The sequence below is a fragment of the Paenibacillus sp. IHB B 3415 genome, assembly GCF_000802655.2.
GTDB lineage: Bacteria > Bacillota > Bacilli > Paenibacillales > Paenibacillaceae > Paenibacillus_AQ > Paenibacillus_AQ phytohabitans.
Genome location: NZ_JUEI01000002.1, coordinates 1 through 115,343, shown reverse-complemented (window position 1 = coordinate 115,343; position 115,343 = coordinate 1). Strand labels below are relative to the sequence as shown.

General features: G+C 53.6%; 71 protein-coding genes and 1 pseudogene (1 of these 72 running past the window's edge). 8 read left to right on the top strand and 64 right to left on the bottom strand.

What is annotated here, in order from left to right; all coding sequences use genetic code 11:
* The 35 genes and pseudogenes from QW71_RS37645 to QW71_RS00865 form a co-directional block, all read right to left on the bottom strand.
* On the bottom strand, nucleotides 1-749 hold the 5' portion of the coding sequence (locus tag QW71_RS37645; protein ID WP_052769821.1) for an amino acid adenylation domain-containing protein. The gene continues 2,182 nt to the left of window position 1, outside the view; only the first 749 of its 2,931 coding nucleotides appear in the window; it begins with the start codon at nucleotides 747-749; its stop codon lies off the left edge, out of view.
* A gap of 5 nt (nucleotides 750-754) precedes the next feature.
* Nucleotides 755-1,018, bottom strand: coding sequence for an acyl carrier protein (locus tag QW71_RS01020; protein WP_039291964.1), 264 nt, complete (start codon nucleotides 1,016-1,018; stop codon nucleotides 755-757).
* Nucleotides 1,019-1,049: 31 nt separating this feature from the next.
* A complete protein-coding gene (locus QW71_RS01015; RefSeq protein ID WP_039291961.1) occupies nucleotides 1,050-2,657 on the bottom strand; it encodes an amino acid adenylation domain-containing protein in 1,608 nt (535 codons plus the stop codon).
* Nucleotides 2,650-3,804 carry an acyl-CoA dehydrogenase family protein gene (locus tag QW71_RS01010; protein WP_052769820.1) on the bottom strand — a complete coding sequence of 385 codons (1,155 nt, stop codon included), beginning with the start codon at nucleotides 3,802-3,804 and terminating at the stop codon, nucleotides 2,650-2,652. Before QW71_RS01010 ends, QW71_RS01015 begins: the two co-directional genes overlap by 8 nt.
* Nucleotides 3,805-3,860: 56 nt before the next feature.
* Nucleotides 3,861-5,507, bottom strand: coding sequence for a class I adenylate-forming enzyme family protein (locus QW71_RS01005; RefSeq protein WP_039291958.1), 1,647 nt, complete (start codon nucleotides 5,505-5,507; stop codon nucleotides 3,861-3,863).
* Nucleotides 5,508-5,529: 22 nt separating this feature from the next.
* The gene (locus QW71_RS01000; protein WP_039291955.1) at nucleotides 5,530-6,564 is read right to left on the bottom strand and encodes a hypothetical protein; all 1,035 of its coding nucleotides are present in this window, start codon (nucleotides 6,562-6,564) and stop codon (nucleotides 5,530-5,532) included.
* Nucleotides 6,565-6,580: 16 nt separating this feature from the next.
* Nucleotides 6,581-7,654, bottom strand: a complete 1,074-nt coding sequence (locus QW71_RS00995) for a 3-oxoacyl-ACP synthase III family protein (protein WP_039291952.1) — start codon at nucleotides 7,652-7,654, stop codon at nucleotides 6,581-6,583.
* Between the two features lie 26 nt (nucleotides 7,655-7,680).
* Nucleotides 7,681-7,950, bottom strand: a complete 270-nt coding sequence (locus QW71_RS00990) for an acyl carrier protein (protein WP_039291950.1) — start codon at nucleotides 7,948-7,950, stop codon at nucleotides 7,681-7,683.
* Between the two features lie 4 nt (nucleotides 7,951-7,954).
* Nucleotides 7,955-8,977 (bottom strand): electron transfer flavoprotein subunit alpha/FixB family protein, encoded by a 1,023-nt coding sequence (locus QW71_RS00985; protein WP_039291947.1) that lies wholly within the window; start codon nucleotides 8,975-8,977, stop codon nucleotides 7,955-7,957.
* 139 nt (nucleotides 8,978-9,116) lie between these two features.
* Nucleotides 9,117-9,869 carry an electron transfer flavoprotein subunit beta/FixA family protein gene (locus tag QW71_RS00980; protein ID WP_047013540.1) on the bottom strand — a complete coding sequence of 251 codons (753 nt, stop codon included), beginning with the start codon at nucleotides 9,867-9,869 and terminating at the stop codon, nucleotides 9,117-9,119.
* Nucleotides 9,870-9,900: 31 nt separating this feature from the next.
* Nucleotides 9,901-10,413 (bottom strand): flavodoxin domain-containing protein, encoded by a 513-nt coding sequence (locus QW71_RS00975; protein WP_039291944.1) that lies wholly within the window; start codon nucleotides 10,411-10,413, stop codon nucleotides 9,901-9,903.
* Between the two features lie 33 nt (nucleotides 10,414-10,446).
* On the bottom strand, nucleotides 10,447-11,220 hold the full coding sequence (locus QW71_RS00970) for a 4'-phosphopantetheinyl transferase superfamily protein (RefSeq protein WP_039291941.1): 774 nt from the start codon (nucleotides 11,218-11,220) through the stop codon (nucleotides 10,447-10,449).
* A 10-nt stretch (nucleotides 11,221-11,230) separates the two neighbouring features.
* Nucleotides 11,231-12,013 (bottom strand): enoyl-CoA hydratase-related protein, encoded by a 783-nt coding sequence (locus QW71_RS00965; RefSeq protein ID WP_039292320.1) that lies wholly within the window; start codon nucleotides 12,011-12,013, stop codon nucleotides 11,231-11,233.
* A 12-nt stretch (nucleotides 12,014-12,025) separates the two neighbouring features.
* On the bottom strand, nucleotides 12,026-13,258 hold the full coding sequence (locus QW71_RS00960; RefSeq protein WP_039291938.1) for a hydroxymethylglutaryl-CoA synthase family protein: 1,233 nt from the start codon (nucleotides 13,256-13,258) through the stop codon (nucleotides 12,026-12,028).
* Nucleotides 13,259-14,563, bottom strand: coding sequence for a beta-ketoacyl synthase N-terminal-like domain-containing protein (locus QW71_RS00955; RefSeq protein ID WP_047013539.1), 1,305 nt, complete (start codon nucleotides 14,561-14,563; stop codon nucleotides 13,259-13,261).
* Nucleotides 14,550-14,789 (bottom strand): acyl carrier protein, encoded by a 240-nt coding sequence (locus QW71_RS00950; RefSeq protein WP_039291935.1) that lies wholly within the window; start codon nucleotides 14,787-14,789, stop codon nucleotides 14,550-14,552. The genes QW71_RS00955 and QW71_RS00950 overlap by 14 nt, the downstream gene beginning before the upstream one ends.
* Complete coding sequence (fabD, locus tag QW71_RS00945) at nucleotides 14,786-18,370, bottom strand: ACP S-malonyltransferase (protein ID WP_039291932.1); 3,585 nt, start codon at nucleotides 18,368-18,370, stop codon at nucleotides 14,786-14,788. Before fabD ends, QW71_RS00950 begins: the two co-directional genes overlap by 4 nt.
* A gap of 26 nt (nucleotides 18,371-18,396) precedes the next feature.
* The gene (locus tag QW71_RS00940) at nucleotides 18,397-19,074 is read right to left on the bottom strand and encodes an MBL fold metallo-hydrolase (RefSeq protein ID WP_039291928.1); all 678 of its coding nucleotides are present in this window, start codon (nucleotides 19,072-19,074) and stop codon (nucleotides 18,397-18,399) included.
* A 141-nt stretch (nucleotides 19,075-19,215) separates the two neighbouring features.
* On the bottom strand, nucleotides 19,216-21,774 hold the full coding sequence (locus QW71_RS00935) for an alpha/beta fold hydrolase (protein WP_039291926.1): 2,559 nt from the start codon (nucleotides 21,772-21,774) through the stop codon (nucleotides 19,216-19,218).
* Nucleotides 21,771-30,755: an SDR family NAD(P)-dependent oxidoreductase gene (locus QW71_RS00930; RefSeq protein ID WP_039291923.1), complete on the bottom strand. Its 8,985-nt coding sequence runs from the start codon at nucleotides 30,753-30,755 to the stop codon at nucleotides 21,771-21,773. The genes QW71_RS00935 and QW71_RS00930 overlap by 4 nt, the downstream gene beginning before the upstream one ends.
* A gap of 53 nt (nucleotides 30,756-30,808) precedes the next feature.
* Entirely contained in the window at nucleotides 30,809-40,051 is a 9,243-nt protein-coding gene (locus QW71_RS37640) for a type I polyketide synthase (protein ID WP_052769817.1), read from the bottom strand.
* Entirely contained in the window at nucleotides 40,052-41,773 is a 1,722-nt protein-coding gene (locus QW71_RS42115; protein ID WP_373604752.1) for a polyketide synthase dehydratase domain-containing protein, read from the bottom strand. It abuts the gene before it with no gap.
* Between the two features lie 66 nt (nucleotides 41,774-41,839).
* Nucleotides 41,840-43,315: pseudogene (locus QW71_RS42110) on the bottom strand (type I polyketide synthase); the annotation flags it as partial.
* Nucleotides 43,316-43,320: 5 nt separating this feature from the next.
* Nucleotides 43,321-43,893, bottom strand: coding sequence for an acyl carrier protein (locus tag QW71_RS00910; RefSeq protein ID WP_039291921.1), 573 nt, complete (start codon nucleotides 43,891-43,893; stop codon nucleotides 43,321-43,323).
* Nucleotides 43,890-56,264, bottom strand: a complete 12,375-nt coding sequence (locus tag QW71_RS36765; protein ID WP_052769815.1) for an SDR family NAD(P)-dependent oxidoreductase — start codon at nucleotides 56,262-56,264, stop codon at nucleotides 43,890-43,892. Before QW71_RS36765 ends, QW71_RS00910 begins: the two co-directional genes overlap by 4 nt.
* Nucleotides 56,265-56,315: 51 nt before the next feature.
* Nucleotides 56,316-58,499, bottom strand: a complete 2,184-nt coding sequence (locus tag QW71_RS37635; RefSeq protein ID WP_052769814.1) for a beta-ketoacyl synthase N-terminal-like domain-containing protein — start codon at nucleotides 58,497-58,499, stop codon at nucleotides 56,316-56,318.
* Nucleotides 58,492-64,911 carry an SDR family NAD(P)-dependent oxidoreductase gene (locus QW71_RS00900; RefSeq protein ID WP_039291918.1) on the bottom strand — a complete coding sequence of 2,140 codons (6,420 nt, stop codon included), beginning with the start codon at nucleotides 64,909-64,911 and terminating at the stop codon, nucleotides 58,492-58,494. The genes QW71_RS37635 and QW71_RS00900 overlap by 8 nt, the downstream gene beginning before the upstream one ends.
* Before the next feature lie 34 nt (nucleotides 64,912-64,945).
* Nucleotides 64,946-71,251, bottom strand: coding sequence for a beta-ketoacyl synthase N-terminal-like domain-containing protein (locus QW71_RS37630; RefSeq protein WP_160311763.1), 6,306 nt, complete (start codon nucleotides 71,249-71,251; stop codon nucleotides 64,946-64,948).
* Between the two features lie 5 nt (nucleotides 71,252-71,256).
* Nucleotides 71,257-79,713, bottom strand: a complete 8,457-nt coding sequence (locus tag QW71_RS37625) for an SDR family NAD(P)-dependent oxidoreductase (RefSeq protein ID WP_052769812.1) — start codon at nucleotides 79,711-79,713, stop codon at nucleotides 71,257-71,259.
* Nucleotides 79,703-80,293 (bottom strand): indolepyruvate oxidoreductase subunit beta, encoded by a 591-nt coding sequence (locus QW71_RS00885; protein ID WP_047013538.1) that lies wholly within the window; start codon nucleotides 80,291-80,293, stop codon nucleotides 79,703-79,705. The genes QW71_RS37625 and QW71_RS00885 overlap by 11 nt, the downstream gene beginning before the upstream one ends.
* A gap of 7 nt (nucleotides 80,294-80,300) precedes the next feature.
* Nucleotides 80,301-82,049: an indolepyruvate ferredoxin oxidoreductase subunit alpha gene (iorA, locus tag QW71_RS00880; RefSeq protein WP_039291915.1), complete on the bottom strand. Its 1,749-nt coding sequence runs from the start codon at nucleotides 82,047-82,049 to the stop codon at nucleotides 80,301-80,303.
* A gap of 405 nt (nucleotides 82,050-82,454) precedes the next feature.
* Nucleotides 82,455-82,628 carry a YdeI/OmpD-associated family protein gene (locus QW71_RS38685; RefSeq protein WP_083442348.1) on the bottom strand — a complete coding sequence of 58 codons (174 nt, stop codon included), beginning with the start codon at nucleotides 82,626-82,628 and terminating at the stop codon, nucleotides 82,455-82,457.
* Nucleotides 82,629-82,813: 185 nt separating this feature from the next.
* Nucleotides 82,814-83,794, bottom strand: coding sequence for a patatin-like phospholipase family protein (locus QW71_RS00875; protein WP_047013537.1), 981 nt, complete (start codon nucleotides 83,792-83,794; stop codon nucleotides 82,814-82,816).
* 144 nt (nucleotides 83,795-83,938) lie between these two features.
* Complete coding sequence (locus tag QW71_RS00870) at nucleotides 83,939-84,130, bottom strand: hypothetical protein (protein ID WP_039291913.1); 192 nt, start codon at nucleotides 84,128-84,130, stop codon at nucleotides 83,939-83,941.
* A 77-nt stretch (nucleotides 84,131-84,207) separates the two neighbouring features.
* The gene (locus QW71_RS00865) at nucleotides 84,208-84,552 is read right to left on the bottom strand and encodes a hypothetical protein (protein ID WP_039291910.1); all 345 of its coding nucleotides are present in this window, start codon (nucleotides 84,550-84,552) and stop codon (nucleotides 84,208-84,210) included.
* 241 nt (nucleotides 84,553-84,793) lie between these two features.
* On the opposite strand from QW71_RS00865, the gene QW71_RS00860 reads away from it, so the two are divergent.
* Nucleotides 84,794-85,141, top strand: coding sequence for a ribosomal protein L7/L12 (locus QW71_RS00860; protein WP_039291908.1), 348 nt, complete (start codon nucleotides 84,794-84,796; stop codon nucleotides 85,139-85,141).
* A 99-nt stretch (nucleotides 85,142-85,240) separates the two neighbouring features.
* Here QW71_RS00860 and QW71_RS00855 read toward each other — a convergent pair whose 3' ends face one another.
* The 3 genes from QW71_RS00855 to QW71_RS00845 are packed head-to-tail and all read right to left on the bottom strand — an operon-like array spanning nucleotide 85,241 to nucleotide 87,118.
* On the bottom strand, nucleotides 85,241-85,879 hold the full coding sequence (locus QW71_RS00855; protein ID WP_039291906.1) for an ABC-2 transporter permease: 639 nt from the start codon (nucleotides 85,877-85,879) through the stop codon (nucleotides 85,241-85,243).
* A complete protein-coding gene (locus tag QW71_RS00850; RefSeq protein WP_039291904.1) occupies nucleotides 85,872-86,741 on the bottom strand; it encodes an ABC transporter ATP-binding protein in 870 nt (289 codons plus the stop codon). The genes QW71_RS00855 and QW71_RS00850 overlap by 8 nt, the downstream gene beginning before the upstream one ends.
* Nucleotides 86,738-87,118 carry a GntR family transcriptional regulator gene (locus QW71_RS00845; protein ID WP_039291902.1) on the bottom strand — a complete coding sequence of 127 codons (381 nt, stop codon included), beginning with the start codon at nucleotides 87,116-87,118 and terminating at the stop codon, nucleotides 86,738-86,740. Before QW71_RS00845 ends, QW71_RS00850 begins: the two co-directional genes overlap by 4 nt.
* Before the next feature lie 222 nt (nucleotides 87,119-87,340).
* On the opposite strand from QW71_RS00845, the gene QW71_RS00840 reads away from it, so the two are divergent.
* Nucleotides 87,341-88,825, top strand: coding sequence for a hypothetical protein (locus QW71_RS00840; protein ID WP_039291900.1), 1,485 nt, complete (start codon nucleotides 87,341-87,343; stop codon nucleotides 88,823-88,825).
* An 11-nt stretch (nucleotides 88,826-88,836) separates the two neighbouring features.
* Here the strand turns inward: QW71_RS00840 and QW71_RS00835 are convergent, their stop codons facing one another.
* Both QW71_RS00835 and QW71_RS00830 read right to left on the bottom strand, forming a co-directional pair.
* Nucleotides 88,837-89,517, bottom strand: a complete 681-nt coding sequence (locus QW71_RS00835; protein WP_039291898.1) for a succinylglutamate desuccinylase/aspartoacylase family protein — start codon at nucleotides 89,515-89,517, stop codon at nucleotides 88,837-88,839.
* Between the two features lie 153 nt (nucleotides 89,518-89,670).
* The gene (locus QW71_RS00830; protein WP_083442347.1) at nucleotides 89,671-90,006 is read right to left on the bottom strand and encodes a diguanylate cyclase domain-containing protein; all 336 of its coding nucleotides are present in this window, start codon (nucleotides 90,004-90,006) and stop codon (nucleotides 89,671-89,673) included.
* 208 nt (nucleotides 90,007-90,214) lie between these two features.
* On the opposite strand from QW71_RS00830, the gene QW71_RS00825 reads away from it, so the two are divergent.
* Together QW71_RS00825 and QW71_RS41790 are read left to right on the top strand one after the other, a co-directional pair.
* Nucleotides 90,215-90,436, top strand: coding sequence for a hypothetical protein (locus QW71_RS00825; RefSeq protein WP_039291895.1), 222 nt, complete (start codon nucleotides 90,215-90,217; stop codon nucleotides 90,434-90,436).
* 59 nt (nucleotides 90,437-90,495) lie between these two features.
* Nucleotides 90,496-90,618 (top strand): hypothetical protein, encoded by a 123-nt coding sequence (locus tag QW71_RS41790; protein ID WP_268794596.1) that lies wholly within the window; start codon nucleotides 90,496-90,498, stop codon nucleotides 90,616-90,618.
* A gap of 445 nt (nucleotides 90,619-91,063) precedes the next feature.
* Here the strand turns inward: QW71_RS41790 and QW71_RS00820 are convergent, their stop codons facing one another.
* The gene (locus QW71_RS00820; protein ID WP_052769811.1) at nucleotides 91,064-91,309 is read right to left on the bottom strand and encodes a hypothetical protein; all 246 of its coding nucleotides are present in this window, start codon (nucleotides 91,307-91,309) and stop codon (nucleotides 91,064-91,066) included.
* A 126-nt stretch (nucleotides 91,310-91,435) separates the two neighbouring features.
* Here QW71_RS00820 and QW71_RS00815 point away from each other — a divergent pair, with 126 nt between their 5' ends.
* Nucleotides 91,436-91,639, top strand: a complete 204-nt coding sequence (locus tag QW71_RS00815) for a helix-turn-helix transcriptional regulator (protein ID WP_039291893.1) — start codon at nucleotides 91,436-91,438, stop codon at nucleotides 91,637-91,639.
* A 317-nt stretch (nucleotides 91,640-91,956) separates the two neighbouring features.
* Here the strand turns inward: QW71_RS00815 and QW71_RS36760 are convergent, their stop codons facing one another.
* The 3 genes from QW71_RS36760 to QW71_RS00795 are packed head-to-tail and all read right to left on the bottom strand — an operon-like array spanning nucleotide 91,957 to nucleotide 92,796.
* The gene (locus QW71_RS36760; protein ID WP_047013551.1) at nucleotides 91,957-92,241 is read right to left on the bottom strand and encodes a YolD-like family protein; all 285 of its coding nucleotides are present in this window, start codon (nucleotides 92,239-92,241) and stop codon (nucleotides 91,957-91,959) included.
* Nucleotides 92,242-92,297: 56 nt separating this feature from the next.
* Nucleotides 92,298-92,606, bottom strand: coding sequence for a hypothetical protein (locus tag QW71_RS00800; protein WP_052769809.1), 309 nt, complete (start codon nucleotides 92,604-92,606; stop codon nucleotides 92,298-92,300).
* Nucleotides 92,596-92,796 carry a hypothetical protein gene (locus QW71_RS00795; protein ID WP_039291888.1) on the bottom strand — a complete coding sequence of 67 codons (201 nt, stop codon included), beginning with the start codon at nucleotides 92,794-92,796 and terminating at the stop codon, nucleotides 92,596-92,598. Before QW71_RS00795 ends, QW71_RS00800 begins: the two co-directional genes overlap by 11 nt.
* A gap of 211 nt (nucleotides 92,797-93,007) precedes the next feature.
* On the opposite strand from QW71_RS00795, the gene QW71_RS41130 reads away from it, so the two are divergent.
* Both QW71_RS41130 and QW71_RS37615 read left to right on the top strand, forming a co-directional pair.
* Nucleotides 93,008-94,144 (top strand): hypothetical protein, encoded by a 1,137-nt coding sequence (locus tag QW71_RS41130; RefSeq protein ID WP_235441355.1) that lies wholly within the window; start codon nucleotides 93,008-93,010, stop codon nucleotides 94,142-94,144.
* Between the two features lie 192 nt (nucleotides 94,145-94,336).
* On the top strand, nucleotides 94,337-95,173 hold the full coding sequence (locus tag QW71_RS37615; RefSeq protein ID WP_052769808.1) for a hypothetical protein: 837 nt from the start codon (nucleotides 94,337-94,339) through the stop codon (nucleotides 95,171-95,173).
* A gap of 43 nt (nucleotides 95,174-95,216) precedes the next feature.
* Here QW71_RS37615 and QW71_RS00780 read toward each other — a convergent pair whose 3' ends face one another.
* Together QW71_RS00780 and QW71_RS00775 are read right to left on the bottom strand one after the other, a co-directional pair.
* Nucleotides 95,217-96,533, bottom strand: a complete 1,317-nt coding sequence (locus tag QW71_RS00780) for a kelch repeat-containing protein (RefSeq protein ID WP_052769807.1) — start codon at nucleotides 96,531-96,533, stop codon at nucleotides 95,217-95,219.
* Between the two features lie 360 nt (nucleotides 96,534-96,893).
* On the bottom strand, nucleotides 96,894-97,739 hold the full coding sequence (locus tag QW71_RS00775; RefSeq protein ID WP_039291884.1) for a serine protease: 846 nt from the start codon (nucleotides 97,737-97,739) through the stop codon (nucleotides 96,894-96,896).
* 176 nt (nucleotides 97,740-97,915) lie between these two features.
* Here QW71_RS00775 and QW71_RS00770 point away from each other — a divergent pair, with 176 nt between their 5' ends.
* Nucleotides 97,916-98,215 (top strand): hypothetical protein, encoded by a 300-nt coding sequence (locus QW71_RS00770; protein WP_039291881.1) that lies wholly within the window; start codon nucleotides 97,916-97,918, stop codon nucleotides 98,213-98,215.
* Between the two features lie 126 nt (nucleotides 98,216-98,341).
* Here the strand turns inward: QW71_RS00770 and QW71_RS36755 are convergent, their stop codons facing one another.
* From QW71_RS36755 to QW71_RS00690, 18 genes are all read right to left on the bottom strand, one after another.
* Nucleotides 98,342-99,181, bottom strand: coding sequence for a M15 family metallopeptidase (locus QW71_RS36755; RefSeq protein WP_047013536.1), 840 nt, complete (start codon nucleotides 99,179-99,181; stop codon nucleotides 98,342-98,344).
* Nucleotides 99,181-99,447 (bottom strand): phage holin family protein, encoded by a 267-nt coding sequence (locus QW71_RS00760; RefSeq protein WP_039291878.1) that lies wholly within the window; start codon nucleotides 99,445-99,447, stop codon nucleotides 99,181-99,183. Before QW71_RS00760 ends, QW71_RS36755 begins: the two co-directional genes overlap by 1 nt.
* Before the next feature lie 15 nt (nucleotides 99,448-99,462).
* Complete coding sequence (locus QW71_RS00755; RefSeq protein WP_039291876.1) at nucleotides 99,463-99,741, bottom strand: hypothetical protein; 279 nt, start codon at nucleotides 99,739-99,741, stop codon at nucleotides 99,463-99,465.
* Between the two features lie 126 nt (nucleotides 99,742-99,867).
* Nucleotides 99,868-100,380 carry a DUF3189 family protein gene (locus QW71_RS00750; RefSeq protein WP_039292278.1) on the bottom strand — a complete coding sequence of 171 codons (513 nt, stop codon included), beginning with the start codon at nucleotides 100,378-100,380 and terminating at the stop codon, nucleotides 99,868-99,870.
* A gap of 127 nt (nucleotides 100,381-100,507) precedes the next feature.
* Nucleotides 100,508-100,612: a CD1375 family protein gene (locus QW71_RS40865; protein ID WP_200905863.1), complete on the bottom strand. Its 105-nt coding sequence runs from the start codon at nucleotides 100,610-100,612 to the stop codon at nucleotides 100,508-100,510.
* On the bottom strand, nucleotides 100,605-101,147 hold the full coding sequence (locus tag QW71_RS39630) for a hypothetical protein (RefSeq protein WP_052769806.1): 543 nt from the start codon (nucleotides 101,145-101,147) through the stop codon (nucleotides 100,605-100,607). Before QW71_RS39630 ends, QW71_RS40865 begins: the two co-directional genes overlap by 8 nt.
* Before the next feature lie 111 nt (nucleotides 101,148-101,258).
* Nucleotides 101,259-105,698 (bottom strand): pyocin knob domain-containing protein, encoded by a 4,440-nt coding sequence (locus QW71_RS00740; protein ID WP_039291873.1) that lies wholly within the window; start codon nucleotides 105,696-105,698, stop codon nucleotides 101,259-101,261.
* Nucleotides 105,676-106,428 (bottom strand): hypothetical protein, encoded by a 753-nt coding sequence (locus tag QW71_RS37605; protein WP_052769805.1) that lies wholly within the window; start codon nucleotides 106,426-106,428, stop codon nucleotides 105,676-105,678. The genes QW71_RS00740 and QW71_RS37605 overlap by 23 nt, the downstream gene beginning before the upstream one ends.
* On the bottom strand, nucleotides 106,418-106,741 hold the full coding sequence (locus tag QW71_RS00730; protein ID WP_152679657.1) for a hypothetical protein: 324 nt from the start codon (nucleotides 106,739-106,741) through the stop codon (nucleotides 106,418-106,420). Before QW71_RS00730 ends, QW71_RS37605 begins: the two co-directional genes overlap by 11 nt.
* A 5-nt stretch (nucleotides 106,742-106,746) precedes the next feature.
* A complete protein-coding gene (locus QW71_RS00725) occupies nucleotides 106,747-107,286 on the bottom strand; it encodes a DUF2313 domain-containing protein (RefSeq protein ID WP_052769804.1) in 540 nt (179 codons plus the stop codon).
* Nucleotides 107,283-108,113, bottom strand: a complete 831-nt coding sequence (locus QW71_RS00720) for a baseplate J/gp47 family protein (RefSeq protein ID WP_039291867.1) — start codon at nucleotides 108,111-108,113, stop codon at nucleotides 107,283-107,285. The genes QW71_RS00725 and QW71_RS00720 overlap by 4 nt, the downstream gene beginning before the upstream one ends.
* Nucleotides 108,110-108,550 carry a DUF2634 domain-containing protein gene (locus tag QW71_RS00715; protein WP_235441354.1) on the bottom strand — a complete coding sequence of 147 codons (441 nt, stop codon included), beginning with the start codon at nucleotides 108,548-108,550 and terminating at the stop codon, nucleotides 108,110-108,112. Before QW71_RS00715 ends, QW71_RS00720 begins: the two co-directional genes overlap by 4 nt.
* A complete protein-coding gene (locus QW71_RS00710; protein WP_039291864.1) occupies nucleotides 108,540-108,881 on the bottom strand; it encodes a hypothetical protein in 342 nt (113 codons plus the stop codon). Before QW71_RS00710 ends, QW71_RS00715 begins: the two co-directional genes overlap by 11 nt.
* Nucleotides 108,882-108,883: 2 nt before the next feature.
* On the bottom strand, nucleotides 108,884-109,864 hold the full coding sequence (locus QW71_RS00705; protein WP_039291861.1) for a hypothetical protein: 981 nt from the start codon (nucleotides 109,862-109,864) through the stop codon (nucleotides 108,884-108,886).
* 9 nt (nucleotides 109,865-109,873) lie between these two features.
* Nucleotides 109,874-110,503, bottom strand: a complete 630-nt coding sequence (locus QW71_RS00700; protein ID WP_039291858.1) for a hypothetical protein — start codon at nucleotides 110,501-110,503, stop codon at nucleotides 109,874-109,876.
* 2 nt (nucleotides 110,504-110,505) lie between these two features.
* The gene (locus tag QW71_RS00695) at nucleotides 110,506-114,315 is read right to left on the bottom strand and encodes a hypothetical protein (protein WP_152679656.1); all 3,810 of its coding nucleotides are present in this window, start codon (nucleotides 114,313-114,315) and stop codon (nucleotides 110,506-110,508) included.
* Nucleotides 114,316-114,320: 5 nt separating this feature from the next.
* A complete protein-coding gene (locus tag QW71_RS41785; RefSeq protein ID WP_268794595.1) occupies nucleotides 114,321-114,449 on the bottom strand; it encodes a hypothetical protein in 129 nt (42 codons plus the stop codon).
* Between the two features lie 401 nt (nucleotides 114,450-114,850).
* A complete protein-coding gene (locus QW71_RS00690; protein ID WP_039291856.1) occupies nucleotides 114,851-115,261 on the bottom strand; it encodes a hypothetical protein in 411 nt (136 codons plus the stop codon).
* Nucleotides 115,262-115,343 lie beyond the last annotated feature (82 nt).

Genomic DNA, 115,343 nt, shown 5'->3' with positions numbered 1-115,343 from the left:
CTCTGCTCCAGCAGCAGCCGTGTTAAGCTGTCAGGATCAGTAATCTGCGGCTCCGGACACAGAACAATCGTGCCTCCGGCGGCCAGCAGGCCGAATATATCGTACACAGATAGATCAAAACACACTGAGGTTACGAACAATCCTCTGTCATGGCTGCCTATATCCAGCTCCCGGTTCACCCAGGAGATCAAATTCACGGCGGAACGATGCTCGATCATTACGCCTTTGGGCATGCCGGTAGAGCCGGAGGTGTACATGATATAGGCCAAAGCACTGCCGTCAATGGAGAGTTCCGGGTTGTCTGCCGGATAGTCTGCTGAATAGGAAGCAGTGGTTGCGCCCGCTTCGGCAGAACCTAGGCGGATCTGAACCGGCACATCGAGCGGTTCATCGTCTTCACAGATAGCGGCCGAGGCCTCGGAATGCTGTAGAATGTAGTTTTTGCGGCTGGCCGGATAGCCCGGATCCACAGGGACGTAGGCAGCGCCGCTTTTTAACACGGCAAGCAGGGCAATAACCAGATTCATATTGCGCTTCACACTTACGCCTACATGATCATTCGGACGAACGCCCCGGGCAATCAGCTCATGTGCCAGGCAATTGGCACGCCGGTTCAGCTGCTGGTAGCTTATTGACTCTCCGGCAAAAACGATGGCCGGATGCTCCGGCTGCAGCGCTGCCCGGGCTTCGAACCCTTCGTGCAGCGTGGCAGCAGCAGATAGGGACGGCTTGGAAAGGGAGTCGGCCAAAGCTCTCACCTCCCGGGCAGGCTGTCCAGTGAATGTTCCCTGCTCAGCTCAGCGGTCAGCGCAGTCAGCTCGCCCAGCGTCTCACAGCTGAGCAGCTCATCTACATGCTCTTCCAGGTTCACGTCAAGCCTGCTCTCCACCATCGCGATAATCTCCACAATCATCACCGAGGTAATGGCCAGATCATCGGCAACCGACAAGCCGGGATGCAGCTCCTCCTTGTCGAAGTAGCATACGCTGGCGATAATCTCATACAGCTTGTCCTGCATCTGCACAGTCTTCCTCTCCCCTCATCTTCCTTCAGAGCCGCTTGCGGAATTCATGCTTCAATTGCTGCCGGTCAACCTTGCCGCTCCCCCCTGAAGGGAAGCTGTCAAAAACATGCACCATATCGGGAATCATATACCGGGGCAGCAGCTTGCCGACAGCCTGCTTCAGCCCAAGGACGGTGAAGCTGCCAGCTTCATGCACAACCACGGCAGCGCAGATCAGCGGATGGCCTTCACCATCCTGGATATCCACGACAGCGGCATCCAGAATATTCTCCATGTCATGCAGCACGCGTTCAATCTCCGGCAGCTCAATGCGAAAGCCGGAACGCTTAATCAAGGCGTCTTTGCGGCCAATCAGGACGAGCGCTCCGTCTTCATTAACCATAGCCATGTCTCCGGTACAGTAGAGCTTGTCTCCAAGACCCCAATTCGGCGGTATGCTGCGGAAGCTCTGCTCTGTAAGCAGAGGGTTGCGGTAATAACCCTTCATGACTATTGAGCCTCTTACACAGAGTTCACCCTCTTCACCGGCACCGGCAATGCGTCCGTCAGCGGTTACCACGACAACTCCGGTATTTCCGCAGGGATACCCGATCGGTACGGGAGTGTCGCGTATACCGTCTTGTTCACTCAGCGGATAATAGGTACAGACGTTGGTTTCAATCAGCCCGTACAGATTGTAGAAATCCGCCTCTGGCAGCAACTCCATCACCTGGTGCAGCAGCTTCGGCTGCAGAACCTCTCCCGCAAACAGCACGCCCCTCAGCGAAGGCAGCCCGCCTGCTGGCAACCGGCCGTATTGGACCACGGCAGCCCAGAGTGAAGGCACGGAATAGACCCAGCTAATTTTTTCCTGTTCAATGGCCGTGGTAAAACGCGCCGGATGCTGAATGACCTCAGCCGTCAGGAGGACGAGCGTTGCCCCTACGGCAACCGGCACGAAAATATCAAACACCGAAAGATCAAAATGAAAAGGTGCGATGGCCGCGAAGCGTTCATGTCCTTCCGGTTTGAAGTAACCGCAGCACCAGTCAATGAAGGTTCTGGCATTCAGGTGGGTAATCATCACGCCTTTGGGTACTCCTGTGGAGCCTGAAGTGTACAGAATATAAGCCAGATCCTCGCTGATCGGCTGTCTTCTGCTCTTGTACAAATGGCGCAGGGGCTGCTCCGGCGCGGCTTGAACAATCTTGCCGAAATCTGGTTCGTCCAGTTCGGCGCTCCCCTCCACCAGCAGTATATGAAGTAACCTCAGCCGCTCCCATTGCTCCGGATTCGCACCTTGTAGCAGCTTCAGCAGGTTCGCGCCATCAGTAACCAGAAACCGCGTCCCGCTCTGCTCCAGAATGGTCAACATTCTGTGAACAGGAGAGTAGCTCGTGTCCAGCGGGATGTATGCCCCTGCGGTGAACAGCACGCCGAACATGGCGCATACCGCCTGCGGGGACTTGTCCAGACAGATTGCAGCGGTCTCCCCCGGCTCCATGCCGGTATCGATCAGTGCATCTGAGATTTGAATACTGCGCCGGTGCAGCTCACCATAGCTTAGCTCCCTGCCCTCAAAGCACAGCGCAGTCTGGTCCGGGCAGCGCTCAACAGTGCGGAGCAGGTAATGCTGCAGCAGGAAATCACTCATACCCTTCCCCCAGACCTTCCAGCATGATTTTCTTCTGCATCTCGCTCGTTCCCGAGTACAGCTTGGAAGCAAGGGAATCCCGCATCTGTTTCTCCGGCGGGCTCTCCTTCACATAGCCGTAAGCTCCCCAGATTTGTACCGCCGCAAGGCTGTTCTGCACCTTGGATTCGGAGGTATGCAGCTTCAGCATGGAGGCACTGTGCATCCCGCAGCGGCCCTGGTCAAAGTCCTCGCACACCTTATACAGCATCAGCCTGCTTGTTTCCATCCGGATTCTCATCTGGACCAGCTTGTCATAGACACCCTCGAAGGAGCGGATGGCCTGCCCGAATTGCTTCCTCTGGCCCGCATACTGATAGGTCTGTTCATACTGCTGTTCCATGGCTCCGACATGATAAGCACTGACTATTATCCGCTCCCACAGCATCGCCTTGAAAAAAATACCCATCCCCTGCCGTTCCCGTCCCAGCAGCCTGTGCGCCGGAATGCGGGTGTGGTTCAGGAGAACCTCACTCATCGGGCTGGTCCGCAGGCCCATCTTCTCGAAGACTTGGCCAATCTCGTATTCCTGCTGTCGCGCTTCCAGAATAAAGGCCGACACATCCAGCATGGGCAGTCCATTCGCATGCTTGCCATACACCAGCAGGATGTCGGACTCCGGGGCGAGTGTTGCAAAGGTTTTGATGCCGTTCAGGATATAACCTTCCGGTTCCTTCTCGACAGAGGTGGTCATGGCGGAAGAATCAGAGCCGGCCCCAGGTTCCGTAATTACGCTGCTGCCGATGAATCTTCCATCAATGAGCGGTGCCAGATACCCGGCCTGCTGCTCCTCCCTGCCGTATACCCATAGCGGCACTTGGGCCGCTGACATTTGAGCGCATACCGAGAAGACCAGGCCTTCATCCTGGCAGCAGCGCGCCAGCGAACGGATCGCCAGCGCCGTGGTCAGCATTCCCTGCTCCGCTCCTCCATACGCTGCCGGAAAGGGAAGTCCGAGCAAGCCGGTACCGGCTAATCTGGACCATTTATCCCTGCGGAAGGTGCCGCTCTCGTCATCCGCATACACCCCGTCATTCAAATACCGCTCACAACATTCCTCCATTAAGCCGCAGATCTGCCGCTGCTCCACGGTATAGCTGAAATCCACAATAAGCGCCCCTCGACCTGTGATTTATTAAAATATAAGAATTTGAAGCCAAAGCCTCACTTTGCGGGGTTATCTTGTAGCTCCCCGGCCATGCCTCTGACGATCGTGTCATTAAGCAGAAACTGGCTTTCCGCCGGAATTCCCTCTACGGCCCATCTTCGGAGGATATTCTTCTGCACCTTTCCGGATTCCAGCACCGGCAGCTGGGAGACGAGATGCACCCGGTCCGGGACCTTATAGTTGGCGATTTTGCCGCGGCAATAGGCTTTGACCTCACCTTCAGTAAGCAGAACTCCGGGCCTTGGGACCACGAAAGCAGCCAGGGCCTCACCCAGAATCTCGTCCGGCTCCCCGACAACCGATACATCCTCAACCTTGTCCATGTTCAGCACACATTCTTCAATATCTACCGGGTAGACATTGAAGCCGCCGCGGATGACCATATCCTTGATGCGGCCGGCAATGCAAATATTGACGCCGTCCTTGTAATAGCAGGCCAAATCGCCGGTGTACAGCCAGCCTTCCTCGTCAATTACCTCACGCGTCTTGGCTTCGTTGTTGTAATAGCCCTTCATCAGATAACCCCTGATTGCCAGCTCCCCGATCTCGCCCTTCGGCAGCTCCTTGCGGTCCCGGTCTACAATCTTGACCTCGAAGCCTTCAATCGGCCTGCCGACTGTGTTCAGCCGGACCTCCGGCGGATCATCCAGCCGGGTCATTGTGACCAGTCCCGTAGCCTCAATAATGCCGTAGGCATTGATTAGCGTGCAGCGGGTCGTTTCCTCGATGGAGCGGGCTAAATACGGGGTACAGAGCGAACCGGAGACCACGACCTTGCGCAGCTCCCTGAACAGCCCGGGCTTGCAGTAAGGCATGGCCAGGATCAGGCTCCACATCGTCGGCTGGGTGTGAAAGAGGTTGATCCCGTTTTTGGCGACATGGGTCAGAATATCATTCGGATTGAAGTTGGAGATCCATTTCATCGTGATACAGGAGACAAAGTAGACGAGCACGGCATTGAAGCCCTGCGCAGCATAGAGAGGAGCAATCGAGAAGCCGATATCATCGTGTATATCCAGCAGCTGTCCGCCATAGTAGGAGGTGGCCACCAGATTGCGGTGCGTGATCATCACGCCCTTGGGGTGGCCGGTGGTTCCGGAGGTGTAGCCGAGAATCGCAATATCCTCAGGATCAATAGGCTCAAGCTGTCTGTCCTGAAAAGGGACTGTGAGCGGCTTCAGCAGCCCGGCAAAAGACATGCTGCCCGGTGCAGGCTCATCGCCAAGCACGATATAATTGCGGATCGCCGGCAGTTCGGGCCGAAGCCCGGTCAAGAGAATTTCCTCATAGTTAAAAATGCCCAGCCGGTCCTGGTAAATGATCGTCTCCGCATCGGAATTGTCCAGAATCCGCCGGATTTCATCCGGTTCATACCGTGTGCTGACAGGAACAATCCACGCGCCGATTTTGAACAGGGCGAAGTAGACGTACAGATATTCAAGACTGTTGGGCAGCAGCACGGCCACCTTGTCGTTCTTCTTGATCCCGAGGTCCAGCAAATTGCCGGCAATGGTGAGGGAATAGTCATACAGCTGCGCGAAGGTGACAGTCTCCTGCTCGAACACCACCGCAGGCTTGTCCGGGAAATCCCTTTGTAATGTGTCCAGCACGCAGTCAATGGTCAAACGTTCATATTGGATCATCGGTGTACCCTAGTCTCCTTTGTTAGCCCAAATAGGATAAATCAAAGCCTTCGAAATGCTGTGCTGCCTCTTCCTCATTCAGAATGGCGCCGATACAGCCCGGCAGCCTGCGGGGGCGCTGCATGGCCGTCATAATATACTGGATATAATTGAAGTTGTTCGAGAACGAACGGATGCCGATGGCCTGCATGATGATCCCGATGAACGCGCCGGGAGCCAGATTGGTGTTCATCATTTTGTCCGCAAAATCCGGAAACAGCACCGCCTTCAGCTTCTCCACGCATACGAACAGAAACTTCTGCATACGGATGAAGATATAATCCTTGTCCTTCTGGTAGATTTCGTCTGTATGGACCAGCTCCCCGTCCAGGTAGAACTCCGCCAGAATCGGAGATTTCAGCTTCATATAACCTTCCTGATCGAAGGTAATATGATTGAACACATCGTACAGGACGACCGTATACTTGATGTCCTCCTTACCGCTGAACGCCTGGAGCCCGGTCAAATACAGATTGCCTTCAGCGGCGTAAATGTCTACGATATCTTCCTCATAAAATAAAGCGCCGGGTCCAGTGTCCCCATGCTGCTTGTGCATGAAATAGGAGCTGTAAATCCCGCTCATAATCTCAAAAATATGAAAACATTTAAACCGGTCAAAGCGGAGCCGGGCTGCGAGTTTTTTGTCAAACCACTGACCCTCCAGCTCCTCCTTCAGCTTCTGCTCCAAGTAATCCCTGGAACAGAGCACACCCTTGCCTCCGTTAAAAAGATCATCCACCGCCGCTTCCAGAATCAGTCCGTCCGGGCTGACGGTGAGATGAACCATGAAGGACAGGGAGACATCCTGCTTGCGCATGCGGGTGATATCCCGCTGCCAGCCGATAATATGCAGATTCCCTTCATCATCCGTCTGCAGATTGGTGCCACGCGCCCTGATCATGGGCACGAGCTTGTCCGTGCAGGAATAGTTGCCGTAGGCGACCTTTTTGCGGATGATTGCTTTGTCGAGCGGTTCTCTTACGATCAGCTTAGGAACGGGAAAATTCGTGGCCGTCATAGTCTGCCTTCCTCCCTTACCATATGAGGTATGCCGCCGCATAGGTTAAGCCGCAGGCACTGCCCAGCAGCAGGATCGAGTCTCCCTTACGCAGCAGCCCCTGCTCCTCGGCGATCGCCAGACCGGCGGGAATATTGGCGCTCCCCATGTTGCCGTTCTCGGGGAAGGTATTAACGGGGAAGACTTTCTCCGTCCTGACCTCCAGCTTGTTCAGGAGCGAGTTGGTGATATTGCGGCCCAGCTGATGGGAGAAGATGTAATCAATGTTGTCTTTGCGCAGCTCATGCTCCTCCAGGAATTCATAGACAAAGCCGGGCATGTCGCGGATGACATTGGCAGCAATCCCGCGCCCGTCCGCCCAGCTCATGAAATCCATTCCCTCGAACCTTGGTGCGGGCATATGGATTTTGGGCGATACATAGAGCGACAGCTCCCAATCCGCATGGTTCCGCTGCTCCCCGTAGTACTTAATGGACTTCTCGCCTTTGTCGGCACTCAGCAGCATCGCAGCGGCTCCGGCTCCGGCGAACAGCAGATTCATTTTGTAATCCGCTTCTTCAAGACTGCCGACCTTGCCCGCATAGTTGGAAGCCTCCAGCAGCTCCAGCGGATTCTCACTGGTTACAACGAGGATATTGCGGTATTTGCCCGATTGAATGTAGAGGCTGGACAGCTCCATTGCTTTTAGGAACCCGTTGCAGGTGTCGTTGATGTCATAATAATTGCCCCGGGTCATTCCCAGCTCATGCGCCAGAATAATCGAATACGACGGCTCACGGAAGGGATTGCACACACCCACGAACAGCAGCAGATCAATGTCGCTTGCGGAAATTCCCGCTTTGCGGATCGCTTCCTGCGAGACCTTAACGGCCATCTGCACAGAGCTCTCCTCCCGGTAGTCCGCTGAGCAGGAACGGGTCGTAATTTCCAGGAAATCGAGCTTGCGCTTGCTGCCGTACACAAGCTGCTCTAGATCATCCTTCGGCAGATGGTGAAAGTACTTCTCCGCAAACAAATCTACAATCTCCCCGTTGGTCATCCGCCCCTTGGGGATGTAATAGGATAGGGCACGTATAGACAGATTCAACATGGTCATGCTCCTCTGCATCAAGATGATTAACTACCGATCTGCGCGTCCCGGACCAAACTTCTATAGTTGTCAAACAGCTCATAGGCTTCGCCCAGTGTCCGGGTCATTACCCGGTCTTCGGGATTGAACATGACCTGGTACTCTCTTTCGAGCCTAAGCATCACATTGACCAAAGATAAGGAATCAACCCCCAGCTCCAGCAGCAGATTGACCTCCGGGGTCAGTCTTGAAGCCTCAATCCCCAAATATTCGGCAAAGATTCCCTGGAACTGCGCAAAGCTTATCCGTTCTTCCATATGCTCACCTGCCTACTGTTATGTTTTGTCTAACCTGGTCAATCAGGAGCGGTACCGCCTCGAACAGATCGGCAACAATGCCATGCGCAGCCAGTCCCAGAATAGGGGCTGTCTTGTCCCTGTTGATAGCAATCACGGTGTCCATTCTGCGGATGCCTACAGTATGCTGAACCGCTCCCGAGATGCCAACGGCGATATAGATTCTGCCGCTCACATTCCGGCCTGTTAAGCCAATCTGCCGGGAATAATCCAGCCAGCCCTGGTCAATCACGGGTCTTGTTGCACCCAGCTCTGCACCCAGACATGCGGCAAGCTCTCTGACCAGCTCCATTCCTTCCTTGCTGCACACGCCCCGTCCTGCGGCGACGATAATACCGGAAGCGGCGGAGCCGGGCGCCTCTCTGCTCTTGATCACCTCAAGGATAGAGGTGCGGAGCACAGATGGAAGCTGGAGCTGCGGATGTACAATCCGTCCGGTCCGGTACGGATCGGGTTCGCAAGGTGACATGGCCCCGGGCCGGACTGTCGCCATTTGCGGTCTGGCTTCCGGGCAGCAGATGGTCGCCATTAACGCCCCTTCACGTGCTGGCCGGATCTGCAGCAGCACCCGGCTAGGCAGATCAATGTCAAGCTCTGTGCAATCCGCAGTTAAGCCGGTGTTAAGCCTTGCAGCTAATCTTGCGGCGATGGATTTGCTATGTATAGTGGAGGGAAGCAGCAGGATTTCCGGTTTAGCCTCCAATACCAGCTGATGCAGCAGCTCCGTATGAACCTCTTCGCTCAGCGGACTGAGGCCGGGCTGCTCGAGCACATAGACGGTGTCCGCGCCATGGCTGATGCAGGAGGCCGCATAGGCTGAAGTACCGCTTCCGATAAGCACGACGGCAATGTCCGTCTGCAGTTTCCGGTTCAGCTCACGGGCTGAGCCCAGCAGCTCATATACAGCCGGGCTAAGCTGTCCTTCCGCGTATTCACCGGCAATCATGAGACCTTCATATTCTCTGGCCCGTAGGCTCTGATCCGGCATGGAAGCCTCCTTATCTGAATGAAAATAACAAGTGGAAACGGCTTTGCCGTCCTTTTGTAAGGACGGTACTGTTTCAGCGAGAAATAGAAGGATAAGTTATCATGTGAAACATATAAATTCTTATATTTTAGAAAAAGCATCATATACCCGGTGACATATTCTTATCTGTCAAAAGCTGCGCGATCTCCTCAATTTGCTCCCGCAGGCTCTTGCCGCTTACAGTGAAGGGTACCTGCCGGTCTGCAGCATTCCGGGTTGCCTGCACCCGGGTAGGCGATCCCGCAAGCCCACAGGCTTGCTTGTCCAGGCTCAGGTCCTGAGCGGACAGCCTGGTGATTTCACAGCGGTTAGCCTTCAGAATTCCATTAATGGTCGCCATCCGCGGCTGATTGATGCCTTTATGCACCGTAATCAGGGCCGGGAGCATCAGCTGCACAATTTCAAAACCGGTCTCAGTCATCCGCCTGCAGGTGATGTGCCGCTCTTCCAAGGCGAGGATCTCCAGCACATGCGTGGTGTGCGCAGTGCCCAGCTTCTCCGCCAAGGCGGGACCGACCTGTGCGGTCTCCCCGTCAGTCGAATGGGTGCCGCAGAGAATCAGATCCGGCTTGCCTGTTAGCTCAAGCCCACGGGAGAGCACAGTGGCCGTTGCGAGTGTGTCCCCACCCGCGAACAGCTTGTCGGTCAGCAGCACGCCTGCATCCGCACCCAGTGAGATGCAGCTCCGCAAGATTTGCGCTGCGGATTCTGCTCCCATGCTTACGGCGGTTACGCTCCCGCCCTGGCGCTCCCTGATCCGCAGCGCCTCTTCCAGGGCAAAGACATCCGCCGGGTTCATAACAGGCCCCATGTGAGCGGAGGGTACCTGCTTGACACATACAGCTATTTGCAATCCGCTCACTCCTTCCTGGACAAGGGTCTGCTCATGAGGTTTGGCGCAGCTCCTGAAGAATCGGCGAAATGTTTTCTTTGCGCACATCGTCGCAGTTTCTGACCATTTCTTCTGCCATTTCCTTGCCCATGAACAGCCGGGTCATTTTCTGTCCGACCTTCATCATGGTTTTATCCTTGTCGGCCAGCTGTTCAAAATTAAACCGGCCTTCCAGCGGGAAATATTTCAGCCCGGCACGGATTTTTTCGGGAATGCTTTTGTTGTAGTTTTTGACGGAGGCTTCGCTTTGCACAGGCGTTTTGGAGACGGAAAAGAGGATGACCTTCTTATGCTGCAGCTGGTCCCAGACCTTCTTGAGATAATCGGCGATGACCAGCTTCTGTACCCGGACATAGGTACCTATAATTACGGTGTCGTACTGGCCTGCCTGCTTAATGTCAAACGTGTCGATGTCCGCGAGATCGGCTCCAAGCTCCTCCGCGATCCATTCCGCATACTGCTTCGTACTTCCGTAGACGCTTGTGTAAAGGACGAGACTTTTCATAAAGCACCTCCTGAAATGGTTGATACTCTTACGTTATAATGGCAGCATCTCTTGCAGACATTGCAATAACCGGGCTTCCGAGCCGTCAGTCATGGCCTTGGCCGGAAGCACAATGGTAAAAACATATTCACGGCGCAGAACGGATATGGCCTTGAATTGCGGGAAATTCTTGAACTGGCTAATCACTCCCTGTCCGCTGCGGGCGCAAGCTTTGATTTCGAACAGGTCGGTGGGAACGGTGAAGCCAGTCTGAAGCACTTTGGACATCGCTTCCTTGGCCGTCCAGAGCAGGGTCAGGAAGTGCGTCGGCGCAAGCTCAGGTCCTAGGTCCTTCATCAGGCCCTCTTCCTCCTTGGAGGTAATCCTTCTTAACGCGTCCATCGCCTTCTCATCCACAAGCTCCATGTCAACGCCCAGCAGGAGGCGCGGGTCATAATCAACCGCCGCTCCCAGGGTGTCGCAATGGGTAATCGTAATCTTCCGGTCGCTTCCAGCCACCAGCGGCTGGCACATAATCCCGTGATTGATCCTAATTTCGGACAGATCATCCTGCTCCTCAGCCACAGCCATCTTGGCGGCCAGCTTGCCGAGCAGGTAGCTGTTGCGGCGTCTGGGATATTTGAACCCGAAGTATTGCTCCTTCTCCGCCGCGCTCAGATAATCCAGAGGCCCGTCCTCGGGCGGCAGGGAGACCACACTCAGCTTCAGCCCATAACGATCCTCCGGGCCTTCCAGCTCAAAGCTGAGCCTTCTTACCGTCTGGGAGAGGAACTGTTCGTATTGCCTTGCGAAGGTTGTATATAGCATCTCTGTGCCCCTATTCTCTTTCCCAGGGAAATCTTTTGTAACGCACATAATTCTGAATGTTCTCTCTGACTTCTGCGGAAGCGGTCAGCTTGTCAATCTCGGCTACGGCGGCATGCTCCATCGTTTCGTTGATAATCCACATTTGCCGGAAATAGCCTTTGATCTCCTTAACTGTCTGCGGCGTGATCCGGCTGATTCTCCGGTATAGCCGCAGAATGCTGGCATCCGGGTCAGCATTCACTTCATCGGCGAGTCTGCACCCTAGCGCTTCTTCCGAGGACAAGGGCAGCGTGGTCAAGGTCATCTTGTATGCCTGCCAATAGCCGGTCCGCCGGATTAGATAAGGACTGACGAGAGCGGGCACGAGGCCCCAGATCGCTTCAGGCAGGGCAAAGGTGGAACGCGGCGAAGCGACCACATAATCACAGGCAGCCATCAGCCCCACTCCACCGGCAAGCACCTGCCCGTCTACCTTGGCGATCACCATTTTGGACAGTTCGCCGATCCTTTTCATCGTCTGCAAAAAGTCTACGGATGGCGGGGCGGCAGAATCACCGGGTGCGCCGTCCTCCCCGTCCGTAAACGCCTGAAAATTCATCCCGGTACAGAAATACCCGCCCGTACCTTCAAGGACAATCACCCGGCAGGCGCCCAGCTCCTCCAGCATCCCTAAGGCATGCTGCAGCTCTGATACCAGGGTGGCAGTGATACTGTTCTTGTGCTCCGGACGGTTCAGCCGGATGCTGTAGAGCCCTTCTTCCAGGTGACTTACGGCAATAGAATGATACTCCATAGCAGTCACTTGTCAGCTCCACGCATATTTGCGGTGAAAGTCATCGACTTCGGTCAGAACCAGATAACCTTTGCCCTTGAAAAAGTGATCATAGATGCGGCTGAATCCGGAGAAATCCACCTTCTTGTCCCGGATTCCGAACAGCCATTCCACGTTCTGGTCCAGGATGTCGTCATATTCCTCAAAGCTGAGCTCATAACGGCTGTCCAGCCCCGCCTGAATATTCATCGTACTTAGCTTCCTTACGGATTCCGGCGTAATCACCCCGCTGTAAAATTCCGAAGAGCAGCCTGAGCCGTAGGAGAATAACCCGACTCTGCGGTAATCCGCAATGTCTGCCTGATCAATCAAACTGCATAAACTAAGGTATAAAGCTGCGGAATAGACATTGCCCACCTGCATGCCGTAGGTCAGGGACGGGGCGACTCTTTTGTCAAAGTCCTGCTGGACTACTGCGCCTCTCAGTTTCAGCTCCTCATGGATCAGCTTGCGGTGCGCGCCCTTGACCATGCCGCCGAAGGGCGTATGGAAGGCCAGGAAATCAAAGGTCTCCTGAAAATGGACGCCGTCCACCTTCTCCTTATAATTCTTATAGGCATTCTCCAGGCAGTCCAGATAAGACAGAAGTGACAAATCCGGGTTCCCGGTCTCGATCTCCGGCAGCGGCCGGCAGGTATCCATCACCTCATAGCTGTAATGTCCGGTTGCGCCGAAGTCCAGCTCCAGAATCTCCGGATTGGCACTGATGAGCATGGCTACGGCTCCAACAGCCTGAGTCGGCTCACCGTAGGTGCTCTTGGCTGCTGCTCTCGCTACATCCGTGGCGATGACCAGCGCCTTAGCTCCGGGGGAAGCACCCGAGGCGATGAAGCAGGCAGCCATGTGCAGCCCGGCCGTTCCGCCGTAACAGGCCTGCTTCAGCTCGAACAACCGGCAATGGCGGCTCAGCCCCAGATAGTCATGGATATAGGTACTGAGCGATTTGCCAAAATCCACACCGGACTCGCTGGCTGTAATCACCAGCTCGATCCGGTTCTTGTCCTCCTCGCTTAAGGCATCGATGATCGGCTTCGCCGCATTGACTCCGCCTGTTACAGCATCTTCGCAGGCTACACCCACCGATTTCCGGTCCATCATCAGATTATCGAACCGGCTGAGGTCAAGGCCTCTGCCTTCAAAGATACTGCGGGCGGAGATCACCGCCGGTCCCCCGTAAAAGTTGATACTCTCAATTCCTACTCGCATTCAGCTTGCTCCTTTTCTGATGATAATGCTGGTATTGATTCCTCCGAAGCCGTAGGAATTGCTAAGCCCATAAGTAAATCCCGCCGGTTCCGCCAGGCTGGAAGCGAAATAATGCTCCCGGCTGATCGGGTCCTCCAGAGAGGGCAGCGGATGAAGGAAATTCCCCTGCAGCTGAAGGATCGTCGCCACGGCTTCCACCACTCCGGCCGCATACAGGCAATGTCCGGTCAGCGCTTTGGTCGAATTCAACCGGATGTGACTTAGCTGGCCGCCAAACACCCGTGAGATTGATTTCAGCTCCGTCACATCCCCCAGCGGTGTAGAAGTGCCATGCGCATTGATGTAATCAATGACAGAGGGGGCGATTCCGGCGGTGCGGAGCGCCTGCTCCATCGTCCGCACCTGTCCATCTTCACTCGGGTCAGACAGGCTGTGTCCGTCCAGAGCAGCCGCCCCGCCGGCTATAGTCGCCAGTACCTCCACTTGCCGGGCTTGGGCACTGTCCGCCCCCTCCAGGATCAGGCAGGCGGAAGCCTGTCCGAAGATGAAGCCTTCATGCCTGCTGTCGAACGGCCGGCACGCCGCGGCGGGTGCATCATGGAAGCTGCGGCCTCCGTACGCCCCAATATTGAGGAAGCCCTGCAGCTCCAGCGGGGACAGATCGGCCAAAGGTCCGATAACCATACAGACATCGACAATCCCGAGCTGGATTAATTGCGCTGCCCTCAGCACCGCCGCATTGCCGCTGGCTGAGGCGCCGCCAACCGTCGCCCCCTCTCCCTGAATGCCGAACATTTCACTAAGTACCCCAAGCTGATGGGTATCCATGTAATTCAGCGCATATCTGGGATGCAGCAGCTCCAGCTGATGTCCGTATTCCACCATTGCTGCATAGCTGACCGCCGGGGAAATATTGCTTCCGGCAATGATCAGGCCGATCCGCTCTGCCTCCGGCCTGCTTACATTCAGCTTCGCCTGCTGCCATGCCTCGGCTCCGGCCAGTGCGGAGGCCTTAACCGATTTGCCGGAGATTCTGAACAACCGTCCGGCATTCCGCGATAAATCCCCTTCATAGCGGCGGAAGGATTCCTGCAGCCCCTCCTCGCGCAGCTCAGCGCCGATCAGCGGCTGTCCGTCCGGATAGGTTAACCCCTGAAGATAGCCAATTCCGCTGCGGCCGTCTTTCAGGGATCGCCCGAAGGCTTCTACGCCGCTTGCCGCCGCGCTGAGGACCCCCATCCCGGTGACGGTCACCGGGCGGAAATCCTCAAACCGCCAGCCTGTTGCACCGTTATAGATTTTCATGCAGGAAATCTACGACCTCCCCGATATTCTTCAGGCTCCCGAACTGCAGCAGCGGGATTTTAATGTTCAGCTCATCCATGGTATCGGAAATAATATCAAAGCGGTCAATGGAGTTCGCGCCGAGGTCCTTCATGCTTGCTTCCCTGTGAATCTGCTCGGCTGTCAAATCCGGCAGGATATCGATCATTTTACTCTTCATAATCTCCAGTACCTGGTCTTTGTTCATACAAGAACCTCTCCTTTTATGATCTGGGCAGCCCCGTTCATCATCTTGACGGCAATCTCGCCAGCCCGGCGGTGTCTCCAGGCTTCCAGCGGTGTCCCCTTCACCCACTGGTTGAAGGCTCCCATGGCCGGGCCGCACATAATGCTGTAATTGACCTTATTGCCGGATTCGCCGGCGATGGCGGAGGCTTTGCCTTTGGCGATATACCATTTGAAGACGGCCGCCAGCTGCTGCTTCGAATCTCCCTGGACAGCAGCCCTCTCCTCTGCAGACATTCCGCGCTTGCATATCTCCAGAACGTCCGTCATCGGCTGGCCGAAATATTTGTCTTCGAGCTGAGACTTCGTCTTGCTGTCCAGCTGCGCGATGGAGCCGGTATTGCGGTACAGCTCATACAATTTGTTGGCTCTTGCCGAGAAGAACAGCCCCTTCTTGAGCACCTGGGCCTTGCCGCCCAGCTCGAACAGCTCCAGGGAAGGAACATAGGCCATGTCGTAGACATTCACCTGCTCCAGAAGCTCCTTCACCTCCGGGCTTGCGCCGCTCTCGACCGTGCATTGATTAATCGATCCGGTCAAAATAAAGTCCGCGCCCATCAGGAATACGCCTGCTGCAGCTTCCGGGGTTCCAATCCCTCCGGCGGCACCGATGTGCATCTCCTGCACCGGAGCGAAGGTACGGGACAATTCTTTCTTCAGACGCAATAGCGTCGGCAACAGGCTGATGAGATTAGCCTGATCGGTCGGACCTGCCGAATCTCCTGCTGCGCAAAGATCATCCGCCACCGGAACAAGCCGGGCCAGCTCTGCCTGCTCTGCCGTAATCTGCCGGTCAGCCAGCAGCTTGTCCACGATACGGGCCGGAGCCGGCAGCATGAACAGTGTGGCGATATCCGGCCGGGATACCTTGGCAATGATCCGGTTGGCACGGTGCACAGATCCATCCTCCGCTCTCGTAAGTCCCAGCAAACGGTACTTTACAAGCGCCGGTGTCAAGGTTAGGTACGAGGAGGCTTCAATCAATTGAATCTTCTCTCTTAACAGAAGCTCTATCAGCTCCTCTTCCCGGTTCGGATAGATCGGATGATAGGTTACGGCAACCCCAATAGATTTGCTGTTCCCCAGCTCCCGGCGGATATGGCGGATGGCATCTGCAAGCTCTGCCGGCTTCATCCCGCCTGCGCCCAGAAAAGCGAGACAGCCTGTCTTTCCGGCCTGTACAACCAGTTCTGAGGAGGAGATTCCGTCATTCATCCCTCCCAGCAAATACGCATAATCCAGTCCGTAGCGCTGCTTGAAAGCCGCGCTTCCGAGCCTGGTTCCGGTGAAGGCAGTCTGTACCCGCGCCGCTTCTTGCGACTGGACAGGCTCCGGCTCCACAGTGAAATCTGCGGCCGGAGCTTCCGCAGCTGCGAACGGTTCAATTTCCTTAGAGACCTCCTGGACCTCAGCCGCATGTATCGCATTTCCTGCAATTAACTCCTCTACTTCATTTGCAGCAATTACTGTCTCCGAAGCTTCCTCCTGTTTCCCGGCTTCAGCCGTGTCCGGAGCTTCAACTACAACTGGCTCTGCTGTGTCCGGAGCTTCAACTACAACTGGCTCTGCTGTGTTCAGAGCTTCAACTGCTGCAACGGGCTCAGCCGCTTCCGGTGCTGTCTCTGCTTCGGCAGTTGATGCCGATTCGGCAAATAACAGCCGGGCCTCGGCGGCATCATCCACGATCAGCGGCTCCGCTTCCCGTTTGATTTTGCTGACCAAGCCTGCGATGACGTGACCCGGGCCGATCTGGGTCAGCTCCATTTCGGGGTGTCTGCCCATGAGGTAACGGACCGATTCGGACCATTTCACGCTGCTGACCATCTGCTCTGTCATATAATGTACGGCATCGCCTACGGAATAAGGCCGCGCCGTCAAGTTGGCGATAACCGGAATAGAGGGTGGAGCGAACTCGAACTGGCTGAGGAACTCCTGAAATTGCAGCGCCGAGCTGCGCATATACCGGGAGTGGAAGGCGCCGCTGACATTCAGCACGACATAAGCAGAAGCTCCATTCTGTTCAAAAATCTCTTTGGCGGCCTGCACATCCTCCATCAGCCCCGAAAGGGCAATCTGCGTAGGCGTATTCAGGTTGGCCACATCCAGCTTATCGAGGCGGTGGTCGGCGAGAATCCGGTGAATGGCTTCCTCGGTCAGCCCGATGACGGCAGCCATACCGCCGCCGGTCGCCGTGTTCATCAGCGCGCCTCTCTTTTGCACAATCTTAAGTCCGGTCTCGAAATCGAACACGCCTGCCGCATACAGCGCACTGTACTCGCCTAAGCTGTGTCCGGCTACGAAATCGGGAGCCTCCCCGGAATCCCGCAGCTCCTTAAGGTAGGACAGGACATTAACGACATAGAGCGCGGGCTGCGTATAAGCGGTAGTATCCAGCAGCCTGCTGCTGTTCTTCAGACACAGCTCTTCAATGGAGTAGCCCAGCACCCGGTCGGCAATCGCGGTGTATTCGGGGAACTCCTTGAACAGCGTGCCTCCCATACCCATGAACTGCGCGCCTTGCCCCGGGAATAAATATGACTTCATCTTCATCTTCGGCTCCCACGCCTCCTTCTTAAGGTTCATTTGCCCATACTCGGCCACGATCTCATTCAGCTTCTTCAGCTCGCTGCCCATTGGCGTAATCACAGACCGTACCTGCCGGACCTGCTGCTGCTCCAGAATGTATTTGCTGAAATTCTCCAGTGTACCTGACGGACCCAGGTCGAGAAACAGCCGCTCCCCGCCGGAGGACAGACTCTCCAGTGCACCGCGGAAATTCATCGGCTTCCTTAGCACATCCCACAAAAAGGACTCTCCCACAGCCTGCACGCTTCCCCCGGCCATAGCCGATACCAGACTGACTCCCCGGGCTGGAGTCTTGTAGTCAATCTTCTGCAAATATGTACGGTAAGGCTCCTCCAGTTCATCGATGGATGCGGAATGAAAGGCATAGTTCACAGGCAGCTTCAGACTAGCGATGTTACGTTCCTTGATAAACTGCTGGATTTCTTTGACATGCTCGCGTTTGCAGGCGATTGTAAAATGCTTCTCAAAGTTCACGGCAATCAGCTCCGAGCGGGTGTTCAGCTCCGCATTCCCGTGATACAGCTGTTCATTGTCCAGAATGGCAATCATCGCACCGGTTTTGCAGGTCTTTTTGAGCAGCTCGACTTGCTTCACGATAAGCTCCAGCGCCTGTTCAGCCGTCAGCACCCCAGCCACCGCCAGCGCCACATATTCCCCCAGGCTAACCCCCAGCGTATAGCGGGGAGTCATTCCCTCAGCCTTCAATGTCTCCGCCAGTGCATACTGAACCATGAAGATCGCGGGATGGGTATACAGGATATCCTCGAATCTGGAACCCTTGCGCTTGGTGTTGAGATATAGCTCTTCTATTACGCTTTTGCCGGTCAGATCATGAAAAATACGGTCCAGCTGTTCCATGGATTGACGAAACACAGGCTGATTCTCGTACAATTCAAGACCCATTTTGTTGTATTGCGAGCCTTGCCCGGAGAACATAAACACCATTTCGCTGTGCATTACGGTACCTCCTGAATTTGAGCAGCTTATTTGAAATCAAAAACTCTGGCATTGTTCTTTCTGTTCCTGTATTTCACAAAATGATTGATGTCATCGATTTGGAAATACAGATTTCTTTTATAGAGATAGCTCATCTCTTTGCCCGGCGGATCGCCGAAGGAATGGCCCGGGAAAACCCGCACATGTGCCGGAATCAGCCGGATCAGCCGGTGGATGCTGTAATACATATCCTCTGCCGAGCCCCCCTCGCTGTCGCATAAGCCGCAGCCTTCGATAAATACCGTATCCCCGGAGAAAAGGTTGTCTTCGCCCCAGTAGCAGACACTTCCCTGCGTATGCCCTGGAGTCACCAGACAAGTAATCTGGGTGTCCCCGATACGTATCCGGTCCATGTCTTCAACGGTTCTGAGCCGGGTGCAGCGGTATCTGTAGTAGTCCGCCTCTGTTCTGGAAATATAGACCGACGGATGATAGAGCATTTCCAGTTTTTTGACCATATTGGTGTGATCGAAATGAGAATGCGTCAGCAGTACAGCCTCCAGGGAAGCTCCCTGCTTCTCCAAAATCTGGATCATCTGCGATACATCCCAGGACGGATCAACAACAAAAGCTTTACGGGAGGTCTTGTCAATTCCGAGATAAGCGTAGTTAGAAAAAGTCATACACTGCGTTTTGATGGTAAACAGATCATACGTTGCTTCCATGTCCGCCTCCTCGAAAATCTGGTTTGTCATATTTCCACAATTTTCTTTATGAATCTACTAAATTATCTTCTACGATTTCCTTCAATGTCAATGAATGTTTATGCTGTATAATGTTAAAATTAGTATCATATTTTTGAATTTTTACCTTTTGTGCGCTGCGACAAGAACACAGTCGGCCATAAAGCGCCGTTCATCGTCGCCAGGGAAGACCTGAATGTCCTGATAACCGGCGTCCACGAATACTTTTTCCCAGGCATACGGGTCAATAATCGGAGATTTATCGCGCAGGCTCCGGTCCTCGAACATCCACCAGCCTTCGGCCAGCCCCCAGACCATATCCACCCAGCGCAGGCGTTTGCAGGCCTCAATCAGCAGCATCAGACCATCCGGCACAAGCAGCTGCCGCAAATTGGCCAGCGTTCCGCCGATATCCTTAGTGGCATGGACCACATTCAGCCCGAGCACAACATCAAAGCTGTGCAGTGCCAGGCCCTGCTCTGCAGGATTTTTGCTGATATCAAAAGTCTTAAAGTGAAGAGAAGTGAATTCGGGATTATCCTTCGCCTTGTTAATAAAATATTCGCCGATATCGGTGAAATAGTAGTTCACATTCGGGAGTTCTGCCAGATCCAGCAGCTGCCGGGTCAAGAGTCCGGTTCCGCCGCCGACCTCAAGGATATTGAGCGGCCCGCCGCCTCCGTCCCTGGCGATCAGCATGGAGAGAATATCATGCACCACCCGGGCATAGACCCGTTCCCTGCCATGCTCCACGGTATCCCTGTTGCTCCGCTCCAGGGCGTCCGAGCTGCCCTTAGGGAACAGCACACTGACCGGAGGGATCCGCCCGCTGAGCGCATCCTTATAATTGCCGGTGCAATAATCCAGGAACTGGAGCATCCCCCGGAACTCAGGGAAATCCTGCAGACAGGCCTCATACAGCTCCTGCGGCTGCGGAATCTCCGCTTCGGCCTTGATGAATTTGACGCGGCTGTTCAGCAGCTTCACCACGCCGTCTTCCGCCAGCATGTCGATCATGCAGTCCAGCAGCTTGGTATACCCGGGGAGGATCTTCAGCCGCTTCACCCACTCAGTCCGGTCATGAATCGTACCGGGAGTGGTGTCGAGACCGCACTGCCTGATATAACGGTAGGCATAGCTCATGCACAGCTCATTCAGACGCTCTTCCAGTCCCTCATAGCCTTCGATTCCCCGTATGTCCAGCTCTGATCTGCGCAATTGCTCAGCATCCAGAATTTGCGCGTAGCTGTCCCGGAGGCTGAAGGGTTCAGCCTCCGGCCGGAAGATGAACTCTTCCATCGCCCGGTGCAGCTGCTCATGATGCGTCATGAACAGGAAGTGGGCGGCGTCTTCCATTTCAACGCAGCGGGCTCCCGGAATTGCAACTGCCATTTCTTTGGATTGCCGGGTATTGATGATGGTGTCGTTCTTGCCGTATACAATCAGTACCGGCACTTGAATGCGTCCGATCAGCTGAATGGTGGAGTAGCTTTTGTGATTGCCTGGCAGATAATATTCCATATACTTCGTGAAAATCTGCTTGTTGATGCTCTTCCCGTATTCCATCAGCTCAAGCGAATCCAGCCCGTGTTCGACTGCTTCAAGATCCTTCTTCATCGCTGCGTCCGCATTCATCTGCGGGTTCTCATTGACGATTTCATAGATGGAGCTGACCAGAATCAGACTGGAGACACGCTCCGGGTACTCCACGCTGAACGTTTGCCCGACGAGTCCCCCCCAGGAAATGCCGAGAAAATCCACCGGCCCGCTCACTCCCAGATTGTCCAGCACCTCCGCAATCACCTTGACCCTGTGCTCCAGCGAGTAATTGTCGATATCCTCACTGAGTCCGCAGCCCGGATTATGGATGCTGATGACCCGGCAGCGGCTTGAGAAATAATCGAGCTGATGTAGAATCATCGGCGAGGCCATCCCCACACCGCCGACAATGACCAGCGGCTTGCCCTGACCGGAGACAACCACCTCCATCTTCTGCCCGGCCGAGGTATTCACCAGCAGCTGGATGTATTTGTGCGCGACTCTATCCAGCTCAGCTGTGGACAGCGGAGGATAACCCGTCCCGGGAGCATTGATGGAGGAGTCGGCAAGCTTGCTCCAGAAGTCGAGAAAAAAGGTATCCGCACTGTTGACCAGCCACAGGGAATCCTGCCGGGAAGGGGTGAGTTCCCCTGGCTCAGCGTGGCTTTGAGAAAGCAGGTGACCCGTTGGCTGTACAGCAGGCTCCTCACTGAAGCTGACGTCTGCACCGGAGGTTTGGGTCAGCAGGAACCCGGTTAAGGTGTGGATTGTGCTGTATTCAAAGAAGACATCCAGGGGAAAGCTGAATCCCAGCTTCTCCGTCAGATAGCTGTGAAAGGCCGTGAAGCTGATGGAATCAAACCCAAAGCTTTTCCAGTCGGCATCCGGGTGGATTTTGCCCGCCGGTACCTTAAGTAGCGTGGCTACTCCCTCCACCAGGAGCTTGTTCAATTGCGCGCCCAAATGCTGCCGGTCCACAGGAGCCGCGTTAAGCGGCTCCTTCTGGATTGGCGGCTGCGGCTGATGCTGTGGCTGGCCTGCAGGACGCTGACTGTTCTCCCTGATGATCTTCAATGCTTCCTCCGGAGACATTTGCTGGTTCTCCACCAGCTTTAACAACTGCATTCTCGAATAGGTGCTCATTCCAAGAGATCCCCCACTAACAGATTTAAGTTCTCGGCGCTTATTTCCCCTTTGTGTACCTTGTTCAGCCACAGCAGCAGCTGATCGTCATCCAGAACAACCGGCTCTTCTTCCGTGTGTGCTTCTGCTTCCGGAGCATGAGCCGGGCTTAGGGCAGATTCTGGCGCGCTTATGCGGTCCGGTCCGGGCAGCCAGTATCTTTCCTCATCAAAGGCATACTCGGGAAGCGGCGTCTTGCGCAGCGGCTGCGGGTACATTGCTCTCCAGTCGATGGCAACGCCCTGCACCCATAGCTGGGCAATCTTGTCCAGCTTCTCTCCCAGCAACAGCTCATTCATGAACAAGCGGCTCTCCTCGCCGTCGAACAGCTTGCTGAGCGCCGAGCGCTGGCTGCTCTGTCCTTCATGTATGCCCGCCTGATCCTGCTGCCCGGACAGGTACATTCCCAGCTTCACGTGAAGCATGCTCAGGCTGTCCGCCACAATGGCCAGCCGTTCCGTCATTTCAGCGCGTCCGGTCTGCAGACTGTAAGCCAGCTGCTCCAGGGTGAGGCTGTCCGGCAGAGCAGTTCCTTCCAGGTGCACTCTACTGCGTCCCGCCGCGTAGTAATTGCTGATCCCCTCGGGATCGTGCTGCAACAGGAACATCACCAGGCTGTTCAGCGAAGAGAAGCCGTACACGGCGTCCTTGAATTCGAGAGTGAATTTGTCCTTCAGTAATTCCAGCAGCTGCACGTTCTTGACTGCGTCCAGTCCGTATTCCTCGAGCTCCGCCGCAGGATCAATGTCCTCACCGTCAAGAACCATCACCTGCCTGAACAAGGCAATGACATCGCGCCGCAGGCTTGTTTCCAGACTGTGGGCGTTGTCCTCCGCAGGAAGGGCCGCCTCTCCCGCAAGGCTGCGGGCGACAAAGGCCTGGAGTCTGCGGCTGTTCTCCTTTAGACTGCTTTGACTTTTGGCAGACAGGATAATGATGTGCCGGGAGCGGCTGTTTGCAGGCAGCTCAACCGGCGGATTGCGGTATTCTTCCAGAATAATATGCGCATTGCTTCCGCCTACACCGAAAGCGCTGATGCCCGCCCGGCGCGGAATCTCGCTGCCCCGGCTGCCGGTGAGCGGCTTCCATGGGGCAGTTTGCCCTGCAATGCTAAGACCGCTGCCTTCCAGCTTGATATAGGGATTCAGCTCCTTGAAGTGAATATTGCCCGGAATCTTCCCGTGCTTCATGGACAGCAGCACTTTACTTACACCCGCTATGCCTGCCGCCGATTCCAGGTGGCCGATTGCTGTTTTGACCGAGCCGATTACGCATTGCGGCAGCTCTGAATCCGGCTTGCCCCACTCTTGATACAGAGCCTTGAATGCCTTTTTCAGTCCCTCTACTTCAATCGGATCGCCCAGGCTGGTGCCTGTTCCGTGCGTCTCAATATAAGTGACTGTGGATGGGTCAATGCCTGCCCTCTCATGTGCGCGGATAATGACTTCCGCCTGGGATTTGGCATTCGGAGAAGTAATGGAATTCGACTTCCCGCCGTGATTGACCGCTGTCCCCCTGATCACACCATGAATATAGTCCTTGTCCCTAAGCGCGGCAGACAGCGGCTTAAGCAGCAGCGCTCCTGCCCCTTCGCCTCTCACATACCCGTCGGCGTCCTTGTCGAAGGTCTTGCATTTCCCGTCCTTGCTCAGCATCCCCAGGCTGCTGCCGGCAATGAACAGGTTCGGGCTGGCAATCAGATTGATTCCGCCTGCGACTGCATAGGGGCATCCTTCATGCCGGATCGACTCCACCGCGCGGTGGATGGCTACCAGCGAGCTGGAGCAAGCCGTATCAACCGGTTCGCTGGGTCCGCTCCAGTTGAAGAAATAGGAGATCCGGTTCGTCAGCATCGTGCGGGTCAGTGTGGTGGCAATCTCATCCTTCAGCAGCAGCTCCTGATAATCCCCGTTCGATACCCCGATGAACACCGAGGTCCGGGTTCCCGACAGCTCCTCCGGCTTGTAGCCCGCATTCTCAAGCGTATGCCATACGGTCTGGAGCATATGTCTTTCCTGCGGGTCCATCTTCTCCGCTTCCACCGGCGAAATGCCGAAGAAGAGCGGATCAAAGGTGTCGATGCGCTTAAGGAAAGCACCGTATTTCACATCGGTTCTGCCCGTCTCCCTGCGCGGGTCGCCGTAGCGGTTCTGCCAGCTCCAGCGGTCTTCAGGAATGGTCGTGACCATGTCCTTCTGTGCTTCCAGATTGGACCAGAACTGCTCCAGATTGTCCGCTCCGGGCATCATCCCGCTCATGCCCACGATAGCGATAGGCTCCCTGGTGTCCGGCAGGGCACCGGCGTTCTGCCCTGATCGATCCGCCAGGTCCGGGAACAAGGAGGTATCCGGTTTGCGGTGCAGCAGCCTGAATGCAGTCTCCGGCTGAAGGTATGGGTGCGGCGCTTCAGCTTGCAGAGCCTGAACCGTGAGGCGTTCGCCGCCTCGTTCCGGCGGTGCAAAATGAAGATCAATCACCGTCCGGTATTCACCGTATATCGCTTCCGCAATGGCCGCCGGAGTAGACTGCTCGAAGAACAGCGTTGGTGTAATCTCCACTCCTAAGGCCCGGTTGATAGCATTCGACAGCTCAGTGAACGAGATCGAATCAAAGCCAAGCTCACTGAGATCAGAATCCCGGCTGACCTCGCTCCGGCTGCTCTTGAGAATATCCGCCATGATGCCGATGAGCGCTTCCTCCAGCTGATGGCTTCGTCCGTTATCCCCAGGCGCAGCGGCCGCAGCGGCGAAACTGCCTTCCGGCTGCCGGCTTTGCCGGCTGGACTGGCGAAATTGGCCGGTGAAGGCACGGATGAGCTTCTCCCTGTCTCCCGATACCGCCATCACCTGGTCCTCCCGGAAGGACAGGCTGTCTTCCAGGGCCCGCAGTCCCTGTCCATCAGACAGCGGGTTCATCCCAAACCTGGACCACAACAATTCCCTGGTAGCGCCGTCCACCTGCATGCCGCCATTTTCCCACAGGGACCAGTTCACTGCGGTATCGCTTCTGCCCCGCTTCTCATTCATCAGCGCCACATAATGATCCAAAAAGCTGTTGGCATAGGCATAATCGCTCTGGCCGATATTTCCGACTAAGGCGGTTGAGGAGGAGAATGGCACGAACAGCAGCTCCGGATTTTCCCGCGACAACGCCCGGTACAGATATACCGTTCCGTATACCTTGGGACTGAGCACATCGGCAATATCCGCCATGTTCTTCTTAACCAGCAGCGAATCCTTGATTACTCCGGCGCAATGAATAACTCCATCCAGCTGGTTAAACAAATTTTTAACCTCAGCTACCGTAAGCTCCACCGCTTTCGCATCGGCTAAATCCATCGAAAGATAGACCGCCTCTGCACCCAGCGACTTCAGCCGCTCAAGCTTGGCCGGGTCACCTTCCGGGCTTCTGCCGCACAGCACCAGGCGCGCCTGGTAATTCTCTGCGAGATGCTCGGCAACCCTATAGCCCAGTCCGCCGAGTCCGCCGACAATCATATAGACACCTCGGGCCTTCAGCCTGCGCGTACGGTCCCGGGGCGGCTGTGCAGGGATTAACTGGCGGGTATATCTGCAGCCCGCTTCATATTTCACCTCATGCTCAGGCTGGCTGCCTGAAAACTCCTGTTCCAGCACATGATTCAACCTGCTGTGATCCTTAATATGGATCAGGCTGCCCTGCAATTTGGGACTCTCCAGCACGGCTGAGCGGAAGCAGCCGGACAATGCGCTATAGGCGGCCACCGTTTTCTCATCGCGGTATATGCAGAACAGGCGGACCGGACTTCGGAACCCGAAGGAAGCCAGCCATTTGCACAGATGGAACACAGGATAGACGTCCTGAGCCACACACTCTCTGACCGTCCGGGCACCTGTGCCGCTAAGCAGATAAACAATCTGCAGCTTCGTATCCTCAGCAATGCCGCAGGCTTCGGCCAGTCTCGTATAACTCTCCGGATCGGCTGGATCAATCTGAAACTGATTAACGGCTAGTGACTTGTACACTGAGCCAAAGCTTACCCGTATAGCAGCGTCTGCCAGCGCATCTGATCTCCCCGTCTCCGCATCAGCCGAAGCACCCATGAGCAGCAATTTGGCTCCCGGAGCAGACGGCAGCGCAAGTGGATCTATGGGACTCTCCACCCAGCCAGGGGTCAAATAGACCAGCTCACTTCCGGCGGATTTCGGCTGCGGCACTGCTGCGGAGGCTCCCGCCAGCGGGTTCACCTGAAACGGACGGATGGCAAGCTCTTTCATTCTTGAAACCACTAGTCCTGCTTCTGCTACAAAAGCGATATCGAATTTCAGTCCCTGACCCGGCGAACGCTGAACATAGGCGTAGGCGGGCTGTACTGAAGCATCCAGAATTTCGAGCTGTCCCAGCACAAACGGCACAAACAGCACCTGCCGGTCAATCAGCCCGGTCCGGTAGGCAAAAGCCACCGCAGACTGCAAGCCTCCGTCGGTCAGGGTCGGGTGCAGCTGATAATGATCCAATGTGGTCATAAGACGGTCCGGAACAGCCAGCCTGGAGACGGCTTCGGACGGATTGCAGTACAAAGCCTGAATCCCCGAGAACCGGCTGCCCAGCTCAGCGCCCAGGCTGCCCAGCAGCTCATAATAGGCACGCGCTTCCTGCTCCCCTCCGCTGCTTCTGCCGATTATGGCGTTGATATCCAGGCTCTCCTGCCGGAAGTCCCCGGAAGAACCCAGCTCCAGCTTGCCCTGGGCATGTTCCACCCGCTGCCCGCCTTGCTCGGAGTAAATCCTGAAGTCAATCCCTTGGGGTCCGGGCTGCACAGCGGTTCTGACCAGTAACGCTTCCTTGTCCACAAGCACCGGACTCGACCAGACCACATTGCGGATTCCGGTTACAACGTGCTTAGGATCGGCCAAGGCTCCGGCTGCCCGGACCATCTCCAGATAGACAACGCCTGGCAGAACATGCCCATGATCAGCCAGATAGAACTCGTCGCCCTGAAAGGTCTTCCCGAACTCCTGTTCATACAGCGTCGACAGGTTGCGGTCGATCAGGGCGTGCAAGGCTGGCTCCGAGGCCACAATCTTGACGGAAGCGGGGTCTGCCTTCTTCAGCGGCATCCAATACCGGGTCTGTGCAAATGGATAGCTCGGCAAGGAAACTCTCGCCGGACGCTGATTCCCATACAGCTCGGTCCAGGAAATACTGGCTCCGGCTGTCCAGGCCTTGGCGAGGGTAACGTGATCCGCAGCCGCCAAGGCATGGGCGATAACCGCTTGTGAATAGTCCTCAGCTCCTGTCTCTGGACGGGATTTCTTAACGCTGCCCGTGTACAGTCCGGATGCTTCATATCCGCCGCAATAGGCGGCAAGCCTGTCCCGCAGCTCCTCTGCAGTGGCTGCGACGATAGCCAGCCTTTCCTCCAGCTCTTCGCGTCCCACCTGGAGCGTGTAGGCGATCCCTCGCATATCTGCAGCCTCAGCTAGAGCGCCGCGGAAGAGTGCGGCGTATTCGCGCAGCCGGTCACGGTTCTTGGCCGACAGGAGGAATACCACAGGTTCATCCGCAGTTTGCGCAGGCGCCGCTGACGGCACATACTCCTCGATGACGGCATGGGCGTTCGTGCCGCCGAAGCCGAAGGAGCTGACACCCGCGCAGCGTGGTAAGGACTGGCCAGACGCGTCCACCTTGGCCTCCCAGGTCTTCGTGCGTTCCAGCACGTAGAACGGGGAGCCTTCCAGTTGAATGTAAGGATTCAGCTCCTTGAAATTCAGGTTACCCGGCAGCTTGCCCCTGGAGAGGGATAACAGAACCTTAATCACTCCGGCAATACCGGAAGCCGGCTCCAGATGCCCGATGTTCGTCTTGAGCGCGCCCAGACCGATCTGCGGGCCGGGGGCCGGAGCCTGGCCCCGGCTCTGGTACAGCTCGGAGAAGGCTTTTTTCAGCCCGTTGATTTCCACCGGGTCGCCCAGCTCCGTTCCCGTTCCATGCGTTTCAATATACGATACCGCAGCCGGATCTACGCCCGCTTCGGTGAAGGCCTGCACCACCAGCTCAGCCTGCGCATCCGGATTGGGAGCGGTAAGGGAATGACCCCGGCCGCCGTGATTCTCGGCTGTGCCTTTAATAACGCCGTAAATGTGATCGCCATCCGCCACGGCCTGATCCAGCGGCTTCAGCACTACGACGCCGACGCCTTCTCCTTTGACATAGCCGTTCGCACTGCGGTCAAAGGTTTTGCACTGTCCCTCCGGTGAGAATACCCCCATGACTCCCGCACCTACATAGGTATTGGGATCAAGCATCAGGCTCACCCCGCCTGCCAGCGCAAGGCAGCTCTCGCCATGCTGAATGGATTTCACCGCCCGGTGCAAGGCTACGAGACTGCTGGAGCAGGCGGTATCAATTGATTCACTGGGCCCTTTGAAATTGAACAGGTAAGAGACGCGGTTGCTGAGCAAGGCCGTTGCGTTGCCGATGCTGGACTGGGCCTGAATCTTCTCCATATTCGCGGACAATAACTGCTGGTAATCGGTAAACTGGACGCCGGAGAATACGCCCACCGGCTTCCCGGCAAGTGTAGACATTTTATATCCGCTGTCCTCCACCGCTTTCCAGACCGCCTGAATATATAATCTGTGCTGCGGGTCCATCAGCTCCGCTTCGCGGGGAGACAGCTGGAAGAACTTGGCGTCAAAGGTATCGTGACCGCCGATAAACCCGCCCCAGCGTGAATTTGTGCGGTTCTCAGCCTGCGGGTCGGTGCTGTAATAGGCCTTCCAGTCCCAGCGGTCTGCAGGAATCTCCCGGATCTGATTCTCCTGGTGCTCGAGGAAATTCCACAGCTCCTCCGCCGTGTCTGCGCCCGGCAGCTTGAAGCTCACGCCAATCACCGCCACATCCCGCCGCGCCGTAGCTTCGGGCACGGCCTTTGTGCGGCTGGTCTTGCTGCGGCCGGAGAATTTCTGTGCCAGCGGCAGCAGCGCAGGCGGCTGTGCTTCCCCTGCACCTGCACCTGCTCCATTGGAGCGGGGCAGACCGGCAGGATCTTCCTCCGTAACAGACTCTACTGCCGGAGCGGTCTGTGGCTTCAGCTGGATTGCCTCCTGTGCCGGCAGCGTTGCAATGTGTATCGGCTGTTCCAGTGGGTCCGTCACCGGAGTCATAGCAGTATAATGAGCCTGAACCTCCCGGCTGAATTCCTCCAGCAGGAACGGGGTCAGCTCGCTCAGTGTGGTTTTGGCGAAAAAGACAGCCGGAGACAGTTCAATTTCATACAGCTCGCTTAACCCGTCAGCAAATTCCTTCAGTGAAATCGAATCAAAGCCGAAATCGCCCATGTTCTCCTCCGGGTTCAGCCTGCCGGGCTGTGTCTGCAAAATTTGCGCCGCCAGGTGCAGCACATCGCGCATTACCTGTTCTTCCATGGACTCGGTTGTATTCCCCGTATGCTCCTCCAACTTTGCTATTCCTCCTCTGGCCTGCTCGGCCTCCTTCGGCTTCAGCCTCAGCTGCGTTTCCAGCCTTGTTCGTTCCCCGTATACTACTGCAGCTTGCTGCTCCTGGCCCGCCAGGATGGCTTCAAAAGCGCTGATGCCCAGCGCCTCTGTTAAATACCCCATCCCGGAAGTCTGCAGATAGAGCTGTTCCCCCTGATTGTCCAGGTGCATTCCGCCCGCTTCCCATAGCGGCCAATTCAGGCAGAGGCTTCTGCCCTGCCGTTCACCCTTCTCGGCCTTTTGCTGCCTGTGGCGGCAAAACCGGTCCAAAAACCGGTTCGCCACAGCATAATCACATTGTCCGAAATCCCCAAGCAGGGATGAAGTTGAGGAGAAGGCGGCAAAGAAATCCAGCGGCTCCTGCTGCGTGGCTTCATCCAGAGCGGCAATACCCGCGATTTTCGGCTGAAGAATCTCTGTGAAGGCGGCCGTGCTTTTCTGAAAAATAAGCTGATGGCTCGCTTGTCCCGCCGCATGAATCACACCGTTAATGACTCCGTAATGCTGCTTGGCCAGCCGGACTGCCGAATGTACTTCAGCGGGTTTCGCAATATCGCAGGTCAGATACAGCGCTTCTCCACCGGAGGCACGCAAGGCCGCCAGTTTATCCTCCACTGAGGCTGTAAGCGCACTTCTGCCCAGCAGAACCAGCTTCGCCCGGTAATTCTCCGCGAGATGAGTGCTCAGGATCATGCCCAGCGCACCGGCTCCGCCGGAAATCATATACACGCCGCCTTGCTTCAGAAGCGCAGGCCCGTCTGCCCCCAGGTTAAGCTCGCCGAACTGCTGCTCCAATCGGCAGCCACCCGTATATCTCACTTCATGTGCAAAAGAAAAGCGGGTCAGCAGGCTTTCCTCCCGGATGAGTTCCGCCAGATTCGGTTCTCCATCCTGCAGCCCGATATGGGTGAAGCGAAGTCGCGGATATACCCGCTGCAGCGAGCTGCCGTAGGCTCCCAAAGCTTCGATTGCAGGCTGCTCTCCGCCGCCGCTCCGGGAGATGGACAGCCAGCGGATATTCAGCCGCAGCTTCAGGGCATGAAAGGCCTGGACCCAATGAAAAATAGTGAAAATAGCACCGGTATCCGGCGGTGTCAGTGAATCATCCGGCGGCGCGGTATTCTTCCAGAGCATCGCCATATAGGCGATTTGCAGGTTGTCCCTGGCAGCTTCAGCCAGCACAGCGGTATAATCCTGCTCCACCGCAGGATTGATCGTGTAAGTATGACCGTCTTGTTTGTGGAAGGAGCTTCCCGCCAGCACGGTAATTACAGTGAAATCCCGGCTGAGTTCCCTCGCTGCCGCCTGGCCTTCCCTGTCCTCTGCCTCTATAAACAGCAGCATTGCCTTAGCCTCTTCCTTAGAGGGGATCGCCGGGGCTTGCGGAACGGGGGCGGATTCCGCCCACAGCTCCTGGAAAAAGATTAATTCCTTACGGTCTTCCGGTTTGTCCATGCTCATTGTGCTGACCACCAACCTATGTTTGATATGCTATATTCTGGCGCTTGCCCTGTTCAGACGGTTGCGGGTATTCCCGGCCGTTCTGCGTCTAAGACTGAGGCTCCTGTGAGCTTCAGGGTCAGCTCTTCCATGGTCATCAGAACCCGCGCTTGCGGATCAAGGATAGAGATGTCAACTGCCGTCAGCCCGTCACTCATCGTCCGCCACCGGGCGAGTACCTGAACATCCCGGGTCAGCGGACCGATCACTGTACATCTCAGCAGCTTGCGGTATTCAACCCGGTCAGCCTGTGCAGCCAGCCGCACCAGGCAACCCAGCAGTTCTTCAACAGCCGAATAGTGAAGCAGCGCCCGGTTCTGCGCGGAGTCCAGAGTTTCTTTAAGGCGAACGCTGATTGCCGCCTGATGTGCGCCGGTCCGCAGCTCATGAATAGTCTCAATATGCTGAAAGACGGTGGTATTAGGCTCAGGCCACGCAGCGGGCTCGCCCAGTTCAGCCATACGGATTGGCGTTACTGCGGCTGCAGGTCTGGAAGAGACTGCTGTGACTTTACCCTGGGCACAAATAACATAGTCGCCTTGCTCGTTGTCATAGCCTGTCTCACATTCAATGTGCGCTCCAGCTTCATACAGGGAAGTCATAAGGCTGTCCGCCGCCACAGGCTGCGGCTGCACTCCCCAAATCACATCCTCAATCACATGGCAGGGCGACTCCAGTGACAGCTCTGCGGTGATGCGGAACAGCTCAATAAAGGCTGTATTCGCCAGTCCGCTGTTCCTATCAGACGCCTGAATGACCGTCTCGTACCGCTGCTTGCTGAAGCTGGACAGGTTGCGGTCCACCAGCGGATGCAGCTTGCGTTCTTCCCCGCCCTTTGCGGAAGCCGGCGATTCGGTCCGGGTGATCCAGTAACGCTCCCTTTCAAAAGCATAGGTCGGCAGCGGTATAATCCGCACTTCCTCGCCCGAATGCAGCTTCAGCCACTCAACCTCGGCCCCCTGCACCCATTCAGCTGCCACTTCTGCAGCATCTCCGGCCGTGAGCACTGTCCCTTTCGTCCGCTTGGATACCTTGCCGGAATAGATGTCTTCCAGGTTCTCACCGGCTAGATAGCTGTCCAGCTTCTCCAGTAATTCCGCGATGCTGGTACAGGCAAAAGCCAGGCGGCAGGTCATTTCTTCCCGTCCGGTCTGTAAGGTGTATGCGGCATCCGCAAGCGCGATATCCGGATTGCCTTCCAGGAATGAGCGCAGCTTCACTGCCATTTGCTTCAGGGAATACGGTGTCTTGGCTGACAGCACGATGACCTGAGCATCGCTGCTGTGTCCGTTGCCGGAACCAGGATGTGCCGAAGGCGCACCCGGCTGAACTTCAGCGGTGTATTCCTCAATAAGCACATAGGCATTGGTTCCGCCGGCCCCGAAGGAACTGACACCGGCCCGCCTTACGGCTGAACCGTCCGGTCCGGCCACCGTCCAAGGTGCCCGCTCATGCTGTAAACGGAAATAAGAATTGGCAAAATCAATATTGGCATTGGTCTGCTCCGCATGGATGGAAGGGGCAAGCTGCCGGTGTTTCATCTGCAGAAGCACCTTCGTAATGGAGGCAATGCCTGCTGCCGCTTCCAGGTGGCCGATATTGGATTTGACCGAACCGATGGCACAGGACTGCTTGGGCGGATTCGCTTCAGCAAATACCTGATTGAGCGCATTGATCTCAATAGGATCTCCCAGCTTGGTCCCTGTGCCGTGCGCCTCGATATATGAGAGGCTGCTTGCATCCACTCCCGCCTGCTTCAACGCCTTGGAGATCAGGCTGACCTGGGCATTCGGATTCGGAACGGTATAACCGCTGACCTTACCGCCATGGTTGATTCCGGAAGCCTTAATCACGCCATAGATATGGTCTTTATCCTTAATCGCTTCGCTCAGAGGCTTTAAGAGAACGGCCCCCACCCCTTCGCCGGGGACAAAGCCGTCAGCGGCATCGCCGAAGCTGTGGCATTTCCCCGTCGGAGACAGCATTTTGGTCTGGCACATCAGCACATATTTATAAGGATGCAGATATAAGTTCACTCCGCCCGCCACCGCGAGGCGGCATTCATTGTTCTTCAGGCTCTCGCACGCCGCATGAATGGCCGCAAGTGACGACGAGCAGGCGGTGTCTATCGCCAGACTGGGACCGCTGAAGTTGAACATATAGGAAATCCGGTTGGCGATGGACCATGGCGACACGTTCGGCATGGCCGAAAGATTGCCCCTTTCCCATTCCTCCGGTCCCCACAGCTGGTACGAATAGGTGGTCGCTCCGGCAAAAACGCCGATATTCGCGCCGTGCTCCTCCCCGTCCCGCTGCAGCTTCTTCTTGGTGTAGCCCGCATCCTCCAGAGCCGACCAGACCGTCTCGGCAAATATCCGTTCCTGCGGGTCCATGATCACTGCTTCCCGCGGCGCAATATTAAAGAATGCCGGATCGAACTTGTCCACATCATCGAGGAACCCGCCCCACTTGCTGTACATCTTGCCTTCCTGCACCTTCTCGAAGCTTCCGCCCAGATATCTCTTATAATCCCAGCGGTCTGCGGGAATCTCGCGGATACAGTCTCTTCCGCCAGCGATATTGTCCCAGAATTCGTAAATATCTCCGGCCAGCGGATATTTCCCGCTTAGACCGATAATTGCGATCTCCTCGCCCTTCCCGGTCGCCGCATGGGCCGTCCCCCTTTGCCCGCCTTGTCCCGCGAAGGAGGTCAGTTCTTTCCATACCGGCGGCTGGGCAGCAGAGATTACCGGCTGGCCTGCCAAATCAGCGGTTGAAGAAGAAACAGTCTGCTCCGGGAGCTCCCGGCCTGTCCCGTGAGCGCGGAACAGCTTGTTCAAAGCACCGGTGTAGCGGCTGACCATATGTGCAGCGAGGCTCTTAAGGGTCTGGTATTCAAACAGCAGGGTCTTGGAAATCTCGCCGAGATCCTCTTCCAGCTTGCCGTTGAAATAGCCGACCATCACCGATTCAATGCCGTATTCCTCAAATTCGGCGGTAATATCAATCTCTTCCGGTTGAAGCTTAAGCAGTCCGCTGAACAGCTCCGTCAGGTAGTGCAGCGTCCGGTCCAGCAATTCAGGGTCAGAGAGAATGCTGTCTTCAAGCTCCTCCGGGTGAATCTCCGCTTCCGCCGGATCAACGCGGTTAATCCGCTCCAGCAGCCTGCTTACGCGCTCCGGCTGACCGTATCCGACAATCAGCGGATTGATATTGCCCTGCTGGAGCAAGAATTCAAAAGCTGCGATGCCCTGCTGCACAGGGAGCGGCGTCAGCCCCGTCTGCAGCTCCAGCATCCTCCGCTGTTCCGTGGTCAGCTGCATGCCGTCCGCTTCCCACAGCGGCCAGGCCACCGAGAAGGTGCGCCCGGACCGGGCGCCTGCTTCAGCCAGCCGTTCGCGGTAGACCGCGAATTCATTCATGAAGCTGTTCGCATAGGCGTAATCCGCCTGCCCGGGATTGCCTGTCTCTCCGGTAATGGAGGAGAACAGCAGGATGAAATCCAGCTTCTCCTCCTGTGCAGCCTGATCCAGATTCAGTGTGCTGAGGATCTTGGAGGAGATGACCTGGTCAAAGTCTGCCTGTTCTTTGTTCAGAATAAAAGCATCCCGGTGAATCCCCGCACAGTGCAGAATGCCGTCAATCCGGCCGTATTTCTGCTTCGCATAGCCGACAAGCTCCCGTGCTTCCTGCCCGTCTGCGGCGTCCGAAACGAGGTATTCGGCAGAACCCCCGTGCGCCCGGAGCGCCGCGAGCTTCGCCTCCTTCTCCCGGTCCAGTGGGGAACGGCCGGTCAGGACAAGCTGCGCGTGTGCCGTTTCGGCCAAATAAGCGGCGAACACGCGCCCCAGCCCGCCAAGCCCACCTGTAATGATGTACACACCGTTTGCTCTGACGGTTACCGGTGTGCCGGGCTTTGCTTCACTTCCGGCTTGAACGAGCCGCTTAACGAACCGGCCCGCGCTGCTGTATTGAACCTCTTGCTCCCCAGGGTCCAGCAGCAGCTCTTGTTCCAGAATGGAATGAAGCTCCTCCTGCGGCAGCGAAGCTGCCAGGGAGACGGTCTTGAAGTTGTAGTTCGGGCTTTCCAGGTGCAGCGTCTTGATGAATCCGCCCATTGAAGCATCCAGCAGACTGCCTGCATCCCCTGTCTCCCTGAAGGCATACAGCAGCCGGATGCTGGCCGCAGCCTTACTCTCCATCAGCGCCTGGGTCAGGAACAGCAGCGGGTATACGCTGTGATTCAGCTTGTCCTGTGGCTTCATTGCAGCTGAATCTGCCAAATATATAATCTGCGTCAGGCTTACACGCCGCGCCTGCAGAGATTCCAGCAGCGTATGAATATGCTGCTTGTCGTCAAAGCGCAAGCTGTAGAGATTGTCGCCGAGCTGGGCATATTGCTCCCCGGCGGTGACGAAGATCAGCCTTGCGCCCGCTGCGAAGCTGCGCTTGAAGTGCGGCAGCTCCTGCATATCATCCAGGAACAGCACCACATCACCCGTCAGATTTCCGGCCGTCTCCTGCGGACTCGGGGTCCACGCGGTGGTGTAATACTGGACGGTTTCCCGTTCCTGTACCTCCTGTGCCTGAAGACCGGCAAGCCGAACGCCTTGCATTATCCAGACCACTGCCCCATCTCCGGTTAATACAGCCAGTGTGTATTCATCCCCGGCAATGCGCTCGGCACGAATCACGAATTGCTGCAACGGCTTGTGCTGGAATGACATTTGACGGATGGAATGCAGCACCGCCGGATGCTGCGGCTGCTCCAGCGCAGCGAGAGCCAGCAGAGTGTGGCAGGCTGAATTCACGGCCTCTGCGGAGAGGGAATCCGCTGCCGGAGCTTCTCCCAGATCAATAAAGGCCAGCAAGATGTTCTTGTCTTGCCGCAAGCCGGTGACATGCTTCAGTCCGGACTCAATGCCATAGAGTAAGCGTAGTGCCTGCCGGGCCTGCTTCAGGACCGGCTCCCCTTGTCCTGCTTCCGGAATATCTTTCTTTGCATAGACCGCATCTACGGTCTGGTTGGCCTCTTCAACTGCCTCACATTGAAAGACGACGTGCTCACCGATCCGGATCTCGCCCGCTGCGGTCCCCCTGTCCGGGAAGATGTGAACGTCCAGTGCCGGTGGGAGCTGCTGCCGGTCCATCAGACCCGACCATGCCATATTCTCCAGCAGCAGCCCTTCCTGCTTATAACCGGCCAGCTCCAGTGCTTCCCGCGCAAACGCCAGCAGCCCGAAGCCGTTCATGTATTCTTGTCCCTGCCAGGTGTAGGGCTCATAGCAGCTGCTGATCACCGCAGACCGGGAAGAGAAACGGTAGCCGTCGATGGTAGACAGATTATGCTCGACCAGCTCTCCCATACCGGCAGCCTCCGGGACCAGAGCCGGGACGCGGATTTCCTGCCGCTTCACCTCGCTGACCCAATAACGGTTCCGGGCAAAGGGGTAGGTCGGCAGCGGAACTCTTGTGCAGCTGTCTGCTTCATAGAGCTTCCGCCAGTCCACATCCAGTCCCAGGGACCAGAGCTGGGCTATTTTACCGGTATTGCCGCCGTCCAGCAGCAGGTCTACATAAGAGATTCCCGCCTGACCCGCGTTGAACAGCTCGATATAATCCTTGAAGCCTTTGACATTGCCACGGTATACCTTGCCGCCAGGCAATCGGCCCTGATTGAATTCGTCCAGCAGCGCTTTAAGCTCGGAGACCGAATCGGCAATGATCGCCAGCCTCTCTGCAAAAGACTCCCGTCCCACCTGCAGCGTATAGGCAATGTCCTTAAGACTGGCCGCTTCCGCTTCAGGCAACTCCAGATACTGTGCCAGCTTCAGCGCGTAAGCCTTCAGCCGGTCCTCTGCTCTGGCGGATAAGACAATGATGTGCGGCTCTCCGCTGCCTTTGCTGTCTTGACTGCTGCTCTGCGGGGCCGGGATATATTCTTCCAAAATAATATGCGCGTTGGCTCCGCCTGCCCCAAAGGAGCTGACCCCTGCCCGGCGCGGATATTCCTTCTGACCCCCGCCTTCCGGCAGCGATACACGATCCCACGGACCCGCCTGCCGCTGCACATAAAAAGGCGTTTCCTCAAAATTAATGTGGCCGTTCAGCTCCTCGGAATGAAGCGAGGGAACAAGCACACCGTACTTCATTTGCAGCAGCACCTTGGTGATGGCCGCGATCCCGGCTGCAGATTCGCAGTGTCCGATGTTGGACTTCACTGAGCCGATGGCACAAAACTGCTTGTCGCCTGTCCCCTCCTTGAAGGCCTTGACCAGTCCGCTGACTTCAATCGGATCACCGAGCGAGGTTCCTGTGCCATGGGCTTCAATATAATTGACCGTACGCGGATGAATCCCAGCAGCCTGCAAGGTCTCCTGGATCACCGCACCCTGCATGGACGGATTCGGCACGGTATAGCCTGTGGTTTTGCCGCCATGGTTGATGGAGCTGGCTTTGATTACGGCATAGATATGATCGCCATCCTGTACTGCCCGGTCCACCGTTTTCAGTAGAACAGCGCCAACGCCTTCCCCGGGAACATATCCGTCTCCGCCTTCACCGAAGCTTCTGCACCGCCCATCACTGGCCGCGAACTTCTGCTGGCTTAGGAATATGTATTTATCGGGATGAATGGAGACATTCACGCCCCCTGCGATGGCAAAATCGCTCTCGCCCCGGCGGATGCTGTCACAGGCAAGATGGATCGAAGTGAGCGACGAGGAACACATCGTATCCAGTGCGATACTCGGTCCATTCAGGTTGAGATGATAGGACACCCGGTTGGCAATCGACGCATAGACGGAGGATAAGGCGATTTTATTGCCGTCAATCTCGGCATCCAGGAGCTGATACTGGCCATACATCACACCGGCAAAAACACCGACCTTGCGGCTGCCCAGCGTATCACGTGTATATCCGGCATCCTCAATGGCACTGTAGGCGCACTCCAGGAACAGCCGCTCCTGCGGGTCCATAATCTCCGCTTCCCGGGGCGAAATATTGAAGAACAAAGCGTCAAAGCGGTCTACATCATCAAGGAAGCCGCCCCATTTGCAGTACATTTTTCCGAGCTGGTTCTTATCGGTAGTGTAATATTCGTCAATGCTCCAGCGGTCTGCGGGAATCTCGGTAATGCAGTCCTGCGCCTGCAGCAGGTTATTCCAGAAGGCTTGCAGATCCGGGGACATCGGGAATTTCCCGCTGACGCCAACGATCGCAATATCTTCATTCACCCGGCTGCGGTCCCGCTGCCTGGCAGCTTGCCCCGCGTTTGCGGAAGGCTGAATCCGCTTAGGCGGAATAGGCGTTTTGCCAGGGAGCTGCGGAGTCGCATCCGGGCGAAGGGCCTGCGGCGCAGCAGCCTTTTTGGGGGCCGGAGGTTCAATCAGACCGGCGAGTACCTCCCTGTGCTGCTCAGTGAAATATTCGCTCAATTCCCGCAGCGTCTGGTATTCGAACAACAGCGTTTTGGAAAGCTCGCCGAAGCTGGCCTCCAGCTCCTCGTTGATGCTCATCGCCATAATGGAATCAAAGCCGATCTTCTCGAACGAATCATCCAGGCCCAGCGCATGCGGCGGGATTTTGGTGACTTTGATGAAAATACTCTTCAAATATTGCTCCGCGCCTTGCTTCAGCGCCTCCGTATCTATAGATATAGCGGGTGCTGCTTCAGGCAATAATACAGCTCCGCCACCGGCAACCGCCGTGTCAGCCCTTGGCTTGTCCCCCTGCTGCGGATAATTGATTGCCTCTACCGCTTGCTCTATCCGTGCAGCATCACCATAGAGTACTAAGGCATTCTCCACCATTTGGCGGCTGAGCCTATCGAATGCATCCAGTCCCTCGGCCGTAGGCAGGACCGATATCCCAAGGTTCCTCCGCATAATGTCCAGGCTGTCCGCTGTCGTCATCATCCCGCCCTCCTGCCACAGCGGCCAGTTGACGGAGAGGATGTTTACACCGGCAGCGGCTCTTTTTTCATTGGCAAAATGGTCCATGAAGCTGTTAGCGTAAGCATAATCGCATTGCCCCACATTGCCGGTCACGGCGGAGATGGAGGAGAACAGCAGCATGAACTCCAGCGGCTCTTGCCCAAACGCCTCATACAGGTTCTGTGTACCGGCAACTTTCGCGGCCAGCACCCGTTCAAGCTCTTCCCGCTCCTTATGCAGGATGAAGGAATCGCTGGTCATTCCGGCACAGTGCAGGATGCCATGAAGCCGGGGGAAGCCGGCTTTGACTTCGGAGAGCAGCGCCAGGGTATCGGCTGGACTTGCCACGTCGGCACGGACATACCTCACCTGATTGCCGTTTCTGTGCAGCGCCTGCAGCTTCTCTTCCAGCGAACGGTTCAGCGGCGTTCTTCCGGTTAGAATAAGGCTGGCTGAACAGGTATCCGCCAAATGACGGGCCAGCGTGCAGCCGAGCGCACCCAGCCCGCCTGTGATGAGGTAGACCGGATGAGCTGCGGGACTTTGCTGCCGTACAGGGACGTGATCTGCCGGAGCAGTATACCGTTCAAGAACCGGCACATAACGCCGGGAACCCCGGTAATGGATTTCCCGGTGGCCATTCTGCATGGAGCCCAGCTCCAGCAGCAGCTGCTCCAGCAGTTGCGGGTCAAAAGCTTCGCGACCGAGATCTGTGGATACCGTCTTGTACAGCAGGCCGGGGTTCTCGATCATGACACTTTTCACAAAACCGTCCAGTGCAGCATGCACCGCATGATTCTCCGCTTGTTTATATTGGAACAGGATATTAACCTTTGCGCGTTTTTTGAAGGACAGAAGGGCTTTGGTCAGCGCAAACATTGAATATACGCCGCTCTCCATGGCAGCATCTGCCTCTCCATCGGCCACTTCCTCCTGGGACAGGAGATGAAGAATGCTGCCGGGAAAACGTCCTTGCCGCTCCAGGCCGGACAGCAGCCGTGTATAATCCTCCTGATCCTGCAAAGGAAGCCTGTCCTGACCTGTTTCCGCCCCGGTGCCGGCTTCTTCCGCCGTCACAAACGTAAGTGACTGGAACAAGGAGGCAAACTGGCCGCGCAGCTTGGGCTCAAGCTCCCTATCGGCTGCCAGAACGAGCACATGTCCGAGAGAATCCCCTTTAAGGTCTGTAAGCGGCTGTTCCGCCAAAGTCTTGGTGAAGGTTAGGCGCACTTGCTTATCCGAGCGCTTAAGCGCCGCAATCTGCCGGAGGCCTTCCTCCTTGGAGATGGCTCCGCTGGCGATCCTTTCAATAATTGCTCTCACTTAGATTCCCCCCAGCATTCTCTCAACTTCGTCTACCCCGGCTTCTCCGGCCAGCAGCTTGGTCAGCATCTCATCCAGCAGCGCAGTCCCCGCCAAAGCAGCCGATTCTGCTTCCGCCGCCCTCGTGTTCTGCGCCGAAGACGTCAAATCTCTTCCTGAAAGACAGGAGAAACGCACCGCCGGCAGGCCTGAGCTGTCAAGCAGCAGCAAATCGAACTGCATATCCTGCTCCTTCGCATAAGCGGCAGACGCAACCAGACAATAGCTCACAGGTGTCAACGGTCTGTAGACCTCTACAGTCTGCAAGGCAAACGGGACAAAGGTTCCATTCTGCCGCTGGCCGCTGAGCACCGAATACAATGCTGTCTGCATCGCTCCGTCGGCAAATCCGGGATGCAGGATATATTCCTGAAGCGGCATTTGCGTGTTTACCGGCAGTGTCAGCTTGGACAAGGTGCCGTGATCCCCGGTATATACCTCTTCAATGGTCCGCAGATTCGGGCCGTATTTCATTCCGTGAGCCGAGAACAGCTCATAACAGTCTTCGCGGTAAAGGGTGCGGCTGGCTGTTTGGAGGATGTGCGGAATATCCACAGCATCCACATCCGCGGCTTCGGCTTCACCGTCCGTATAATTCACCGTACAGGTGCAGTGCAGTACTCTTTGACCGTTCCCGTTCAGGGAATAGATGCTGGCTCCGATCCCGTCTTCCTGGGTAACCAGCCCCACAAAGATGTCCTGGACATCCTTGTCCGCCGGCAGCTCCAGCGTTCTGCGCCATTTCACATCGGTAACCGACTCCACCTTCCACTCCCGGCTGGAGAGCGCCCCTGCCCGCCAGGCCATTTCGAGATAGACCACTCCCGGCAGCACCATCCGGCCTTGGACCACATGATCGCGCAGGTAGGCATCGGCTGCGCTTAAGCTTTTTTTGTAGCATTGCTCCTCAAATACCGATTCATTGGAGTCGATGACCGCCGCCAGGGCTGCGGGTTTGCTGCTGTATACTGCTGCAGCGGCTTCCGTCGAGTTATACCAGTAGCGTGTCCGGTCGAACGGATAAGTCGGTAAGGAGATTCTGCCCGGCTTGCTCTGCGCATACAGCAGCTGCCAGTTGAAGCTCACCCCGCTAATCCACAATCTGCAGAGCTGGCTCAGCTTGCCGGACTGCACCAGGGACAGCAGGAAGGCTTCCCCTTCCTCACTTTCCCTGAAAACATCGCGGATCTCGCTGCCGGAGCTGATATTTCCCGCATAGACCTCGGAGACTTTGCGGCTGCCGGCCAGGAAATGGCTCAGCTTCTCCCTCAGCTCCTGCGTACCGGATACCACGATCGCAAGTCTTTCTTCCATGGGCTCCCGGCCAACCTGAAGCGTATAGATCAGCTCTTCCAGGCGGAAATCATAGGCGGCGGAGCGGTTCGTATCTATTGAGCTTTCCACATCTTCCGTTGATTCTGCCGTTCCCGCTCCAAGTCCATGTCTGGCCGCAATGGCTGCTGAACCCAGCTGCTCCAGCAGATGACCGGCAATGCCTTCAATCGTGGCGCTGCCCGTCAGGAGGCCCATAGGCAGCCGGACCGGATAAGCTTCATAAAGAGCGTCCGCAGCAGCCATCAGCTCTTCTTTGGACAGGCCATATTCCTCAATGGCCTCCTGGGCGCTGATGTATGCAGGCAGGAGGGCCGATTGCAGGAAGCAGGCGGTGATGTCGGCGATCACATATTTTTTAAGTGCAGTGCTGCTGATCTCTTCCCGCGCATTTCCCTGCCAAACCGTGTGCAGATCAATGTAATCAAGGACATGCTTGGCATAAGCGTTCAGCCGGTCCTTGTTTTTGGCGGATAAAATAAAGATGTACGGCCCGCAGCCGCGGTCAATGTGCGGTGCGGACAAGACACTTTCAGGCTTCCCCTTGTATTCCTCCAGGATGACATGCACGTTCGTGCCGCCTGCGCCGAATGAGCTTACCGCCGCGTAACGCGGGCATTCCCTGGACACGCCCCCCTCTTCAATAACGGCAGGCTTCCACTCTTCCAGGCGGCGCTGAACATAGAAAGGGGTCTCCGCAAAGTTAATATTCGGATTCAGCACCTCGGAATGGAGCGAGGGTACAAGCTGCTTATGCTTCATTTGCAGCAGCACCTTAATGATGGAGACCACCCCGGCCGCTGATTCCAGATGACCGACATTGCTTTTGACCGAGCCGATCGCGCAGTACTGGTTATCTGCCGTCCGGGTTCTGAAGGCTTTGGTCAAGCCGCTGATCTCTATCGGATCACCGAGCGCGGTTCCCGTTCCATGTGCCTCCATATAGCTGATATGCCGTGGATGGACGCCCGATTTGCGCAGCGCCTCCGCGATAATATTCGACTGCGCATTCGGATTGGGAACGGTGTAGCCGTTCGTCTTGCCGCCATGGTTAATCGAGGTTCCCCGGATCACCCCATAGATGTTGTCTCCGTCCTCCATTGCTTTGGCGAGCGGCTTCAGCAGCAGTGCACCCACCCCTTCGCCGGGCACATACCCGTCTCCGCCGCTGCCGAAGGCGCGGCATTTGCCTTCACTCGAGGCGAACCGCTGATTGCAGAGGAACAGATACTTATCCGGGTGAATGGTGACATTCACTCCCCCCGCGATCGCAATCTCGCTGTCTCCCCGGTAAATGCTCTCACAGGCGAGATGCAGCGCGGTAAGCGACGAGGAACACATCGTATCCAGCGCAATGCTGGGCCCGTTCCAATTAAAGAAATAGGACACCCGGTTGGCGATGGAGGCATACGACGAGCTGAGTGTCAGGGTATTTCCTTTGGCGGTCTCCTCCGCTCCGTACAATTGATAGTGGCCGTACATGACACCGACGAACACACCTGTCTTACTGTTCCACAGGGATTGCCGGGTATAGCCGCCATCCTCAATAGCGCTGTGTGCACTCTCCAGGAAAAGGCGTTCCTGCGGGTCTAGCTGCTCCGCATCCCTTGGCGTCAGCTGAAAAAACAGCGGATCAAAGCAGTTATATTCGTCGATAAAACCGCCCCATTTGCTGTACACTTTGCCTTTCTTGCCTTTCTCCGGATCGTAGAATCGGCTGTGATCCCACCGCTGTGGCGGAATCTCGGAAATGCAGTCCACACCGTTCTTCAGATTATTCCAGAATTCATCCAGATTGCGGGCACCCGGAAAAGCGCCGCTGATGCCAATGATCGCAATCCCCTCGTCCTTTGCCGGATGAGCCTGCTCATCTCCCTGGTCCCGGCTCTTGCCGGGCGTCACGAAGGATCTGTATTTCTTCGAAGGTTCATCAGTCTTCTTCTGGACCGGTGCAAGGTCTGCCGCCGGTACGGCGGGCTTAGCTGCCTGGGGGCCGCCGGTACGGCGGGCTTAGCTGCCTGGTGATTCTCGCGGGTCTGCCGATACCCGGCCTGCCCTTCCAGCAGCTCCCGCTGATTCTGTACAAAATACCCGGCAAGCTCAGCCAAGTTACCGTATTCGAACATCAACGTCTTCGGAAGATTCGGGAAATCCTTGTCCAGCAGCGAGTTGATCTCCATAATCGCCACCGAATCCACCCCGTACTCCTCAAGGCTCTGCCCCGCATTGATCCGGTCTGTCTCCAGACCAATGACCTGCGAGAGCAGCCCCTTCAAATACTGGACAGCATAGTCATGCAGCCCCTGGCCTCCCTGTGCCTCTGCTTTTGATCCGGTTGTCCGCTTGGTGTCTGCTGGCACTGCGGGCTGGCTTTTCAGCTGACGGATCAGCGTATAGCCCTGCTCGGGGTCTATCTCTCCCCGCTTGATCTGCTCCAGAATTCTGCCCATTTCCAGGTTTGCGTCACTCATCGTAGGCCCCCCATCCACTGTTCCACTTCCGCTTCGCTCATCTCTCCGGCCTGCAGCCGGGTCAGCAGGTCAACAATGGCCTCCTTGTCCTCTAGCGGAACTTCTTGCACCGGTGTGTTTTTTTCCAGCTTGAACGCATGATCAATCTTGGGCTTGTTCCCCGCAGCAACTATGATATTGCCGCTGCCCGCCTGGCAGACGGCTTCAAAAGCCCGGATGCCCGTATCTTCATCCATCATGCTCATGCCCAGGTAGCTGGAATAGAATGCCGACTCGCTCTCGGGAATTTCAAATCCCCCATCCTTCCACAGCGGCCAATTGACCGAAATCGTCTGGCCCTTGCGCTTCCCTTGTGACACTGATTCATTTCTGAGCCGTGCATAACGGTCCATGAAGCTGTTGGCCATGGCATAATAACCGACGCCCAGATCACCCAGCTCCACCGAAATGGAGGAAAAGAGGATCAGAAAACCGAGATCAAAATCCGTACTGAACAGATCCAGGTGGATCAAGCCTTGTACCTTGGAATTCATGATCTCCCGGCCTGCCGCGCGGTCCGCTTCTGTTACTGGTACTGATCCGCCCTGGCCTGCACAGTGGATGATGCCGTCAAGCACGCCGAACTCGTTCTTGATGATGCCCATGATCTTCTTCACATCCCCGGCGCTTGCGATATCGCCTTGAAGATAACGTCCCTCTCCTCCAAGCCGCTCCAGCTCCGCCATGAAGACATCCGTCCGCTCACTTGCCGGCTGTCTGCCGGTGCAAATAACGGTGGCCCGGTAAGTGCGGGCAAGATATCTGGCAAAAATCATGCCCAGCGCGCCTGTACCGCCCGGAATCAGATACACACCGTTCTCTTTAAAAGTCACGGGGGATGCAGCAGCCGTCTTCCTGCCGCCATGCTCCAGCAGTCTGATCTTCCGCACCTGCCGCTGTCCTCCGGTATAACGGATATCCGCATGACCTGTGTTCTCTGAAGAGAACAGCTCCTGATAAAGTCTTTCCTGGAAGCCCGCACCGTTGATTGTATGGTCATCCGCCGATACGCTGGCAATCTGGAACTTATGGTGCAGCGTTACAATCGACTTCGCGAAGCTGGCAAGCAGTTCATGAGGAGCCGAGAAGGCTCCCTGGTCTGTCCGGTAGATGAACAGCAGCTTCAGCGGCTGCTGTCCGTATACCTGGACGAAGGCTTTGAACAGTGAGACGACGGAAAATACGCCGTTCTCCAGCATCTGTGTCAGCACAGGCTGGATCGTGTCATCACTTAGCGCAGTCAGCGGCAGCGGCGCTGCCGCTCCTGCCCACTGATGCAGGACATGGGTGGCGTCAAAGCTGCTCTCCCGCAGCTCCTGCAGCAGTCTCACATAATCCGCTTCCCTCTGCGGGTTAATCGCCATATGATTTCCCTGACGTGGCCGGTATTCCGTATGCGGTGTAATCCAGACGCAGCCGCCTGCTCCGCTTGGCATCATGTGCAGCGGCGGATGAGTGGCATCCTTATCACCGTTGCCCCCGCCGCCTGCCGGTTCGCCAAAGATCAGAACATTCCGCCGCTCTGTGCCCATTACCGGGACAAGCGCCTCATTCTCATAGACCGGAGTATAGTAGAATATCTCCTCCTCCGGGCGACGGCCTTCCGGCTTACCGGCAAACGGCCGGACGATGAAATCCTCGATTCTGACCACTTCATGGCCGTCCAGGTCGAGAATGGCAATATCAAAAATGTTCAGTCCCTGGTTGTTCTCTCCCGGCTGCTCCTTCACCCGGGTGTACACATAGCAGTCGGCAGGAATCGGTGCGAATATCCCGATGTTCCCCATCGAGAACGGAATGTGCGTGGCTCTGCCTGCTTCATCCCTGCCTGCGGCCACCGAGCGTACCGCCCCGTCGAATAACGCCGGGTGAAGTACAAATTCAGGCAATGCGGCTCTGTAGGCCTCGTTCAGGGACAAGCGGGCCAGCGTCTCTTCCTTCCCGCTCAGCACCTCTTCTGTCACCTGGAAGGAAGGACCGTAATCGAAGCCAATTCCTTTGAATACATGCTGGTAGCATTCGTATTTATCCTTGCGGCCCGGGCAGCGGCCCTTGATTCCATCCAGGTCCAGACTCCGGCTTCTCCGGGATGCAGGCACCTCAGCGAATTCCAGAACGCCTCTGGAATGTACAACCTTGCCGCTCCGGGCATTACTGAAGATTTCATAATGCACGGCCTCCCCTTCAGGCTCCAGAACGATATCCAGGTCCATGGAATCCTCTGTCATCACCACCGGCTTCAGCCAGACAATGTCCCGGACCGCGCTGACCGTGGCTTCGGCAGCGATTTCACCTGCAGCTCTGGCCATCTCAATGTAAGCGACCCCGGGCAGCAGCATCTGCTCCGCAACGATATGATCCCGCAGGTAGAACTGCTCCACAGAGAGACGCTTGCGGAACCGCTGCTCGCGCAGTGTGGAGATATTGACATCCACCAGCGGATGCAGCGGGTGCAGGGAGAGCCGCCCTTCAGGCATTAGCCCGTTCCCCGCTTGTCCGTTCGCTGCAGTTACAGCTGTTCCCGTGCTGCCGCTTCCCGTGTTCTCCAGCCAATATCTTTCTCTGGCAAAAGGATACAGCGGCAGGGAAACCTTCTGCGGTTTATAGCCTGCAAAGAGCAGACTCCAGTCAATCGGCGTGCCGAGGACCCATAGCTTCGCGATCCGTTCCAGCTGATTCTTGCGGGCCAGCGCGGCGATATAAGCGATATCCTCGGGGTCATTCCCGAGAATCGCGGCTCCGTTCGTTAGCGCCGCCGCCGAATTTCCTTGGTGTACCCCGTCTTGGACAACACCTGCCGCAATAGCTTGCAGGGCTGACTTCAGTTCATCCAGTGTCGAGGCGGCAAAAGCCAGCCGTTCCTCCATTTCCTCCCGGCCTGTGCTCAGCGTGTAGGCGATATTTGCCAGTGTGTATTCTCCCGGAAGCGGTGCTTCCAGGAAACGGTGCAGCTCATGAATCTTCTCCATGAGACGTTCCCGGTTCTTGGCAGACAATACGATTAGCTTGCTTCCGGCGATTTCTGCAGCGGCCTGCGCCGGTACGTATTCTTCGGCAATCAGGTGCACGTTGGCTCCGCCTGCCCCGAAGGAGCTGATGCCGGCTCTGCGCATCTCTCCGCTGCCCGGAGCTTGCTCCCAGCGGTCCAGGCTGCGCTGCACATAGAACGGCGTATCCTCGAAACGGATGCCGCTGTTCAGTTCCTCCGTATGAATCGACGGTGCGAGCATCCGGTGCTTCATCTGCAGCATGACCTTGGCTACTGAGGCAATCCCGGCGGCAGATTCCAGGTGTCCGATATTCGATTTGACCGAGCTAATCGAGCAGAACTGCTTCTCGTCCGTGTACTGGCCGAACGCCTTGGACAGTCCGGCAATTTCAATCGGGTCGCCCAGGGAGGTCCCGGTGCCATGCGCTTCGAGACTGGTGATTGTTCTGGGATGTACGCCCGACTTGCGGAGGGCCTCGGCAATAGCTGCAGCCTGGGCACCCGGATTCGGCACGGTGTAGCCGCTGGTTTTGCCGCCGGAATTCACTGCCGTGCCCTTGATGACTCCGTAGATATGATCTCCGTCTTCTATGGCCTTGCTGAGCGGCTTGAGCAGAATTGCCCCCACGCCTTCACTGGCCACATAACCGTCTCCGCCTTCGCCGAAGGCCCGGCATTTGCCTTCGCTCGAGGCGAAGCGCTGGCTGCACAGGAACACGTATTTGTTGCGGTGGATCGTCACATTGACGCCTCCGGCAAGCGCAGCCTCGCTCTCACCGCTGCGGATACTCTCGCAGGCCAGATGAATCGCGGTCAGCGAGGAGGAGCACATGGTATCAACCGCCATGCTCGGCCCCTGGAAGTTGAACAAGTACGACACCCTGTTGGCGATGGATGCGAAGGACGAGTTAGGCGCTACCAGATTGCCTGAGGCGTAGCCTTCCGTGCCGATAAGCTGATAATGGCCATACATGACGCCGACAAAAACTCCGACCTTGGAGCGGGCGAGCTTCTCCCTGGTGTATCCGGCATCCTCGACGGTGTGGTAGGCGCATTCCAGAAACAACCGTTCCTGCGGGTCCGTCAACTGGGCATCGCGCGGTGTCATTTGGAAGAATAACGGATCGAATTTGTCCACATCGTCGATAAAACCGCCGTATTTGGTGTAGATTTTGCCCTTCTTGCCCTTCTCCGCATCGTAGTCCCGCGTGTAATCCCAGCGGTCAGCGGGAATTTCGGTAATACAGTCCCGGCCTTCTCTCAGGTTGTCCCACAGCTCGGAGATATTGCCCGCCATCGGGAATCTGCCATCCATGCCGATAACCGCAATATCCATACCGCCGTTGTTCACCGCGTTTCTTACCGGCGGTACTGCCTCCCCTGCCTTCGGCAGGAAGCGTCCGCCCTGCGGATTTACCGACAAGTTTACCGGCGGCTTCACCGCCTCCGGGTTCTGCGGCTGCTCAAGCTTCAATAGGGAAGCAAGCTGTGCTCCGTAATGCCCGGTGAAGTAACCGGCAAGCGATTCTACCGTGTTATATTCGTAAAATAATGTGGTCGGCAGTCCGCTGAAATCGCGCTGGAGCGACTCATTCAGCTCCAGAATCATGATCGAATCCAGACCAAAGGCATCCAGCGGCGAAGCCTGGCCGATCCGGTCCCTGGAGATGCCCAGAGTCTTGGCAAGCAGGCTGACAAGATAAGCCTGCGTCCGTACCAGCAGTTCCCCGCTGTCAACGGTGCTGCTTGCTGACTGCGCCGCTGTGTCCGCCTGACCAGCTTGAACAGCTCCGCTTATACCGAGCGCCCGGGCGATTTTGTTCGGATCGCCGTAGCCGACGAAGGCCTGCACGGCATCCTCTTTCAGCACAGCCTCCAGGATATTCAGCCCTGCTCTGCTGTCCAGCAGGTGCATGCCGTAATAATCGGCCAGCACCTGCTGCTGGGCTGCGGCAACCTGATATCTTCCATCCTGCCAGAGCGGCCAGTTGATGGATACGGTCTTGCCCTGCCGCTGATGCTGTGCGGCAAGACGGTCACGATAGACGGCAAAGCGGTCCATGAAGCTATTGGCAGCCGCATAGCTGCCCGCTCCCATATCCCCGATCTGTGCAGAGGTGGACGAGAACAGGATGAACAAATCCAGCGCTTCAGCCTTGCTGGCCAGATCCAGATTCAGGGTCCCGCTGACTTTGGGGCCGAGAATGCGGGCAAAGCCTGCTTTGCTGCTCTCCGCTGCCTTTACCGTCTCGCCGATTCCGGCACAATGAAGGATGCCGTTAATCCCGCCGAAGCGAGCTTTGGCTTGTCCGATTAACCGGACTGCGCCGCCCATGTCGGCAATATCGGCCTGAAGGTAGACCGCTTCTGCGCCAAGACCCGCCAAATGCTCCAGCTTCGCCTGAATGGCCGCATCCACCGGCTGCCTTCCGGCCAGCACCAGCCTGGCTTGAACCGTAGCGGCCAGTTCAGCCGCCACCAGCATGCCGAGTACTCCGGTGCCGCCGGTAATAATATAGACACCGCCTCTGATGAACCTGGATTCTTCGGCCTGGTGAAGCATAGGCTGCGGAAGGAGCTTCCGCAGATAACGTGCTCCGCCGTCGTATCTGATTTCTGTACCGCTGGCAAGCTGCGGCGGCAGTAATTCTTGGACCAACCGCTCTGCGGCTTCTGCCGGTGCCTCTGCATTTAGCTGAACAAGACTCAGTTGGAACAACGGATGATCGGCAGAGATCGAATGGGCCAATCCGGCAGCCATTTCATTCAGCGGCGACAGCACATGTTCTGCACTGTCATAGGCATATAAGCATCTGATTCTGGACTTTGGTTTCGAAGCGGCCACCGCCTGCAAGAGATGCAGCAGTGAATACAGCCCTTGATCCATTTGCGCCTCAAGAAATTCCGCCAGCCCTTCTTGCAGACTTCCCGTATCTTCCAGCGCAGCCCCAACCCCGGCACCGGCATCGGCATTCACATTCCAGCCATGCACAATATGCTGTAGCTCCACGCCTTGAGTGCTCAAAGCTTCCAGTAACCGGAGGTAATCCGCTGCCTGTCCCGGGTTGATCACATACTCTGTGCTGCTCATCCGGGCATATCCGGCCCCGGCCTGAACCTGAATGCAGCGGTCTGGCGCCAAGCCTTGCTGCGTAGCCTGCTCCCGGATAGAATCGGCCAAAGCCGCTGAGCCGAACACTATAATAGAGGACAGCGCAGCGGTTTCCTGCGGCAGAGCAGCCTCTACCCATTCCGGCGCATACAGCGATAAACCGGCAGCTTGCCCGGGTGCGGCTCCTTTGGCTGTGGCGTACTGCTTGATCGAGAAACCGAACAGCCGCACAACCTCTTGGCCTTCCATGTCGGTAATCCGGATATCATACTTCCGCGTTCCCTCATTATCCGTGCCGGTTGCCCCCTCTGCGGGCTTCGCATAGGCGTAGCACTGCCGGGGAACCTCACCGACCAGCTCCATACGGTCCAGGGCGAACGGCACCCGGAGCGTCAAGTCCTCATCGCTGCGGCTTCCTGCCCAGGAGAGCGACCGCACCGCACCGTCGATGATCGACGGATGCAGCACATAGTCGGCGTAATCCGCCTCAAGATGCTCCGGCAGAGAAATTTCGGACAAGCCTTCCTCTACAGAGCAGTAAGCAGTCTTCGTCACCCGGAAAGCAGGGCCATAATCGAAGCCGACGCCCTTGAAGATATGGTCATAACACTGTGCATGATCGAAGGTGGATGTACTTCTCTCCTTGATCTTCCCAATCTCCAGCGTTTGGGCGGAAGCCGGCGTCTCCCGCAAAATAATCCCCGAGGAATGCAGAATGCGCTGATCCCCGGCTTCGCTGAACACCCGGTACTCCAGCTCTCCTGATTCAACAAGCCCGAAAGAGGTGTAAATTTCCTTCCGATCTTCCTCCAGCTCAACCGCCTTGATCCATCTGACGTTCTTCAGCCCCGTAACCGGGGTGATTCCGGCCAGGGCGGCGGCGGCTCGTACCATTTCCAGATAGGCTACACCAGGCAGAAGAACCTTCCCGCCGACCACGTGATCCTTCACAAAAAACTGATCCAGCCGCAGCACCGTTCGGAATTTCTCCTCTTCCATAGTGGAGACATTGCTGTCAACCATCGGATGGAGTACGGCGGCAGCCGTTTCTGCGGAAGACAGCTTGGGAGTGATACGGCGTGTATTTTTACGGACCCAGCAGATTTCTCTGGCAAAAGGATACACCGGCAGCGGAATGCGTCTGCCCTTCCGGTTCACATACAGGCGGCTCCAGTCCACGGCCTCTCCGGAGGTCCAGTGTTCAGGCAGCTCCGAAAGCTCCAAGGCTGTAACCGGCTGCGCCGATAACCGGTCTCCGGCTTTGGCGGACAGCGATGGTGCAGCCGCAGGCTGTGCGGATACCTGACCGTAGCACACTGCATAGGCTTGTTCCGGCCCGGCGAGGCAGCTGCGCAGAATGTTCACCAGCTCCTCCTTGCCGGCGGCGGCAAAAGCCATCCGCTCCGCCATTTCTTCTCTTCCTGTCTGCAGCGTGAAGGCGATGTTATGCAGCGTAAGCTCTTCCTTATCACCATGAAGCGTCAGGTAGCTGAGAAGCTGCTGCACTTTTTGCTGAAGCTGGGGCTTGGTCTTGGCGGACAGGATGATCACGTTGCCCTGCCCCGACTCCCCGGATTGCCCGGAACCAGAACCGGAAGAATCCATTGCGGCTGCAGGCGTATAATCCTCCAATACCACATGGGCGTTGACTCCGCCGAAGCCAAAGGAGCTGACCCCTGCCCGTCTTGGCACACCTTCAAGCGCTGTCCATTCCTGCGTCTTCTCCACGATATAAAAAGGCGAATGCTCAAGCTCGATATACGGATTCAGCTGGTTAAAGTGAACGTTGCCCGGCAAGGTCTTATGCTTCATCGCCAGCACAACCTTCAGGATTCCGGCAATGCCTGCGGCGGCCTCCAGGTGGCCGATATTGGTCTTGACCGCACCCAGTCCGCAGTACTGCTCCCGGCTCACCGGGATTCCGCGTCTGTGATACAGCTCTTTAAAAGCACTTTTCAGCGCATTGATCTCCACCGGGTCACCCAGGCTGGTACCGGTGCCATGCGCTTCGATATAACCGATGGTATCCGGGGAAATGCCGGCTTTATCATAGGCTTCCACCAGCACCTCTGCCTGTGCCTTCGGATTCGGCACCGTCAGCGAGCTGACCTTGCCGCCATGGTTGATCGCTGTTCCTTTGATGACCGCATAAATATAATCCCCGTCCGCTTCGGCCTGGCTTAACGGCTTGAGTAGAACAGCTCCTGCACCTTCTCCGCGCACATAGCCGTTAGCGCTTTGATCGAAGGTTTTGCAGCGTCCGTCCGGTGACAGCATGCCTGCCCGGCTGAAGGAGATGTGCAGGGTTGGTGCGGCAATCACGTTCACACCGCCGGCAATCGCCTGTTCGCAGTCGCCGTTCTGAATACTCTCCACCGCCCGGTGCACGGCCACCAGAGAGCTGGAGCAGGCCGTATCAATCGGCTCGCTCGGGCCGCGGAAATTGAGCAGGTAAGAAATCCGGTTGGCGAGTACGCAGTGAGAGCTGCCTGTGGAAGAATAAGCTTCAATTTCGATGTCGTTGTCCTGCAGAAGAGTGCTGTAATCATTCGTAGAGACCCCGACGAACAGCCCCACCTTCTTGCCTGACAGCGCCGAAGCCTTATATCCGGCATCCTCAAGGGTAGACCACACGGTTTCCAGGAATATCCGCTGCTGCGGGTCCATCAGATCGGCTTCACGCGGGTTAATGCCGAAGAAGCCCGGGTCAAACTTGTCGACGTCCTTCATGAAGCCGCCCCAGCCGGAGATCGGCTTGTCCGGGCCGCGGCCCTTCAGCCGGTTCAGTTCCTGAATATCCCAACGGTCGCCGGGAATCTCCGAGATCAGATCCTTCTGCTGCCGCAGCTGCTCCCAGAATGTCTCCAGATCCCTCGACTCAGGCATAGCTCCACTGATCCCGATAATGGCAACCGGCTCGCGTTTGACGGCTCCGGCTGACTCCGGCTGAGGAACCTTCCACCCTTGTCGGGCCTTCGTGCCGGAGGCCCCCGCCTTAACCGGTTCATAATCAACAGCGGCTGGGGCTGCCTGCGTGGCTCCTTGACTGAAATATTCAACCAACTCGTCCGGATAGCTCTCCGCCAGATGGGCAGATAATGCACGGACCGTCGGATATTCAAAAAAGACCGCCGGCGTCATCCGTACCTGGAACGTATCATTGACCGCACCTGCGGCATCAGTGAACGTAATGGAACTCATACCGTATTCGCCCAAATCTTGATCGGGATGAATAACAGCTTCATCCAGCTTCATCAAGCGGCTGATGACTCCGGTGATGGCTTGCTGAGTCTGCTCCAGTAAGTCGGCCGCCAGATTTGCCCGGAGACCGGCTCCTTCTCCGGTTATAGCTGCACCGGAAGCCGCTGATTCAAGGCCCAGAATGCCGCTGATTTTCTTGCGGTTTGCCTGAAGCGGCAATATTTGTGGTACATTCCCGTTCAGGATTGCCTCGAAATAGCCCAGTCCCGCCGCAGTCTCCAGCGGTTTCAGACCCACGGTATTCCGGAAGAACAAGAGAGTCTGTTCCTCCACCTGCATCCCCCCGTCTTTCCAGAGCTGCCAGTTGATGGAGATGGATTTTCCGTATCTGTGACCCGATCGCACCAAGGCATGTCGGGACAACATATATTCGTCCATAAAAGCATTGGCATACGCGTAATCACTCTGCCCAGTATTTCCCGTGACCGCAGCTATTGAGGAGAATGCTGCTATGAAATCCAGCTTATCCTCCTGCGTTGCCTGGTCGAGATAGATCAGCCCCTGGACCTTTGCCCCAAGCACTTCGCCGGCCTGCTCCGCGTCCTTCACCTGGATAAGTGCATCGCGGGTGACTCCCGCCGCATGAATGATGCCATGCAGGCTGCCGAACCGGCTCCTTGCTTCGGCAACAGCCGCTGCTGCTGCCTGTTCCTGCGAAATATCCGTCTGAACGTACAGCACTTCTGCCCCGAGCTTCTGTAAACGGGAGATTTGCTGTTCCTGCCCCGGCTGAAGTGCGGATCTGCCGATCAGCACAAGCATGGCCTGAACCTGACCGGCAAGATGCTCCGCCACAATCAGCCCCAGCTTGCCCAGTCCGCCTGTAATGAGGTACACGCCCTGTGGCCGGAGGATATCCCGCGCGGCTTCCTTCTCAGGCAGAGCGATCTCCTTGAGTGTATGAACATATCTTCCTCCCTGCTGGTACAGCACTTCATCGTCAGCCGAGCGAACCTCGGCGGCAACCATCCGGTACAGCTCCTCCGTGCTGGCCTGTCCGGTGAACAGCGTGCTGAAATGCAGCTTGGAATGCTCCAGCCTGAGCGTTTTGTTGAATCCTCTCAGTGCTCCAAGCTCCGTTGGTACAGCCTCTTTCTCCCCGCCCCTGCATAACTGGATCACCCGGGTATGCCGGTTTTCCTGGACAGCCATCAGCGCCTGGGCCAGATACAGCTGGTGCAGATAAGCTGCGGCGGCAACGGCCCCGGCAGAAGCAGGAGCGACCTCCGGCTGTTCATACACGATGGTCTCCAGCGTACAGCCTCTGCTCTTCAATTCACGAATCAAGCGGGAATAATCGGCCGGCTGCTCCGGGTTGATCCGGTAATGCGCTTCTCCGTCCTGATGATACTTAGCACCGGCTTCTACAATAGTTAACTGCCCTGAATCAGCATGATTATTAGCCTTGGCAAATTCCTTGTATAGCTCGGACTGCCCGGTGAATAAGAGCACATCGCCTTGAATAGTATCCTGCTGCGGAAGGGACGTACCGCTCTCCTTCCACTCGTAGGCAAAGCTCATCTCCTCCGTGCTCTGCTGTCTTCCCTGATGGAAGACCTTCAGTACAAAGCGGGTGAACTTCAGCAGGACCCGGCCCTGCCCGTCGGCCAGCACGACGTCGAACTCCTGGTCACCGCCGGTATTGGCGGACTCCAGCTTTTTCACATAGGATACACAGTTCGCCGGCAGACTTCCGAAGATTTCCAGCTTGTCAAAAGAATACGGCAGAGCCACCGCATCCTCCAGTTCTTCCTGAGAGCTGACCAGCCCGATGACTGCTTCCAGTACTCCGTCAACCACGGTGGGATGCAGCGTAAATTCCTTGAAGCCTTCGCGCAAATGTGCAGGCAGTTCGATGAAAGCTAACGCTTCTGTCTCCCCGGCAAACATTTCAGTTATTGACTGAAAGGACGGGCCGAGCAGCAGCTGATGTTTTCTGAACTTGTCATAGATTTGGGTTCCGCTGACGCGCGTCTTCCCCTGGCTTAGCGCGGTAATATCCAGAGTGTCCAGCAGACTCCCGGACGGTTCTTCCGCTGTATAACTGATACTTCCCTGGCTATGAACGACCGTATTTCCTTCGGACAGGCTTGTAATCTCGTAATCTAGTTCAGCTTCCGCTTCCCCCGGATATAGGCGCACCTGCACAGTCTTAGCGGCTTCGCCGTCTTCCAGTTGGATCGGGTAAGCCCAGACAACACCGGTTATCCTGCGGACCGTTGTACCCGGTAGTGAAGCGGCAGCAGCAGACAAAGCCATCTCCAGCTGAACCACACCCGGAAGCAGCTTATGGCCGGATACGATATGATCGTTCAGGTAGAACTCTGCGCCGGTCAGCTTTTTCGCAAAACACTGCTCATGCACCGTAGACTGGTTGCTATCCAGCACCGGGCCTATCGCTTGTACCGCAGCGCCTCCTGTTGCAGCTAAAGGCGCTGCCGTGTTCAGCTCCAGCCAATACTTGTGTTTCTGAAACGGATAAGTAGGCAGCGGTGTTTTGTTATATTGGCGATCGCTGTACAAGACGTTCCAGCTGCAAATGCAGCCTTCCATATACAGTCCTGCGGCCTCATCCAGCGCTTGCCGGGAGACTGGAGCCCCGCTTGTCCCGTCAGCTATTCTTTTCCCCACAATCGCGTCCAGCCTGCGCTGATCCTCATGCCCGTTCTGGTTTCGCCGCAGCACGCGGGAGGCACTGCCCGTATCCGCAGCAAGCGCCTCAAGGGTGCTCAGCAGCTCCGTTTCCAGCTCCTGCAGATCGACGGCAATCACGGCCGCCCGCTCGGGAAAGTGGCTTCTGCCGACGGATAACGTGTAGGCGATATTTCCGATATCCGTACTGGCGTCCGCCTCTTCCTTGATCCACTCTTTTAGATCCGCAAGTCTCCGAATCAGGCCCTCCCGGGTCTTGGCTGAAAAGAGAAACAGATAAAAAGGGCGTTCGCCGCTATGTATGCCATTATTACTCATCTGTTTAGCCTCCACTTCTCTTCCTAATGAATGTATGAATTTCGGCCGCTCTTACAGCTCCAAGCTTCCCCTGCGGTATTCTTCGATGACGATATGGCAGTTCGTGCCACTGAAGCCAAACCCGCTGATTGCAGCCATTCTTGAGCCCCGTTTGTTCTCCGGCCAATCTACCAGCTCGGTGTTGATGTAGAAGGGGCTTCCTTCCAGCCGGATCTTCTCATTAAGCCGGTTATAGTGGATCAGCGGCGGGATTTGTCTGTTTTTCAGAGACAGCAGGATTTTGATCATTCCGGCGACACCGGCGGCCATAGTGGCATGTCCGATATTGGCTTTGACTGACCCAAGCGCGCAATACTGGCTGTCCTGCGTAAATTCGCGGAACGCTTCGGTCAGGGCCTTTACTTCGATGGGATCACCCAAAGCGGTGCCTGTTCCATGCGCTTCGACATAGTTGATCTCGGCCGGATCGATGCGGAACTTCTCGTACACCCTTTTCTCCAATTGAATCTGCGAGTTCACGCTCGGTGCGGTAATGCCATTGGTCCGGCCGTCCTGATTCACACCTGAGCCGCGGATTACACCATAGATATGATCCCTGTTCTCCAGCGCCTGCTTCAGCGGCTTCAGCACCACGACCCCTGCGCCCTCGCTCAGCAAGGTTCCGTCTGCTTCCTGATCGAAGGGTCTGCATACGCCCTGCGCTGACAAAATCTCCATCTGGCTGCTCTGCACCATGCTGTCCGGGGTAATCATCAGCCGGATACCTCCGGCCAGCGCCATGTCGCATTCCTCATTCCAGAGGCTGACACATGCCTGGTGTACGGCAACCAGCGACGAGGAACAGGCGGTATCTATTGAAATGCTCGGGCCTTTCAGATTGAGAAAATATGAGATTCGCGCAGCCAGGATCGACGAAGAAGTTCCGGTAAACGCATCTGCGGTATTGCTTAGACGGTTCGCTTCCAGATGCTTGGTATAATCGCTTGGTGCACAGCCGACAAATACGCCGCAGCGGGTATCCTGCACCGCCTGGTCGGAATATCCGGCATCCTCCAGCGCCTTCCAGGCCTCCTCCAGAAAAATCCGCTGCTGCGGGTCCATAATCTCCGCTTCCTTAGGAGAAATATTGAAGAACAACGGATCGAATTCATCCACTTGGTCAAGCAGTCCGGCAACCGTGCAATAGGTCTTCTGATCCGCTTTCCGGTCTTCGTCATACCATGCCTGAATGTCGAACCGGCTGGCGGGAATTTCACCCGTGCTGGCTACGCCGTCACGGAGATTACGCCACAGCTCTCTTGCCGAAGCGGCACCGGGAAACCTGCCTGATAACCCGACAATCGCAATGCCTTCTGCCGCGGCGGCTGGGGCTTGGTCAACGGAAACTCCGGGTGGAGCTTCCGGCATGATCTTTACCGGTTCTTCCGCAGGGCGGGAGGCGGCAAAGCCCAGTTTGATTTTACCTGTAGCCTCTGTACTTGAAGCTGCGGGAGCAATGGGGGCTGCGCCGGTTTTCAGTGTCAGCTTGGGCGCTCCAGAGGCCGGTTGTCCAGCGGAAAAGGCAACCTGCGCAGCAGGTGCTTGTTCCTCCTTGGCCTGACGCCCGGTTAGTGGCTTCAGGGATCGTGCGGCGTGCGGCGAGACTGTGGCTGGTTCAGAAGCTTTTATCGGCTCCTTAAATGGCGCTTTCGGTTTGGACGGCGCTGCTGCCGGTTTGTTTGTCGAGAATTGATTGATTAGATCATTCATATATTCATATCTGTGGTTTAAGCGTTGGGATTGGACAGGTTCGTGTATCTGCTCTTGCGGGTTCGCATTCGCAGCATTGGCATTTATTCCCTTCACCGGCATTGTGCCGCTGTTCTTCATAATCTCATCTACCATATACCGGGCCAGCTCGGGAATGGTCGGATAATCATAGAGCACGATGCCGTCAAGCTGGATATGCAGCGCTTCATTCAGATCGCGGACAATTTCCACACTGCTGATCGAATCAATGCCCATTTCCTTAAAAGAAAGCTCATGGCTCAGCTCCTCCGGCTGAAGCTTCACTACCCGGCACAGCACATCCTTGACCTGCTGCTCCACGGCTTCCGGAGAGAGGGTCTGCTCTGCACCGGAAACCGCATCTCCCCGCTGCTTCAGCTCATGGATACGTCTCAGACCTTCGCGGGCCTCCAGCTTATGGTCTTTGATCTGCTGCAATATGTCCTTGATCGTCTCGCCGTTACTCATAGTACACCTCCAAAAACTGGGCTACTTCATCCACATCCAGCTCATCCTCGTTCAGCCTGGACAACAGCTCCAGCAGATCACGGTCCTCCTGGTTAACCGACGAGGCAGAAGAGTTGGCGGATAACTCAGTTACTCCTGATCCGGCAAGACCTCCTGAAGCCCCGGCTGCTGCTCTCCCTCTTGTGCCTGATGATGTTCCCGAGACTGCCAATACTCCCGGTACTTCCGCTTCTGGAGCCTGGGACAGGGGTCCCAGCTTATGCCCGATATGCGCTGCCAGAAGGTTAAGGGTGTAGTAATCATAAATATCGATGGTATCGAGCTGCAGGCCGAAGCTCTCGCCCAGGTCACGCACAATCTCGACGCCGCTGATGGAATCCACACCCATATCCTTGAAATTCATATCCTCGTCCAGTTCCGCTTCATCCAGTTGTATCCGGTTAGCGATGATCCGGGTTAGCTCGTCCTTGACGCGCCGTTCGGCTCCTGCAACGTGTATGGAAGGACTGGAGTCAGCAGGATCTGTTGAACTGTCAAAACCTGCTGAACCGGCATGATCCGTAAAACCGGAATGTATACCCCCGGTCAGCAGGGTTGCCTTGTTTCCTTTATCTTCAGGTGCAGACAGGATTGCTGCCGTTACAGCTTCCCGCTCATTCCCCACTGGTTCCGCGGCCCGGTATAAGTGGCGGATCTTTGCTTTGACCTCTGAGGTGGTGAAGGTAATCCGGTGCATTTCATTCTCACGTTCCACACATTGCAGTAATGAATCCAGCACCCGGCTGGACAGCTCCTGCTTCAGCACACTGACCGTGGTCCTCGGCTTCTCGGCAATCAGCCGGGCAACCGACACTGCCTCCTGCAGCACCTTGTCCTTTGCCCGGAAGATGACAGAGGCAGATCTGCTTTTGAGCTGTTCGCCGGAATACATTTTGGCTGTGAACATCATCTCAACAGCGAGATTCTTGCCCAGCTTGTCCTCCAGAATGAAGGTTGCGCCCATCCCCGGAGTGAAGCCATATTTGGCAAAAGCAGCGGAATACAAGCTCTCCTCAGCCATAACCACAATATCCGCATACAGTCCGAACAGCAGGCCGCCGCCGGAAGCGTGGCCTTCCATTGCAGAGATCACAGGAATAGGGCACTCCAGCATCCCCCTGTACAAAATCGGCGCATCTGTAAAGCTCAACTTGGAGTCGGAAATATCCAGCAGCTGCTCCTGGGTTCCGCCCATGGAGAAGATCCGGTCATTCCCGGTAACCACAATCGCCTTGATCTGCTCATCCTGCTGTGCGGCCTGGAAGCAATGGGTAAGCCCCTGTATAACCTCATGGGTAAATGTATTGTTATGCTTGGCATCCTGAATCCGGATAATAGCGACGCCGCCCTCCACATGCTCCAGCATAACTTCATTTCCCGCATACGCCGGAAATGCTTCAGGCGCTGCGAATCCGGCAGTTGGAGCGGGTTCTGCATACTCTTGTATAGTTGTAATTAGTTGTGAAGGGTTAATCGGCTCGATCCAATAGCTTTTACGGGCAAACGGATAATGCGGCAGCGAAAGAAGCTCAGGTGCGTCATTCCCGTATAATGTCCGCCAGTCTATAGCTGCGCCTTCCGCCCATGCCTGGGCCAGACGTTCAGCATCGCGCAGCGTATACGGATTAGCCTGGATTTGTACATTGCTCTGCATTTGTGCCTTGCTTGCCTGCCCTTGTGCAGCCACACCTGCCTCTGACGTGAACAGTTGAGCGGATGCCCGCTGCTCCAAATAATCCCCGATCGTCACCAGCAGTTCACTGAGTGTACGGTACACGACAGCCAGCCGGTGCTTCATGGGTTCCCGGGCTACCTGAAGTGTATAGCTGAGCCCCGGCAACGACAGTTCCTGCACCGCCCCGGCTCTGACTTCAGCAGCCTCATGCCCTTCCATACCTGCAACTCCGTGTACAAACTGACTGCTGAGCTCTTCCACTGTTAAGTCACCACTTACGGCAGAAGCGTTTGCCTGGATGCCAAAGCTCGCCAGGAGCCTGTCACACAGCTGGATGAATTCAACAGGCCCGAGGCCCAGCTCCTCCAGAGAGTGATCCTGTCCGATCCCGGTGACCGGAAGGTCCAGCATTTGAGCAATGACCTCCTGCAGGGCAGCTGTCATGTCCTTATGACTACCGTGGCCCTCTGTTGTTCTTTGTTCCATAAAAGCTTTCATCCGCCGGGCATAAGCCTGCAGCCGTTCTGGGGTCTGCGCGGATAATATGAAAATATACGGATCATTATCAACATTCTGCTGATCTTGATTCCCGCTGCTTCTGCTGCCTGTATATTGCTCCAGAATGACATGGGCATTGGACCCTCCCGCACCAAAGGCACTAACGCCGGCGCGTCTCGGGTATACCGTTGTCCGCCCGTTTGCGGTACGGGTGACCGGCTTCCACGGCTCCAGCTTCTGCTGAATATAAAAGCCCGAATCGCCAAGCCGGATATGCGGGTTAATTCGTTCAGAATGAATTGAAGGCACAAGCTGCCCGTGCTGCATCTGCAGAAGCACCTTGGCGATAGAGGATATGCCCGCAGCCGCTTCGGCATGGCCGATATTGGACTTGACCGAACCGATGGCACAGCTGAAGGCTTCGTCCTTATGGGGAGCAAAAGCATTCATCAGCGCCTTGATCTCAATCGGATCGCCCAGCGAGGTCCCCGTGCCATGCGCTTCGATATAATTGATGGTGCCTGCATCGATGCCGCTTCTGCGGATCGCTTCGGACACGGCTTCCTCCTGCGCACGTTGATTGGGAACTGTGAATCCGCTGGCCTCCCCGCCATGATTAATGGCGCTGCCTTTGATGACTGCATAGATCCGGTCATGATCCCGCTCCGCCTGCCTGAGCGGCTTGATCAGAATGGCGCCCGCTGCCTCGGCGGGCACGTAACCATCTCCGCCTTCGCCGAAGCTGCGGCATCGGCCATCCGAGGAAGCAAAATTACCCTGAGACAACAGAAGGTACTTATCCGGGTGCACGGAGAGATTCACCCCTCCAACCAGGGCCATGGCACAATCCTGATTCTTCACGCTTTGACAGGCCATGTGCAGTGCCGTCATCGAGGAGGAACACATGGTATCAATGCCCAGTGAAGGTCCGGTCAGTCCAAAATAATATGAGACCCGGTTGGCAATCGACGAGAGGGTGGAAGTTGAGACCTGCCGGCTGGTGTTGTAGAGCTGGTACTGCATCCACATGGCTCCGGCGAATACGCCTACCTTTTGACCTTTGAGCGCAGACCGGATATACCCGCCATCCTCGAATGCTTCCCAGGCCAGCTCCAGAAACACCCGCTCATGCGGGTCCATCAGCACGGCTTGATAAGGTGCCACATTGAACAGCAGTGAATCGAACTTGTCCACATCGCGGAGGAAGCCGCCCCACCGGGAGCTGTCCTTGCCCCAGCTCTCCCGGGCAATCTGCTGCTGCTCCTCATGACTCCACCTCTGCGGATCGATCTCCGATACGGCGTCCCGTCCTGCCTTGAGCAGCTCCCAATACTCGGACAGATTGTCCGCACCCGGAAATCTCCCGCTGATACCTATAATCGCGAGGTCATCCTCTTCTGTACCTCCGGCAGAACGGGTAATCGGATTCGGAGCCATCTCAGGCTGTGTAGCCGCCGTTTCCTTATGTAACTCCTCATTCCACTCCCCGTCCCGGACCAAGACAGCGTCAATCCTGCTTTCTTCCCCCGGAACCAAGAGCAATAGGGTTTCTTCCCGCTGCAGCGCCCATTCCAGCGCCTCTATCCCTGCGGAAGCCTCCAGGAGCGTGATGCCAAATCTGTGTTTTAGCGCAAGCTCCGTATGTTCGTCGCCTTTCATGCCGCCCTCGCGCCAGAGAGGCCAGTTGACGGACAGGGATTTGCCGCTTCTCAGCCCCTGCGCTCTCCAGAGTTCTCTTTGCTGTATATAGGCGTCCATATATAGATTGGCATACGCATAATCACTTTGGCTTGGATTGCCCAGAATTCCCGCCACGGAGGAAAAAGCGGCAAAAAACGTGAGCGGCTCCCCCTTGAACACTTCATCGAGATTGGCCGTACCCTCCGCCTTCACCCGCAGCACCTGACGCAGCTCATCACTGTGCTTATGCACCAGTAACGAATCACGTGTAAGTCCCGCACAGTGAAAGATTCCGTCCAATTTCCCATATTTCTCCTTCACAAAAGCATACAGGCGCTCCACCGATGTCCGGTCCGTTACATCACAAGCCACATAATCCAGACGCTTATGCGCGCCTAACCCGGCTGCAGCCTCTTCCGGCAGCTTGGCAGCTCTGCCGCAGAGAATGGCTGTCCCGCCTTGCTGCAGAACATGAGCTGCCAGCTTCTGCCCGATGCCTCCGGCTCCGCCTGTAATCAAGTAGACCTGATTGCTGCGAATGGCTGTTTTACCTCCGCCAGCTACGTGTCCTGCCTTACGGTAGGTCTGTATTCTCCGTTTGTCCTGCTCATACACCACACGGCGCCCGCTGTTCCAGCCCCTATAGAGTTCATCATGGAAAATAGTCCGGAGCTGCCTGCGGTTCTCCGCATCCAGGCCGATACATTTATAAGCCACCTTATCCGTTTCGGATTGGATGCAGTGCAGAAATCCCTCCATCGCTGCATTGCCCGGATGAGCGGCAGCCCCCTCTTGATCGAAGAAATACAGCACCTTTACTGCTGATTTAATTTTGCTTCTCAGCAGCTCCCGCAGGATGTAGAACATGGGGATCACCTGCTGCTCGGACTCCGGCAGACCGCCCTGCTTCCGCCCGCCGCAATTCAGGCTGTTGACCAGAACTGTGGGCATGCGGTCCGCTGCCTGTAATTCATCTGCCAATTGCTTGTAATCGTCCTCGCGGTTAAAGTTCATGCGGTAAATGCCGGCTTCTGCTGCGGCAAATTGCTCTCCCGGAAGCACGAAGGTGTAGCGATTGCCTGCCTCCATTCCAGCCAGAGACAGCAGCTCATCCTGCTGCCCACACAAGACCAGTACCTGCTCCTGCTGCCCCGGGTATCCTGACTCGCTAAGCTGTGTTAGCGGGCCGTTGATCCAAGCGGAGGTATAGGCGTGAATGGCCGCAGCGGACGGTTCCGGCTTGGCCGATTGGTTAACATCGCCTGCTACTGTATCAGAGCTAAAAAACGAATCGCTATGCTCCTGGAGAATATACTGGCTTAACTCCTCCATCGTGGCGTATTCAAACAGCAACGTTGGGTAAAGGGGGCTTCCCAGCTTCTCTTCCAGCCGCTTGACGATGTCCAGCAAATGCTGTGAGTTCAGCCCTTGATTGTAAAAGCCCTCATCGGTCCGCAGCTCAGCCTCATCCCTTCCGGACAGACCGCTTACCAGCCGCTTCAGATAAGCGGTGACGGCAGCCTTTCGCATACCTTCTTCCGCTGGATCTCCTTTTCGGGCCAGCGGAGCTTGGGCTTTGACTTGGACCGGCTCCAGCTTAGCAGGTGCGGGCGAAGCCAATGGGGAAGCAGCTGGAGATTGAACCTTCTGAGGCCCGCTGATCAGATCCCTGGAGCGGATCTTCTTCAGACCCCAGCGTCTGAAGCTGGCAATCTCCTGTCCTTGCCCGTTATACACCTCGATATCGAAATACATCAGATCCTTGATGTCTCCATCCGGATAACCCTCATCCTTGATATAGACATAGATCTGCTCCTTCATCGGTTCATAGGAACGGAAGGATTCGATGAACATCGGAATGGAAGCCTGAATCTCCCTGGAGAAATCCAGCTCCTGCAATACGACGAATCCCTGAACCAGCGTTGCCGCATCCAGATAACAAGGGTGCATGTAGAACTGGTCCATATATTCCCTCGCCAGCTCGCCCAGGGTAATCTCAGCCAGGATACGCTGATCACCGTAATACAGCTTCCCCAGACCCTTCATAAATTCCAGATGGCGGATATCAATTCTCCGTACATAGCTGTAGGCATGGTCCATATCTTCCACGCGATGGCTCAGACTTTTAATCTGCTGAATGTCAATTGATTTCCGTTCGCCGGTGCGCGCAGGGGACAAATGCAGCTCACAGCGCAGGTTTTCATCCCAGGTACTGTCCAGGAGCTCGTGCTCCTTAATCTTCCGGCTCTGCGCCACGACCTCGTATCCGTCCGCTTTCTTGGTGAACGAGATTTGGATTTTTTTATCGTATTGTCCGCTGGTGGAGACCGGCTCGCTGAACAGAACCTTGCGCAGCTCAATATCCCGCAGGTTGATGCCCTTGGTCTGCAGGAACCGGTAGATCATGTCAAGCAGCGTCACACCCGGCATGATCCGTACACCGTGAACCCGATGATCTCTGACGATATAATTGCTGTTTTTAATTACTGTACTGAACTTCACACCGTTTAAAGCGTCCATGCGTGCACACCTCTCCGCTCTCCCGTATTCAAGCCTACTCCTCCACGAATTGCAGAAAGTACAGCTGATCCTGCTCATCCTGTGTCTGCCTGCCCTCTTTCTTCCTGCGGTTTACCCAGGCATGCTGCCTGCTATATAGCGGTGCAGTCAACGGATGTCTGCGCCGGGTATAACCGCTGAGTGCATCCTCCCCGCACTCCCCGATGATCATATGAACATTGGTGCCGCCGAATCCGAAGGAGCTGACGGCTGCCCGCCGGGCCACCCCGTGGCTGTCCCAGGCTGCGGCCTCAAGCACCGGATAAAAAGGCGAGTGCCCGAAGTCGAAGCGCGGATTGGGCCGGCTGCAATTCAGCGTGGGAACAAGCATCTTGTGGTGGACGCACAGCGCCGCCTTAATGAAGCTGGCAATGCCTGCCGCGCTGAGGCAATGGCCGATATTGGTCTTCACGCTGCCCACACCGCAAAAGCCTGTGGCACCGGTATATTTTTTGTAAACCGAGGTCAGGGCCTTCAGCTCAATGGGATCGCCGATCATCGTACCTGTGCCGTGCGTCTCCACGTAACCAATCGTCTCCGGGTTAATACCGGAACGGCGGATCGCTTCAGCGATGACCTCTTCCTGGGCCTGCATGCTTGGGGTGGTAACCCCCATCGTACGGCCGTCATTATTGGTTGCCGAGGCTTCAATGACCGTGTAGATTCTGTCCCCGTCGGCGAGGGCCTTGGCCAGCGGCTTGAGCAGCACCGCTCCGCAGCCTTCTCCCGGCACGATGCCGTTCGCCTCCTCATCAAAGGTATGGCATTTGCCGTCCGGAGACATGGCTTTGGAGGCGCTGAATACGAGATGGGGACGCTCATCCAGAAGCAGATCCACCCCTCCCGCTATAGCCATTTCCGACTCGCCGGAGCGGATGCTCTGGCAGGCCAGGTGCAGACTAAGGAGCGAGGAAGAACAGGCGCTGTCCACGGTTAGGCTGGGACCCTTGAGATTGAAGAAATGGGAGGCATAAGCCGCGATGAAATTTTGCCCGATGCCGATGATCGTATTCTTATTGATATCCTGCACCCAGCCCGGATAAGAGCCTGGATGGGCGCCGATGAATACACCGACCTTCTTCCCGCTGATGTCCTCCATTTCATAGCCCGCATCCAGAATAGTCTCCGCTGTAACCTCAAGGGACTGCCGCATGAGCGGACTGATCTGCTCCACATTCTCCTTAAGGTCGAAATACCCACCGTCGAAGCGCTCAATATCGTCCAGGAACCCGCCCCATTTGCTGATGCTTTTGCCTTCCGCATAGACAGGTGCGTACCATTCATCCTTATCCCAGCGACTGGCCGGAACCTCCGTAATACTGTCCAGTCCCTGCCGCAGATTGTTCCAGAAGGCGTCCTTGTCTCCAGCCCCCGGAAAATGGCAGCCCATGCCGATAACGGCAATCCGTCCGTCATGCCTGCCTTCAGGGCTTTGCGTTTCGTCCTGTACGTTGTGTACCGCTTGCATTCTTGCTTCCCTGGCACGGCCGTAATGAAATTCCGGCACCCGGTTATACGGTTCAGCGAATCTGATTCTATTGCCTGTCAGCAAAGGCGGGTCATCCTGCTCCAGCTCCGGCTGACTCTTATATTCTGCGCCGTTTGAGCAGAGATGCTCTGCCAGCGCGCGCATGTCTCTAAGCTCGAAGAACAGCGCCGGATCCATACGGGTCTGAAAAGCGGTGTCCAGCTTCTTAATGACCTCGATCAGCAGAATGGAATCCACGCCGATTTCGGCAAATGGAACATCCTCACGTACACGGTCCCCCGGTAGCTTCAGCTCTGCACAGAAGATATCCAGGATCAGGGCGGACGCTTTTTGCAGCTCACTTGGGGTACTCAGTGTATTCTGTACATTCCCTCCGGCTACCGCAGCGTCAGGACTGCCTTGACTCTTCACAACGGCCTTCGCCCCAGGTAAACCCTTCCCCCGTTCAGCGCTTGCCTTGATCAATAATTCCGGGCGGTAAAGATCCATGTCCAGGATAGCCGGAATCACACTTGCCGAATCACTGCCAATGATGATGTCCTCCAGCATGAAGAGGCCATCGGCAAGACTGTGTGCGGTAAGTCCTGACTGTGTATAGAGCGGGCTAAGCTGAAACCCGGAATCCGCCAGCATCCCGACCTCTGACCAGCTCGGCCAGATGATCGACTGATAATAACTGTTTCCGAGGGTGTGCTGATGCTGTGCATACAGGTCCAGATAATAGTTGGCTGCGCTGTAATCGCTAAGCCCGGCAGACAACGGCGGCGCCAGAGCTGAAATGGAGGAGAAAAGAACAAAGAATTCCAGCTTATCCTGGGCAAAAATGTGCTGGAGTGCCGCCACCCCTTCAACCTTAGGTTCAAAGACCTGCCGGATATCGGCGATTTTTTTGTTCACAAAGGCCGGGTGCTGATTCAGATTGGAGCCTGCGCAGTGCACAACACCGCCAATTTCGCCACACTGCTGCCGGATGCTCTCAACAAAAGGCATAAGCTGCCCGGCATCGGTCAGCGAACCCGAATAGACCTCGATTTGGGCACCGGAGGCTTCCAGCTCCACTACCCGCTTGATTCGTGCCAGACTTCCCGGATCATGGATAGTGCCGGTCAAGATGTCCGGCCAATCCGCCCGGGCAGGAAAAGCCTGAACCCCCATCAGCACCAGCTTCCGTGCGCCTCTTCGGACCAGCAGACGGGCCACCTCGGCCCCGATCCCCCGCGTGCCTCCGGTAATGACATAGACCTTTTTGGGGTCTACCTTCAACCGGTTATGCCGCTCGCGGCCGATCCATTTATTCTGCTGCTTCAGCGTGGTGATAACCGGCTCATACCGCAATCCGTCCGCATAGCACGCTTCAGCGGTATCGGATTCCAGGCTTAATTCGCCTAGGACAATCCGGAGCTGCCGGTTAATATCCGAAGCATCCAGGCCGATATCCACGGTGCGGGCGGTGACTTGTCTATATTCTGCGCCAAGCGTGCGGATGATCCCGGCGATATCCGCTCCGGCCAGAGTAACCGTGCGGTTCTCCGGATTCTGAACCCCGCTGGTCAAATGAACAATCCGAAAATCCTTGCCCGCCTGCTTAACCAGCGCTTGCAGAAGCATGATTTTACCGTAGCTCTGCTTGGACATGGGCTTCGGCTGTGCATGGAGATCGGAGAAATCAACGATTCCCTTGAGTTTCAGCTTCATCCCGAGTACGGCTTCAATCGTCTGCTCACTATCCTCTGTAAGCGTGAAGTCAACAGGTAACACGGAGTCATGGGCTTGCTGCGCCCTTCCGTCACACAGGATCAGCGGCGCTTCAAAGCTTGCTCTGACTGTTGCAAGTGCGTCATCATCCATCTCTTCATTTACGATGATAAGATACTGCCCTTCAACCCGTTTGCGCTCACGAGGCTGCTCCGACTTCATCCATTCCTTCTTAAGCAGAATATATTGCTCCCCGGTAACAATCTCACGGGTGCTGATGGGAACCATCTGGATGTTCTTAAAGGACAGCACCGCTTCACCTGACTCATTCAGCACATGAACGTCATAATGAAGCTCACCGCCGGCAGTCTCCAGACCACCCGACTGAAAATGAACATATTTCGCCGATGAGGCTTGGCGGATAAGCTGTATTTCACCGATCTCATAAGCTGCAGACGCCGTGCCGCCCTTGCCGATAATGTCCATGTTCAGCCCCTGCAGGACGGCTTCAGTTAACATAGCTGCCAAGACATCGTCCGCCGAATGGAATGGGCCTGGTGAAATTACCGCCAAGTGGTCTGTCAGGCTGCTGTACAAGCCTGTTATGATCTGTGCCTGTGCTTCATAAGCTATACCTTGATTCTCCAGTACCCGGTAGACTTCATCCCCAGTCCGAACCTGCGCTGCTTCCTGCTTGAGCTTGCCTATATCCACCGCTGCCGGTTCGTGAGACGGATAAGCCAGGCCTGTTCTGGCCGTACCTGCCGCCAGGATATCCTGCTGCGATCCTTCGCGCAGGACAGCGAACCGGAGGGAATCCCCCTCACCATCACCTTGAAGATGAATATTCAGTTTCACTTGCTGCTTGTCAGAAGCAGGATGGCAGAACTGAATCTGCTCCAGTGAGGCAATACCCGGAGCACCACTTCCCAGCAGTGCAGCCTGCGCGCCTATAGCCAGCAGAATAGCTTCGCTGAATACCGCTGCCCCATAAATGGACTTGCCGAACACGGCCTTTCCGGCAGCCTCCGGTTCACTTACAAAGCCGATTCCCTGCACCGTTGACACATTGCGGTGAACCAGCGGATGTAGCTGCCCTTCTGCCGCTGCTCCAGCACTTCCGGCAGCCCCGGCAGCTGAGCTGCTTCTGGATATTTGGTCAGCTCCTATGGCAGCTCCGCCACTTCCGGATACTCCGCGAGCCCCTCCGGCAGCTGCGGTACTTCCGGCAGCTCCGCCATTCTCCGTGCTTCCCTTCTCATCCGCTGCCTCGATCCAGCAGCGCATATAATCGAAGGGATAGCCTGGAAGCGGCACTCTGCGGAAGCACCCGGCAGCGGACAGGCTTTTGAAATCGGCTGCATAGCCTTTGATGTAATAATTGGCAATCAACTGCGCCGCCTTTGCCCGTTCCTGCGGAGTAAGCCGATCCTGATGAAACTGGACCAGCAAATGCTCCATCTTGGATTTCAGCGCAGGGTTCACCCGCTCATTGCCGCCCGATCCGCCGCCGCTATACCAGCCTGAGCTTGGCTGCTTATGAAGAAAAGCCTCCAGCTCCCGGACCAGCTCTTCCTTGCTTGCGGCAATGAACATGCTGCGGTAGGCGTAATGATCTCTTCCGGCCAGCAGCGTATACGATATATTGGCCAGTCTGCCCAAGCTTGTGCGCTCCTGCAGATAATCCCGCAGATGCTGTACCTTGGCCTCGAGTGCCGTATCGCTTTTCGCTGACAAAGCGAACAGCAGCACCTTCCCGTCATTGTCCCCGGCTGTGCCGGTGACAGCTTCATCTTCCTGCTCTATATGCTCCGCAACCACCACATGGCAGTTGGTTCCGCTCATTCCAAACGAGCTGACCGCCGCCATTCTTGGCCGTCCGGCTTCCCTGCGCCATTCCTCGGTCTCTTTTCCCACATAGAATGGGCTGTTCTTAAAATCGATCAGCTTGTTCCCCTCACCAGAGTGGAGCGTAGCGGGAATTCTGCCGTGCTGCAGGCTCAGGAGAACCTTGATCAGACCCGCCATGCCCGAGGCGGACAGGGTGTGTCCTATGTTGCCTTTGACTGAGCCGAGATGGCAATATTGCTTCTTGTCCGTGAATGCGCCGAAGGTCTCCGTGAGGGCAGCGACCTCGATCGGATCCCCCAGCCGGGTGCCCGTGCCATGTGCCTCCACATAGCTGATATGTTCAGGGTTAATCCCGAATTTCTCATAGACTTCACGTTCCAGCGCTGCCTGTGAGAGACCATTCGGGGCGGTAATGCCATTGGTTTTACCGTCCTGATTGACCCCGATGCCTGCGATGACTCCGTAGATATGGTCCCCGTCCCGCTTCGCGGCAGCATACTTCTTGAGGAGCACAGCGCCCACGCCTTCGCCCAGGCCTATGCCGTCCGCCTCCTCGGCGAACGGCTTGCAGATTCCGTCGGTGTTCAGCATCCCCAGCTTGCCCAGCGACATATAAATCCATGGCGTGAGCATAAGCTGGACACCTCCGGCGATCGCCATCTCGCTGCTGCCGCTATGCAGGCTGTCACAAGCGAGTGACAAAGCTACCAGTGACGAAGAGCAGGCCGTATCCAGGGCGATGCTCGGCCCCTTTAAATTCAGCAGATAGGAAATCCTCGCCGGAATGACCGACAAGCTGTTCCCCGTAGGGACATGCTCGTTCGTCTCACCCAGGAACCGCTCCAGATACTCCCCTTGCTGAAGGCCCACGAATATGCCGCATTTGCTGCCTGACATATCCTGCAGCGAATATCCCGCATCTTCTATGGCCTTCCAGGATTCTTCCAGAAACAGCCGTTGTCTGGGGTCCATATGCTCCGCTTCTTTGGGAGAGATGTGGAAGAACAAAGGATCGAATTGATCCGCGCCCGGGAGAAAGCCCCCATAACGGATATGTGCCCTCTGCGCCGGGGTCAGCTTGGTCAGCTCCGTGCGTTCAGCAGGCGCTTCCTGAAGACTGCTCACTTCCTGTACAAGGTTGTCCCAATACTGCTGCACATTGCGGGCGCCGGAGAATCTGCCGGAGAGGCCGATAATGGCGATATCATCGCTGCGCACATTCCCATTATTTTGCGTAAAGTCCGGTGTATGTGTTCTGCTCTGCATAGGCATTAGCTCCCCTCCAGTAAGAGTTCAAGTTCATTCAGATCTATAGGGCTATCCACCGCCAGCCCGGAGTTCCCGGAGGCCGCAGATCCCGTTACTGCTGTCTCCAGAATATGGGCAGTCAGCAGCCGTACCGTGTTGTAATTGAACAAATCATTAGAATGCAGTGCAAGGCCGAGCCGGTCGTTCAGCTTGTCTACCAATTCCAGCGTCAAGACTGAATTCACGCCCAGTTCCGAGAATGGAAGATCGGCGTTAACCTCTCCGGCCTCCAAATAAATGACCTCCTCCAGGGTGCGGTTCAGACATTGCTCCACCGAGTCTGCAGACGTTTCTACATATCCGATCGATTCTGCCGGAGCCACGGTTTGCGGAGTTTGTAAAGTTTGTGGCCGAAGGCTCCTGTTCTGCTCATCACAGGCCGGTTCCGATTCCCAATCCGGCTCCGCTTCAAGCGTGTAGCGATTGGCCTCAGCGGCAGCCGCCGAGAAGCCATTGCCGATCCAATATCTCTTCTTGTCAAAAATATAATTCGGCAGCGGGATCACCCGTGCACGGCTGCGTTCATCATGCAGCAGCTTCCAGTCTATCTTCGCCTTCAGCAGCCAGAGCTGGGCAATCTGCGGCCATTGTCTGTTACGAACCGCGTTGGCAATAAACTGATGTCCGGATTCGTTCTGGAATAGAATGGCGGCAACATCATTCTGCGGGTCCAAGCTGCCTGTGTAGACATCCGGCAAATTCGGTTCTCCGGCGGCAAAGCGGATTAATACTTCCCTAAGCTCCCCGATATCCCGGCTGACAATGGCCACTCTCTCGGCAAAAGCTTCCCGCCCAACCTGCAGCGTATAAGAAACATCTTCTAAGCGCAGTGTATATCCGTCTGTATCGGCGGCATCCATCCCCGCCGCACTAGCCGCAGCAGTCTCGGCGTAAGCCTGGGTATCAAATCCGAATCCGGCATTCCTCCGGCTAAGCTCAGCCGCTTCCAGATGATTCATCAGCTCACGCAGCGACCGGTTAGCCCCTAATGTGCTGTCGGCAGCATGTTCCTGAACCAGCTCATTGATGGCATCGGCCAGCCTAACCTGGTGTACAGCATCCGCGCACAGCTCAGTCAGAATTTCGTCGTAGTCGATCTGCCCGGGGTTCACGCCAAGCACTTTCGCGACAACGTCCAGACAGCGGTTCCGGACAGCCTGTAATCGGGCGGTTATTAGCTCACTTGTGTCCACAGCCCGTCCACACGTCCGGTGGCGGGCGATAAATGCCGCCAGCTGCCGGGCCTGCGCCTGCAGCTTGTCCCTGCTCTTGGCGGACAGCACGATGAGCTGCTCCTCACTCTGCGCTGCAGGAGGTACGTCCGGCTCATACTGCTCAATCACAATATGGGCGTTGGTGCCGCCTGCCCCGAAGGAGCTGATGCCCGCCCTGAGCGGCTGAACCTTCAGCCCATCCGGCGTCTCCTCCGTAAGCGGCTTCCACGGCTGGAGCGAACGCTGTACATAGAACGGCGTTTTGGCAAAATCTATATTCTCGTTGAGCTGCTCCGCGAGAATTGAAGGTACCAGCTGCTTGTGCTTCATCTGTAGCAGCACCTTGGTCAAGGAAGCCATACCGGCTGCCGATTCGAGATGTCCGATATTGCTCTTGACCGAGCCAATGGCGCAAAACTGCGTTTTGGCGGTGAATTTCTTGAACGCCTTCGTTAACCCGGCCACCTCGATCGGGTCTCCCAGCGCGGTTCCGGTACCATGGGCCTCAATGTAACTGATCTGCTCGGGATGCACGCCAGACCTCCGCAGCGCCTCCTCAATCAGCTCGGACTGGGCATTTGGATTAGGCACAGTATAAGAACTGACCTTGCCGCCGTGATTGACCGCCGTTCCTTTGATTAAGCCATAGACAGGGTCCCCGTCACGGAGCGCCGCCTCCAGCGGCTTCAGCAGAACCGCGCCAACGCCTTCACCGGGAACATAGCCGTCCCCGCCCTGGCCGAAGGCCCGGCACTTGCCTTCTGTGGAGCCGAATCGCTGATCGGTCAGGAAGATATATTTTGCCGGATGCACTAGGGTGTTGACACTACCGGCCACCGCCATTTCACTCTCGCCATGCCGGATGCTCTCGCAGGCCATATGGATAGCCACCAGCGCAGAAGAGCACATCGTATCAATGGCCAGGCTCGGTCCCTTGAAGTTGAAATGATATGAAATCCGGTTGGCGATGGATGCAAACGAAGAACGGACATCCATGAGCCGGCCGTTATTGTATTGCTCGACACCTAGCAGCTGATAATGGGAATTCATAACGCCGATGAATACGCCAACCTTCTTGCCGGAGAGAGTATCCGCGGCAGCTCCCGCATCCTCCAGCGTATGGTAGGTGGTCTGGAGCATGAGCCGCTCCTGCGGGTCCATCAGCTCCGCTTCCCGCGGGGAGATATGGAAGAATCCGGCATCGAACTTCTCGACATCCTTCATGAACGCTCCCCACTTGGTGTACACTTTGCCCGGCTTGCCTTTCTCAGGATGGTAATCCTTGCGGTAATCCCAGCGCTCCGGCGGAATCTCCGTAACGCAGTCCTGCCCTCCGCTTAGCACATCCCAGAATTCCTCCAGCGTATCCGCCATCGGGTACTGTCCGCTTAAGCCGATAATCGCAATATCCCCACTTACTGCTTCTGCACCCTGATGCCGGGACATGGCGGAGGCAGCTTCCTTTTTTACAGCTGCATTTTGGACAGTTCCCGTTTCTGCTGCCATCACTTCTGGCATCACTTGTTCCGCCGCTTCTTCCACTACTGCTTCTTGTTGCTCCGCTCCCCTACTCTGCCCTGGCTCCCCGGCGGACTGCTGAAAGAATTCCGCATGATTATCCATAAAAAATGCCGCCAGAAGGGCAATCGTGCTGTATTCAAAGAAAAGCGTGCTTGGTAAATCGGAGAAGTCCTTGCCCAGTATTCCATTCAGCTCCATGATCATGATGGAGTCGATGCCGTATTTGGAGAAGTCGGCTGAGGCTTCAAGCTGCGCTGCCGGAACCCCGGTCGCCTGCGACACGACTCCCTTCAAGTACTGCTGAACAGCTTCCTCCACCTTAACGGTGGGGACAAGACCGCTATGAAGCGGCTGCTGCTGGATTGGCGGAACCGGAAGCTTCAGTGGAGCTGTTGCCCCGCCCGTTACCGTTACCGCTGCTGCCCGCTGCCGCTCATGAACACTCTGCGCGGAAGCATTCAGCACCCTCTCCTGCTGCGGCTTCTCTTCTGTAACTGCCGCAAGTACCCGGCTCAGCTGCTGCCGTTCTCCGCAGGCTACAATAATACGGGATTCAACCGTGCGGACCAGCTGCTCCAGCAGTTCAAGACCGGCTTGTGTATCCAGCTGCTCCATCCCGGCCTGCTGGCGGTATTGTACGGCTTCCTCTCCGGACAACTGCATCGCTCCGTCATTCCAGACCGGCCAGTTGATAGACAGCGATGCACCTGAACGGATACCCTCCTTAACCTGCTCAGCCCGGAGTAAGGCGAAGCGGTCGAGATAGCTGTTCGCCGCCGCATAAGTGCCTCTGGCGAAATCTCCAATGATTGCGGAAATGGACGAGAAAAGCACGAAGAAATCCAGCTTCTCCAGCTGCGTAGCTTCATCCAGGTTGACCGCACCCTGGATCTTGGGCAGCAGCACTTCTGCCATCTGTTCAGGACTGGCTTCCATCAGCGGCTGCTCACCGAGCACTCCGGCACAATGAATGACGCCGTGAATGGAATGAAAAGCCTCTTGGGCCTGCGCCACGATCTCTGCGGAAGTCTGCCGCTCCGCGATATCACCAGGCAAGTAAATAACCTGCCCGGGATAACTCTGCAGCCGCTCAAGCTCACGGCTTCTCGGTTCATCCAGTGCGGATCTTCCGGTCAGCACCACATTGGCTTCATAATTCCGCAGGGCAAATTCGGCCACGGCAAGTCCGAGCTTACCCATTCCGCCGGTAATCAGGTAGGTACCCTGTTTGCGGAAACCGCTGAACTCTGATTCCGGTAATGACTCCAGCGGAAGGATCACACGGCTGGCTCTCGCTCCGCCTGTATAACTAATTTCCACAAAGGACGCCTGCTTACGGTACAGCAGCTCTTGTGCCGCGTAAAACGGAATTTCTTCAGCACGGTCGCAATAGATTACGGACGGGATGAAGCTGCGGTTGGTGGCCTGAAAGGCCTTGGACAGCCCCCGCAGCATTCCCGCTTCCGGCTGGCTGCCGCTGTGGACTGCGCCAAGCAAGAAGCGGACCTGATCCTGGGAATAGAGCTGAGTAACCGCCTTGAACAGATACAGAACCGGATAAAAAGCGTTCAGGATCTCTGCCTGTTCCCCATCCCACTCATACAGAATAGCGTCAATCCTTATCCCCTTAGCCAGCAGCTCTGTGAGCAGCCTGCCATAATCCGCTTCCCGTTCAGGCCGGATGCTGTATTCCAGACTTCCTGCAGCTGCGCTGTAGTCCGCTCCCGGATTCACAATAATGATGTTGTCCGGCACCGTATGCTCCCGGGCGAATGCTTCTGCCAGCCGTTGAACCTTCCCTTTGTCCCGGACCATATACAGCATATTCTTTACTTCGGCCTTGCTGATCCCTTCACTATGGCCACCAAGCCCCCCGGCTTCCGGAAGCTGTGCTTCCTGCCAGCGCTCGGTGTACAGGTGAATGCGGCTTGCCGCACTAACCGCATTGGTTGGCTGAATGGCCCGGATCGTGAAGTCTCTGGCTTCCACCAGCACTTCCCCCTGCTCATTCAGAATATAGACATTGAACCGCTTCATCCCCGCTGCCTTGCCTGCGGTCTCGGGTACGATCTCCGCATATGAATAGCAGCTTGGCGTCAGCCTGCCGTAGATGCGGATTTCGCCGAGTGCGAACGGAATATGCAATCTAAGCTGCTTGTACGCCTCGGCTCCGCCGATCCAGGTCACTGCCCGCAGCGCAGCATCAACAAGGGACGGGTGCAGCATATATTGGCTAAATGCAGGCAGCAGGTCCGGAGGAAGGTCGAGCTTCTCCAGCGATTCTCCGCTTCCGCACAATGCTTCTGTTGTAGCCTGGAAGCTTGGCCCATATTGAAAACCGATGGAGCTGCCAAACACCTCGTTGTAGCAGAAATCCTTGGCAATTCTGACTCCGCTCCGGGCTTGTATAGCGTCAAGATTGAAGCTGCGACGCTCCGCCTGCTGTCCAGTCCCGGTATAGAGCTTGCCCGTGCAATGAATAAGCCGGGTACTGTTCTCAGCGGTATACACCTGGAACTTCATATACCCTGATTCGGGAGTGAGCTGAATATAGGCATCCCGTGTATCGGCCACTTCCAGCCGGTTCACCCATAGCACATCCTTAATGGAATGCACCTGCGTCCTGGCCGCGAATTCGCCGGCCGCCCTGACCATCTCCAGATAAGCGACTCCCGGTAAAATCACCCGTTCATCCACAATATGCTCGCCAACATAGAAATCGCTCACCTTAAGTGTCTTCACGAATAGCAGCCGCTCCGGGCTGGACTTCGCCAGATCAATCATCGGATGGCTCTGAGCCGGAGCGGCCTGAGGGGCCGCCATCCAATGCGAAGAACGGTTAAAGGCATAGCCGGGCAATGGCTGCTTCTTGAAGCTACCGCCGGGATACAGCCTGCTCCAATCTAAATCTGCTCCAGCCAGCCATAGCTTCAGCAGAACCTCCTGGAACCCGAAGGCTCCATCACTCCGGGGCGATAATGCTGCCGTTTCCTTATCCCCTGCACACAGCCGGATCACCTCAGTCTGCAGAACGCTCTGCCCCGCACATTGCTCCTGAAGCTGTTCTCTCCAGCTTGCGGGCTCGGCAATTTCCGCCATATGGTGATTGGCTTCGTGCAGACAGGTATAGGGGATATTTAAATTCAATTGCTCCTGCCGTTCATTGAGCTGATTCCGGACAGCTTCGAGTACTCCAGCCTCTTCCTCATCAGAGGAAGTTAATAGCCGCACGGCCATTTCCTTGGATATGACCTCATCCAGAACAAGCTGGACCCATTCACTCAGCCGCTCATCACTTAAAGTGATGCGTTCCGACAAATCCCATTTCTGATTCAGCTTCAGCAGTGAACCGTAGGCGATCAACAGCAGAAGAACACGCTGACGCTCCATTGCCTGGCCGCCCTCACCGGCAGCTAACAACCGCTCCTGATGCAGCAGCGAGTCTGTGGACAGCTTCGCTGCCTGCAGCGCCGGGGATTGATCCCAATCCCGCAAATATTTCTTAAAGGTAAACTGGGTCCGGCTGAGTATTCTGGCTTTCTCCACATAATGCCTGAACGCCGCAGCGTCAGCACCGGTGATGCATACATTGCGCAAGCCGGCAATATACGCCGGGCCAATGTTAATACGGTGAATCTTCACTTGATGAACAGGGTCTATGAAGGTCAGCTCCGGTCTTTGCAGCACCGTTTCCGCAAGAGTAGCCCTGCCGGTCAGAATGTCATACGCCTGAACAGGCGTAATCATTCCGCTGACCGCCATCGCGAGCAGCGTCCCTTGCTGCTCACCGCTCACGGACGCGACATCTACTCCCAGGCTGATCAGGACTTTAGCCAGCGTGTAATTAATCAGGAAAGAGTAGGCGGCAAGCTTATCCTTGTTCCATTTGGCAATTGTAAGGCCACTCCGGATAGCGGCCGGCCGCTCGCGCAGTTCAGTTTCGGCAATAACCTCTTCAAAAACTTCGCAGATATACGGCTCTTCCATTACGCTCTTAATCTCCGTGTATCCTGTATAGATGACATTGGTGAAATGTACCGACCAGCGCTTGCGGCCCGGCTCCAGCCGCTCAACAGCGGAGGCAGCGGATTGCAGATACTCGGCTAACTCCTGCCTGCTCCGGATGACAGCGCCGATTCTGTATTCCCGGCAATGGCGCCTGCCCGCAAGCAGCGTTTTGCATAACTCGGCGATGGATGCGTCCGCCATCTCCGGCGAATTCAAATGAGACTTCCAGACGGCTATACTCTCGTTCAAACTGTCGCTGTTCAGGGCAGAGAGAGTGAAGAGCTGCGCGCCCGGTACGGATTTGTTACTGGCTCTGGCCGGTTTCGGCGGCTCGTAAGCCTCAAGAATCACATGGGCATTGACTCCGCCGAAGCCAAAGCCGCTTACGCCCGCCCGCAGCGGGGTCTCTTCATTTATCGGCACCCACTCCGTGTTGTCCGTGGCTACCTTAAACGGGGTATGCTCCCAGTCCAGCAGCGGATTCAGACCGGTAAGGTTGAGCAGCTTGGGAATAGTCTTATGCTTCATCATCAGCAGCACCCGGATGATCCCAGCAACGCCCGAGGCACTTGCTAAATGTCCGATATTGGTCTTGACCGAGCCAATGGTGCAGAACTGTTCCTGATCGGTGTACTGCCTGAACACCTGGGTCAGCGCTTCGACTTCAATCGGATCGCCAAGAGCGGTTCCGGTGCCATGCGCCTCAATATAATTGACGGTCGAAGCATCTACCCGGGCTTGCCGCAAAGCGGCTTCAACCAATTCCTTCTGCGCTTTCATGCTCGGTGCAGCGATGGTCTGTGAAGCGCCGCAGTGGTTCACTGCCGTTCCCCGGATAATGCCGTAGACATGGTTGCCGTCCCGCACCGCATCCTCCAGCTTCTGCAGCAGCAGGACGCCAACGCCCTCTCCCTGCACAAATCCGTCCGCATTCTCGTCAAAAGCCTTGCATTGTCCGTCCCGGCTCATCATATTCGATTTGGAGAAGGTCACGTACCGCCAAGGATGATAGGCCAGGCACACGCCTGCCGCTATGGCATACTTCGCTTCTCCGGCCTGTAGATTCTGTCTTGCTTTGTGAACAGCAACCAGTGAAGAGGAGCAAGCGGTATCCAGAGAGAGGCTCTCTCCGGTCAGGCCCAAAGTATGCGAGATGCGGTTCGCCGCAATACACTCGAAGTTGCCGAGGCCCGCATAATGATCGACCTTATCACCGCCGGTCAATGCAATCAGACCGTAGTCATTGCCGGTAACCCCGACATACACAGAAGTCTGTTCCTTCTGGAGTTCCGCCAGCGGAATCCCTGAATCCTCAAGACAATGCCATGTTTCTTCCAGCAGAATCCGCTGCTGGGGGTCCATGCTCGCCACCTCTCTGGGTGACAAGTTAAAGAAGGCATTGTCGAACTTGTCGATGCCGGATAATGAAGCGCAGTATTTCACAAACTGCTCATTGTCCCAGCCGAGGTCTGCCTCATTCTTCAGTCCGTATCTTCCGTTCTGCCAGCGGTCATAACTGATAGGCTTGACGGAATTCACATGATTGATCATGTTGTTCCAGTAGCTGCTGTAATTCTCTGCCTCTGGGAATCTGCACCCGATACCGACAATCGCCACATCCTGCCCTGCTGCAGCCCTCCGCGGCTTAAGCTTGCTTGCCGAAGCCTTAGAGCTCATATACCGTCTCCCTTTCTTCGACGACCCGTTGTTCCCTCATCCCTCTAAGCAGAGAGAGAATGCTGTCCTCCTGATACTGCTTCTTGATATACTTCTCCATCGTGCTCTTCCAGACATCGAATTCAAAGCCAAGCGCCTGCAGCAGCGCGCCCAGCATGACAAAATTCTCATTCCGCACATTTCCCGTTTCCTTGGCAATGGCAGTTCCTTCGACATAAGTGACATGCTTGTACCGGCTGAAGTTGTCCTCGTACTTTCCTTTGTATGTATCTTCATTCAGCTCTGCCAGATTGACGAGCATCCGCCCCTCCTGTTTCAGGAAGCTTCCCCAGCGCAGCGCTTCGATCTGATCGAAGCCGACAATATAGTCCGCTGTGCCCATTTCAATCAGGGGAGAGTAGATTTTGTCGCCAAAACGAACCTGCGCATGCACGCTTCCGCCTCTTTGCGACATGCCGTGCACCTCGGAGACCTTCACGTCATACCCGAGCGCAACCAGTCCCTGGGATAACACATTGGTTACAGTAATGACACCTTTTCCGCCCACACCGGCTAAAATAATGCTTGTAGCTGCTGTCATAGGTCGCTTAAGCCTCCTTAATGCTGTCATAGGGACAAACCTGCTGGCAGATGCTGCAGCCCTTGCAGTCAAGCGGATCAATCATGATTTGGCGGTCCACAATTTTGATTGCCGAGCAGCCTAGCATAGTGCATTTTTTGCAATTCACACAGGTAACATTGTCAATGATGTATTTTTTTGTCGGTTCCGCTTTGCTTTTGAGAAGTTCACAAGGATGTCTGGAGATGATTACGAACGGTTCAGTGCTGTGCTTGGCTGTGTCCACACACTGCTGCGTTTCTTGGAGGTTGGTGGGGTCTAGTATTCTGAGGTTATCCGGTTTAATGCCCAGTGCAAGCACGATATCTTCAATCCGTATGGCTTCCGACGTGCTGCCCTGCAGTGTGCGCCCGGTGCCCGGGTTCTCCTGATTGCCGGTCATAGATGTGGAGCGATTGTCCAGGATACAGATGACAATCGGGGTCTTGTTGTAAACTGCGTTCAGCAGTCCGGTCATACCTGAGTGAAAAAAGGTGGAGTCACCGATGAAGGCGAATACCTTCTTACCCATCGGTTTGAAATCCTGAGTCCGCTGCATGCCCGTTGCCATAGAGATGGAAGCGCCCATGCAGAGCACGGTGTCGAGCGCCTTGATCGGCTCGGTGCCGCCCAGCGTATAACAGCCGATATCTCCGGCGGCAATAATGTCCCTGTGCTGCTTGACTGCGCTGTACAGTCCGAGATAACCGCAGCCTGCACACAGCCTTGGCGGCCTTGGCGGTACTTGGACACCCTCGTAGCAGTCGAATTCTTCACGGGTGATCGCTTTTCTGATAATTTCCGGGTTCAGCTCGCCGCAGACGGGAATGATCTCCTTACCAGTACAGGCAATGCCCATCGCTTTAAGTGAGGTTTCGATGAAGGGCTCGCCCTCCTCGACAACATAGATTGTTTTGGCCCATGCAGCGAATTCTTTGGCCTTCTCGTCCGGAAAAGGATAACTCATACCCAGCTTAAGCACGGATACCGTATCTCCGAACACTTCCTTAACATATTGATAGGAAATTCCGCTCGTCACTATGCCGATCTCCGGAGAACTGTACTCTATTGCATTTAGAGGGGAGGAATTGGAGTACGCCTGAATATCCAGGAGATTCGCTTCGATTTCCAGATGCCGCTTTCTGGAGATGGCCGGAAGGAGCAGCCTGTCCAGCTTATTTTTCTTATAGGTTTTGAATTTCTCCTCCACTGCCAGGTCTTCCTGGAAGTGAACAATCCCCTTCGAATGGGACACCCGGGTTGTGGTCCTGAACAGGACAGGCGTATTGAAGCGCTCGCTGATCTCGTAGGCTTCGACAATCATATCCTTGCATTCCTGGGAGCTGGTCGGCTCGAGTAGCGGCATCTTGGCATGACTGGCATAAATGCGGTTGTCTTGTTCGTTCTGCGAGGAATGGATCCCCGGATCATCTGCCGAAACAATGACCAGACCGGCATTTACACCTTCATAGGTCATATTGAACAGCGGGTCTGCCGCCACATTCACCCCTACGTGCTTCATGGTGGTCAGGCTGCGGATACCGGCGATACAGGCGCCTGCTGCTACTTCCAGAGCTACCTTTTCGTTGGGTGCCCACTCGGCATATACACCCTCATAGACACTGATGCTCTCGACTATTTCCGTACTCGGTGTTCCGGGATAGGATGAAATGATTCTACAATTTGCTTCATAAGCGCCTCTGGCAATTGCCTCATTACCCATCATTAGAGCTTTCATCGGATCGTCCTCTCGTTCATCTCATTTAACAGAACCACGCGGCTGCATTTCTCCCAAATCACAGATTACATATTTAACATTTATAGGCTCTTACCACTTATATATAGGCTATAATCAATATTATAGTGTTACTATTAACTTTGTTACTTTTTTTTAATAAATTCCAGACTTTCAGTTCCTTAATCTGCTAATTTTCACAAAATTGAAATAATTAAAAAGCCCGCAACCTTTTATTGCAGACTTTTCAAATTAAAACGTATATTTATCTTATATAGTATTTATTGTCGTTTCCTCTCAAAAGGCCAAATGGACCAGACCGTCCTTCACAGATGCCGGATTGTGGGTACAGAGAAGCATTCCAAATCCGTTTGCAGTGCCATTGTCCTTTAGGTCCTTCAACAGGATTCATTTATCTTTCAGTGTGTTAATTAAAGCCAGTATGCGGTTAATCTTCGTCTCTTCCTTTTTGGCGAGCTCGATGTAATGGATCTGCTCCCGCTTAAGATAATCTGGCTGATCCAGGAATGGATCAAGCATATCGTGATCTTCAAGGTTTCTGGTGATGTAGTCCGGCACCACAATATTACGGTTCTCCTCATTATAAAGAAGCTTCCTTATCCACTCTCTTCTCACTTCGGCATTGTGTCTATATTCTTGATCTCTATAAAAGAAACCTTCCCATTCCCGGCAGTGCTATTGGCAAATTTGTGAATCTCCAGGCAAAAGGCTACTGCTCCTCAATGTGGAAGTAGTAGCCTTGGGTTTCAGTGATAAATACCGGACTCCTGCTGCGATTCACCGGAAAAGGGCTGAACCGGTATGGCTGCATGATTTTCTCTGAATTTATGCTTATAGTCTTCGAAATCCCATGTCTCCAGGAATTTATCTGCCGCAGCGTGGCCGGATGAGAGCAAGAAATGCTTATCTTCTTCCGTCAATTCGAATTTTGTCGTCGTTACTTTTCCAGTGGGAATAAATATTGTGCGCTCTTCCGCATGTTTGTCTACATGTCTTTGATCATGAGCCTGCAGCATGGTTTTGAACATCCCTTTGAGTAAAGAAACCGGACCATTGATCTCTATCGATTGGGCATAGGTTCGCCTTTCCGACAGTCTGAATCCGAAGGTTGGCCACCGCGGGACTCCATCTACGTCAAATAGCCAGATCGGATAATTGCTAAGCATTCCTCCGTCCAGCATATAATAGGGTTTCTTCTGCAGGGGCGTATGCCAGACATAGGGTTGGAAAAAGAAAGGCAGCGTGGTGCTCATCCGTACTGCTGCAGCTATGGGGAATTCGGACGCCTTCAGACCATAGTGAGGCAAATCATTAGGGAAAACTGCAATCCGCCCATTGCTTATATTCGAGACTATAATCGAAAGCTTGCCTTCGGGAATATCTCCAAACGTTACAACTTTCTTACGCTTCAGCCATTCCGTCATTACCTGTTCTAAAATGTGGTTGCTGTAAATGCCTGACTTCATCATTAACGGAAGCGTTTTGTTCAAGATCGGCAGGCTGTTCATTCTGGTACGCCCGAGCAGCTTCATATAGTCCAGCGAGCTCATCAGCTCTCTGATTCCAGCACTATTGTAACCGCAGGCCAACAAAGCTGCAATGATCGCGCCGGCTGAAGTCCCCGCAAGCTTGTTCCAGGTATATCCTCTGGATTCCATCACTTCAATGGCTCCTACAAAAGCAATTCCCTTTACGCCACCGCCTTCAAAGACTGCATCTGCCTCCACCTGAGTACCCCTCCTGTTACATGTAAAAGATGTATCTGTAAGTATGTGTTGGATACTCTGATTTATTCACTTGTAAAACAACAAAAAGCGGATGCACCAGGACCATGAAACCAGTCTTGGACAGCCGCTTGTTGGGGAGACAGATCAAAAGATCCACATGATCACAAAAATGAAAAAGGCAATGACAGCTATGGCAATAACCAGATCGGATATTTGCCTCCATAAGCCTGGAGGGCCTTCGGTGTGATACTTCTGCGCATTCACGTCATGGTTGGCTTTATGCCCGCCGGGATCAGTCGAATTCGCATGCGGTCCCGGATTAAAGAAGTCAGCCATGAAATCACCTCCCTTTCCATGATTATACACCATTTAATCTCACTTTTGATTCATTTGTCCTGAAACAGAACTTATTGTTAAAAAGCGATTTGCACCGATCCGTCCTCGTAAATATCGACCCGCTGGGTGCATAGGAGCATGCCGAGTCCGGAAGCGGTGCCTTTGGTCTTCAAATCCTGCTGTCTGCGCTCCCACAGCTCGCGGTCGTGGATGATGTCATACAAGTAATAGCTCTCAGCGTTAGCCGCTTCCATCTCCTCCACAAAAATGAACCCGCCCGGGAACATGCTGCGGAACCACTGGGCCGCTTCCAGGTGAGAATGGAATGCCGGAAGCTCCTGCTCAAACCGCTCTGACAAATAACGCTGCTTCAGCCGGCCGATCCTTACATAATACTCTTCAAGATTGTACGGAGTTATCACCGGTAAGCCCCCATCTCCATAAATATTTGAAATTTCGCATAAAAATATCATACTTTTAGAGGGATGAATATGACATTCTGCATGAAACGGGATGAAGTCCGTTCAACCGGACCCGCTGAACTACGTATGAACTGCTCCTAATTCAGAAGTGGAGTGTTCATTCTTCTGCTCAGCGGGTAGTAGAATATGATAGGTCTAGTTACCGCGATCGATGCTATAAGGGCAGAAAGGAGCCGCTCCCATGGACAATACGGATATTATCGCAATTCTGGCTTTGGTTCTTGTGTTGCTGCTTATGTTAAGTGTGTTCCGTCTGAAAAAGCGCGTAACAGAGCTGGAGTCTCAGTTGGCGCAGAGGGACGCATATGGGGGACCTGCAGGAGCTGGAGGCAGGATAGCCGGCATTCCGACCCCGATGTTCGTGCAGAACCCGGAGATTGCTCCTGATCTGGAGCGGAGACTGCATCTGCTGCTCGCGGAGGGCAAGAAGATTCAGGCGATTAAGGTAATGCGGGAAGCACGGAATTTATCACTGAAGGATGCCAAGGACTTCATCGACAATCTGGAACAAGGCGGTACCTTCCGCTGACCTGCCCCTGCACAGAACCAAAACGACCTCATCCTCCACTTTAAAGTGGAAGCTGAGGTCGTTTTTTATGATGCCGGCTTGCCTGCAACCCGGCTGGGGTTATACGTCCTTTTTAACAAAAATCCGCAAAGAGAGCAGATAAGAGCTGTAGATAATAATCAGATAGGCCAGAACACCAATAACGGGCAGAAGCATGCTGTCCAGCCTGCCGGTCTGGAACCATTCTGCAAGTGCCGGAAACCGTTCAGATAAACTTTTGAATGCCGTGACGTTCAGCATGATTAACATGATGAATACGAAATTGACTACTTGCATGCCCTTTTGTCCCAGCCAGTAATACAGCGGCAGATAGAAGGAAGCAAGCAGCGGAAAAGACGCGGCCGCAAGGCCCAGCTCTCTCCAGCGGAGCGGAGCGTCTATCTTCCCCATCCCAAATGCAAACAGATAGAGCAGCAGTGTGCAGAGGATGCTGAAGACCAAGAAAGGAATGAGCGTTAAATATTTGGCCTGAATCAGACGCTGCCTCGGTACCGGAAGACTGACAAGAAATTTCTGATTGTTATGCTGCACATCAATAGTGCAGGCATTGATCAGCAGCAGCATGGCCGGGAACAGCGAGAACATAGTGTAGGCTTCCGCATTCGTATATCCCATGAGTATATAATACGGCACCAGCAGCAGAATGAATTTCCGGGTAAGGATGAAGTCTTTGCGGATCAGATGCAGGGAGCTATACATGCGCTTCACTTCCTTTTACCGTAAAATACATGATTTCTTCCAGAGTAGGCGTCTCGCAGATGGCAGTATCCCTGAAATACCGTTCGCCCTCCGCACGGTTGCTGATCAGACCCTCGAACCCCAGTCCGCTCTCGCGGATGCCGACGAACCAGCGCCGGACATCACGGTCGAGCAGCTCCTTCCCGCCTTTGACCAGAAGGTAACGCTCGCTGATACTCTCCTTCATCTCATTGAAAACAATCCGCCCCTCGTTGATGAATACAATATAGTCGGCAATCCGGTCCAGATCCATCGTGTTATGGGTGGAGAACAGAATCGATTTCTTCTCGTCCTGAATATGCTCACTGAGCAGCTCCAGCATCTCTCTGCGGAAGATCGGATCAAGCCCCGAGGTAGGCTCATCCATGATCAGCAGATCGGCACCATGGGACAGGGCGACGGCAAGCGAGAATTTGATTTTCATCCCCTTGGACAGATCCTTGATCTTCCTGCCGGGCGGAAGCTTGAACAGCTCCTGAAACTTCACATATGTATCTTCATTCCAGCGGGTGTAGAACGGAGCGATAACTCTCTTCATCTGCTTGACGGTGAGATTCTCATAATAGATATTCTCATCCGAGACATAACCGATCCGCTCCTTGACCACTGCCTGATATAGCTGGTTATTCTGGCCGAACATCGTGATATTGCCTTGATCCGGGTAGATCATACCCATCATCATTTTGATCAGCGAAGTTTTGCCTGCACCGTTAGGGCCGATCAGACCTGTAATAAACCCCTCCTTGATGGACAATGAGATATCCTTCAGCTCAAACCGGTCGTAACTTTTGGTTAAATGGTCTAACCGGATTACATCGCTCATTCCTGTTCCTCCTCATAGAGCAGTTTCAGCATCTCCGCCAGTTCGGCGTACTCCATGCCCAGCAGTCTGCTCTCATCAATGATTTCTTTCAGCTTGCCCTCTACAATCCGCAGCCGCTGCTCCCGGATATATTCCTGATCCGCCCCGGAGACAAAAGAGCCCTTGCCGACAATGGAGTTAACCAGCCCTTCCCGCTCGAGCTCCTCGTAAGCCCGCTTCGTGGTAATGACACTGATCTGCAGCTCCTTGGCCAATAAGCGGATCGATGGCAGCGGCGTACCGGAGACCAGCTCCCCTTGCAGAATCATCTGGCGGACTTGTCCCACAATCTGGGCGTAGATCGGTTCACCGGACGTACTTGATATCAAAATATTCATGTAGCAGCACCAGCGTCCTTTGAGGTATTTGTATTTAATGTATATATATAATATATACACTATGTTCAGTGGTGTCAATCCTCTAATTAGCAGCGGTCCGGTTGCAGCTGCGGCGCATATTTGGACTACCGCTCTCTCGCATGTATTGATCTAATCACTTATGGGAAGTGGTGATGCTATATAGAGGCGGAAGCCGAGTGCCTACACAGAGGGGAAGTTCATATGTCTAGAAAAACCGCCGTCTATCCGCTCATCTGCGGGCTGCTGACGGCTGCCGTTATGCTGCTCATGCAGCCTAAATATTCGTATAATGATCCGGATACGTTCTGGCATCTGGAGGTCGGGCGCTACATGCTTGAGCACGGGAAGGTGCTGCATCATGCGATACATACCTTTTATGGAGACAAGCTGCCGTATATCCCGCATGAGGCCGGGTTTCAGCTGCTGATTACACCCCTGTACCAGTGGTTCGGCTGGCCGGGGATCTATCTGCTGACCGCCCTGTGCCTGTTCGGGTTACTGTTGGGGCTTATACGTCTTGGAGAAGTATCACGTAAAGAGCTGGGTCTGCGGGAGAATCATGTTCTGCTCCTGCCCTTTGTCCTGCTGGTCTCCTGCTGGATCTACTATAACTACTTCAAGGGAAGACCGCAGATGGTCTCCTCTCCGCTGATCGTCTGGTTCTTTATCTGCCTGCGGGAGTATCAGCTGAAGCCCGGGGCCAGATATGCGGCAGCAATGATTATCCTCTCCTGCGCCGTTGCCAATGTCCATACCGGAGTATGGCTGTTGATTGCCGTGTTTACCGGTATGGCCGTGCTGGAATCACTGATTGCACGCAATCTCAGCTGGAAGCGAGCTGCCGTCTTCCTGCTGGTCTTCCTGGCCGGTCTGCCGAATCCGGGAGGACTTCAAGGACTGCTGTTCATCTTCACCGTCACACACAATAACTACAATCTGCTCATTAATGAATGGCAGCCTCTCTCCTTCAGCCGGCCGGATCAGCTGCCGATTCTGCTTCTGCTGCTCTTTTTCGCGGTCACCCTGCCCTTCTCCCTGCAGCGGAAGCCGTTCCGCTTCTTCCTGATGACCGGCATTCTCTATCTCGGAGTATCAAATTTCAAGCAGAATCTGTTCATGTGGCTATTCATTCCTTATTTCGCGGCAGTTTTCTTCGAAGCGGTTCCGCTTCCGGGCAAGCTCAGGCTGCGGACTAGCGGAAGAGCGGTTGCCCTTGGACTTGTCACCGGGTTGCTGATCAACACTGTATATATCTTCGCGGTCCCGCCAGTGGTGACTGCTGCAGATTACCCTGTCTTAGAGATGAGCTATGTACTGGAGCATACACCGGCAGGCAGGCGGCCTAAGGTGCTGTCCAGCTATGGGTCTTCAGGTTATGTGATGTTCCGCGGCGGGGATGTGCTCTGTGACGGGCGCCAGGACCCTTTTATCACCAAGGCTTCGTTTGGGATCATGGGCTGGAATGCCTTTGAACGCTCCATGTACGGCTTCTCCGAATACTTGCCTGATATCGTGAAATATGACCGCCCGGATTATGTGATTGTGCGAAACGGCAGCTCCGGGAGGCTGTATCAGGACTGGGTGAAAACACTAGGCACTCCTGTCTACAAAGGAAGCTACGGGAGTGTATTTGTTACCGGAATCGGGAAGCAGTCCAAGGAAGATCCGGGGTTACAGAGCAGCTGAACTATACGGCATCAGCCGGTTAAACCCGCAGCCCGCAGGAAATGGCTGACAATCTCACTTTGCAGCCGCACCCTTAAGGAGAAATCAAGACTCCAGCAGGTTTCCACTGTAACGGCTCTCGCTCCGAGCAGACGCTGCATAGCCATCCGTGAAGTCCCGGCGCGCTCGCGGCGGCGGATGTTGAAGCGGTAAGCTTTATTCGGAACCGACAGGTTCATCTTCTTCACAATTTGCTTCGCCACAGCTGCCGCCCGGCTAGCCGGGCTGATAATCAGCGTCTGCCCTACGCGCCGCGGATTAAGCTGTGATAGCCCGTTCGCTTCATGCAGATCCAAATACCAGGATGGACGATAACGCGCGGCGAGTTGAAACACCGCTCTTGACAGCGGATGTCTAGCCTTAGCGCCTGTACCCATCGGGAAGGTACGGTTCAAATCAGGTTTGCCGCGGATTCCCTTATGCCGGGCGGATACATTCACCAGCGGGACAATAATCAGCTTCCCTCTGCGCAGAACCCACTCTCCGCGGTTGAACCGGCTTACGATCCCCTGTGCCGCACGGGTACTCGCCGGTTCATTGCCATGGACGCCGGAGATGATCATAAATACAGGACCGGGAGCTACGCTGTTCACGACATAATAAGGTGTGGCATAGGGAGTTCCTGCTGCCAGCATATGCTTCTCTACAGACACCGCGTTTCACCTCCGTTTAGGTATGCAGAAGTACATTCGCTTTATTCTGTAATGTATGCGGATCGCCAATGGTGGATTGGACACATAGACTGGCGCGGCAAAAAGCCGGGTATAGTCCAGACGGACCTTACACGGCTTCTGTGTTCATAACGGTTATTCAATGAATACAACCTGGTTTTTTTCGCTGGATTTCGCCTCATACAACGCCTTCTCCGACCCGGCAATAAACTCTGAAGTACGATCCGTTGTAAGAGGGACTTTCTGCAGACCGCCAATACTTACGGTGACCACACCTTCTTCTTCATAATGGTCGCGGGGAATTTGCAGATCATAGACACCCTTGCGCACAGCTTCGGCCAGCTGCTCCGCCTCTCCGGCGGTTACCCCGGACAAGGTCAGCATGAAGGCCGCTCCGCTGAAGCGGGCGACGAAAGCACCGTGCTGCTTGCTGATGATGTTCAGTACATCCGCCACCGATTGAATACACAGATCTCCGCCTTTTAATAATCGCGCAGTACGTTAGGAGAAACTCTATCTGGGAGGGCCGGGTTATTTTCCGGGACAGATGTATACAAAAATCCCGCCAGTTTAGAACTGGCAGGAGAATACAATCAACGGAGCTTCTTCGCTATGCCTGGAATGGAATAATTATGTATAATATTTATGATTAGAGGAAAGTCTTAGGAGGTTATATCATATGGAAGAAGTACGGATTCAGAAGCAGGACCGCTCTGTGAGCTTCAGAGTTGCAACAGATGCAGGGGAGTTTATCGTCTTTGATATGTCACTTTCCAGCCCTACCCGTAACCGCACGCTTTACAGCGGAAAAGAGTTCAGTCAGGCTTGGGCAGCCGCAGAAGCGGTTCTGGGTGAAATCGCAGTCCCTGATGAACTTTTGAAATTTGCAACAACAGCCTGATGCCCCAGAGTTGACCCCTTAACAGGGGTCTTTATTATTCATATACGAGGTGACCGTAAATGAGAAAATACAAACGTTCAGGCAGAGACATTGTTTCTTTCCTGCTGGGATTTGCGTCAGTGCTGATCATTGCCTTCTTCGTTATCCGGTATGTTCTTCAGAATGTTTCGTTTGGGCCTTAGGGGTTGGCTGAGAAAACCCAGTCACTAATTAGCTTTGAAATGTTGTACGTAATACAACTCGGACTCATAGATATGTGGGAATTCGTAAGGTTTGTTGTATAAATACAACAATTGCCCTGCTCAAAAGCTTGAACACAGGGAAATCCTGTCTTTTGTACAACATTTTTCGTTTAAGCTCAATTTCAAGAGAAGAATGTTGTATTTCGTGCAGGATTTTTGGGATTTTCCCTCCATCGAAAGTAAACCTTCTCATTTCACGCAAAAAGGAGCATTGGGGGAATTCTATAGTCAGCTAAATAGAGTGTATTCAAGTTAAATACTCACACATTATTGCTTGTTACTAAACGATTATAATGAGTTTTGTGAAACACAATTAAATCAGCTAAAGGATAGATAGTGATTAATTTTGTGATTTTTGTGTAGCACTCAACAAATGAAATATACGTTATATTTTCGGCACCCTACCTGTCAACCTAAGCACCTCCAGCTTCCGCTGAAGCTCCAGCTGCCATTCATGGTCGTGTGTTGCTCCGGCCAGCATGGATTGATTTTGAATCATCAGACAGTCCCAGCAATACCTTGCGTTCTCACGCAGGCAGTATTGCAGTTCCTTAGCCTCTTCGATCGTCAAAGGTCCAGTCATGTTAATGTGAAAGATCTCTGCCAAGCGTAAATGTACCGGTAACATCATAAATCACTCTCCTGTATTATCATCCTAATACATCATATGCAAGTGTATCAGAAAGATGATACGCGTATGAGAATATTGATACATTCATTCTCGTGATGTATACTTTTGGAAAAAGGAGGCTTGTCCGTGATTAAGAATAATATAAAGGACATCATGGACCGGCAGAATAAAGGGATACGAGGCACTGCGAGGGAGACGGGGTTGGCCATCAACACTGTATCGGGGCTATACCATAATACGTCCAAACGCGTGGACTTTGAGACGCTGGAGAAGCTCTGCAAACACCTGAAGGTTAGCACTGGAGAACTCATTGAGTACATAGAGGAATAAATTTTAAATGAGGGATGTGGTTTTATGAAATGGAAATACGGTCTTTTTGGAATGGATAAATATGATCTGGGTGGCGGAATGAATGATATGCTCTTGTCTTTCAACACTTATTCTGAGGCTGAGTCCTATCTCAATAGCAAGAAAAGTTTAAAATACGATTATTGGGAACTAGTCGATTTCAGTACTTTGGATAGGCACGACATCGACAGTGAAAACCTTTGGTATCCATTCAGCAGACTATTAATAAGATTGAGGAGTAAGTTTTCTATACTCAAAAAATGAATTCCCCCGTCAGAAATATCCTGGCGGGGGATTATTTATGTAATGACACGGATCACATCATCAATCTTAATCCAGCTGAAGTCCTCTTCCATTTGGAACTTGATCCGCCGTAATTGCCGATCTACTTTTACCACAACTCCCCGCACCTTCAAATCCTTGTAAGGGTCAAACAATACAATTGTGATCTGCTCCTGCTTTAGCAATGAATACCCAAGCGCCTGATCAATTAGCTCCCATTCATCAGAGTCGATCACGGGCCTGCTGCGTCGTCCCTGCTCCTGCATTTCCTCCCTCAGCTGCTGTACGTGCTCTGGCAGCATAAAACCGACTACCTTCCCAAACACTCTCCAGTTTCCTTGCCATGGTGTCTGCCCTCCTAGTAATCGGTCCAATAATCTATATTCCCTGTCAATGGTGTTTGTTGTGACTTGTGTGGGCCTGCCGCGGCATGATCTTTAAAAGGGACGTCCCTTTCCCATGCCTCGATCACAACGGCGGTCTCTACCGGCTTCCTATCGTCCCACTGAATGTGGTACTGTTCGACCAATTGCCGCAGGCCTGCCTTAATCGCTTTAGGCCTGCGGCCACTCAGCCGTTTCAGCTCATCCAACGAAGGCATCCGGTGAACGTGTCCATTAAATTGGAACATGATCCGCAAAAGCTTGCGCGCCGTATCATCCAACATGGCGCTTCTCCGGCACTGGTCTCCATGAAAGAATGCTGGCAGCCAAGAACACCCGAGGCGCGCCAGTGGTCAGACAGGTGGCCCGGATGCAGCCGTCATGTATGCCGAGGATCTCGATCTTCCGCTGCGTGATCTTGCCCGCTTTGTCCTGGTATATCATTTCGATGGTTTGGCCGATGCTCATTTTCATGGCTAATCGCCTCCAATAAAATAGGAACGTTTGTTTGTATTATAACCAAACAAATGTTCTATACACAAGAAGTAAGATATTCTTTGACTGGAATAAAAAAGAAAAAAGAATCTTTCACTCACTTTATTGCAGATATAGTCATATATGTTTAGACGCCCCTAATTTTTTTCTGTATTGTTCTATTTACAAATTACATTAGGGAGTGTTTTTCTTGAAGAAAAGATTGTCCTTGTTCCTTGTATTACTATTGATATCTATAGCCATTATTCCAGCCAACATCCAGGCTGAAACTGTTGGTTTACTGACAGGTAAAACTATTAAAACTGCTTCAAATAGGGATGGTTCAATTGGTACAACAACTGTGGTCACTGACGGGAAAGCAGACACCTATTTTGACTTGAAAGCTCAAGTTTCCAATTCAGCAGTCACTGATTATCTGATATACGAATTTGCTACACCTGTAGATATAAATGCTTTTAAAGTACAAATCATTAATTTTAAGAATGAGAATCTTGCGTTTGAATTTTTTGATAAAGACGGAAAAATACTCTATCAGCTCTGGTCTCAAAAAATAGTCGGAGATGAATTAATCTATTATTTCCCATCTAAATTATTAAATGTCAAAAAGGCCGTTCTGACAAACCCCAATACCAGTACAGACCTCAAGGTAGCCGAATGGAACTTATATAATTCAAGCTTTAGCCTTTCAGCGGAACCTGACTCGAATCAGATCAAGCTTAATTGGGGTCAGGCTGATGGGGCACAATCTTATAGTGTTGAAAGAAGTTTAACACCAGGAGGGCCTTATTCCGGGATCGCTTCTAATGTTACTGACCTATTCTTTGAAGATGTTAATGTTGAATCTGGTACCCAATATTATTACATTACTTATGCATTAGATAAATCCGGTGTAAAAATCGCTTCAAATGAGGCTTCGGCAGAATTGCCAGAACCAACACCTACGGTAACCCCTGAGCCAACGCCTATTGTCACGCCAGAGCCGACTAATACACCGGAACCGACCGTAACGCCAGAGCCAACTATTGAGCCGACGACAACACCCTCACCACCTGCTTCCCCAACACCAACGCCAGAGCCGGCAACTGGAAATCGGGCGATTTTAGTGGTAACCATGAATACTGGCCTTGAGAAAGAGTTCGAGCTAAGTATGACAGAAGTAAATGCCTTTATTTCATGGTACGAGAATAAGCAGGACGGCACGGGGACCGCATCCTACGCGATTAATAAACATAATAACAATAAGGGACCGTTCAGCAGCCGCAAAGATTATGTGATTTTTGATAAGATCCTTACCTTTGAAGTAAGTGAGTACTCTGTAACTGAATAAAAAGAAACCTACCAGGCAAGAGCTTGGTAGGTTTCTTTTTATTCTTAACCATCAACTAATCCCATAAGTAGTATTTTATGTACAAAATATGACTTCGATCTTAATATCCCAAATATAAGAAATTATGTTTAGACACTTTCAAATGAACGAACTATCATTACATCATTAAATCAAAAAAGGTGGAATATTCCAGTGACTAGAAAGTTCAAAGTATTAGTTTCATCCTTGGCTGTTGTTTTAATCATTGCCGTCATCTCATCGTTTATGCCAGCTTCATCATCCTATGCCTATCCAGGAGGATACGCTAATGGGAAAACCGCCATTTTAGAGAATACTTTCAATAGTGGCGCATTAGATTCCACCAATTTGATAACAGATAACGACGAAACAACTTTCTTCGTATTACCAGCAGGTAAGGTAATGACAATAGATTTAGGTGGAACTTACAACTATGATAAAGTTAAGCTTAAAGCAGACACCAATGCATTAAGATTAAATGTATATAATGCTTCAAAAGCAGAGCTTGGCGGAGGAGATATGCTTTATTCTGGAGCACCAGACGGAACTTCAAAGCCTTTTCTGGCTGTTAATGTACGCTATATTTCTTTAGTAAATAAGTCAGGTGTGAACACAAAGATTTATGAATTAGATGTCACGAATACTGCAGATCCCGTTCCTACGGCTACAGTAAGTCCAACGTCAACCCCTGACCCTACAGTAGAACCAACTTTAGAACCAACAGCGACCCCAACCGCTACACCGGAACCATCACCTTCTGCAACTCCAGAAGCCCCTTCTGGTGATCGTGCAATTTTGAACGTGACTCTTACCACAGGTGACGACAAAGAGTTTGACATACCAATGTCTGAAGTTGCCGCATTTCTAAACTGGTATAATTCAGCTACTGGATCAGCTAGCTATGGAATTGATAAACATGACAACAACAAAGGTCCATTTAGCAAACGGACGGAGTATGTAATCCATGATAAAATCCTAACCTTTGAAGTAAGTGAATATACAGCTCAATAAACGAAAACAAATCCGGATTTGTTTTTTGCTCATTAAATTATTCTTAAGCAGAATATTCATCTACACTAAATGTAAGTATCTTATCGAAGATCATATAATCCTTCCGATTAGTGAATGGCCCTTTATTGTTATCATGCTTATCAATGGCGTATGAGGCTGTACCTGAACCGGACTGCTTATTTTCGTACCAAGCAATGAAAGCATTCACTTCAGCCATACTCAGATCGAATTCTTTTTCAAGACCGGTGTTCATCGTTACTACCAGGATAGCCCGGTCGCCCGTTGGCTGTTCTGGCGTAGGAGTTGTTGTTGGTACAGGAGTAGCCGTCGGCTCCGGTGAAAGTGTTGGTGTAGCAGTGGGTGTCGGAGTTGCAATAGTTATAGATTCCACTGAGCCGATACTCTTGTTTGCAGTAGTGCTTGCGCTTCCCCCAATGACAAATATTTGATCTTTGTACACAATGGCACTAGTCCCGCTTCTAGCCTCATTTAAATTACTATGCGACTCCCATTTATTAAGCAAAGGATTATAGAATTCTGTTGTGTTAGTTTCTTGAGTGGGGCTTACCCCTCCCGTAGCATAAATTTGATCATTAACCACGCCAACAGCCGGACCTCCACGAGTATAACTCATGCTGGCCTTATTGCTCCAAGTGTCATTCACTGGATTATACTCACGCATTGTTTCATAAGTATAAATTTGTCCGCCACTAAATGCTCTTCCACCTACCAAGTAAATATTGTTGTTATACGTTACTGCAGTAGCCACATGCACATTTCTATCCATTTGTTTTTTTTGCGTCCATGAGTCACTAACAGGATCATATTCGTATACATAGTTATAGGAAATATATCTGTCTGTGAATGACAATCCACCAAAAAGATATATCTTTCCATTGTAACTTGCAGCTGTTTGGCCTGTGAGAGATACCGGCATATTAGACTTCTTTGTCCAAGTATCTGATGCTGGATCGTAAACTTCTACAGCATTGCTAAAGATCCCATTACTAACAGTATAATAATTTCCTGTATATCCCCCAAAAACATATATCTTCCCATCAACCACTGAAAATGCAGAACCTGCTCTTGGAGTAGGCATGTTTGCTTTTGTTTCCCAAGTTTTAGTTTCAATATTGTATTTTTGTACGTAATTAAAGGATATATCCCCGCCAGATCCACCAATGACATAGATGCTTCCATTCACTTGGGCCGTAGCTGGTGCAGCTACAGGATGAGGTAGATTGGCAACAATCGACCAGTTTCCGCTACTTTCGGCTGCAGTTGCTTTTGGGAATGAGATAGATAGCACTACCAATATAGCGCATAATAACAGCATTCCCATTTTTAAAACTCTTTTCATATTATACTCTCCCTCTATTTTTGCGTTTCTTCGTAAGCCTACACTAAATAGAGGCGAACAAACAGTCTGTTTCTCGACAGGAATTTACAATACACTTAAGGGTTATTGAGGAAATATGTGGATTATAGTCTATGAACAGAAAAAAGCCCATCAACCATTTAAAGGTTAACGGGCTTTTGCCGATGCTTTCGGACTGCACGCTTCGGTGCTTCCGATACGTGTAATAATACAATATCGCATTTGGAACATTATGTATATGTGAACATATCACGGGTAAAGGAGAATTAACCTAAATTCAAAGAAATACCCCACCAGCACTGATGGGGCATTTCAACTTATCAACTTATCTATACCTTTTTTTCATTGTTGTAAAATCGTTGAATTTTGTAGTATTGAAGTTATTCGCATACCATAATTAATTGACCTTTCTGAATCACAACCACCATTAGTGTGAACACCTACGATTTTACCATTTGGAAACTGTATAATCGCAGAACCTGAAGATCCTCCCAAAGTATCAATATCGCTATATCCTATTTTTTCTCCATCTAGTACAGACAATGGTCCCGCTTCTATTTTTTTTGTTTTTCCTTCCGGGTGCTGAATTATACAAAGCATATCATTAATATTAGCATCTTCTTTAGAAACCTGGATAAATCCAAACCTTTCCCCAGGATTACCATTTAGTCTAATTATTGCAAAATCAATAGATCCTTCTCGATATTCTAATAATTCAACAACTTGATAAGACTCTTCTTTTCTTAGAATTCCAGATGAATCTTTCTGAAAATTAAAGTTAACCTTCATATTTAGCGCAATTTCTTTAGGTAAGATAGGATTATTTGTTCCATTTATACGCGGAACCATCCAAGTACCTGGATCAGAATCAAAGCAATGTCCTGCTGTTAGAAATAGATCCTTTGATATGAGAGTGCCTGATCCCCAACGAATATCAGAAACATTTCCAGGATTGCTATATTTAGAAGCCAAATCATCCATCCATTGTATTTGCCCTACTTTAGCTTGTAAATTATCCACAAACTCTTTAGGGACTCCCAAACGACCATCATAACTTTCCACGTCCTGTAAATCCTCCACTCCACATATCGATTCTAGTTCATTTTCCGACACATACACTACAGGTCTTGTGTTGATTTTATTAGTGGATAGTGTATTTACTCTCAAATCCTTGGTTTGTATGTTCATAATATATTCTCCTTTGTAATTTGATAAGTAAATGATGCTCATAGAATAAAAAAATAATACACATCGAAAATAAAATTATATGGTTTATTAGGTATATATTGGTTCATGGAATAAAGACACAACATTCGTTTCAAAATAATCATTGTATCAAAAAAAAGACAATGGAGATGATAAGATTGGCTGAGTTAACACCATATGAAAAAGTTGCTTCTGTAATAGGTTCTGAAATGGATAAAGCATGGGGAAACATTATGCAAAGACTTACTTCCGGGGATACTGAATTTAGTGCAGAATCAGGGGCATTAAATAACGAGGATATCAAAAATTTTTTTTCGGAACTCGGTGGTGCAAATTTGACAACTGAATTCTTTAGTTCCAAGGACAAAGGAATAACGAAGAAATATAATGTCCACGCTCTGTCTTCTGGAACAAATGAGGGCGGGAGTATCACCGTTGGAGCAAGCTGGAGTTTCTAAATTTCTTGATTTGTCAGATTCATAACTGACGAGAATAAAAAAGCCTCTCCCATTATTGTTAATTAAGTAAAATACGCTGCCATCTATGAATGGCAGCGTATTTTACTTCCACTAGATCAAATTCACCTAAGCTTTGAAGTTTTTGAAGAAAGAAATAAGAGCCTTGTTCGCCAGACCTACATTAACCAGCATAGTAATTACGTTTAGTTCAATTTTGGATTTATAGGCCGAGGTAGTGATGATCCCGGCGTCCTTAGCGGCCTGTATTGCCTTCTCATAGTCCTTCGCATATGTTTCCTCGCCAGAGATATTCAAACGTTTCTCCAAGGCTGCTAATCGTCCCTCTTGTTCCTCAATTACTTGCTCCAGCTCCGTGATTTTACTCATATCCTCACTTGCCTCCCCTTGTAATTTATCTATGACGGCATAAGCCGCCGCTACCTTTGTTGCCGCCGGTTGTTGTCCTGCCCGCAGCAGAGTTGTGCTCAAGCCGAAGGTTATCTGCAGGTGGGGGAGATCCTTAAAACTGGTCCAATCTCCGCCCCATTCAAAACCTAGCTTGTTAGCCTCATCTACGACTTCCATCCAGTCCGCAATGCCGTCTTTATCTACGTCAAGTTTGGTATCCCAGGAAACGACACGGCCATCATTAAGCAGCAGCGCGAAATCAATAGCCACCCCGTAGTTATGGTAACTGGTTCCACCCCGGGCATTGGTGACCTTTGGCTTGTCCGGCTGCGCCTTTATGTGCGATAATCCTGCTTTGTTAAGCTCTGCCTGAGTCCGACCTTGAGCAAATAGGCCATTCTGCTCTGCAATGGTCCGCAGCCCTTGGGTAATGACTATATTGACCCCTCGGGCGTAACATCGTTCAATGAGAGCCACCGTAGCCGTTTCGACGACAGGATGAAGCCCTTTAAGGCGTGACTGAGATTTATGCTTTACCTTTTCAAACGTGATCGCCATTACTCGTCACCGCTCTTTTGGACCTGCTTGACTAACTGGTTACCATATACAGCCACAGCTCCGCATAAGATACCCTGCAAAAAGCTCTCAGCGGTAAAACCCAGCGTGAGCGATACAAGGATAATGGCTGCTAGGGTAACACCGTAAATAATAGTCCAGTCTGGTACCCGTGGCGTTTGCTTCAATATATAGCCGACAACCCAACATACAGCGACAATAGCCAACAGCTCCGGCTTAATAAAATTTGCGACTGCATTCCATTCCATACTGTTCACTTCTCCCTATTCTTCAATTTTGTCTATCCGCTTATGTGCTTGTTTGGTTGATTCTTCAACCCGTGTAACTCGTTCTGTCAGCGCATCAAATCTCCTTACCTGGTCCTTCAACTCAAACCGGACATCATCAACGCCATGCTTGATGTACTCAACGTCTGTACGCAAGGCTGCACCACTCCCGGCCTCTTGAGCCACATCCTTTTTAAACGCTGATGTCCTAGTCACCCACCCAAGGACAACTCCACTTACTGCTGCGAATATAGCTGTGATTGTTGTTATTTCCACTCCTGTCCCCCCGCTCTCTCCCTCAACGTAAAAACCCCCGGACAGCGTCCGAGGGCAAAATGAAAGACACGCCTATTGAGACGTGCCTTGCTGTGCAGTATGGTCCTTATGAACTTTGGGAAATTACTACTTATAGCTTTCATTTGCTAAAATAATAACTTGTTCCTCATTGGAGGACTTCCCTATTTGTTTCGTATTTTCAACCAATCGAAAAATATTATCACAACATTGCTTAGCACCCGTTACTAATAAAGGAACACCAATAAAATCAATTTTTAATCCTCTTGAGAAGAACCCTCCGATTGACATCGGGATGGGCACCGTGGGTGAAGTATTAGAGAAGATTATTTTTTCTTCAAAATGATGTTTACTTTCAAGTAATAGGCTTAAGTCTCTTAATGCTGGGACTACAAGTTTTGATGACTTCCTACCGATTGTATAAACGGAGTCTCCATTTTCATCAATTCCATGAAAAATAATCTTACCAGAGTCATTTTTCGTTAACTTATTGAAAAATTTAACATTCAATATTTCCTCAGTAGATAATTTTCGCTCAGATTGAGTAATTTGTTTTAAATGATAAGCTGCTGCCAAAGCTGTTGTATGTGTCCCACCATAATCATTATAGATATAAATCATAATACCATCCTTCATATTTTTTATTATGATTATATCCATTTTTTTATGATGTAATCCTTGGTGTGACATCATCGTATGATCTCTGAGGGCAAAATAAAAACGCCTCTATGGGCGCATCAAGTAATTTCTATTCGGCTTCGAGCAGCGTGGCCACATCAGCACGGAGGTTTTCAGGTACCTGCTCCAGTGTCTTCAAACTCTTACGGATCAAGCTTGCGTATACCTTAGCCATTGTCTTCGTCACCTCCCTCTTCGGGCAGCTCCGGCTCCGTCCCGACCTGTCCGGCCAGCACCAGCTCGTACAGCTCAGTAAGTGCGAGTTGCGTATCTGCCGATTCCTGACGGCTCACCTGCAACTCTTCGTAGGTTTCCGTCAGAGCGAGTTGCGCATCCTGCAGCTGCGCCTCGGTCGTATTGAGCCGTGCCAATGTGTCCGCAAGCTGCTTCGCGGTGTTTGCGGCTCCGGTCTCCACTACCTCAAGCCGTCCCTCTAACGGGTTAGGCTGCTCCCCTGGGTAGGTAAACTCAAGAGTGCCGCTGTCCGTATTAACCCGGTAGCTGTCACATTGGGCAAACTCGCGGGAGTACTGGCCGTATTGGAGTTTGAGCACGCCGACTGTCTCCCGGACCCGCTGGGCAAGCTCCTTAATACTGGCGAAATCCTGGTCTTCTGTGGTCTCCACATAGCCCCGGCCGTCATACTCTCCTGTGTTGTGGATCACATTTCCTGTTGCCTTGTCGTAATAGATTTTCATACCGATTTGCATATTATCGTCTCCTTGATTACGTATTTAACCCCACTCTTTCTGAATAAAAACGCCTCATTTAGCGTCATTTGGCGCTACTAATGTATAAAAAAAGCAATATCTCAATCCCCCCTAGGCATAAAGTATATTACCCGCGAATGTACATCCATTGTAAGGACTGGTAGTACCTGATGCAGCTGACTGCCAACGAATTGTCAAGGTTCCCCCAGCATTAAAATTGCCCGGCAAACTAACCGAATCAGGATTACCCGCGAAATTGGAGCCGCTTAGCCTAACTGTTCTAGTCGCCGCATTAAAATATATAGAGTTTATATTTGTGCTGTAATTGTAATTGGTTACGGTAATCAGGGTTAAGACGACACCACCAGCATCCACAAGCTGCAGATTTACTACTGGACTACCTGCCGTGGCATACGTAAATATGGATGAATGTCCATTGGTAGTTGGTCGGTCTCCGAATATGAAATACTTGCATGAAGGGACTGTGACAATATTGTATGTGCCCTCCACCCACGCACCTGGATAGCCATAATAATCTACGCCGATGATTCCGGAAGTATCAGGCACCAGGTTACCCTGCACCCCATAAATCCACGCACCATTACGTATATTACCAGCTACGATATTCCCATCTGCTCGGGCTTGTGCCGCCGATAATTGTATTTCTGGATATCCAGATCCACCGGCAGTTTGATAGGCTCCTTGTGGTATACGTACGTACATGTAATTGCCATCCCAGGCGGTTGATGCAGGTGCCGTGTACGCACTCTGACGAGGCATAGAGCCTTGTAGTCCAAAGATGTTTTTGTCATTAGGGAAGTTGTTTGCTACAAAATCGGCATCCTGTACTGTAGCAGAAGCGTAGCCTGCTCCAAAACCGCTGTTTGTTACATAAGCCCCCGTAGGGAATCCAATTGAAAAATTCCCTGCACCATCAGTCCACATGGTAGTGGATAACTGGTCGTTAGCTCTATTAGCCATTGTACCTGGAATTAGACCTGCATCAGTACCAATGCTGTACCCCGCAAGTACCTGTAGGGCAGTTGCTGTTCCATACTCACCCCCTTCACCCTGTAAGGTAAAATTTGTGCCATCGTACACCACCGTATAGACACCACCAAGAGCTAAAGGCGGGTTATTACCGTTTGGCTTTTTGATGGACTTGGCTCCCAGGCCGTTCAGGTTAAGTGTAACCGGTCCGGTTGTGGCTGCGTGAGCTTTGATGGACACCCGCAGTCCGGCGGACAGGGCTGGCGCGGTGCCTGTGGTTACAGCGAAAGCCAAAAAACCTTGTACCACTTCGGCCAAAGTTTTTCCCGCGTGAAGGTCGGCGTCAAGGCCGCTGCCCGCGCCGTCATTCTCTTCCGTCCACATTTTAAACCAAACGCTCCAGCCCCCAGATCCGCCCACATTGGACGGATTTCCCCGGCGATACACAGGGCCGAACCCCGTATACGGATAGACAACTTGTATAATCGTATCGGTTCCCGGAGCGTGCATAACCAACATCTGACCATAATAATAGTTTGGCCCGGGATGATTGGTCATGGTAGAGCCTGCTAATCTCCAGATTCCCGCTGTTATAACTGTGTTGAGATCAGCGTTTCCTTCAACAGTTTTTGTTTGGACGTAATTTACACCTTGAAGACCGTCCAGAAGATCAGCTTCCAGACCGCTACCAGCGCCCTGCGCATTTTCTCCCCATATTTTAAACCACGAAGTCCATGTGCCGTTGACTCCCATTCTTACCCACATTCGAGTGTCTGTAGCTGACATAGCTCTTTGAATCGTTCTGTTGGTGGAATCGACAAGCCGGAACACTTCTATTGGACCCTCTGTATACCCTGGGGGCTTGTTGGTTGATCCGCTATTACAGTAGTACATACGGGTAACGTCTATTAAATCATTTAAATCCCCTGTGTATCGGGATAAAGTCCCGTTGTCTAAGGTTAGTTTATGCTTTTGGATGTTGTCAGGAAGGACGGAACCGTTACTGATATCCACCTTCAAATTATCGACCTTGGCCTCAATATAATCATCCGCAAAGTCCTGCCGGTCGTCCGCCTGCCGCAGCTCCGCAACCGATTGGACCAGATCGGAGGTCACGCCGCCCAGGCCCGTGCGCCATGTGGACGCTGTGTCGGTGACATTGGCGGTAAGGGCATATTTGTCTAGGGCGCTGTAGGTGACGTAATAATCAGCCGATGCGTCATAATTAGCTGGCAATGTCCGTGCATTGAGGCCGCCGTAGGTATCGGGGGTAAATGTCCAGTTCCTTGTATCGTTTTCCGCGCCTTTGAATACCGCGAGGATTACGCGGGCCGGGTGCCTCAGTTTTGCATTGCCCCAGTAATTCGTGCTGCTCTGCGAGATGATATAATAGCTTCCGCTGTCCAGCTTCGGAACGACCTTCTCCCGCTGAATCACACCTGTTTCCACGCTGATTTGATTCCCGCCCGGGTGCAGCGTAATGCTGCCCTCAGCATTCGGTATGATAACCGGAGTGACTGCGGAAGCCAGCGCGTAATCCAGTGTAGCCCAGGCCGTCCATCCAGGCGCTTTGTTGGCGGCTACCCATGCTTCAGTGTTGGTTGCCGGAGCGCTGCCGTCTATGATAGACACCCAAGACGTATAGGCGGTGCCATTGTTGGCCGTGGACTTCCATCCATTCATTAAGGCTTTGACGACATTGGCATTCGGATTCACTGCGTCTACCCAACCTGAATCGATGTTACTTATGGATATATAAATGCTCCCGGTGAATAACCTAAATCTATCTGCTTGCGTCCACGCTGTAACTGACCCGTCACTGTTACGCATTAACAAGTTGTCATAGCGCAAAAGTATAGCTTTGTCGTCTCCGTCTCCTCCACCAGCCGGAATTGACATATTGGCGGTAATATTCTTAAATCCAGAACCCGTTCCGTAAAAGCCCCACGCTTGAGTTCCGTTAAGATCGACATTCTTTTTCACCCGCTCAACATACATCCACTCTGTTCCAGCACTATATACACTATCCCGTACATCCCCGACCTGGCCAAGTGTGACCGGGATGATAACGGACTGCGGCTCTGCTGGTGTAAAAGTTGTAGCCGTGCTTCCAAGTTCAAGCTGCCAGTTTTTATAAGTAATTGTCCCGGCTGCTGTGTTTCGGGTACGCACAAGTACATAACTGGTATTGCTATCTGTAGTCCAGGTGAATGTTGATGTGATTGTGGTCGAAGCGGTCTTAATAGGACTACCGTCTACGGAGTACTCAGAAATTTGAATTCTTCCCTGCCCCGCAGTTGCCGTAATATTTATAGAAAATGTATAGGTAGTGTTCCCTTTAACAATTAGGTTGTCTATGATATTAGAGGCTTGATCAGCTGCTGTAGCTGCCAATACTATATCGTACGGGCCATTTATACTAAGATTAGCGTGAATACCGCTTACTGAAGACCCCGGAATTAAGTTCCGCCCCTGCTTTGTAATGGCTACACCCTGTACATGCTGCTTACCTGAAACATGAGGGAAGTAGGCATCTATAGCCTCTCCCGTAAGGGTCGTGCCAATGGCTGCATATTCTGCGGATGTGACCTCATATAGGCGAACATCGTCCATGTTAAACACAAAATCATTAGCACTAGTATGTCCTAGGTAAAACCGGAATCCCGAACCAACCAATGTGTTATTGTTCGGAATTTTGATGTAAACTAATTGCCAGCTTCCAATGGTTGCTGTTGCTGCGGTAGAGCTATATCTATTTGTCGCAGTGCCAATATCCCTCAGGTGCATTACTGAACCTCCGCCTGACGCGTAGGACTCAATGTAAACCCATGCCAGAGCAACATAGTACTTTGTGATGTCTAAAGGTACCGTGATGTCTTTGACCATAACACTAGCACTGGCAGATGTAGCTGCAAATTTATAGGAAGCACCGCCAGATCGCTTTCTGGTTGTGTCTAACACAGGAGAAATACCAGATAAGCTCCATCCAGCCAAGCTTTCCCCATCCCCAGAGTTACCAATTAGATTCATCAGCGTGCGACCACTAACCGTCAGGTCCAACTCACTACCGTTCTGATCCGCTGTAACCACTGATAAGCCCGGTCCCAGGGTTTGTGTCAGGTCTACACGGCCTAATTGGCTGGCATCTGCCTTGGCATTCCATGCTGTACGCTCGGCAGCGCTGATATGCACCGTGGTATTGCCAGCATGGGCGGTTAGGTTGGTTTGGACTGCATTGGCCTTAGTACTGGCGTCCGTAGCTGCAGCAGCCTGAGCAGCATCCGCCTTGGTCTGTGCTCCCCCAGGTGTTTCCTTTGCGTTCCAGGTTGTACGTTCCGCAGCGGTGACATGGACTGTGTTATTGCCGGTATGCGCGGTCAGGTTGGTCTGCACCGTATCAGCCTTGGCCTGCGCCCCTCCGGTTGTCTCTTTTGCATTCCATGCAGTGCGCTCTGCCGCCGTAAGGTGCCGGGTAGTATCATCTGCATGCGCCTTAGCCGCTTCCAGTGTTGTGGCCGGAGCGGTCCGCCAGGACGATTTACCTGTGATGGATTTGATCATGTTGGCCAGCCAGCCCAGCAGGGTTGTAATCGTGCCAGTATCTCCTGTCGGGGCTGTTGGTATCAGATATTGTCCGATTGCCTATAACTGCGTCTGATGCCGAGCCAGCGCCACCAGCTCCCGCCGTGAGACCAGCTAGTTTCGTCTTTTCTGAAGATGTAAAGTCTTCTGTTGAGAGCTGCTTGCCGGGAATCTTGTCGACTTTTCCAGAAAGTTGAGTAGTCATGGTAGCCGCGAAATTCGGATCGTTATTTAATGCATCGCCGATTTCCTTTAGCGTATCCAGGGCGGCCGGAGCTGCACCAACCACGTTCTGAATGCGCTGATCTGTCTCCATCTTACTGTAGGTGGTGCTCTTATCTGCCTTTGTTAGCAGTTGAGTATCGGTGTAGGATTTGGCTGATGCAAGCGAAGCGTCTGCCTTTTGTTGCGCTGCAGCCGGTGTCTCCTTGGCATTCCAAGCCGTCCTCTCCGCTGCGGTTAGATGCTTCACGCCATCACTCGCATGCGTTTCAATATCTTCAGACAACTCCACCATATGAGCATGAGCACCTTCGACTCCATCTTCAATATGGTTCAAACGGGCTGATGTGATCCGAGTTCCTTCCTGGACTAACTCATACAGCGGACGTCCGGTCTGCGGGTCCGTCTTCTGCTTCCCAGAAGCATCCTTGATTGGTTTTGTCAGGTCTGGGATCTCGTCTTTCCAGGTCTGTTTGTTATATGCCACCAGAACTCAGCTCCAATCTCAATATAAATTCAAAGGCAATCAAAAAACCCTTATCGTTTTTGGTAACGGTAAGGGGCTGATCTGCCAGTATGTTGCCATCCACATCTAACAAGGCAGCTCCTAAAAGCTGTTTTCCAATGGCCTGCGTCTCTGTTATATAAATATACTTGCGTACAGCCAGCCCTGAAACAATCGTATTGTAAATAGGGTAGGCCGTCTGCACACCTCCTATATTCACTCGTGCGCTGGCGATGTGGCCATTCAAATCCGTAACCAACTTTTCCAGAAATAACTGCTTTACTACATCTGCCAAAAACATCAGCCTCCTATCGGCACTTCAAACCCACAGATGGGGAAATCCACTCCGTGAGAGTATCCAGTACCTTTAATATTGATCGTTTGTGAAGGAACGGAGGAACTGACCACTGCCCGGCGGATGTGAACCGGACGAATATATTCAAAGTCTGCCTGCAGACCAACCATATTAACTGGCTGGGAAAGTGAGAACTCAAAATGAATCTCTTTGGCCAAAAAATCCTCTGAGATGTTCAGCAGCTTACCGTGCTGATTACCAATATCCCGCAATACAGGCAGCCGATACGGTCGATCACCCCATCGCTTCCGTCGGATCGCCTCACGGCGCTCATCATTACTCCCCGTTTGGGTCTTCCGGAAGTATATCCATTCCCAGATCCACAAAGCCCAGGTCGACCTGCGAAGTAAAAACTGGTTGCTCAAGTCGTCTATTGTCTGTTCACGTTCTGCCATCTCTTTTTCCATTACAGATAAATGTCGGTCCGCCATATCAATTTCGTACCAATACGGTGGAAGCATTTCACGATATCTCGATGGAATCATGACAAAATCACTTCCACACGTAGTACAGATGATGGTGGCAGCTCAACATCCTCTGTATCACCGTTAAGCATCAGATTGTCGTAATCCTCCACGCCAGGGATGAGCAAAAGCGCTGCTACATAGTTGTAAACGAGCTTCGCACGGCCACTTGCGTAATCCAATACACGCTGCTGAATGGTTGTGGCCAGCGCGGCCAAATCAGCCCCAACAGATAGGAGCAATTGTGCTTCCAGGCGAACAGTAAAGACCGGTGCCGGATGTACCGCCAAATCATGGCCGGCAATCCGCCGCTCCTCCCACATCCATGCTTTGACTGTTTCTGCGAAGGCTTCGGTTATCGGCTGCCCCACCAGGTCTGTAAGATAGAGATCAATGGAATTCTCATGCCGTTCCTTCTCCCGGGCGATGGCACCACCAACCCCGGCCATTTCTAACGCCCAGGTTTCATAATCCTTCCGCCGTCCACTTCCGATTTCTGTCGCCGCCCGCTCAAGCATGCGTATCCGGAAGGTATCGTCACTCTCCCCTTCCTTCCGGGTCAAACCCGCAGCCCAGCCGTGACCGTCCAGATATTCGGAATCTGCCCAGATCGGAAATCCCTGCAAAAAACCATAGGTCCATAGCACCTGCTGCTCTGCAATTTCGATGGCCAGCGGATACCAAAGGTCGTAAAAATACTCGCCTTCATCCGTAGGCGGCGGGGGCAGACCACGCTCAATTGCCAAGGCTATCGCCCGATTGACCCACCGGCGGTAAATATCCTCTGGAGTCTCCTCCAAGATAGGCATGCTTGGGAGTGCCGGCAGGTCTGTTAATTTAATAGTCATATGCCAATGACCTCCTCCAGTTCAGCATTACCGGCCACACCTATTAAAAAAATGCTCAGGTGCATCTCCTGGCCAGTCCGTTCCATTGACCTCACTTCAGCCCGCTGGATCTCCGCGTGAGCCATCAAGGCCTCCTCGATATCACGCTTGATCTCTACGTCCTCCCAACCGGACCATTCGGACCGTTCGACACCTACCTCGGAACCGTAAAGGACATAACGGAAACGCTCTGTATTCAGGATTTTCAAAGCTGTCTGCACCAAGTACTCTGGATACGTGCGGGTCTTTGTAGGATGACCAGCATCATCAAACACGGCGCGCCGATTTCGATAATCGATGACGTATGTCCACTTAGTCGCAGAGACGACGGATTCCGTCAGCTCAATGCCATCGAGGTCTGTCAAATCCAGAACAGGAAACAATCCATCATCCGCCACTGCCACCCACATCCTTTCCAAGTACGTAATAGCGCTGACCGGTTAACCGGGAGACAATGAGCCGGTCACCCACCTGCAGGGGGCTGGGAAGAACGAGGACACCTGTGAGCGCAGAAGTAGAAGGCTGCTTAACCTCAAATACAGCATCAATGCGACGCTCCAGCAGATACTCTGCAAAGACTAGCTTCTCTGCAGGATAAGGCTCCTGATCGCCATCAACTTGTATGGATGGACTCCCCGGCCAACTCAGCAACGTTGCACGCTCCGTGTCCCTGGCATCGATGTGACCGGCTGTCTTCTCCCTCAGCAGCTTCAGTGCATCATTGAGCACGATTATTCCCTCCTCTCCAGTTCAAGCTTCACAGTATACAATCCATTCTTAAAACTGCTTTCAGCGGACTCCACAATCCATTTCGAGGTATGATCCGTCTTAATCAGTACCATCCAACCAGCGCGCAGACCTGCGAGAGTGTGGTCTTCATGCTTGACAGTAATTTTCTTGATCTGCTTCGCCTGCGACAGAGCCTTCAGGCGCTGCGTGGCGATCGTGGCCGGGTCCTCATCTTCCTCAACCTCAATGATTTCCTCCATACGGCCCATCGCCTGTACTGCGCCTGCTGCTGTCTTGGTGACAGAGGAAGCCAGCTTATCATCCTTGTACTTTTGAGCTGTGACGACAGTATAAGTCTCATCCATGCTATAGCCTGCGGTAGTGGCCTCCATTTGTTCAGGGATGAAAACAGGAACGCGAGAATTAGTACCCTCTCTTACGACCTGCAGGTAGAAGCTCGTATCAGTCCGGACGACATCGATGTGATATCGGTAGCCGCTGCGCTCATATGCTTTTTGCAACACATCCAGGATGAGTTCTGAGTGTGAAATCGTTCCATAGCGTTCGTCCAGATTGAAACCGAACGTCGGACACCGGAAGTCGATACCTGTGGTCTTAATGTATCGCTGCAACTCCGCTCCGGCTTCCCCTTTAAGATAAGGGCGCACGCCCTTGTTCTTAGACAAATACCAGCCGATCTCCCGAGCATCAATTTCCCACTCTTGGGAAAATTCATTTTGCTCGTATTTGATAATCGGTCCGTAGAAGAACTGGTTTTTGTGATGAAGCACTCCAACCCCTGATAATTGCTGTGAAAAACACATCAGCAGACCAGCAACCTTAACGTCAGCAGCATCACGCACCCGAACGGTCATGCTCCGGGCTATCTCATCCCTCGCTGATGACCAAGCCAATTCGACAATTGCATCCGTCAGTAAAACACGGTTGCTTTCCTTCCCATATACAACCGCAAAGTTATCCATTTACACTCCTCACTTTTTAGTAGAGGTTTTATCCAGAATTTTTTCCTTTTGAGTCAAGTAATCGAAATTGCCTTTGGCATTATCAGCTGCAGCCTTTGCCTCGGCCTTCTTCTGCTTGTCACTTTTCGCAGTTTCATTCTTTTTGTCTGTCTTACCGGTAGTGTTCGGACGGCTTTTGGATGATTTGGTGATAATCACGCCCGGCTTCAATAGCTGCTGGGTGTTGGAGTAGGAAACGATTTTCACGGGATCGAACTCCACAAAATTGAATGTAATATGCAAATTAGCCTGGCCATCTTTGTACGTGGCTTCGAAACTCTCAAACCACATGGTCTGTGAGAACAGCGATTCGAAGTTGATCACAACCGGTTTGGCCTTCCACTCCTCCATCAGCTTCCACGCCTGTTCCGGAGATTGGTAGGCCACCGTCTCTTTGCCGGTTTCCCAAATTTCCTCCCAGGCCCGCGGGAAGATGACAGAAAAAGAGACTCGCTTCAGCTTCGAAGTGAGTCTCTTACTGGTCTTCTCCTCCCCGGTGATTACTGTGAAGGAATCAATTTCATTGCTGCTGGTAATCTGGATCTCCGCCGGCGTAATCGGAAAAGTGAACCGGTTCTTGTCTCGAATCATGGTCAGCATGCTTATCCCCCGCTTTCCAGAGCCTTGTACAGCTCCTCGCCAAATATCTTCCGGAACAGCGCCCTACCCTGCGGACTGGTCAGCATTTTCGCAAATTCAGTAAAGTTCGTTATTCCCTTGGCCAGTTCGCCAAAGTCGATGTTGATATTCTCGATTACGATGTCGCGGATCGCTGCAGGTGCCTGCGCCAGTGTCTTCGCCACCGGGATGCTCGATCTCATACCCACCGCTCCACCATCGGCATAGGGCCGCACACCAAGCAAACTACCGGCTTGCTCCCATAACGCTCTCCCCCGCTGGCTCCGCTGCCGAGACAACGGTATGATCATCTCTGGACCGGCTTCACCGACAAGTCCCATGTGAGGTGAACTGATCAGACCACCATCGGCATACTTCTTCTTACGCTTCTTCCGTCGACCAAAGAATCCGGAAATACCGTCATAAATTTTCGTAGCCAGCTTTTCGCCGCCGATCGTCCCTAACAAGCCTCCAATCGCCCCGCCAACGGCGGTACCAACACCAGGCATAAGGAAGGTTCCAAGCAGCGCGCCCGTTGCTGCTCCGCCTGCCATACCTCCCCCGATTCCTCCAGCTACTTTAGCGGCCTGCCGTCCACGTTTACCCTTGCCTGCAAAAATGATATCCCAACCGTCCATCGCATAACCAACCGGCCGGACTACTTTTCCGAGAAGCTTTGTTCCTTTAGCGAAGGTCTTCATCTTGGCAGCCTGTCTGCGAAGCTGATGTCCAGTAGCCCGAATCTTATAGGCATCGGTAAGACTGCTGGCTTTACTCATAGCCTTGGTATAACGCTTCAGTCCATACTTCTTCACCATTTCCAATGATCCATGGATGCCTTCAGCATAGCCAGCTCCGTAACCAATACGGTCATTGTTGTCATCGATGTATGCCTTAGCCTGATATGCATGAGTCCGCAGGGGCTGTGCGCCAACAATACCTCCGTTTGCATAAGCACGGACGCCCAGCATTGCACCTGCTCTCTCCCAAAGCTTCACCCCACGCTGCCGGCGCCCTGCCGACAGAGGAATAATAGCTTCCGGCCCAGCCTCACCGACCAGCCCGATATGGGGCCGAGTGATAATATCTCCGTTTGCGTAAGCAGCACCCCCGCTGGACCTTGTTGATGCAGGAGCAGCAAAAGATATTGTTGCTCCTGCTCCAGTCAGAGTCGACAAGATACCCATAGCTCCGATCGCAGTCGTCCTGAGCTCTGGAAATTTGCTCTGCATCCCCTGAGAGATGCCTGTAATAATTCCGCTGCCCCAGCTTTGACTTTGGCTTGTAACCGTTTGGATCGATTGCAGCTGCTGTTTGGTCTCATCTGCAGCAATTCTTGCAGACGTCCCGACACCGAGTAAGCTAAGCCCTGCAGCACCGGCTCCCGTGACAATACCATCAGTACTTGTCTTGGTAGTGCTTCCCAAAAGCTTCGCTTGAACGGATGTCCCCTTCGCAGCAGTTCCCACTGCAACAATACTACTCTGTGCAGTTGTGGATTCAGTGCTTTTCCAAATTCCGGCAAGCTCTGTCTTCACTTTGCCTACATCTTGCAGGACGCCACTCTTCTCAATAACGCCGTTGAATGCGGGCAGCAACCCATTTTTCGCAACATCTGAACTGAACCGACTAAAGGAAGCTTTCAACTTTTCCTCTTGCTGCGGCGTCATGTTACCGAAGGTCACTTTCGCTTCTGGCGGGACTTTGACAGCAGCTGCAGCAGGCTCGTCCTTCTTCTTGTCCTTCCCTGTTATCCAGTCCCCAATAGAGTAAATACCGTCGACTGCCTTCTTTGTCCACCCCGCATTGTCAGCCATGGAACCAAGCTTCTCACCAACCCAGCCGCCGGCAGCGGCACCTGCTACAGTACCAATTGGGCCTGCTAATGATCCGACTAAGCCTCCAAGGGAGCCTCCAACAAAACTTCCTGCCATTGACCCGCCAGTATTTGATAATCCGGATTTTAACCCTTCATCTTTGGAAGCCTGGTATAAGTCATAACCGGTTAGACCGACAGTTGCCACAGTACCTGCGATTCCAGCAACCTTAAGAGCTTTTTTTCCACCTTTAAATACGCCCTTCAGGAGCCCCCCTCTTGCAGGAATATCTGATACATCCGAGATAATCTCCGGGATGGCAGATGTTCCCCGGAGTCGAGCCGTATTTCGGTATGTGACCCGCCCACGCCTCGCAGCTACATCTGAAACTGAATCCACATCTGGGATATTAGTGGTTCGTGTACCACGGCGGGCTCTGATCGAGCCTCCTGTGCTACTGCCACCCGTCGTTGTTCGGGTGGTTGAACCAGATGTGCCGGTGCGCCCACGCCGGGTTAACCTACCACCTGTTCGACTTCCCTGCCCGCCAAGAGTGCCTCCCAAACCGCCAGCTTCATTAAGATAAACTACACTGGCATTTACAGTCATGGATGATAAAGAGCTCAGGCCACTACCTAGACTCCCAGCCAATCCACCAGTATTACCTCGACGGAGTGTGAATCGACGTCTAGAAGGAGTTCCCACTTCGTCGATTGGAGTTGTTGTTTGCCCTCTTCTCTGACCCATCCATTCTGTTGCTGTTTTGACACTTGTATAGCCCTTCTGAAGTAGCCTGCCTCCTTTTACTGCTACAAGACCACCAGCAACAACTCCTATAGCACCATTTATTAATTTAAAATGCTCACTATAAAAGCTGGTAATCTGGCTGACAAATCCAACTACTTTTGTACCTAAATCCTGTATTTCATCTTTATTCTCAGTAATAAGAGAATTAAATTCCTTAAGCACCGGAAGAACTGCTGTAGAAAGGTTTGCCCCCAAATCCTGCATCTGTTGATCAATCTCTGCACGAGTTTGAATAATTTCCTGCATCGGATTGGCAGCCTGTTGAGCTTGAACCATTCTTTCCGTTGTTCCTGTAATCCCAGAAGGTGACGGCTGAAATGGTACTTGGAAGGTCTTAAGAACTGCAAGACCGTTGTCCTCCGCGGTTGCCGAGCCTAACGAAACCAGCGAAGCTTTCAGCTGACTCTGCGTTTGACTGGCTAAATCAGCAACCAGGGCCATTAGAGCACCCTTTGCACGTTGTTCATCTCCGGAATTGATATCACCAGTGAATGCCGCGGCTTGCTTCGCTGCGTCATTCTTCCCAGCTCCGCGCAAGGTAAAGTACTTTTCCATGTCCCCAGCATCGAGGGCCTTTACGCCGAATGTTTCTTTGATGAAATCGGCGGGCTTATCAAAATTAAAGGCCCCTTCCTTAACGCTCTGCGTCAAGAAGTTGGCCATCTGTCCGGAGTTTGCACCGGTGTTCTTAAAGTATCCAGAATACTCCCAAAAGGTATCGAAGAGATCCTGCTGACGATCGCCTACCTCTTTATAGGCATACATCATGCTGTCAGCAACGGAAGCATATGTTTCGCGGAAGGTATCAGCCGACTGAGATAGTGCACGGTTAATTTCTTCCGCACCGGCATCTGGCCGGATATATTGTATCTTTGACGAAGCACTCAAAAAGTTGCTGGCTTGCGATTTATCCCGGACCAGCGGAGCCAGATCAGCTAATTGTCTGGCCCCTCCCATTTGAGAAGGGATAATACCCTGGGCATTTAAATCTTTGACAGTCTGAAGACCTTGATCACGCGCAGCTGCAGGCAATAAGGCCGCACTGCGGGAAGCTTCGGAATAGTAATCCATGACATTCCCGAACAATGCATCCTTAATCCCGCCGCCAATGAGGATTGCCCCAGCCGTTGCCGCCAAGGTCGTTAACTTGCTTGAAATCCCATCAATCACCGGGCTCACTCCATCCTGAGCACGGAGATGAACCCGAGAGTCATCCATTCTGCGAATCTCATCATCGGCACCTGAGGCTGAGCGGCGCAACTCATCTGCTCCGGATCGAGCGCGCCGAAAGATATCATCAACATTCGCACGTCCTAAACGACGAGCCTCGTCCGATGCGTTGCCAATTCGGCCGCCCAGTTCATCCGCCTGCTGGCGGGAACGCCGGAGATTGGATACTAGATAGTCGCCCATCTGACCGGATGCGCGCCGGAATTCAAGTAAATCGTCGGTCGCCCCCTGGATTGTATTTCTCATGTTCCGGACTGCACCGGAAATAAGGTCCCGCGCTTCGAACGGGACCGTCACTTTTGTTGATGCTGCTATGGTTGTTCACCTCCATCCGCCTATTTCTTCTTAGCCAGACGTTTGGCTTCTTCTTCGGCGACCATGCTGGCCGCAAGACAGAAATAATACTGCCGCTGCTTATCCACCTCATACGGTAGGATCTCCGCCGGCAGCCGCTTCTGGTTTATCCAAAAGGACGCTACCCAGCTTGCTTCTCCGTCTTGCTTGATGAGTTTTTTGCTTCTTTCAGCAGCGCGTCCTTGTTTTCCTGAAATTTGGTTACGGCTTTGCTCAGCTCCGCGTAATCAGCAGGGTTGTCCAGGACGCGTGGCGGCAACTCATACTTACTGATGCAGCTATAAGCCAGCAGCAGGTCTTTGTTATTCCAATCAAAATCGTGCTCCGTTGCCTTGACGATCATCACATCGATCTCATTATAGGACTCCTTGGGATCTCCATTATCTTCATAGGCCAGCTCATAGGCCCGGCGCACCTCAATGGTAGTCAGGCGGCGTACTGACCATTCTTCTCCGTCCGCTGGCACCGTGATGGTATCATCGTTCCGACCTGTTTTGCCCTTGGAAAGATATTTTTCTAATTTATCACTCATGCAAAAGACCTCCAGATTTTTTTATTAGAATGGAACAAAATCACCCTAACGGGTGAATAACGTTCTAGCCAGCGGTTATTTT

Bases quoted from the DNA above. Each gene is read 5' to 3' on its own strand.
- QW71_RS00690 (WP_039291856.1), bottom strand. From the start codon at position 115,261: ATGAGTGATAAATTAGAAAAATATCTTTCCAAGGGCAAAACAGGTCGG.
- QW71_RS37630 (WP_160311763.1), bottom strand. From the start codon at position 71,251: ATGCAGAGCAGAACACATACACCGGACTTTACGCAAAATAATGGGAAT.
- QW71_RS00725 (WP_052769804.1), bottom strand. From the start codon at position 107,286: ATGATTCCATCGAGATATCGTGAAATGCTTCCACCGTATTGGTACGAA.
- QW71_RS39630 (WP_052769806.1), bottom strand. From the start codon at position 101,147: ATGCAAATCGGTATGAAAATCTATTACGACAAGGCAACAGGAAATGTG.
- QW71_RS01005 (WP_039291958.1), bottom strand. From the start codon at position 5,507: ATGATCCAATATGAACGTTTGACCATTGACTGCGTGCTGGACACATTA.
- QW71_RS00820 (WP_052769811.1), bottom strand. From the start codon at position 91,309: ATGATGTTACCGGTACATTTACGCTTGGCAGAGATCTTTCACATTAAC.
- QW71_RS00705 (WP_039291861.1), bottom strand. From the start codon at position 109,864: ATGGATAACTTTGCGGTTGTATATGGGAAGGAAAGCAACCGTGTTTTA.
- QW71_RS37625 (WP_052769812.1), bottom strand. From the start codon at position 79,713: ATGAGCTCTAAGGCTTCGGCAAGCAAGCTTAAGCCGCGGAGGGCTGCA.
- QW71_RS00960 (WP_039291938.1), bottom strand. From the start codon at position 13,258: ATGCGAGTAGGAATTGAGAGTATCAACTTTTACGGGGGACCGGCGGTG.
- QW71_RS00845 (WP_039291902.1), bottom strand. From the start codon at position 87,118: ATGAATATTTTGATATCAAGTACGTCCGGTGAACCGATCTACGCCCAG.
- QW71_RS00885 (WP_047013538.1), bottom strand. From the start codon at position 80,293: ATGACAGCAGCTACAAGCATTATTTTAGCCGGTGTGGGCGGAAAAGGT.
- QW71_RS00700 (WP_039291858.1), bottom strand. From the start codon at position 110,503: ATGCTGACCATGATTCGAGACAAGAACCGGTTCACTTTTCCGATTACG.
- QW71_RS00740 (WP_039291873.1), bottom strand. From the start codon at position 105,698: ATGATCAAATCCATCACAGGTAAATCGTCCTGGCGGACCGCTCCGGCC.
- QW71_RS00990 (WP_039291950.1), bottom strand. From the start codon at position 7,950: ATGGAAGAACGGATAAGCTTTGCGCAGTTCCAGGGAATCTTTGCCGAA.
- QW71_RS00870 (WP_039291913.1), bottom strand. From the start codon at position 84,130: ATGGCTGACTTCTTTAATCCGGGACCGCATGCGAATTCGACTGATCCC.
- QW71_RS41785 (WP_268794595.1), bottom strand. From the start codon at position 114,449: ATGTTGATGATATCTTTCGGCGCGCTCGATCCGGAGCAGATGAGTTGC.
- QW71_RS00855 (WP_039291906.1), bottom strand. From the start codon at position 85,879: ATGTATAGCTCCCTGCATCTGATCCGCAAAGACTTCATCCTTACCCGG.
- QW71_RS00800 (WP_052769809.1), bottom strand. From the start codon at position 92,606: ATGTTGGATGATACGGCGCGCAAGCTTTTGCGGATCATGTTCCAATTT.
- QW71_RS40865 (WP_200905863.1), bottom strand. From the start codon at position 100,612: ATGGCTAAGGTATACGCAAGCTTGATCCGTAAGAGTTTGAAGACACTG.
- QW71_RS00935 (WP_039291926.1), bottom strand. From the start codon at position 21,774: ATGAGCACCTATTCGAGAATGCAGTTGTTAAAGCTGGTGGAGAACCAG.
- QW71_RS00825 (WP_039291895.1), top strand. From the start codon at position 90,215: ATGGAAGAAGTACGGATTCAGAAGCAGGACCGCTCTGTGAGCTTCAGA.
- QW71_RS36760 (WP_047013551.1), bottom strand. From the start codon at position 92,241: ATGCTGCCAGAGCACGTACAGCAGCTGAGGGAGGAAATGCAGGAGCAG.
- QW71_RS00965 (WP_039292320.1), bottom strand. From the start codon at position 12,013: ATGGAGTATCATTCTATTGCCGTAAGTCACCTGGAAGAAGGGCTCTAC.
- QW71_RS00930 (WP_039291923.1), bottom strand. From the start codon at position 30,755: ATGAGCATGGACAAACCGGAAGACCGTAAGGAATTAATCTTTTTCCAG.
- QW71_RS36755 (WP_047013536.1), bottom strand. From the start codon at position 99,181: ATGGCGATCACGTTTGAAAAGGTAAAGCATAAATCTCAGTCACGCCTT.
- QW71_RS37635 (WP_052769814.1), bottom strand. From the start codon at position 58,499: ATGAGTAACGGCGAGACGATCAAGGACATATTGCAGCAGATCAAAGAC.
- QW71_RS00850 (WP_039291904.1), bottom strand. From the start codon at position 86,741: ATGAGCGATGTAATCCGGTTAGACCATTTAACCAAAAGTTACGACCGG.
- QW71_RS01020 (WP_039291964.1), bottom strand. From the start codon at position 1,018: ATGCAGGACAAGCTGTATGAGATTATCGCCAGCGTATGCTACTTCGAC.
- fabD (WP_039291932.1), bottom strand. From the start codon at position 18,370: ATGCACAGCGAAATGGTGTTTATGTTCTCCGGGCAAGGCTCGCAATAC.
- QW71_RS00975 (WP_039291944.1), bottom strand. From the start codon at position 10,413: ATGAAAAGTCTCGTCCTTTACACAAGCGTCTACGGAAGTACGAAGCAG.
- QW71_RS00995 (WP_039291952.1), bottom strand. From the start codon at position 7,654: ATGTTGAATCTGTCTATACGTGCCCTATCCTATTACATCCCCAAGGGG.
- QW71_RS01000 (WP_039291955.1), bottom strand. From the start codon at position 6,564: ATGACGGCCACGAATTTTCCCGTTCCTAAGCTGATCGTAAGAGAACCG.
- QW71_RS00910 (WP_039291921.1), bottom strand. From the start codon at position 43,893: ATGAGTGACGCAAACCTGGAAATGGGCAGAATTCTGGAGCAGATCAAG.
- QW71_RS00775 (WP_039291884.1), bottom strand. From the start codon at position 97,739: ATGAACATACAAACCAAGGATTTGAGAGTAAATACACTATCCACTAAT.
- QW71_RS00840 (WP_039291900.1), top strand. From the start codon at position 87,341: ATGTCTAGAAAAACCGCCGTCTATCCGCTCATCTGCGGGCTGCTGACG.
- QW71_RS00950 (WP_039291935.1), bottom strand. From the start codon at position 14,789: ATGAACAAAGACCAGGTACTGGAGATTATGAAGAGTAAAATGATCGAT.
- QW71_RS00860 (WP_039291908.1), top strand. From the start codon at position 84,794: ATGGACAATACGGATATTATCGCAATTCTGGCTTTGGTTCTTGTGTTG.
- QW71_RS00795 (WP_039291888.1), bottom strand. From the start codon at position 92,796: ATGAAAATGAGCATCGGCCAAACCATCGAAATGATATACCAGGACAAA.
- QW71_RS00760 (WP_039291878.1), bottom strand. From the start codon at position 99,447: ATGGAATGGAATGCAGTCGCAAATTTTATTAAGCCGGAGCTGTTGGCT.
- QW71_RS00750 (WP_039292278.1), bottom strand. From the start codon at position 100,380: ATGATTTATATCTATAATGATTATGGTGGGACACATACAACAGCTTTG.
- QW71_RS00955 (WP_047013539.1), bottom strand. From the start codon at position 14,563: ATGAAAATCTATAACGGTGCAACAGGCTGGCGGTTTGAGGATTTCCGC.
- QW71_RS36765 (WP_052769815.1), bottom strand. From the start codon at position 56,264: ATGAGTAATAATGGCATACATAGCGGCGAACGCCCTTTTTATCTGTTT.
- QW71_RS41790 (WP_268794596.1), top strand. From the start codon at position 90,496: ATGAGAAAATACAAACGTTCAGGCAGAGACATTGTTTCTTTCCTGCTG.
- QW71_RS00720 (WP_039291867.1), bottom strand. From the start codon at position 108,113: ATGACTATTAAATTAACAGACCTGCCGGCACTCCCAAGCATGCCTATC.
- QW71_RS00940 (WP_039291928.1), bottom strand. From the start codon at position 19,074: ATGGAAGCAACGTATGATCTGTTTACCATCAAAACGCAGTGTATGACT.
- QW71_RS00985 (WP_039291947.1), bottom strand. From the start codon at position 8,977: ATGCCGGATCAGAGCCTACGGGCCAGAGAATATGAAGGTCTCATGATT.
- iorA (WP_039291915.1), bottom strand. From the start codon at position 82,049: ATGAAAGCTCTAATGATGGGTAATGAGGCAATTGCCAGAGGCGCTTAT.
- QW71_RS00970 (WP_039291941.1), bottom strand. From the start codon at position 11,220: ATGCTATATACAACCTTCGCAAGGCAATACGAACAGTTCCTCTCCCAG.
- QW71_RS00780 (WP_052769807.1), bottom strand. From the start codon at position 96,533: ATGAAAAGAGTTTTAAAAATGGGAATGCTGTTATTATGCGCTATATTG.
- QW71_RS01015 (WP_039291961.1), bottom strand. From the start codon at position 2,657: ATGAGTGATTTCCTGCTGCAGCATTACCTGCTCCGCACTGTTGAGCGC.
- QW71_RS00900 (WP_039291918.1), bottom strand. From the start codon at position 64,911: ATGGACGCTTTAAACGGTGTGAAGTTCAGTACAGTAATTAAAAACAGC.